We start from the raw sequence: 114,385 nt of genomic DNA, 5'->3' as shown, positions 1-114,385 counted from the left end.
GGCAGGGCATCACGGTGATCGCGATCCCGGTGCCCGGCTACGGCTCCGTCCCGGTCACGCCGACCCAGGGCATGCTGATCTCGGTCGTGCTGGTCGTCGTCATGGTCAACGCGGTCAACTTCATCGACGGCCTGGACGGCCTGGCCGCGGGCATGGTCTGCATCGCCGCGACGGCCTTCTTCCTCTACTCGTACCGGCTCTGGCTCGGCTACGGGATCAATGACGCCGCGCCCGCCGCGCTGTTCACCGCCGTGCTGATCGGCATGTGCCTGGGCTTCCTGCCGCACAACCTGCACCCGGCGCGGATCTTCATGGGCGACTCCGGCTCGATGATGCTCGGCCTGATGCTGGCCGTCGCCGCGATCTCGATCACCGGCCGGGTCGACCCCGACCTGATCACCGAGCAGGTCGGCTCGCAGACCACCGCCGTGCACGCCCTGGTGCCGATCTACATCCCGCTGATCCTGCCGCTGACGGTGATCGCGCTGCCGCTGGCCGACCTGCTGCTGGCCGTGGTGCGCCGCACCTGGGCGGGCAAGTCGCCGTTCGCGGCGGACAAGCAGCACCTGCACCACCGGCTGCTGGAGGTCGGGCACTCGCACAGCCGGGCCGTGCTGATCATGTACTTCTGGGCCGCGCTGATCGCCTTCGGCACCGTCGCGGTGTCGATCACCAACACCGGCCGGACCGTGGTGCTCGCGATGGCGGGCCTGTGCCTGCTCGGTCTCGCGGTGCTGCTGATGCCGAGGTTCAAGCCGCGCGCGCCCAAGGCCGTCCAGTCCTTCGTCCCGCCGCGCTACCGGGACGGCGAGACCGCCGCCGCCGAGACCGCCGCCGCCGGGGCCGCCGGACCGGAGGAGGCGGAGGGTGACGAGGAGGTGCCCGCGATGGCCGAGCTCTCGGCCGAGGACAAGGCCCTGCTGGGGCGGCTGGGGACCGGCGCGACGGCGGTCGGGCAGCGCGGCGAGCAGGGTTCCTGACGGGGCGTCAACTCCCGCTGGGCCGTTCGGCGGCACCCGTTCGGCGGCACTCCTGGGCCTCCCGTGTGACAGGTACCACACGTTCATGGTAAAGCTCTCATCAAATAGTTTGTGATACCGTTCACGAGTACCGAGAACGCGCCGAAAGACCTGACAGGTGGAGGACTTCCGTCCCAGGTCGGTCTCCCTCGACGGGTCCAGCCGTTCAGGCTGACCACCCGCGGCGAGGTCCTCGCACCCCGTGTGTCTCTGCCCCCCGTTTCCGACATGCCGCCGGAGTTGCCGACATGCCGTCCCACGACGCCCGGATCCTCCGTGGCGCCGCAATCCCCACCGCGGTCGCCGGAGTGGTCGCCATGGCGATCTCGTTCGTCGCCGCCGGCGGGAAGGGGCTGCTCGGCGCCCTGATCGCGACCGTCGTCGTGATCGCCTTCTTCGGCGCCGGCCAGATCGCGCTCGACCGGTTCAGCCGGAACAACCCGCAGATGCTGATGCCGATCGCGATGCTGGTCTACACCACGCAGATCCTGCTGGTCGGCGTCCTGCTCGCGGTCGCCAAACACCTCGACTTCTTCGATCACAAGGTCTTCGGCTTCTCGCTGCTCGGCCTGGTGGTCGTCTGGATGGGCTTCCAGGTCCGGGGCTGGCTCAAGGCCAAGACCTTCTACGTGGAACCCGACGGCAAGCCGAAATCCGGGCGTCAACCGTGAGCGGGGCATACCGTCCCCCTCGCGAGGGGGGCGGTGTTTATGCCCTCCTGACGGACTGCTATCGTCCGTCCCAACGGCGGAGTACGGGAAGCGGCCAGGTCCCTCCGAGAATCGGACGGATCGCCCCCCGGCTCCACGAAGCTTTCGAAGATCCCGCGGTGGGGATATGCGCCGCGCCGGGTCAGCGAGAAATCCAACAAGTTCCAGTGCCGCACCGTGGCCCCCGGTCACGCCGACACACCGAGGTTGCCGTAACCATGCGTCAGAACGAAGGAGTCTGTGGTGGGTGCTGACGTCCAGCTCGCCTCCGAGGCCGGTTGCCACCTGAACTCCGGCTGCGGCTTCCCGGCCCCCGGCCTGAACGAGTTCGACTTCAAGCCGATCTTCACGGTCGGTGGCGTCGACTTCACCAAGCCGATGCTGCTGTCGATCATCTGTGCGCTGCTGGTGGTCGGTTTCTTCTGGGCCGCGTTCGCCAGGCCGAAGCTGCTCCCGGGCAAGCTCCAGCTGGTCGGCGAGATCGGGTACGACTTCGTCAAGCGGAGCATCGTGCTGGAGACCATCGGCAAAAAGGGCGAGAAGTACGTCCCGATGCTGGTCTCGATGTTCTTCTTCGTGTGGATCATGAACATCATGTCCATCATCCCGTTCGCCCAGTTCCCGGTGATGTCGCGCATCGCGTTCCCGGTCGGGCTGGCGGCGATCGTGTGGGTCACCTACATGGGGCTGACCTTCAAGAAGCACGGCTTCGTCGGTGGTCTGAAGAACCTCTGCTGGCCGTCGGGCATTCCCGGCTGGGTCATGTTCATCCTGGTGCCGATCGAGTTCTTCTCGAACATCTTCGTGCGTCCCTTCACCCTCGCGGTGCGAGCCTTCGCCAACATGTTCGCCGGTCACCTGCTGATCGTCGTCTTCTCGGTGGCCTCCTGGTACCTGCTCAGCCCCAGCATCGGCGCCCTCTACGGCTCGGTGTCCTTCGTGGTGGCTGTCGCCCTGACCGGCTTCGAGCTGCTGGTGCAGTTCCTGCAGGCCTACATCTTCGTGATGCTCGCCAGCAGCTACATCGCCGGTGCCCTGGAAGAGGCGCACTGAGCCCCGCGGCCCCGGCCGCGCCCTGAACTCCCGGTGGCCAACACCCACCGGTATCCCATCCCCGCAAAGGATTAGCTGAGATGTCCGCTCTCGCTGAGGTTTCCGGTTCCGTCGCTTCCATCGGCTACGGCCTCGCCGCCATCGGCCCCGGCATCGGCGTCGGTCTGATCTTCGGTAACGGCGTGCAGGCGATGGCCCGTCAGCCCGAGGCTGCCGGCCTGATCCGCTCGAACATGTTCATCGGCTTCGCCCTGACCGAGGCCCTCGCCCTGATCGGCATCGTCATGCCGTTCGTCTACGGCAAGTGAGCCAGGCGCACCAGTAGTCAATACCGACGAAAGGTTCTGATATGGCCCCCGAGGTCTTCCTCGCGTCGGAGGAGCAGATGAACCCGCTCCTCCCCGCGTGGCCCGAGGTCATCATCGGCCTGCTCTGCTTCTTCATCGTCTTCGGCATCCTCGGCAAGAAGCTCCTCCCCAGCATCGAGAAGGTGCTGGGGGAGCGCCGTGACGCCATCGAAGGCGGCATGAAGCGCGCGGAGACCGCTCAGGCCGAGGCCCAGGCCCTGCTGGAGCAGTACCGTGCCGAGCTCGCCGAGGCGCGCCACGAGGCCGCTCGGATCACCGAGCACGCCCGTGAGCAGGGCGCTGCCCTGATCAACGAGATGCGCGAGGAGGGCCAGCGCCAGCGCGAGGCCATCGTCGCGGCCGGCCACGCCCAGATCGAGGCCGACAAGAAGCAGGCGACCGCCGTCCTGCGCCAGGACGTCGGCTCGCTGGCCTCCCAGCTGGCCTCCCGCATCGTCGGTGAGTCGCTGGAGGACCACGCCCGTCAGAGCGGTGTCATCGACCGCTTCCTGGGCGAGCTGGAGTCCAAGGCCGCCGCTGCCCAGGGTGCGTCCAAGTGATCGGCGCGAGCCGTGAGGCACTCGCCGCCGGCCGCGAGAACCTCGACAGCCTGACCGACAACACCTCGGTGGACTCGGCCAAGCTCGCCGAGGAGCTCGCTGCCGTCACCGCGCTGCTGGACCGCGAGGTCTCGCTGCGCCGCGTCCTGACCGACCCCGCGCGGTCCGGTCAGGACAAGGCCCAGCTGGTCGCCTCGCTGCTGAACGGCCAGGTCTCCGGCGAGACCGTCGACCTGGTCTCCGGCCTGGTCCGCTCGCGCTGGTCCGGTCCGCGCGACCTGGTCGACGCGGTCGAGGAACTCGCCGCTTACGCCGAGGTCGTCGCCGCCGACAAGGCGGGCGCCCTGGACGACGTCGAGGACGAGCTGTTCCGGTTCGGCCGGGTGGTGGCGGGCTCGCACGAGCTGCGCGCCGCGCTGACCGAGCCGAAGGCCGACGCCGCCGCCAAGGCCGCGCTGGTCCGCAAGCTCCTCGGCGGCCGTGCCAACCCGGGCACCGTCCGCCTGGTCGCCAACCTGGTCACCACCCCGCGTGGTCGTAGCCTGGAGGGTGGCCTGGAGTCCTACTCCAAGCTCGCCGCCTCCCGGCGTGGCCGCGTGGTGGCCCTGGTCACCAGCGCGATCCCGCTGTCGGACGTCCAGAAGCAGCGCCTCGCCGCCGCCCTGGCCGGTCTGTACGGCCGCCAGGTCCACCTGAACATCGACGTGGACCCGACGGTCCAGGGCGGTGTCCGGGTGCAGATCGGCGACGAGATCATCGACGGCACCGTCGCGAGCCGCCTCGAAGGCGCTCGTCAGGGCCTCGAAGGCTGAGCACCAGCACTATCCGACCCTCGGTCGGGCGTCGGTCCACACCAGGTGGGCCGGCAAAACGTACGGCCGGTTCACCCGACCCGGCCGAGAGTCGAGCACTTGCGGCCCTCAATGGCGGGCCGAGGATCGCAAACTAGGAGAGCAGGGAAGCCTGATGGCGGAGCTTACGATCCGTCCGGAGGAGATCCGGGACGCGCTGGCCGACTTTGTCCAGTCGTACCAGCCGGACGCGGCCTCGCGTGAAGAGGTCGGCACGGTCACCGAGGCCATGGACGGTATCGCCAAGGTCGAGGGCCTGCCCTCGGTCATGGCCAACGAGCTGCTGAAGTTCGAGGACGGCACCCTCGGCCTCGCGCTGAACCTCGACACCCGCGAGATCGGTGTCGTCGTCCTCGGTGAGTTCTCGGGCATCGAGGAGGGCCAGACGGTGCAGCGCACCGGCGAGGTCCTCTCCGTCCCGGTCGGCGACGGCTACCTGGGCCGCGTCGTGGACCCGCTGGGCAACCCGATCGACGGCCTGGGCGACATCGCCGCCACCGGCCGCCGCGCCCTGGAGCTGCAGGCCCCCGGCGTCATGGCCCGCAAGTCGGTCAAGCAGCCGCTGCAGACCGGCATCAAGGCCATCGACGCGATGACCCCGATCGGCCGCGGCCAGCGCCAGCTGATCATCGGTGACCGTCAGACCGGCAAGACCGCCGTCGCCGTCGACACCATCATCAACCAGCGCGACAACTGGCGCTCGGGCGACCCGGAGAAGCAGGTCCGCTGCATCTACGTCGCCGTGGGCCAGAAGGGCTCCACCATCGCGTCCGTCCGCGGCGCCCTGGAGGAGGCCGGCGCGCTGGAGTACACCACCATCGTGGCTGCTCCCGCCTCCGACCCGGCCGGCTTCAAGTACCTCGCCCCGTACACCGGTTCGGCCATCGGCCAGGAGTGGATGTACGACGGCAAGCACGTCCTCATCGTCTTCGACGACCTGTCGAAGCAGGCCGAGGCCTACCGCTCCGTCTCCCTGCTGCTGCGCCGCCCGCCGGGCCGCGAGGCCTACCCGGGCGACGTCTTCTACCTGCACTCCCGCCTGCTGGAGCGTTGCGCCAAGCTGAACGACGCCCTCGGCGGCGGCTCGATGACCGGTCTGCCGATCATCGAGACCAAGGCCAACGACGTCTCGGCGTACATCCCGACCAACGTCATCTCGATCACCGACGGCCAGTGCTTCCTGGAGTCCGACCTGTTCAACGCCGGCATCCGCCCGGCCGTGAACGTCGGCATCTCGGTCTCCCGCGTCGGTGGCTCCGCCCAGATCAAGGCCATGCGCTCGGTCGCCGGCCGTCTGCGCCTCGACCTCGCCCAGTACCGCGAGCTGGAGGCGTTCGCCGCCTTCGGTTCCGACCTGGACGCGGCCTCGAAGGCCCAGCTGGAGCGCGGCGCCCGCATGGTCGAGCTGCTGAAGCAGGGCCAGTACCAGCCGTTCCCGGTCGAGGAGCAGGTCGTCTCGATCTGGGCCGGCACCACCGGTCAGCTGGACGACGTCCCGGTGGCGGAGATCCGCCGCTTCGAGCGCGAGTTCCTGGACAACGTCCGCCTGGAGCACAAGGGCATCCTGGCCGGCATCGTCGAGACCGGCCTGCTGGAGCAGGGCACCATCGACGCGCTGACCGCCGCGATCACGTCCTTCAAGCAGGGCTTCACCACGGCTGACGGCAAGCTGCTCTCCGAGCAGGCCTGAGTCCGGTAGCGAGGGAAAGGACGTAACGACCCAATGGGAGCACAGCTTCGGGTCTACAAGCGCCGCATCCGCTCCGTCACCGCGACGAAGAAGATCACCAAGGCGATGGAGATGATCTCCGCGTCGCGCATCGTCAAGGCGCAGCGCGCGGTGGCCGCCTCCACTCCGTACGCCGACGAGCTCACCCGCGCGGTGACCGCGGTGGCCACCCGGTCCACCGCGAAGCACCCGCTGACCACCGAGAACCCGAACGCCTCGCGCGCCGCCGTCCTGCTGATCACGGCGGACCGCGGCCTGGCGGGCGGTTACTCGACCAACGCCATCAAGCAGTCGCTGGCGCTCGCCGCCCGCCTCCGCGCCGAGGGCAAGGACGTGGTCACGTACATCGTCGGCCGCAAGGGTGTGGGCTACTACGGCTTCCGCAACCTGGCGGTGGCGAACTCCTGGACCGGCTTCTCCGACAAGCCGACCTACGGGGACGCCAAGGCGGTCGCGGCGGACCTGATCGAGGCCTTCACCGCGGAGACCGGCGGCGTGGACGAGCTGCACCTGGTGTCGACCGAGTTCGTGTCGATGCTGACGCAGAACGCGATCGACGCCCGCCTGCTGCCGCTGAAGCTCGACGAGGTCGAGCTGAGCGACGGGGCACCGGCCAAGAACCAGATCTTCCCGCTGTACGACTTCGAGCCGTCGGCGGAGGGCGTCCTCGACGCGCTGCTGCCGCGGTACGTCGAGAGCCGGATCTACAACGCGCTGCTGCAGTCGGCCGCTTCCGAGCACGCCGCCCGCCGCCGCGCGATGAAGAGCGCGACGGACAACGCCGGCGAGCTCATCAAGTCGCTGACGCGGCTTGCCAACTCGGCCCGTCAGGCCGAGATCACCCAGGAAATCAGCGAGATCGTGGGCGGCGCGAACGCGCTGGCCGACGCTAGCGCGGGGAGCGAATGAGTATGACCACCACTGTTGAGCCGACCACGGCGACGGGCCGCGTCGCGCGGGTCATCGGCCCGGTCGTCGACGTGGAGTTCCCCGTCGACGCCATTCCGGACATGTTCAACGCCCTGCACGTCGAGGTGGACAACCCCGACGGCACGGGCCGCAAGACCCTGACCCTCGAGGTCGCCCAGCACCTCGGCGACGGCCTGGTCCGCGGCATCTCGATGCAGCCGACCGACGGCCTGGTCCGCGGCGCGCAGGTCACCGACACCGGTTCGGCGATCTCCGTCCCGGTCGGCCAGATCACCAAGGGCAAGGTGTTCAACGCCCTCGGTGAGGTGCTGAACGTCGACAAGGCCGAGTTCGAGTCCCAGGTGCAGGTCAAGTGGCCGATCCACCGCAAGGCCCCGAACTTCTCCGAGCTCGAGTCGAAGACCGAGATGTTCGAGACCGGCATCAAGGTCATCGACCTGCTCACCCCGTACGTCACCGGTGGCAAGATCGGCCTGTTCGGTGGCGCCGGTGTCGGCAAGACCGTGCTGATCCAGGAGATGATCTACCGCGTCGCCGAGAACTTCGGTGGTGTGTCGGTGTTCGCCGGTGTCGGCGAGCGCACCCGTGAGGGCAACGACCTCATCGACGAGATGGTCGACTCGGGCGTCCTGGACAAGACCGCGCTGGTCTTCGGCCAGATGGACGAGCCGCCGGGCACCCGCCTGCGCGTCGCGCTCTCCGCGCTGACCATGGCGGAGTACTTCCGCGACGTCGAGAAGCAGGACGTGCTCCTCTTCATCGACAACATCTTCCGGTTCACCCAGGCCGGTTCCGAGGTGTCGACCCTGCTCGGCCGCATGCCCTCCGCGGTGGGCTACCAGCCGAACCTGGCCGACGAGATGGGCCTCCTGCAGGAGCGCATCACCTCGACCCGCGGTCACTCGATCACCTCGATGCAGGCGATCTACGTCCCCGCGGACGACCTGACCGACCCGGCGCCGGCCACCACCTTCGCCCACCTGGACGCGACCACCGTTCTGTCGCGCCCGATCTCGGAGAAGGGCATCTACCCGGCTGTCGACCCGCTGGACTCCACGTCCCGCATCCTCGACCCGCGGTACATCACGCAGCTGCACTACGACACGGCCGTCCGTATCAAGGGCATCCTGCAGAAGTACAAGGACCTCCAGGACATCATCGCGATCCTCGGCATCGACGAGCTGTCCGAGGAGGACAAGGTCACGGTGCAGCGGGCCCGCCGCATCGAGCGCTTCCTCTCGCAGAACACCTACGTGGCGAAGCAGTTCACCGGTGTCGACGGCTCGACCGTCCCGCTGTCGGAGACCATCGAGGCCTTCAACGCGATCGCGGACGGCAAGTACGACCACGTCCCGGAGCAGGCCTTCTTCATGTGCGGTGGCATCGACGACCTCGAGCGCAACGCCGCCGAGCTGCTGAAGAAGTAACCGCAGGCCGGTTGCACGGCAGACCGAACCGTTGAGGGGTGGTCCCCGGCTCTCAGTCGGGGGCCACCCCTCACCGCTGGATCTGCTGTGATCCCGGTCATTTACGGGCCCTTGGTTTCGTCCCGGGGCCGCGTGACCGTTATTCTTACCGAAACTGCCGAGATCGCCGCCCGTTCGCCCGGGTGTCCGGACCGGCAAGAGCCAAGGAGCCCACGTTGGCTGAGCTGCACGTCGAGCTGGTCGCAGCCGACCGCAAGGTGTGGTCCGGTGCGGCCACCATCGTTGTCGCCCGTACGGCCTCCGGTGACACCGGCATCATGCCCGGCCACACCCCGGTGCTGAGCGTGCTGGAGACCGGTCCGGTCACCATCCGCACCGTCGACCAGGGCACGGTCGTCGCCGCGGTGCACGGCGGCTTCATCTCGTTCGCCGACAACAAGCTGTCGATCCTCGCCGAGATCGCCGAGCTGGCCGACGAGATCGACGTCGCCCGCGCCGAGCGCGCGCTGGAGAACGCCAAGACCGAGGCCGACTCGCACGCCGAGCGCCGCGCCGAGGTCCGCCTGCTCGCCGCCGGCGGGCTCAAGGCGCAGCACTGAGCCTGATGTGACCTCAGCGACGGTCCCGGGGACGCCAGCAGCGTGACCCCGGGACTGTCGCATCAGTTGGTAGGAACGAGCGGTCGTGCGTCGACCGCCACGGGGACGCAGCGAGGAGGTAGGTGAGCATGGTCCTCGCCCTTGTGGTGTGCGCGGCCGTCGTGGTCCTCGCCGTCGCCGGCCTGGTCGGCTTCGCGGTACGCCGCCGCCTCATCCAGCGGGTGGGCGGCACCTTCGACTGCTCCTACCGCCTGAAAATGCCGGCCGACGCCTCCACGCAGCCGGATCTCGACGAGAACGGCCAACCCACCTCCGCCCCGGTCCCGCAGACCGACGGCAAGGGGTGGGTTTTTGGTATCGGCCGCTACAGCGGCGACTCCATCGAGTGGTTCCGGGTCTTCTCGTACGCCCCCCGGCCCCGCCGGGTGCTGCCGCGCACCGAGATCGAGGTGCTCGGCCGCCGCTACCCGCAGGGCCAGGAGGAACTCGCCCTGCTCTCCGGCTCGGTCGTGCTGCGCTGCCTGCACAAGGGCGCCCCGCTGGAGCTCGCGATGAGCGACGACGCGCTGACCGGCTTCCTGGCCTGGCTGGAGGCGGCCCCGCCCGGACAGAGGGTGAACGTCGCGTAAGCGGGTGCCGTTCACGGGGGTCAACGCGCCCGCTAGGCTGCGGGCATGGTGAACCTGACCCGCATCTACACCCGGACCGGCGACGACGGGACGACCGCGCTCGGCGACATGAGCCGGACGACGAAGACCGATCCCCGGCTGGTCGCGTACGCGGACACCAACGAGGCCAACGCGGCGCTCGGCGTGGCGCTGGCGGCCGGGCAGCTGGACGACGAGCTGGTCGAGGTGCTGACCCGGGTCCAGAACGACCTGTTCGACGTCGGGGCGGACCTGGCGACGCCGATCGTCGAGGACCCGGCGTACCCGCCGCTGCGGGTCGAGCAGTCGTACGTCGACCGGCTGGAGGCCGACTGCGACCGGTTCCTGGCGGAGCTGGAGAAGCTGCGCAGCTTCATCCTGCCCGGCGGGACGCCCGGCGCGGCGTACCTGCACCTGGCGTGCACGGTGGTGCGGCGGGCCGAGCGGGCGACCTGGGCGGCGATCGAGGTGCACGGGGAGAGCGTCAACCCGCTGACCGCGAAGTACCTGAACCGGCTCTCCGACCTGCTGTTCATCCTGGCGCGGACCGCCAACAAGGAGCGCGGCGACGTGCTGTGGGTGCCCGGCGCGAACCGCTGAGGCCGGCGCTACTCCGGACGCTTCGGGAAGAGCGTGTAACTGGCGGCGACCAGCAGGTTGACGCCGACCGCCAGGCCCATCCGCGGGTACCAGCCGTCCAGCGCCGAGGTGCGGGCGGCGTCGCCGACCAGCCACTGCGCGGCGGCCACCAACCCCACCGTGACCGCCGCGCCGAGCAGCGTCAGCGCGAACACGCCCCACTCGTAACGGGCCCGCGCCGCACCGTACTTCGGCATGCCAGGGGGCTTCGGGCCGCCCGCCAGGCGGTGCGCGGCGTGGCCGTCCGCCCAGCGGACCAGCCGGCGGCCGTAGGCGACCGAGAAGCCCACGTACGCGGCCGCCAGGCCGTGCGTCCAGTCGGCGGTGGCGCCGCCGCGCAGGTCGGCGACGGTCGCGCCGAGGACGACCAGGTCGACCACCGGCAGCAGGGCCAGCAGCACCGCTCCGGTGCGGCGCAGCCGCAGCGCGTACCGGGCCAGCAGGCCGGCCGCCAACACCACCCAGAAGCCGATCTCACCGGCCACGATCAGGGACACCATGCTTCGATCCTGCCCCCGCGCCCGCGCCCGGTCATCGTCCGGCCCGGCGAGCGCGGCGTGCGACTTTCGACGGACGGCGGGTCGTCCGGCCGGTCGTTCCCGCCGCTCGGAAGGGGTGCTGGGATGGACCGCGTGAGGCTCACCGACCGCCAGGAGGACCTGGCCATCGCCGCCGCCGGGCTGCTCGGCGGCCTGTTGCTGCTCGCCTTCGGGGCCTACGACGCCCGGCCCGGGCTGCCGGTCTGGGCGGTCGCGCTGCCGCTGGCCGCGATGGCCGCGCTGGAACTCGGCCGGCGGCGGTGGACGGTCTGGACGGTCTGCCTGGGCGGGGTGCTGTTCGGCGCCGCCGTGTACCTGGGCTCGCTGATGGCGACCCTGCTGATGTACACCGACCTGCTGTACGCGGCCACCCTGTACGGCCCGGCCCGGATGAGCAAGGTCCTCCAACTGTCCGGTGCTGCCTCGACGTTGATGCTGTCCGGGCTGACCTGGCGGTACGGGTCGGTGCCCGAGGCGCTCCTGGTCGCGGTCTTCTGCGGGCTGGTCTTCCTCGCCCCGGTGTGGACCGCCGACCTGCTGCGCCGGCACCGCGACCAGGCCGAGACCGAGCGGTTGCGGGCCGAACAGACCGCCCTGCTGGCCGAGTTGGACCGGCGCGGGGCGGTGGTCGCGGAACGCGCCCGGATGGCCCGCGAGTTGCACGACGTGATCGCCAACCACCTCTCGGCGATCGCGATCCACGCCACCGGCGCCCAGGCGGTGGCCCGCCGCCAGCGGCGCGCCCAGGACGAGCCGCTGGTGGAGGCGCTCGCGGTGATCCGGGAGAACAGCGTGCAGGGCCTGGCCGAGATGCGCCGGATGATCGGCCTGCTGCGCGAAGCCGTCCCCGAAGAGCCTTACGCCGCGCCGAAGTTGGCCGCCGTCGACGTGCTGCTCGCCCAGGCCGGGGCGGCCGGGCGGACGGCCGGGCTGCGCTTCGAGGCCGCCGAGCACGGCACGCCGGGCGAGCTCTCCGCGCCGCTGGAGCTCGCCGCGTACCGGATCGTCCAGGAGTCGCTGACCAATGCCGTCAAGCACGCCGCGCCCGGCCTCGTCCGGCTCGACATCCGGTACGGGGAACGGGAGTTGGAGATCACCGTGACCTCCCCCCACCGGCCGGGCCCGGGCCGGCCGGTGCCCGGGGCGGGGGCCGGGCTGGTCGGGATGGGCGAGCGGGCCCACCTGCTCGGCGGGGAGTTCACCGCCGGGCCGCAGGACGGGCCCGACGGGGAGGACGGCGACGTGTGGACGGTGCGGGCGGTGCTGCCGCGGACGGCGGAGGGCGGTGAGCGGGCGTGATCCGGGTGCTGGTGGCCGAGGACCAGGCCGCGGTGCGGGCGGCGCTGGTGATGATCCTGCGCGCCGAGGACGACCTGGAGGTGGTCGGTGAGGCCGCCGACGGCGAGCAGGCCGTCCGGTTGGCGCTGGAGCTGCGGCCGGACGTGGTGCTGATGGACGTCCAGATGCCCCGGCTGGACGGCGTCGCCGCGACCCGGCGGGTGGTCGCCGCTGGCGCCGGACAGGTGCTGGTGCTCACCACCTTCGACCTCGACGAGTACGTGTGGGGCGCGCTGCGGGCCGGCGCCGCCGGGTTCCTGCTCAAGGACCTGGAGGCCGAGACGCTGGTCGACGGCATCCGGACGGTCGCCCGCGGCGACGGCATGCTCGCGCCCTCCGTCACCCGGCGGCTGATCTCCGCCTTCGCCCGCCCCGGCACCCCCGCCGACGCCCCGGCCGGGCCCGGCGCGCTGGACGACCTGACGCCCAAGGAGCGCGAGGTGCTCGGCTGCCTCGGCGCGGGCCTGTCCAACGCGGAGATCGCGCGGCGGCTGCGCACCGCCGAGGCCACCACCAAGACGCACGTCAGCCGGATCCTGGCCAAGCTCGGCCTGCGCAGCCGGGTGCAGGCCGCGATCCTCGCCCAGGAGCTCGGCGTGCCGGTGCCCGCACCCGCGCCGGAGGCCGGGTAGCCGGTCGCCCGGCCCGGGTGCCCGAGCCGCCCGCCGGAGCGGAGGGGCGCAGATCACACCCCCTCCGGCGCAGATCACACCGCCGGAACGCACCACTGCGGGCGCGCTCCCACTAGAGTCCGGCACAGAGCGCTGCCGCTCCCGCAGGTGGTCCGCGCTGCCCGGGTGCGGGACGTTCCGGGCGGCCGGGTGAGTTTGCTCACGGTCCGCCCGCAGACGGGTGATTTGGGCGGTAATCGAGCGTAGGTGTGAGGTGTTCCTGCGTATATTCCCTCGGACGGGTGAAGTTGAGGGACAGTCCGGCGGGTGACAGCAACCTGCGGAACTGGTTCACCGTCAGATTCAGGAAGGGGCCGGTGCGCGGACCCGGCCCCGCGGGGCACGGACGTTCCCCGGCGGTGCGGGCGCACCGTGGAGCGGACGTGCGGCGGAGGGCCGAGGAGGAGGACAGCATGCGCATCACCGGCGACCACACCGGACTGGCCATCGAAGGGCGGCTCGACGTGCGCAGCGCCGCCGACGCCAGGGCGCTGCTGCACGCCGCGGTCGACGGCGGCGAGGGCGACCTCGTCCTCGACCTGGCCCGCCTGGAGTTCTGGGACGCCACCGGCCTCGGCGTGATCATGGGCACCCACCGCCGGGCCGGCCGGGTCGGCCGCCGCCTGGTGCTGCGCGAGGTCCCCGTGCAGCTGCAGCGCCTGCTGGTCGCCACCAGGCTGCACCGGATCCTCGCGGTCGAGGGCGCGGTGCAGGACCCCTGCGGGACGACGCTCCCCGCCCTGGGCTGACGGCCCGCGGCCGCCGCGGCCGTCCCCGCGCCGCTGGTCGGGCCCGGTGCGACGGTGTTCGTGCACGCAGCGGCTAGGTGTCGGAACCACCCCTGTGTGGTGACCCGCCGTGCCCGTGTGGGAAAGTCTCCGCTCAGGTGTCCGAGTGGCGGGGAGCAGCGACGTGGGTCAGCCGAGCGGGGAGTTCCGGGGGGACGGGGTCCGCCCGCGGAGCGGGGAACTGGTCAGCGGGGAACGGCTGGTGGTGGTCGGCGGGCCGGAGGGCTCGGAGGCCCGGCACTGCCCGGACGAGTGGATGCCGCAGCCGCGCCGGATCCGCGGCCTGGTGCAGGCCCGGCCGGAACTCGGCCCCAGCCCCGCCGTGGGCCCGCTCGCGCTCGGCACCGGACCGACCGACCTGCGACTGCTGGACCGCGAGGCGGACGTCGCCGCCCTGCTGGAACAGCTCCGGGCCGGCCGCTCCGTCCAACTGCTCGGCCAGGCCGGCTCCGGCCGCTCCGCGCTGCTCGCCGCCGTCGCCGAGGCCGCCGCGGAACTCGCACCGGACGGCGTGGTGCGGCTCAGCGGCTACCGGCGCACCGTCCCCGACCTGCTGCAGGACCTGTTCGCCGTCACCCACCAGGCCCCCGACTTCCGGCCCGACCGGGAGCAGCTCGCCGAACTGCTGGCCGGCGTCGCCGCCGTCGTGGTGATCGACGACGTCGAGCCGACCGGCGACGAACTGGCGGAACTGCTCGAACTCGCCCCCGAGTGCGCGTTCCTGCTGGCCACCGCCCCCGGCGGCCCGCCCGCCGCGCCCGGCTCCCGGCTGCGCGACCACCTGGTGGCCGGCCTGTCCCGCCCCGCCAGCCTGACCCTCGCGGCCCGGCTGGCCGGCCGTCCGCTGGACGAGGTCGAACGGGCCTGGGCGGTCGACCTCTGGTTCGAGTCCGAGGGCCTGCCGCTGCGCTTCGTCCGGGCCGCCGCGCTGCTGCGCCAGCGCGACGTCATGGTGGACGCGCTGGTCGCCGCCCAGGAGGACCGGCGGACCGTGTTCGGCTCCGTCCAGGAGTACGAACTCCCCAGGGACCCGGCCGACTTGGAGCGAGAGCTGCGCCGCCAGGTGCCGCTCCCCTCGGTCGGCGAGAGCGCCACCCCGGCCCGCCGCCTGGTCCAGGGGCTGAGCGAGCAGGCCCGGCTGGTGCTGCGGCTCGCGCTCGCCCTCGGCGGCGAGTGCCCGACCGCCCCGCACCTGCCCGCGCTGATCGACGTCGGACTCGGCGAGAGCGCCCTGCAGGAACTCGTCGACGCCGGACTCGCCGTCTCGGTCGGCGGCCACCACCGCCTCACCGAAGGCGTCCTGGACGCGCTGCTGCCCGAGGTCGAGGACGACGCCAGCGGCCTGCCCGCGCCGTTCGCCCCCGGCGGGATCGCGCAGGGCGCCGCCGAACACCTCGCCTGGTGGGTCGGCCACGCCTCCGTCTCCACCAAGCAGGTCGCCGCCGAGGCCGAGGTGATCCTCGCCGTGCTGCTCGCCGAACGGGACGCCGACCGCCCCGCCCAGGTGCTCCGGCTGGCCCGGGCGGCCGGCCCCGCGCTCGCCCTGTCGCTGCGCTGGGGTGCCTGGGAGCGCGCCCTGCAGCTCGGCCTGGAAGCCGCCAAGATACTCGGGTCCCAGGGCGAACAGGGCTGGTTCCACCACGAGTTGGGCGTCCACGCGCTGTGCGTCGGCAACCCGCGGCGGGCCGTCGCCGAACTGGAGGCGGCGATCGCGCTGCGCGCCGCCGCGGGCGAACAGCGCGGCCAGGCCGCCGCCCGCCGGATGCTCGACCTGATCCGGCTGGAGGAGACCGCCGCGCTCACCGCCGGCCCCGACAGCGAACCCGCCCGCCGCCGCCGCTCGATCCGGGCGATCGCCCACGTCGTCCCCGGCCGGCTGCGCAAGCGCGCCCCGCGCGGCGCCCGCAAGACCGTGCTGCTGGCCGGCGCGGCGGTGATGGCGCTCGGCGTGCTCGGCACCGCGATCGGCGTCGCCGCCACCGGCGACGAACGCCCCGGCGACCACCCCGGCACCTCCGCGGACGACCTCCCCCCGCTCGACCCCAGCGCGACCCCGCGCCGCACCACCCCGGCACCGAGCACCACCCCGCCCGCGAGCGACAGCCCCTCGCCGAGCGACAGCCCCACCGCGAGCGACAGCCCCACCCCGTCCGGCAGCCCCTCGCCCCCGACCGGCTCCTCCGCCACCCGCAAGCCCACCACCACCCCCTCCGCACCGGCCACCACGACCAAGCCGGGCGCCACCACGACACCGCCCCGCAGTACGCCGCCCAAGCCGACGGACCCGGTGACGACACCGCCGGCCACCACCACCGCGCCGTCGACGCCCACGCCCACGGACACCCCGACCGGCTCCACCCCCACCGGCACGGCTACGCCCACGACCGGCGGCGCTACCTGACGGTGGCTCAGAACGGCGGCGTGAGCAGCCGGGAGCGCTTCCAGGTGCCGTCCGCGACGCGGCGGGCCAGGTGGTGCCAGGCCGGGCAGGCGAGCATCTCGCGGGCCAGCCGGGAGTCGTGCCGGTCGAGGGCGCGCTCGGTGACCCGGTGCGCCTGGCTGAACGGGACGGGGCGCCGGGAGAGCCACTCCTGGGCCGTCGCCATGCCCCGCTCGGCGTGCAACTCGCGGACATGTTCGGCGAGTTCGGCCAGCCGGGGGAGGGGCAGGACGGGCTCCGGGGGCTCGGCGAAGGTCGGGGCGAGGGCGGCGGAGAGCCGGTCGGGCAGGCCGTCGAAGCCGGCGGCGAGGTGCGGGTACTCGCGGGCGAACTCCGTCCCGTCGGCGTACCAGTGGTTCCTCAGCCGCTCCGGGCCGGGCGGGCCGTCGACGGCCTCCTCCGGGTCCCACATCGCGGTCATCACCGCCGCCAGCACCGAGCGGCGCAGCCGGACGGACTCGGCCAGCAGCACCGCGTCGTACAGGTCCTTGCCCTGCGGGTAGTCGTCACCGGCCAGCCAGACCAGCTTCCAGGCCAGCGAGAGCTCGCGGTCGGCGGCGAGCAGCAGCGCGTCCGGCGCGGCCTCCAGCAGGTCGGGCTCCACCGGCAGATGCTCGTGGAAGACGAAGTCGAGCTGCACGCCACCGCCCGGCAGGCCGTCCGCCGCCCAGGGCAGCAGCAGGCGGCGGCCGGGCACCCGCTCGTACGTCCAGATGTCCTCGACGGCGGCCTCGGCCGGGAGGAAGCGGACCGGGCCCGAGGCGGGGACGGCGCCGGTCAGGTCGGCGAACAGCTCGGCGGTGCGCGGGTCGTCGATCCGCCAGTCGGCGGGGACGAGCACGAAGTCCAGGTCGCCCGGCTCGCGGGCGGCGGCGCCGAACCAGGCGCGCAGCGCCACCGAGCCGCGCAGCACCAGGTGCTCGGCCCAGCGGGAGGCGGCGACGGCGGCCAGCACGGCGTCCGTCGCGGTGCGGCGGGCGGCCCGCCAGGCGGTGGCGAGCGCCGGGTCGGCGAACCTCGGCTCCCCGGCCCGGTACGCGCGGTCGAACTGCTTGAGCGCCGGGTCGAAGACGGCGGGCTGCTCGACCCGCGGATCACCGGTCGGACGGTACGTCCGGGGCGTTCCGGGAGCGCGGAAGCGGTCGGTCACGGCAGTTCCTCCGGGAGGGAGAGCGACGGGCCGTCGAGCCAGCCGGCGTCCAGCGCGAGCGCCGAGTCGTGCACCACGTACTCGCGCTCGGTCTTCAGCGGCGGGAGCCCGGCGGCGGCCAGGGCGGCGGTGAGGCGCTCCAGCCGGGCGCCGGCGGTGGCCAGGCCGGCGCGGTGGCAGCGCTGGGTGACGAAGTACTGGCGGTGGCCGCCGACTTCGGTGCGGCGGGCGTTCCAGGACACGTGCGCGTCGTGCCCGGCCGCCGTCCGGACCAGCGCCGCGCGGGGCGTGCCGGCGGCCAGCCGGACCTTCACGTGGTGTTCGAAGTAGCGGGCCGGATCGGCCCGTTCCGCCTCCGCGTCGGTCCGCGGCACGCCCGGCACCCACGGCGCCGCCTCGATCTTCACCCGGACCGGCGTGAACCCGGCCGCCCGCAGCCGCGCCGCCTCGGCGGCGGCCCGGCGGTGCTGCGCGCCCAGCGTGCCCTCGGCGCGCCAGGACAGCATCGGCTGCGAGGGGTGCCGCCCGCGGGCCAGCAGGATGTGGGTGAACTCCAGCCCGTGCCCGGCCGCCCACGCCGCCAGCGCGTCGGCCCCGGCCGGTGCCAGCGTCAGGTGCGTCTCGTACGGGCCGACCCCGGTGGCGGTGCTGCGAGCGGACATGCCGGGATCATGGCAGCCCGCCCCGACGGCCCCCGCGCGGGGGCCTCCCCGGCGGGCGCTAGAAGAGCTTCAGCTTGTCGTCGTCGATGCCGCGCAGCTCGTCGTAGTCCAGGACGACGCAGCCGATGCCGCGGTCGGTGGCCAGCACCCGGGCCTGCGGCTTGATCTCCTGGGCGGCGAAGACGCCCTTCACGGGGGCGAGCAGCGGGTCCCGGTTGAGGAGGTCGAGGTAGCGGGTGAGCTGTTCGACGCCGTCGATCTCGCCGCGCCGCTTGATCTCCACGGCGACGGTCGCGCCGTCGGAGTCCCGGCAGAGGATGTCGACCGGGCCGATCGGGGTCGGGTACTCGCGGCGGATCAGCTGCCAGCCGGAGCCCAGCACCTCCATCCGGTCGGCGAGCAGTTCCTGCAGGTGGGCCTCCACGCCGTCCTTGATCAGGCCCGGGTCGACGCCCAACTCGTGCGAGGAGTCGTGGTGGACGTCCTCCAGCGTGATGATCAGCTTCTCGCCGGCCTTGTTGGTGACCGTCCACACGCCGTCGGCCTCCCTCAGGGAGCACGGCGGCGACATCCAGTTGAGCGGCTTGTAGGCCCGGTCGTCGGCGTGGATGCTGACGCTCCCGTCGGCCTTCACGATCACCAGGCGCACGGCGGAGGGCAGATGTGCAGCGAGGCGGCCCGCGTAGTCCACGGTGCACTTGGCGATGACAAGACGCATGGGGACAAGCCTAAGGCCCGCCGGGAGTGCCCCGGTCCGTGTTCGATTCCGCGGGGGCGGTCGGACGGCCCGCTCCCGGTGGGGCCGAGCGGGCGCGAACCCGAGACAGCCGGTCCGGTCGGGGTGGTGCCGGGAGCCGTTTGAAGCGAGTGCCCGCACGACGGGTGTGAACCGGGCGGAGGCGGCGAACCATGGTGACCGCGCGGACACGCGTGGTGAGGGGGACCAGTTCGGCGCGCAGGGTTGGGACACGGCGGATTCCGGCCAATCTGGCCCCGGGAGGGGCGTTCCGGGCGGCAATCCACCGAATCCCCAGCCCCGGCGAGGGGGGGCCTGCCACGCTGGTCTGACCCTCCGGCCAGAGACCAGACACGCGGCGTCCACCCGTCCGTCGCCCCGTCAGCACTCGAACACCGCGCGCGGTCCACCGCACACCCGTCCACGCCGGTCCCGGCACTCCCGGCATCCCCGGCACCCACCCAGCCAGCACCCACCGCGCCACCCTCACGAGCACCACCCTCACGGCACCACCCTCACCGCACCACCCCCCAGCACCGCCGCCCCGGCGACCCCGCCGGAGCGGACCGCGAGAGGAGAACCCATGTCGCTCGACGTCTCACCGGCCCTGCTGGAGAAGGCCGAACGAGGCGAGGTCGACGAGCGGGAGTTCGTCGACTGTGTCCGCACCTCGCTGCCCTACGCCTGGGACATGATCAGCTCGCTGGTCGCCCAACTCAAGGTCGACGGAACCGACTTCGCCGACAACGACGTCCCCCCGCCGAGCGAGAAGGAGCGCGGCCAACTGCTCCGCGCGCTGGCCAGCGACGCGATCCGGGGCGCCCTGCAGCGGCACTTCGGCGTCCGGCTGGCCTTCCAGAACTGCCACCGCGTCGCGGTCTTCGCCCCCGGCCCGGAGACCGAGGATCGGCACGCCCGCTTCACCTCGATCCGGGGCCAGCTGCTCAACCAGTCGCCCGAGCTGCGCGACTGCTGACCGGGCGTCGGCCACCGGTGCCGCGCACGGCCTGAACCCGCGTCAGCGCCCCGCGTGCGCCCGCCGAACGCGGGCCGCCCCGGACCACCGGGACGGCCCGCGGCCGCACGCCGGCACCGCCCTGCCGCGGCCGCCCCGCCGTCCTGCCGCCCCCCGTCCTGCCGCCCCGCCGTCCTCAGGACAGCTGCGGCAGCACCTCCGCGCCCAGCCGGTCCAGGTTGTGCAGGGTCGCCGCCGTGTCCCCCGAGCCCTCCGCGAGCAGCGCGAAGCGCCGGATGCCGGTGCGCTCCGCCGTCGCCAGCAGCCGGTCCGCGCACTGCCGGGGCGTGCCCACCGGGTGCAGGTCGCAGAGCAGCTCGGTGTACGCCCGGGGGTCGCGCATCGTGCGCTCCCGGCCGTCCACCGTGCGATGCGCGCCGAGCCCGTGCGCGAAGAAGTCCGGCATCGAGCGGAGCAGGCCGGCCCGGGCCGCCCCCACCCGGTCGTCCACCTGCGCCACGCCCGCCGCCACGTGCTCCCGCTCCACCCGGGCCAGCTGCTCCTCGCCGCGCCCCGCCGCCCGCCAGGCCGCCCGGTAGGCGGCCAGCATCGCCCGCTTGTCCTCGTCGCCCGAGTGCATGCCCAGCAGCATCGGCAGGCCCCGCTCGGCGGCGGTCCGGACCCCGCCGGGCGAGGTGCAGGCCACCACCACCGGCGGGCCCGAGCGGGCCGGCGCCGCCTCGTCCTGGCGCTGCCGGGGGATCACCGCGCCCTCCAGGCCCAGCCAGCCCGCCAGCTCCGCCCGCCGGCCGGGACCGGCCGCCCGCGGCACCACCGCCACCTCCGGGAAGGCGAACTGCGGTCCGGCCGCGCCCACCCGGGAGCCGCGCAGCCAGCGCAGCAGCAGGTCGAGCCGCTCCGGGAAGCCCTGCTCGTACGCCTCCAGGCCGCCGCCGAACACCGCCAGGTCGATCCACGGGCCGCCGCGCCCCACGCCCAGGGTGAACCGGCCGCCCGAGGTCAGGTGCAGCAGCGCGGCCTGCTCGCCCAGCGCCACCGGGTGACGGGTGCTCAGCACGCTCACCGCCGTGCCCACCCCGATCCGCCGGGTGCGGCCCAGCAGCAGCCCGGCCAGCGTCGCCGCGTCCGGGCAGACCCCGTACGGTACGAAGTGGTGCTCGGCCAGCCACACCGCGTCCAGGCCGGCCCGTTCGGCGGCCAGCGCGGCCGAGACGGTCCGGTCCAGCGCCTCGGCGTGGTCCTGGCCCGGGAACTGCGCGGACAGCAGGAAGGCGCCGACCCGGATCGCGTCCGTCCCGGCGCCCGGCTGCTGCTCGGGGGTCGGCCGTTCGGCCGGCACCAGCCCGGTGGCCGCCGTCCGCGGGGCGGCGGAACGGGTCTCGGGCCGGGCGGTGGTCTTCGTCATCGGGGGCCTGCCTCCATCGGTGCCGCGCAGGGGCCGCGGGCCCCGCCGTGTCACCACGTGAGTAACCCATGTCATGTGCCAATGGCACGCGGAATCCGCGATTTTCCCGAGGAAAGGGTGGATTACCGCCGAACCGGTGGCGGCCGTTCCGGGTCCCGTGCTAATGGGGCGGACGGGGTCGGCGGGGCGGCCGGGGGCTCCCGGGACAGGACGGACGGGGGAGGGGTCGGGGCCCTGGCGCCGCAACGGTGGTTCGGATACCATCCATTCCGCCGGGGGGTCCGGCCGGAGGGGGAGGACGATGGAGCCGGGATGGCGCAACGCCTTGCGCTGGTACCTGCGGGCGGCGGGCCGCTACGTGCTGGTGTTCTGGGTCGCGTGGCTGGTCTACGAACTGGGGTTCGCCCTGCTCGGGGGCGGGACGGACGCGCTGGCGGAGGACCCCGCGATGCCGCTCTGGCTGGGGGCGGTGCTCTTCGCGTGCGTCGGCGGCCCGTTCCTGCTGCTGCTGGCGCTGGGGCTGCCGTACCGGCGGAGCGACCCGTTCCGTCCGGTGCTGGCGATGCTGTCGCTCGGGCCGGTCGCGCTGCTCGCGATAGGGGGCGGTGAGCTGTTCTTCATAGTCTTCACGGCGATCCAGGTCGGCTACGTGGCCCTGCTGATGCCGCGGACCTGACCCGCGGCCCCCGGCGCGGCCCGTACCCTGGGAGTCAGACCGCGCCGGGAAAAGGGGAGTCACGTGTCACCGCGCCGCAACCGCTTCGAGAGGTCCGAGGAACGGGGCGGCGGTGCGCCGACGGGGAGTTCGCTGCGGCGGACCGAGGAGTACCAGGGCGAGGACTGGGTGGTGCAGACCGTGGCCGGCACCGCCGGGCGGTACTACCGCTGCCCCGGCTGCGACCAGGAGATCCCGCCCGGCGTCGGCCACGTGGTGGCCTGGCCCGACCACGGCGGCGGCGTCGAGGACCGGCGGCACTGGCACCGGGCGTGCTGGGGAGCGCGGGAGCGCCGCGGCTCCAACGTCCTGCGGGGCCGCGGCGCTCCGAAGTACTGACCGGACGGGGACGGGTCAGGCGTCGCGCCCCTTCAGCACCAGGTAGCCGCCGATCAGCGCCGCCGCCGTCCAGGCCGCGCAGATCAGCAGGCCGGTCCACGGCCCGTACGGCAGGTCGTCGGTCGGGAGGACCTGGGTGATGGCCGAGCCGGCCTGGTCCGGGAAGTAGTGGACGACGTTCTTCACCACCGGGACGAGCGACAGCAGCGGCGAGATCAGCAGGATGAACGGCACCAGGATCGCCAGCGCCAGGATCTGGTGCCGCACCATCACGGTGACGCCGGCCGAGAGCAGGCACAGCAGGGTCAGGTAGGCCGCGGTGCCGAACACCGCCCGCAGCACGTTCTCCGAGCCCAGCGAGGTGGAGAGCGAGCCGCCGAGCGCGGCCTGGCCGACGAAGAAGGCGACGAACACCGTCACCAGCGAGGCCGCCAGGGCCAGCCCGCCCAGCACGGCGGTCTTGGCGGCCAGCAGCGTGCCGCGCTGCGGGACGGCCGCCAGCGAGACCCGGATCATGCCGCTGCTGTACTCGTTGCCGACGGCCAGCACGCCGAACACCACGATGGCGAGCCGGCCGAAGCCGACGCCGATGAACGAGATGGCGGTGGCGTCGAACGGCCTGCCGCCCTCGGTGAAGTCGGAGACGTTGTTCCGGGCGATCAGGCTGATCACCAGGCCCAGCGCGACGGTGATCAGGAACACCGAGGCCAGTGACCAGACGGTGGAGCGGACGCTGCGGATCTTGGTCCACTCGGACCGCGCGACGGCGGGGAACGCGGCCATCTCAGCCCTCCTTCCCGGGCGCGCGGTCGTTCCAGCCGGCGCCCCAGGCGGGCGGCGGCTCCGGGGCGGCGGCGCCGACCGAGCCGGCCCCCATGTGGTACTCCACCGCGCCCGCCGTCATCTGCATGAACGCCTCCTCCAGCGACGCCTGCTGCGGGCTCAGCTCGTGCAGGGTGACGCCGTGCGCGGCGGCCAGGTCGCCGAGCACCACCGGGTCGCCGTCGACGACCTCCCAGGAGCCGTCCGGCCCCGCCTCGGCGCGCAGGCCGGCGCCGTGCAGGGCGTTCAGCAGCTGCTCCTGGTGCGGGGTGCGCAGGCGGACGCTGGAGCGGGAGTTGCGCTTGATGAACTCGGCCATCGGCAGGTCGGCGAGCAGCCGGCCGCGGCCGATCACCACCAGGTGGTCGGCGGTCAGCGCCATCTCGCTCATCAGGTGCGAGGAGACGAAGACGGTGCGGCCCTCGGCGGCCAGCCCCTTCATCAGGTTGCGGATCCACAGGATGCCCTCGGGGTCGAGGCCGTTCACCGGCTCGTCGAACATCAGGGTCTGCGGGTCGGCCAGCAGGGCCGAGGCGATGCCCAGGCGCTGGCCCATGCCGAGCGAGAAGCCGCGGGCGCGCTTCCCCGCCACCGAGGTCAGGCCGACCAGGTCGAGCACCTCGTCGACCCGGGCCCGCGGCACCCGGTTGGACTGGGCCAGCCAGAGCAGGTGGTCGTAGGCGGTGCGGCCGGGGTGGACGGCCTTGGCCTCCAGCAGGGCGCCGATCTGGCGCAGCGGGTCCTGGATCTCGGCGTAGTGCCGGCCGCCGATGGTGACCTCGCCGCCGGTCGGGTGGTCCAGGTCGAGGATCATCCGCATCGTGGTGGACTTGCCGGCGCCGTTCGGCCCGAGGAAGCCGGTCACCACGCCCTCCGGGATCCGGAAGCTGAGATCGTCCACGGCCAACTTGTCACCATAACGCTTCGTCAGGTGATGCAACTCGATCATGTGCCTCTCCTAGGTCTGCGGCCAGGTTATGGCAAAAAGCGGATGAATCGGACAACCTGCGTCCGGGGCGTGCCCGCCGGGCCCTACGGTGGAACCATGACCTCGCCCAGCGCGCCGACCGTCCGCGAGAACGGCACCGGCACCCCGCTCGTCCTGCTGCACGCCTTCCCGCTCCCCGCGCGGATGTGGGAGGTCCAACTGGAGCGGGTGCCCGGCCCGGCCGGGGACGGCGCCCGGGTCGTCGCGCCGGACCAGCGCGGCTTCGGCACCGCCCCGCTCGGCGACCGGCCCCCGTCGCTGGACACCGCCGCCGACGACCTCGCCGACCTGCTCGACCGCCTCGGCCTCGAACAGGCCGTCCTGGGCGGCCTCTCGATGGGCGGCTACGTGGCGATGGCCTTCGCCCGCCGCCACCCCGAACGGCTGGCCGGACTCGTCCTCGCCGACACCAAGGCCACCACCGACACCGACGCCGCCCGCGCCAACCGGGAACGCGTCGCCGCCACCGTCCTGGAGCGCGGCAACGTCGACCTGCTGCTGGAGGAACGGATGGCGGAGAACCTGCTCGCCCCCGGCACCGACCCCGAACTCACCGACGCGGTACGGAAGATGATCGCCGAAGCGGACCCGGCCGCGGTCGCGTGGGCGCAGCGCGCGATGGCCGCCCGCCCCGACTCGCTGGACGAACTGGCCGCCCTCGACGTGCCCGCCGCCGTCATCGTCGGCGAACTCGACACCGTCACCCCGCTCAGCGAGGCCCGGATGATGGCGGAGGCGCTCTCCGACGCCGAACTGACCGTCATCCCGGCCGTCGGCCACCTCTCCTCGCTGGAAGCCCCCGAGACCTTCAACGCCGCCGTCCGGGCCCTGCTCAAGCGCGTCAAGCAGCGCTAGGACGGCCGAAGGGGCCCGGAGCGTGCGCTCCGGGCCCCTTCGGGCTGCTTCAGCGGTCCGTCCCGACAAGGGGACAAGGCGTCAGGGCATCAGCGGGACTGCTGCGCCGGCACGCCGAGCGAGTCGTCGGTCGGCAGCGAGGCCGCGGCGACCGCCGCACCGGTCAGCGTGGCCAGCATCTCGCGGACGTTGGTCAGCTGCGCGTTGATCGAGTCGCGGCGGTTGGTGAGCGCCGCCAGCTCGCGCTCCGACTCGCTGCGGACCCGGTCGGCCTTCGCGTTGGCGTCGGCCACGATGTCCTCGGCCTGCCGCTGCGCGGTCTCGATGGTCTGGCGGGAACGGCGCTCCGCGTCGGTGCGCAGCTTCTCCGCCTCCAGGCGGAGCTGCTCGGCGCGGTGCTCGATCTCGGCCAGGCGCTTCTCGGCCTTGGCCTGACGGGCCGCCAGGTCGCGCTCGGACTGCTCCCGGCGCTTGGCCAGGTTGGTCTCGAACTCCAGGGCGGCCTGCGCGGCCTTGGTGCGGGTCTCCTCGAAGAGGGCGTCCGCCTCCTCGCGCTTGTTCTGCGCGTCCTTGTTGGCCTCGGCGCGCAGCTGGGCCGCGTCCGACTTGGCCTTGTCGACGATCCGCAGACCCTCGTCCTCGGCCTTGGCCTTGCGGTCCTTGGCGTAGTTCTCGGCCTCGGTGCGGACCTGCTGCGCGGCGGCCTCGGCCAGCTCGCGGTGCTGCTCGGCGGCGCGGTGCGCCTCGTCGCGCAGGTCCTTGGCCTCCTCCTCGGCGAGGCGGAGGATCTTCTCGACGCGGGCACCGAGACCGGCGTACGAGGGCTCCGCCTCGGTGACCGCGGCCTGAGCCGTCTGGGTCTCCAGGTGGAGTTCCTCGATGCGCTTCTCCAGCGCGCTGATCCGGGAGAGCGCGCTGTCTCGGTCGGCCACCAGCTTGGCGATCCGCTCGTCGACCTGGGCGCGCTCGTACCCACGGCGTACCAGGTCGAAGCCGTGCGGGGAGTGACTGTCGCTCATGGGATTTCTGGGCTTCCTGTCGTCAAACCGCTGAGATGGTTGAGGGAATCCTGACACGGTACCGGAGTGTCAACGGCGAAACACCGTTGGTTCGCGGACAATGTCCGCTCAATCGGGTGGCGCGCCCCCGGAGCGATTGCCTCCCGACCGCGGAGAGCCCACTCCGGCGCCTGCCTTGGGCCCTCCGTCCTTCTTGCTTCCCCCGTTGCTGTGGGCCGGCGAAGCGGGCGCCTCGAACGCCTCCAACGCCGACAGCACGTCCTGGACCCGAGAGATCTCGGTGTTGATGTCCTTGCGCCGACGGACCAGTTCGTCCAACTCCCGCTGGCCCTCGTCGGTCACGCGCTTGGCCTCGGACCGCGCCTCGGCCAGCAGCCGCTCCGCCTCCTCGGCGGCCAGCCGCAGCTGCTCCTCGGCGTCCGAACCGGCCCGGCGGACCCGCTTCTCGGCCTCCTCGTCGGCGCGCTTGAGACGCGACGCGGCCTCGTCGGCCGCCGCCTCCAGCTTCTCCTCCGACTCCATCTCGGCGGCCTTGAGCTTCGCCTCCGCCTTGATGATCAGCGCCTCCGCGCGGGTGGTGGAGTCCGCCAGCTTGTTCTCGGCCTCCTTGAGCAGCGTCTCCGCCTTGCGCACCGCGGAGATCCGCACCCGGCCCGCCTCGGCGGACGCCTCGGAGGTCAGCTCGGACGCCCGCGACTCGGCCGCCGCGATCAGCTCCGCCGCCCGCTCCTCGGCCTCCGCGACCTGCGCCTGCGCCTGCTCCTCGGCCTCGGTCAGCTGCTCCTGGGCCGCCGTCACCAGCGCGTCCACCCGCTCGCCGGCCGACTTCATCGCCTGCGCGTTCTCCTTGCGGGCCCGCTCGTGCAGCGCCTCGATCTCGGCGTCGGTGCGCTCGCGCAGCTCCTCGGCCCGCTCGCGGATCGCCGTGGAGTCCCGGCGGGCCTCGGAGAGCAGCGCGTCCGCGTCCGAACGGGCCCGCTCCACCTCGGCGGTGCCCCGCGCCTCGGCCTCGGCGCGCAGCCGCTCCGCCTCCTGGCGGGCCGCCGACACCATCGCGTCGGACTGCTCCTCGGCGGCCGCGGCCACCGCCAGCGCCTCCGCCTGGGCCTGCTCGCCGAGCTGCTCGGCGTCCGCGAACGCCTTCTCCAGCACCGACTTGGCCTGCTCGCGGGTCGCCTTGTCGTACGACTCGGCGGCCTCCCGGGTCTCCCGGTCGAAGGACTCGGCCCGGCCGCGGATGTCCGCGTCGAACTCCTCCGCCAGCGTCCGGGTCGCCAGCGCGTACTCCTCGGCGTCCGCGCGCAGCGCCGCCGCCCGCTCCTCCGCCTCGGCCAGCGCGGCCGCCGCCAACTCGTCCGCCTCGGCCAGCACGCGCTGCGCCGCGGCCTCCGCCTCGGCCTGCTGCTGCTGCGCGAACTCGGCCACCGACGCCCGCAGTTCGGCCGTCTCCCGGTCCGCTCGCTCACGCAGCTCGCGGTCGTACGCCTCGGCCCGCTCGCGCAGCTCCGCGGTCTCCCGCTCGGCGGCCGCGCGCAGCTCGGCGATCTGGCCGGTGGCCTTCTCGTGCAGGCCCGCCACCGACTGGCGGACCTCGGCGGCCTCCTCCTCGGCCGCGGCGACCAGCTCGGCGGCCCGCGCCTCGCCGTTCGCCCGCAGCTGCTCGGCCGCCGCCTCGGCCCGCTCCCGCAGCTCGGCGGTCTCCCGCTCGGCGGTGGCGCGCAGTTCGCGGTCGTACGCGTCGGCGCTCTCGCGCAGTTCGGTCGTCTCGCGCTCGGCGGTGGCCCGCAGTTCGGTCGTCTCCCGTTCGGCGACGGCCCGCAGCTCGGCGGTCTCCCGCTCGGCGGTGGCGCGCAGTTCGCGGTCGTACGCGTCGGCGCTCTCGCGCAGCTCGGTCGTCTCGCGCTCGGCGGTGGCCCGCAGTTCGGTCGTCTCCCGCTCGGCGACGGCCCGCAGCTCGGCGGTCTCCCGCTCGGCGGTGGCGCGCAGTTCGCGGTCGTACGCCTCGGCGTCCTCGCGCAGCCGGGCCGCCTCGGCCCGGTCGGCGGCGGACGCGACGCCCAGCGCCTCGGCGTCCGTGCGGGCGGTGGCCAGGGCCTGCTCGGCCTCGGCGCGCAGCCGCGCCGCGTCCTGCTCGGCCTCGGCACGGGCGCGCGCCGCGTCGCCCTCGGCGCTCTCGCGCAGCCGAGCGGCCTCAGCGGCGGCGCTCTCGCGGAGCTTGGCGGCCTCGGTGGCCGCGGCCTCGCGGACCTGCTCGGCCTCGCCGTCGGCGGCGGCCCGGATCGCGGCGGCCTCGGCCAACTGCTCGGCGGTGCGGGCCTGGTCGCGCTCCAGGTCGGCGCGGGCGGCCTCGCGGGCGGCGGCGGCCTCCTCGCGCAGCGCCTCGGCGGCGGACTCGGCCCGCTGGGCGACCGCGCGGGCGGCCTCCTCCGCGTCGGCGCGGACGGTCCGCCCGGCCTCCTCGGCCTCGGCGCGGTGCCGCTCGGCCCACTGGGCGGTGTCGGCACGCAGTGCCTCGGCGGCGGCGTCGGCCTCGGCCCGGACGGTGGCGGCCGCGGCGGCGGCCTGCTCGCGCAGTTCGGCGGCCTGCCGTTCGGCGGCGGCCCGGGTCTCCTCGGCGGTGGCCTCGGCGGCGGCGAGCAGCTCGGTGCGGGCCTGCTCGGCGGCGCCGGTGATCTTCTCGCCCTCGGCGCGGGCCCGGGCCAGGGTCTGCTCGGCCCGGCCCTGGACGGCGGCGGCCTGCTCGCGGGCCTCGGCGCGCAGCCGCTCGACCTCCTCGCCGGCGCCGGAGCGCAGCGCGTCCGCGTCGGACTTGGCGCTGGTCAGCAGTTCCTCGGCCTGCTTCGCGGACTCCTCGATCTGCACCGCGGCCTGCCGGCGGGCCTCGGCCCGGACCCGCTCGGCCTCGGCCTCGGCGGCGGAGCGCTGCTCCTCGGCCTGCTCGCGGGCCTGGGCGGCCTCGGCCTGCATCCGCTCCAGCTGCTCGCGGATCGAGGCGGCGTCCTCCATGGCGGCGTTCTGCGCCTGCTCGACGGCCTCGCGGGCCTGCTCCAGCAGCGTGCCGGCCTCGGACTTGGCGTGCTCGACCAGCCGCTCGGCCTCGGCGGCGGCCTCGCCCCGGGTGGCCTCGGCGTCGGCGCCCGCCCGGGCGAGCACCTCCTCGGCCTGCTTGGCGGCGCGGGCCAGCCGCAGCGCGGCGTCCTTGGCGGCCTCGGCGCGGCCGGCCTCCTCGGCCTCGGCGCGCAGCCGCTCGGCCTCGGCGGCGGCGTTCTCGCGCAGCGCGGCGGTCTCGCCCTCGGCGGCGGCCCGCAGTGCGGCGATCTCCGCCTCGGCCTCGGCGCGCAGCTCGGTGGCGACCGACTCGGCCGCGCCGCGCAGGCGCTCGCTCTCCTCGCGGGCGGCGGCCTTGGCGGCGTCCGCCTCGGCCTGGGCGGTGGCGGCGGCGGAGCGGATCAGCTCGGCCTCGCGGGTGGCGGCGGCCACCATCTTGGCGATCTCGGCGCGGGCGGTGGCGGAGCGCTGCTCGCTGGCGGCGGCGCCGTCGGCGACCTTGCGCTCGGCCTCGCTGGTGGCCTCGGCCTGCAGGCGCTGGGCGGCGGCGGTGGCCTCCTCGCGCATCCGGGCGGCCTCGGCGCGGGCCCGCTCGGTCTCGGCCAGTGCCTCGGCACGCAGCCGCTCTATCTCGGCGTGGGCGCCGGCCAGGGCGGCCTCGGCGCGCTCCTGGTCGGCGAGGGCCTGCCGCTTGAGGGCGGTGATCTCGGCTTCGGCGACGGCCAGCTTCCGCTCGGCGGCGGAGTGCGCGTCGGCGAGCTGCTGCTGGGCGGCGGTGAGGGTGGCGGCGCGCTGCTCCTCGGCCTGGGCGCCGGTCTGCTGGGCCTGCTCGGAGGCGGCGCGCAGCAGGCGCTCGGCGTCGGTCTGGGCGCGCAGCAGGGCGGCCTGGGCCTGGGCCTGGGCCTCGCCGCGGGCGGCGTCGACGTCGGCGGCGGTCTGGGCGCGGGCCTGGTCGGCGAGGGCGGCGGCCTCGGCGCGGACGGCGGCCATCATCCGCTCGGCCTCGGCGCGGGCCTCCTGGAGCAGGCGCTGGGCCTCCTGCTCGGTGCCGGCGCGGGTCTGTTCCGCCCAGTTGACGTTCTCGTTGACGTGGCGTTCGGCGGCGGCCCGGAACTCGGCGAGCTCCTCCTCCAGCCGGCGGCGCCGGGCGGAGAACTCGGCCTCCAGCTGCGCGGTGCGCTCGGCGGCCTCGGCCATCATCCGCTGGGTGGCGGCCTGGGACTCGCGCAGTTGGCGCTCGGCGTCCGCGCGCAGCGCCTCGGCCTGCATCTCGGCGTTGCGCAGGACCTGCTCGGCCTGCCCGGTGACGGAGTCGAAGGCACGCGGCTGGGCGAGCTGCCGACGGGCTTCGTGCAGCTTGGCCCGGAGCACCTCCACCTGGTAGGCGAGGTCGTCGGCGTGCTCGATGGTCTTGTCCCGCTCCTTGCGGGCCTTCTCCAGCTCGGCCTCGAACTTGGAGAGGTGATCCTCAACCTCGTAGCGGTCGTAGCCCCGCACTCCGCGGTCCCATCCATCTCCTGGTCGCGTCCTCGACCGGGCCGCCCCGGCCGCGCGGACGCGCGGTCGGACCGGTTGGTCCTTGCAATCGCTCCACCGTCCGAGTGGACTCCTGAGCGAACTGTTGCCTCTGGAGAATGGTGACAGATCCGAACGGCGACCGTCCGGCCGTGCCCGCGTCGTGGACTCCCCTGCGGTGCGCGGACCGGTGGTACCAGCGCACCTGGGCATTGTAGTGGGAGCCGCGACGGGGGGAATGGGGGCGAGGTGCTTTTCGGAAGTTACCGACCGGTTCGTTACCGGCCGGTCGACTCCCGTACCCGCTCCGTACCAGAACGGGTCAGTGCTCGCCGGGCTCCGCGCTGGTGACCAGCTCGGTCAGCACGCCGCCGCAGTCCTTGGGGTGCAGGAAGGTGATCCGGGAGCCCATCGAGCCGCGCCGCGGCTCCGGGTACAGCACCCGCACGCCCTTGGCCCCGATCGCGGCCGCGTCGCCGTCGACGTCCGCGGTGCCGAAGGCGATGTGGTGCACGCCCTCGCCGTTCTTCGCCAGCCACTTGCCGACCGCCGAGTCCTCCCGGGTCGGCTCCAGCAGCTGCAGGTAGGAGGCGCCGCCGTCGCCGGTGTCGTTGATCTTCAGCATGGCCTCGCGGACGCCCTGCTCCTCGTTCACCTCGCTGTGGAACACCTCGAAGCCGTACGTGGCGCGGTAGAACTCGACGGTCTTGTCCAGGTCGAAGCAGGCGATGCCGATGTGGTCGATGCGGGTCAGCACGGTGACGGTCCTCCGGACGGATGGGACGGCGGGGCGGGCGTGGGTGGCACTCAGTGCAGCGCATTCCCGCGGTCGGACGCCAGCGGGCCGCCCTGCGAGTCTGCTCACACGTTTCCTTCCCCCCTCCGGCACGGTGTTCACTGGAGGGTGCCAGTAGCGCTGATCACACCTGCCGGGCGGTGACGCAGAGGTGACCGATCAGTACATTGACCGCATCTCCCCACCCTCAGGTCCGACGCGCGAAGGGGCTCGTCCATGACTACTTCTGTGATCGTCGCAGGTGCCCGAACCCCGATGGGTCGGCTGCTGGGCTCGCTCAAGGACTTCTCCGGAGCCGAACTCGGCGGCTTCGCGATCAAGGCGGCGCTGGAGCGGGCCGGCATCACCGGCGAGCAGGTCCAGTACGTGATCATGGGCCAGGTGCTGCAGGCCGGCGCCGGCCAGATGCCGGCCCGGCAGGCCGCGGTCAAGGCCGGCATCCCGCTGAGCGTCCCGGCGCTGAGCATCAACAAGGTCTGCCTCTCCGGGCTGGACGCGATCGCGCTGGCCGACCAGCTGATCCGGGCCGGCGAGTTCGACGTCGTGGTGGCCGGCGGCCAGGAGTCGATGACCAACGCCCCGCACCTGCTGCCGAAGTCCCGCGAGGGCTTCAAGTACGGCGCGATCGGCATGCTCGACGCGATGGCGCACGACGGCCTCACCGACGCCTACGAGAACATCCCGATGGGCGAGTCGACCGAGAAGCACAACACCCGCCTCGGCATCACCCGCGAGGTGCAGGACGCCATCGCCGCCGCCTCCCACCAGCGCGCCGCCAAGGCCCAGGCCGACGGCGTGTTCGAAGCCGAGATCGTGCCGGTGCCGATCCCGCAGCGCAAGGGCGAGCCGGTGCTGTTCAGCCAGGACGAGGGCATCCGGGCCGACACCACCGCCGAGGGCCTGGCCCGGCTGCGCCCCGCCTTCACCAAGGACGGCACGATCACGGCCGGCACCTCCTCGCAGATCTCCGACGGCGCCGCCGCCGTCGTGGTGATGAGCAAGGCCAAGGCCGAGGAGCTCGGCCTGAGCTGGCTCGCCGAGATCGGCGCGCACGGCAACGTGGCCGGCCCGGACAACTCGCTGCAGTCGCAGCCGTCCCGCGCGATCCGGCACGCCCTCGGCAAGGAGGGCCTGGAGGTCGGCGACCTCGACCTGATCGAGATCAACGAGGCGTTCGCCGCCGTCGCCCACCAGTCGACGAAGGACCTGGGCGTCAGCGACGAGATCGTCAACGTCAACGGCGGCGCGATCGCGCTCGGCCACCCGATCGGCATGTCCGGCGCCCGCGTGGTGCTGCACCTGGCGCTGGAGCTCCAGCGCCGGGGCGGCGGCACCGGCGCGGCCGCGCTGTGCGGCGGCGGCGGCCAGGGCGACGCGCTGATCGTCAAGGTCCCCGCCCAGGGCTGACCGAACGTCCCCCGACCCCCGCAGGGCCGCCCCGCGCGGCCCTGCGGGGCGTCCGTCTTCCTGCTGCGAGGAGCGATTTCGATGGCCGATGTGGCGACGCTGGTCGAACAGGCCCGGCAGGGCCGTCCCCGGGCGGTGGCCCGGCTGATCACCCTGGTGGAGAACGCCGCGCCCGAGCTGCGCGAGGTGATGGCGGCGCTCGCCCCGTACAGCGGGCGGGCCTACACGGTGGGTCTGACCGGCTCGCCCGGGGTCGGCAAGTCGACCTCCACCTCGGCGCTGGTCAGCGCCTACCGCAGGCTCGGCAGGCGGGTCGGGGTGCTGGCCGTCGACCCGTCCTCGCCGTTCTCCGGCGGCGCGCTGCTCGGCGACCGGGTGCGGATGCAGGAGCACGCCACCGACCCCGAGGTGTTCATCCGCTCGATGGCCACCCGGGGCCACCTCGGCGGCCTGGCCTGGGCCGCCCCGCAGGCGCTGCGGGTGCTGGACGGGGCCGGCTGCGACGTGATCCTGGTGGAGACCGTCGGCGTCGGGCAGTCCGAGGTGGAGATCGCCGCGCAGGCCGACACCTCGGTGGTGCTGCTGGCCCCCGGCATGGGCGACGGCATCCAGGCCGCCAAGGCGGGCATCCTGGAGATCGGCGACGTGTTCGTGGTCAACAAGGCCGACCGGGACGGCGCGGACGCCACCGCCCGGGAGCTCAACCACATGCTCGGCCTGGGCGAGTCCCGGCAGGCCGGCGACTGGCGGCCGCCGATCGTCAAGACCGTCGCCGCCCGCGGCGAGGGCCTGGACGAACTCGTCGAGGCGCTGGAGAAGCACCGGGCCTGGCTGGCCGAGACCGGCGAACTCGCCGCCCGCCGCCGCCGCCGGGCCGCCCAGGAGGTCGAGGCGATCACGCTGGCCGCGCTGCGCGCCCGGATCGGCGACCTGCGCGGCGACCGGCACCTGGACGCGCTGGCCGGCCGGGTCGCCGCGGGCGAACTCGACCCGTACGCGGCGGCGGACCGGCTGGTGGCCGAACTGACCGCGTGAACCCCGGGGCCTAGGCCCTCTCTTTCGGATCTTGTCGGATCAGCGCGCGGCGTTGGGCGCCCGGCTGGGAGTGCCGGCCCGACGCCCTCGTACTGGATGTACTTGGGTGTGGGGCCGGTGCTTCCAGGCGGGATGCCCGGCGTCGGGCGCCCGGCAAGATCCGAACGAGAGGGCCTAGCCCCGGCCGCGGAGCCCGCGCAGGTGCTCGGCGATCGGGGCCAGGGCCGCGTACAGCGCGTCCAGCTGCTCGTCGGTGAGCCGGTCGATGAAGTGCTCGCGGACGCTGCGGACGTGGTCCGGGGCGACCTTGCGCAGCGTCTCCCAGCCCTGCTCGGTCAGGTGCGCGTACAGGCCGCGCCGGTCGCCCGGGCACTCCTGGCGCAGCACCAGGCCGGCCGCCTCCATCCTGGTGATCTGGTGCGAGAGGCGGCTCTTGGACTGCAGGGTGGCGGTGGCCAGGTCGGTCATCCGCATCCGGCGCTCGGGCGACTCGGAGAGGACGACCAGGATCTCGTAGTCGTTGATCGCGAGGTTGTGGGTCTGCAGCTCCCGGCTCAGCTGGTGGTCGAGCAGCTTGCCGACCTCCAGGTGGGCGCGCCAGAACCGCTGCTCGCGGGCGTCGAGCCAGGGCGTGTCCGCCTCCCCGTCCCGGGACGGGGGGACCGCCGGCGCTTCGGTTGCAGGGTTGTCCATGCCACCGAGTATAGCCGAAGTTGTTCAATGTTGTACGAATTCACACGTCCACCCCCGGTCCGGCGCGTCCAATTCCTGGGGCGGAGCCGACCGGTGACGCAGCGTTGGGCATAATCGCGCCCATGACGACGCGGAGCGCGAACTTCCATTCGATAGCCGACGGTGTATACGCGTGGCAGCCGCAGCAACGCGGGTGGGGCCGGGCCAACTGCGGACTGGTCGCCGCGGACGGCGCCGCCCTCTGGATCGACACCCCGTACGACCGCACCCTGGCCGGCGAGTTCCTGGCCCGCACCCGCGCCGTCCTCGCCCCCGGCACCGAGGTGGGCCGGATCGTCGTCACCCACGCCAACGGCGACCACATGTGGGGCGCCGGCGTGCTGCCCGACGCCGAACTGATCACCACCCGCGCGGCGCTGCACCACATCGCCTACGAGCCCACCCCCGCCCAGCAGCAGGCCCTGCTGGAGGGCCTCGACCGGGGCGAGGACACCGGCGCCTACCTGCACGAGCACTTCGGCTGCTTCAACTGGGCCGACACCCCGCCGGTCGTCCCCGACACCGTCTTCACCGGCGAGCTCGAACTGCGCGTCGGCGACATCCCGGTGCAGGTCAGCAGCCTCCCGCCGGCCCACACCAGCGGCGACCTGATCGTCCACCTGCCCACCCGCTCCACCGTCTTCACCGGCGACGTCGTCTTCGGCTCCACCCCCGACCACCCCGGCGACCACCCCGTGCACTGGGCCGGCCCGCTCGACAACGTCATCGACGCCGTCGAGCGGCTGCTCGACACCGGCGCCGAGACCGTCGTCCCCGGCCACGGCCCGCTGCTCACCCGCGCCGACCTGCGCGGCCACGCCGGCTACCTGCGCTACGTCCGCGACCGCGCGCACGCCCTGCACGCCGCCGGCGCCACCGCCGCCGAAGCCGCCCGCGCCGTCCTCGACGAGAACCGCTACCCCGAACTCGGCCTCCCCGAGCGGCTGCTCGTCACCATCGGCACCGAGTTCCGGCACCTCGACGGCACCGAGCCGCCCGCCATGCTGGAAGTCGTCGGCCGGATGGCCCACCTCGCCCGGCAGCGCGCCCGCACCGCCGTCAGCGCGGGCTGAACCCCGTCCCCCTTCCCGTCGCGACGACCCCCGCCGCTTCGACTCCCCCCCGAGGACCCCATGGTCGAGATCGTGCTCGCCCTGCTGGCCGGCGCCGCCCTGACCGCCGGACCCCTGCTGTGGTCCGCCCGGCGCGCCACCCGGGCCGCCCGCGCCGACGCCCGGCGCGCCACCGAGGCCGACCACCGCGCCGAGGGCGCCGAGGTCCGCGCCCGCGCCGCCGAGGAGCGCGCCCGCACCGGCGAGGAGCGCGCCCGCGCCGCCGAAGCCCGGGCGCACTCCGCCGAAGCCCGGCACACCCTCGCCGAGGCCCGGCTGGCCGCCGCGGTCCGCGAGTTCGCCCACCTCGCGCACGAGCGGCTGCCCGCCGCCGCCACCGCCCTCACCCACCCCCGCACGCCCGTCCCCGGCCCGCTCGACACCACCGGCGGCAACGAGGAACTGCACCGCGCCCTGGACGCCGTCCTGGCCGCCGCGCTGCGCGCCGCGCTCGCCGAACGCGAGCGCACCGACGCCGCCGCCCGGGCCGCGCTGCGCGGCTCCGCCTCCAAGATCCAGGCGCTGCTGATCCAGGTCCGCTCGCTGCTGGAGGAGATCCAGCTCTCCGTCGACGACCCCCGGCTGCTCGCCCTCGACTTCCGCAACGAACTCACCCTGCGCCGGGTGCAGTCCCTCGCCGTCCTCTCCGGCGCCTGGCCCGGCATGACCCGCGAGGACTCCCCGCTCGCCGAACTCTGCGTCGGCGCGCAGTCCCGGGTGGCCGGCTACGCCCGGGTCGAGATCACCAACCACCTGCGCGAGCCCCGGCTCGCGGTGGCCGCCCGGGCCGCCGAACCCGTCGCCATCGCGCTCGCCGAGATCCTCGGCAACGCCACCGCCTACTCCCACCCCGAGACCCGGGTCGTCGTCTCCATCGAACAGGGCAGCTCCGGCGCCCTCGTGGTGGTTGACGACATGGGCGTCGGCATGGAACCCGACCAGCTCGAACGGGCCGGCGACCTGCTCGACGGCCAGGCCGAGGTGCTGCTCACCGAACTCGGCGACCCGCCGCAGGCCGGCTTCGCCGTGATCGGCCTGCTCTGCCGCCAGTTCGGCTTCGGCTGCCGGGTCGAACCCTCCCCGTACGGCGGCGTCCGCGCCATCCTGCGCCTGCCCGCCGACCTGCTCACCCTGACCGACCCGGCCGCCCCGCTCTCCGCGCTCGCGCCCCGGCCGATCACCCAGAGCGCGCCGGTCTTCGACGCCGGCGACGCCCTGCCCACCCGCAAGCGCCGCACCCCCCGCGTCCCGCAGCAGGACGCGCCGTCCCCCCTCCCCGCCCCGGCGGGCACCACCACCCCCGACCGGGCCCGCAGCGCCTGGTCGGCGCTCCAGTCCGGCACCGCCGCCGGCCGCAGCGCCGCCGACCGCACCGCGCGCCCCGAAGGACCCGCCGCACCCGAAGGAGTCGAACACCCGTGACCGCCCCGCTCCGCCGCCACACCGAGGACCTCTCCTGGGTCCTGACCCCGCTGCTCGACCTCCCCGGCGTGCAGAACGCCGTCATCGCCACCGGCGACGGCCTGGTCACCGGCCACTCCGCCGACCTCGGCCGGGACGGCGCCGACCGGGTCGCCGCGATGACCGCCTCGCTGCACGCCGCCGCCCGGGCCTTCACCACCGCCTTCACCGGCGAGGAGAAGATCGCGCTCACCCAGACCGTGGTCGAGTCCCAGCACGGCTACGCCGTGGTCACCCCGGCCGGCGAGAACTCCTCGCTGGCCGTCTTCGCCCTCCCCGGCGCCGACCTCGGCACCATCGCCTACCAGATGCAGGTCCAGGTCGCCGCACTCGCGAGGGCGCTGGCCAGCCCGGCCCGGGAGGCGAGCCGCACGTGACCGCCGCCCCCCGCCCGCAGGGCCCGCGCCGCCGGCTGGTGCCGGCCTACCTCGCCACCCACGGCCGCACCGCCGCCGCCGGCACCCACACCCTGGACCGGCTCAGCGTGCTGCACGCCGCCGCCGACCTCCCGGCCGGACTCGGCGGCGAGCACCGCCAGTTATGGGAGCTGGTCCGCCCCGGCGCGCTGACCCTCGCCGAGGCCGCCGCCCACCTCCGGCTGCCCGTCAGCGCGACCACCTTCATCGCCGCCGACCTGGCCGAGCGCGGCGCGCTGGCCGTCCGCGCGCCGATCCCCTCCGCCCAGCCGGTCAACCGGGACCTCGCCGAAAGGCTCCTCAGTGGACTTCGCGCCCTCAAGTAGCACCGCCGTCCTGCCCGGCGACGGCCCCGCCGGCGCCCCGGCCTACCTGCCGCCCACCGACCCGATCCTGATGAAACTCATGGTCACCGGCCCCTTCGGGGTCGGCAAGACCACCTTCGTGCGCACCCTGTCGGAGATCCCGACCCTGCACACCGAGGAGACCATGACCGCGGTCGGCGCCCCGGTCGACGACACCAGCCACACCCCCGGCAAGACCGCCACCACCGTCGCCGTCGACTTCGGCCGGCTCACCCTCTCGGCCGGCGAGTTCGTCCTCTACCTGTTCGGCACCCCCGGCCAGCGCCGCTTCCTGCCGCTCTGGGAGGACCTCGCCCGCGGCGCCCTCGGCGCGCTCATCCTGGTCGACACCCGGCGGCTCGCCGACGCCTTCGACGCGATGGACCTGATCGAGGAGGCCGGCCTGCCCTACACCGTCGCGGTCAACCGCTTCCCCGACACCCCGCCGATCTCGCTCGACGCGATCCGCGCCGCGCTCGACCTCGACCCGGCCACCCCGCTGGTCGAGTGCGACGCCCGCGAACGCGGGGGCTGCGTCGACGCGCTGATCGCCCTCACCGAACACGTCCTGGACCGGCTGCCCCCGGAGAGCGCCCCGTGACCGTCCGCACCGCCCTGTACGGCCCGCAGTTCGCCGCCGACCCGCACGCCCACTACGCCCGGCTGCGCGACCGCGGACCGCTCGCCCCCGTCGAACTCGCCCCCGGCGTCGACGCCTGGCTGGTCACCGACTACCACGTCGCCCTGGAGGTCCTGCGCGACACCGACACCTGGACCCGCGACCCGCGCCGCTGGCAGGCCACCCAGCCCGCCGACTCCCCGATCCTCCCGCTGTTCGGCTGGCGCCCCACCGCGCTGTTCTCCGACGGCCCCGCGCACGCCCGCTACCGCCAGGTCATCACCGACAGCATCGGCATCCTCGAACCCCACCTGCTGCAGCGCGACACCACCGCCGTCGCCGAACAGCTCATCGCCGAGTTCGCCGGCACCGGCCGCGCCGACCTGCTCGCCCAGTACGCCTACCGGCTGCCGCTGCTCATCCTCACCTCCTGGTACGGCGTCCCCGACCCGGACATCGACCGGATCAGCAACGCGATGAACCACTCCTTCGAGACCTCCAGCGGCGCCGCCGCCGCCTACGCCGACCTGGTCGCCGTCGTCACCGCCCAGGTCGCCGACCGCCGCGCCAGCCCCCGGCACGACCTGATCTCCGCGTTCCTCGGCCACCCCGCGCGGCTCGCCGACGACGAGGTCGTCCGGCACATCACCCTCACCCTGATGGCCGGCCACGAACCCACCGCCAACCTGATCGCCAACGCGCTGCTGCGGATGCTCTCCGACGACCGCTACGCCGGCTCGCTGCACAGCGGCGCGATGACCGCGCACGACGCGGTCAACGAGGTGCTGTGGAACGACCCCCCGCTCTCCAACTTCTCCCCGCACTACCCCCGGCGGGAGCTGGTCTTCCACGGCACCCCGCTCACCCCCGAGCAGCCCGTCCTGGTCTCCTACGCCTCCGCCAACGCCCAGGCCGCGCTGACCCCCGCCGAGAGCGAGTCGCTCGGCGGCTCCTACGCCCACCTCGCCTGGGGCGCCGGACCGCACCGCTGCCCGGCCCGCCAACCGGCCGTCCTGATGGCCGTCACCGCCGTCGAGTACCTGATCAGCCGCCTCACCGACCTGCGCCTCGCCGTCCCCACCGCGGACGTCCTCTGGCGCCCGGGCCCGATCCACCGCGCGCTGACCGCCCTCCCGGTCGAGTTCACCGCGCTGTGAGAACGGGCCGGGGGCGGGGAACCGCGTGGTTCCCCGCCCCCGGCCCGTTCCCGGGGCTCAGAGCCCGAAGCGCCGTCCGAGGTCGCCCAGGTTCCCGAGCCCGGTCAGCCCGCCGCCGCCGCCGTGCTGTTGCTGCTGCTGCTGGTGCGGGACGCCCGCGCCGGGGATGCCCGGCTCCGCGCCGATCACGCCGACCGAGCGGTCGGCCATCAGCGTCTCCGAGGACTGCATCAGCACCTGCCCGGCCCCGATGAACTCGAACTGGTGCTCCTCGCCGCTGGCCCCGCCGATCCCGGTCAGGTGCCGCAGGCCGCCGAGGACGCCGTGCAGGTAGCTGTGGTCGTAGTGGTGGCAGGGCGCCGGGCAGTCGGCCCAGCCGACCAGGGCCTGCGGGTCGACCCGGACCGGCGGCTCGACGAAGTGCACCGGCCCGTTGGACGCGGCGACGAACTTGCCGGTGCCGATCAGGGTCAGGAAGCCCGGGATGATCGACTGCTTGAGCTGCAGCGTGGGCTCGAAGGCCAGCAGGTTGCCGGAGCGCACGGTCAGGTTGCCGTCCTCCAGGTCGTACGAGTTGAGGTCGTACGCCCGGTCGGCGAGCAGCAGCCGGCCGCGCCCCTCGGCGACCACCCAGTCGGAGGCGTGCAGCGGCGAGTTGAAGTTCTGCTCCAGCACCCGGTCGAGCGCGCCGCGGCCGATCCCGGAGAAGCGCATCTCGCCGTAGTAGGCGATCATCTTCCCCTTCTGCAGGTAGTACGCGCCGTTCAGGTCCACCGAGAAGCAGTACGGGTTGACGTTGTCGTTGGACGGCAGGCTGCCGGCGTCCCAGACCTGCGGGCCCTGTCCACCCGGCGGCTGGAACACGGGGGCGCCGAACTGCCCGGCGGGCGGGGCCTGGTGGGGCGGCGGCGGGACGTGCATCCCGGCCTGGGTGGCCTGGTACGACTGGTCGTACTGCTGCTGGGAGTAGCCCTGCGGCGGGCCCTGCGGCGGGTACGCCGGGGGCTGCTGGCCGTACGGCTGCTGCTGGCCGTAGGGGTCCTGGCCGTACGGGTTCTGCGGGGGGTAGGACATCAGAGCTTCACCTCGCTGGCCTGCACGTAGACCATGCCGTGCCCGGAGAGTTCGAGTTGGAAGGCCTCGCCGGAGCCGCGTCCCACCATGTCGCGCCAGCCGAGCGCGCTGGAGAGCTTGTTGGTGACCTCGCCGCGGTGCGCGACGTAGGCCTGCGGGTCGACGTGGACGGGCTGGCCGGGGGAGATCGGCAGCTCGATGACGCCGCCGTGGGCCATCACCGCGACCGCGCCCTTGCCGGTCAGCTTGGTGGTGAACAGGCCCTGGCCGGTGACCTGGCCGCGGACCACGCCCATCAGGCCGCCCTGCTGGCCCATGAACATGGTGGACTGCTGCAGGCTGCCCTCGAAGGCGAGCAGCCGGTCGGCCTCCACGTAGAGGGTGTCGCCGACCAGGTCGACCACGTGCACGTGGTGGCCGCCGTGGCCGAACAGCACGGTGCCGTGGCCCTCGACGGTCATCAGCGGGGTGTCCTCGTTGGCGACCCGGCGGCCGATCATCGACACCACGCCGCCCTGCCCGCCCATCAGGTTGGGCTGGAAGGTCACCTCGCCGGTGTAGCCGAGCATCGAGCCCCGCTGGGAGAGCACCCGCTGCCCGGGCAGCAGCTGCGCGGAGACCATCTTGTTGTTGATCCTGGTGAAGGCCATCAGACCTCGCCCCCCAGCGTCATCCGCTCGGAGGGCTGGACGTAGACCAGGCCCTCGCCGGTGAACTCGACCTGCATCGCCTCGCCGCCGCCCTCGCCGATCAGGGTGGTCCAGCCCGCGCCGGACTTCAGCGCCCGGTGCAGGTTGCCGGTGTGCGCGACGTACGCCCCCGGGTCGACCCGCAGCGGCATTCCCTGGGAGACCCGGAGGATCACCGCCGGGCCCTTCGAGGTGACCGCGGCCCACCCCTGGCCCTCCACCTTGGTGGTGAACAGGCCGTTGCCGCTGGCCATCCCGTTCAGCCCGGTGAAGGAGGTGCCGGTCTGCAGCGAGGCTTCGGTGCAGAGCAGGTTGTCGGACTCGACGAACAGGGTCTCCCCGTTCAGCCGGACCAGGTTGATCTCGGTGGCCTTGTCGGCGAAGTAGCAGGTGCCCTGCCCCCTCACCTCCATGACCTCCATGCGCTCGCCGGTGAGCCGGCGGGTGACCATGCCGCGCAGGCCGTCGCCGCCACCGGAGAGCTTCTTGAAGCCCATCTGCCCGGTGTAGGCGACCATCGAGCCGTTGCGTGCCTTGACGGTGTCGCCGGCGAGGTCGACGGCGAGGACCTTTGACCCCTGGAGTCGGAACTGTGCCACGTCCGGGAATCTATCGGCCCCCTCCCCGGGAGGGGAGGGGGCCGGGGCCCGCTGGTACCCGTTCGGTACGAAACCCGTACATCGGACACCGCACCATTCGGGCATAGGCGGACAAAAGGTCAGGCCGGCTGCGGCAGCGCCCCCGCGGCGGACTCGACCTCCAGCAGCGAGGCCGAGTGGCGCTCGGCCTCGAACGCGGCGCGGCCGCCGCGCAGGCCGAACAGGCGCTTGGAGAGCATGATCCAGAGCACCGCGGCGATGTTCAGCAGCAGCGTGCCGATCTTCAGCGCGCTGACGTGCTCGGTCAGCTCGTAGACCTCCAGCGGCAGGAACGCGGCGGTGGCCACCACGGTCAGGTACTCGGCCCAGCGGTGGCCCCACCACAGGCCGACCGCCTCGACGATCTCGACCAGCGCGTACACCACCAGCGCGACGGCCACGTAGACCAGGGTCGAGTGCTTGTACTCGAAGGTCCTGCGGACGGTGTCGACGATCGGCGAGTGCTCCAGGTCGAAGTGGAAGTGCTCGGTGACCGGCTTGAAGACGGTCAGGTTCTCGTCGAAGATCCGGCGCACCGCGTCCTGGCTGTTGGAGAACTTCCACACGCCCCAGGCGACGACGACGATCAGCAGCCCGCGCAGGAACCGCTCGACGGCCAGGAAGCGCAGGATGAACAGGTCGCGCAGGGCCTTGCCGCGCGGCACCAGCGGGGCCTCCTCGGCCGGGCCCGCGCCGTGCGGCTCGCCGAGCGCGAAGTCGCCGCAGCGCAGGCAGCGCCAGGCGGTGCCGACGGCGGTGGCGGTGTGCAGGCGCTCGCGCAGGTCGGGCTCGTCCGGCGCGTAGGTGATGTGCCCGCGCCGGGCGCAGGTGTGGCGGTCCCAGTCCCTCTTCAGCATGCGGTGGTTCCCCCCGTGGTCCGGCGTGCTCCGACGGCCGGAGCGCGCGCAGCACAGCAGGATAGGGGGTCCCCGTCCGGCGGCGCCGTCAGGTCGGTGATAATGGGTCCGGCTTGTGCGTCCGTTCACAAGCCGGGCCGCCCGCCGTGCCCAGCCGTCCGCCGTGCCCCCGTGAGGAAACCCCGTGAAGAGCGTCGCCGCCGTCCACCGCCTACGCCTGGTCTCCGGCCCCGAGGGGCTGTCCTTCATCCTGCTGCTGATCTGCTCGGTGCTGAAGCGCACCACCAGCTTCAACGGCGTGCCGGTGATGGGCACGGTGCACGGCGTGCTGTTCATCCTGTACCTGGTGTTCCTGGCCCAGGCCTACCAGGCCCGCCGCTGGGAGCCGAAGCGCGGGCTGCTGATGTTCGTGCTCTCGGTGGTGCCCACCGGCGGCTTCTTCGCCGAGCGGATGCTCGCCAGGGAGGAACGCGGCGAACTGGACGCCTCCGCGCCGGCGGCCACCGCCTGACCGCTCCCGGAACGTGGTGCGCGGCGGCCGGGCCCCCTCGTGGGGGGCCCGGCCGCCGCGGGCTTTCGTCAGCCGGTCGGCGTCAGTTGACGTTCACCGCGGTCCAGGTGGCCGCGACCGCGTTGTACTCCGCGGAGCCCGAGCCGTACAGGTCCTTCGCCGCGTTCAGGGTCGCCGTGCGGGCGGCCTTGTAGTTGGTGGTGGAGGTCATGTAGACGGTCAGTGCCCGGTACCAGACCTGGGCGGCCTTGGCCCGGCCGATGCCGGTCAGGGACGCGCCGTTGTAGGTGGGCGAGTTGTAGCTGACGCCGTTGACGGTCTTGGCGCCGCTGCCCTCGGCCAGCAGGTAGAAGAAGTGGTTGGCGACGCCCGAGGAGTAGTGGACGTCCTTGTTGCCGACGGTCGAGGACCAGTAGTCGGCGGACGCGCCGTCCTTGGACGGCTTGTCCATGTAGCGCAGCGGCGTGCCGTTGCCGTTGATGTTGATCAGCTCGCCGATCAGGTAGTCCGGGTTGTCCTTCGGCAGGTTGGCGTAGAACTCGACCAGGCTGCCGAAGATGTCGGAGGTGGCCTCGTTCAGGCCGCCGGACTCGCCGGAGTAGTTCAGGCCGGCCGTGTTGGAGGTGACGCCGTGGCTCATCTCGTGGCCGGAGACGTCGAGTTCGGTCAGCGGGTGGGTGTTGCCCGAGCCGTCACCGTAGGTCATGCAGAAGCAGCTGTCGTCCCAGAACGCGTTGACGTAGTTGCTGCCGTAGTGGACCCGGCTGTACGCGCCGACGCCGTCGTTGCGGATGCCGCTGCGGCCGAAGGTGTTCTTGTAGAAGTCCCAGGTCACGGCCGCGCCGTACTGGGCGTCGACGGCCGCGGACTCGCCGTTGGAGGCGGTGCCGTTGCCCCAGGTGTTGGTGGTCTTGGAGTACAGCGTGCCCTTGCCGGAGGTCTTGCCGGCCAGCGTGCTGGTGTACTGGTTGCCGCGGGTGGCGTCCTTCAGCGTGTAGGTGCTGCCGGACAGCGTGGTGGTCAGCGAGACGCTGCCGACGAAGACGCCGTTGCCGGTGCCGGTCGCGTTGGCGGTCTGGACCTCCTCGTGCGAGGAGAGCACCGCGCCGCTGTCGGCGTCGGTGACCAGCCGCTGGCGGCTCGGGGTGCCGTCCGCCCGGACGCCCTCCACGGTGGTGCGGTACGCCAGCCGCGGCGCGCCGTCGGCGGCCCAGATCACCAGCTGGGCGTCGCCGCTGGCGCCGGAGACCGAGGTCAGGGCGGCCTCGTCGGCGTCCTTCGAGAGGCCGACGGTGGCCTGCACCGCGCCGGTCGCCTTGGCGGCGGCCTGCCCGGCGGTGAGCTTCGGGCTCAGCGAGGCGGGGGCCAGGCTGCCGGGGACGGCCTTGTCGCTGGACTTCACCTTGCCGTTGGCGGCCTGGTGCACGACCAGGTCGCCGCCGAGCACGGGCAGCCCGTTGTAGGTGCGCTCGTAGCGGAAGTGGCGGGTGCCGTCGGCGTCGACGACGGCGTCCTTGACGACCAGCTTCTCCTGCGCGCCCAGGCCGAGGGCCTTGGCGGCGGCCGGTGCCTGGGCGGCGGCCAGTGCGAGCTGGTCGGCCCGGCCGAGGGAGGCCGGGTTCGGGGCGGCGTACGCCATTCCGGCGCTCACCTGGATCGCGCCGGCCAGCAGGGCCGAGGCAGAGAGAACGGCGCCGACAGCGAGCTTTCGCTTCACGTACGGGTTCCTTCCGGATCAACCGCGTGTGTGCGGTCGCACCTCGCTCCGGGGCACCGGGGTCAGTGCCTGCTGGGGCGGAACGGGTGCTGACGTGCAGCTCCGTGCGGTCAGGCGACAGTCGCCGGTGGGGTGGGGCCGGCGGTGTCGAACGGGGCTGGCCAGAAGCATGACGACGCCGCGAATGCCGGAACAGCCGTTCGGCAACGATTGGCAAACTCTCGCCAACGGCCGGTCGTCGGGAGTTCCGGGAAACCGGATGTTTCGCCGCGAACCATGCCGTGCGGACTGGGCGAAGGCCCAACTTCGGGGAAATCACTGAATATTGCCGGAATATGCACGGTAAAGAGCCGTCAGCGGGCCGGTCTCGTCTGTTTGGCGTGATCCCGCCAAGAAGGGCGGCTTGTCCATCATCGTGGACACCTGCTACCCCCGTCCGCCCCCGCGGGTACGGTGGGGGCGTGCCCAAGCCCCTCGCCCTCGACTTCGACCCGATCGCCCGCGCCGACGAGCTCTGGGAGCGCCGCTGGGGCAAGGTCCCCTCGATGGCGGCGATCACCTCGGTGATGCGCGCCCACCAGATCCTGCTCGCCCGGGTCGACGCGGTGGTCAAGCCCTACGGCCTCACCTTCGCCCGCTACGAGGCCCTGGTGCTGCTCACCTTCAGCCGCTCCGGCGAACTCGCGCTCTCCAAGATCGGCGAGCGCCTGATGGTCCACCCCACCAGCGTCACCAACACCGTCGACCGGCTGGAGAACGCCGGCCTGGTCACCCGCCGCCCCAACCCGCTCGACGGCCGGGGCGTCCTCGCCGCCATCACCGAGCGCGGCCGCCAGGTCGTCGAGCAGGCCACCCGGGAGCTCGTCTCGATCGAGTTCGGCATGGACGGCTACGACGCCGACGCCTGCCACGAGGTCTTCGAACTGCTCCGCCCGCTGCGGGTCGCCGCCGGCGACTTCACCCCGGCCGCCGACGAGGGGCCGGGCCGGGAGCCGGCGTAGGGGCGGTTACCCTCGTACGAGCGGTGCGTCCGAGGTGGGCGCCACCGGCCCGAGCGAGGCGAGGAACGAGAAGATGAAGGCGACCCCCCTGCTGGGCTGGTACCGGGCCCTGGCGATCGCGACCGGTGTCGCGCTGCTGGTGTTCTGCGGGTTCATCATCGCCAAGTACGGCTTCGACGCGGGCGCCGACGCCACCACGTACGTCGCGATGGTGCACGGCTACCTCTACGTCGGCTACTTCGTGGTGACCTTCCTGCTCGGCCAGAAGCTCAGGTGGCCGCTCGGCCGGATGGTGGCCTTCCTGGCCGCCGGCTGCGTCCCGTTCGCCTCCTTCGTCGCCGAGCGCAAGGTCGTCGCCGAGGCGAAGGCCAAGCTCGTCCCCGCCCAGGCCGCCCGCGAGACCGCCGGCGTCTGAGCGGCCCCTTCCCGTCCGTCCGCGACGCCCCTTCCCCGCCCGCCGGGGGAGGGGCGTCCGGCGTTCCCCCGGCCGGTCCGGAGCCGTTCGGCGGGGCGGGCGTCGACAGGTACTAGGACGTCCGAGTAAATTGCTAGGACATCCAAGTAGTTCTGCCGCCCCCACGAGGAGCGGCCGCACGGAGCGGGAGTCGGAACCGATGGACGCCGAGCAGATCGAGGCAGGCCGGCAGCGCTGGCAGCAGCGGTACGACAAGGCGCGCAAGCGCGACGCGGACTTCACCACGCTGAGCGGCGAGGACGTCGACCCCGTGTACGGGCCGCCGCCCGGGCAGGACGTCGAGGGCTTCGAGCGGATCGGCTGGCCCGGTGAGTACCCCTACACCCGGGGCCTGCACCCCACCGGCTACCGCGGCCGCGCCTGGACCATCCGCCAGTTCGCCGGCTTCGGCAACGCCGAGCAGACCAACGAGCGCTACCGGATGATCCTGGAGGCCGGCGGCGGCGGCCTCTCGGTCGCCTTCGACATGCCCACCCTGATGGGCTACGACTCCGACGACGCCCGCGCGCTCGGCGAGGTCGGCCACTGCGGCGTCGCGATCGACTCCGCCGCCGACATGGAGGTGCTCTTCCGCGGCATCCCGCTCGGCGAGGTCACCACCTCGATGACCATCAGCGGCCCGGCCGTCCCGATCTTCTGCATGTACCTGGTCGCCGCCGAGCGCCAGGGCGTCGACCCGGGCGTGCTCAACGGCACCCTGCAGACCGACATCTTCAAGGAGTACATCGCGCAGAAGGAGTGGCTCTTCGCCCCCGAGCCGCACCTGCGCCTGATCGGCGACCTGATGGAGCACTGCGCCCGCGGCATCCCCGCCTACAAGCCGCTCTCGGTCTCCGGCTACCACATCCGCGAGGCCGGGGCCACGGCCGCCCAGGAGCTCGCCTACACCCTGGCCGACGGCCTCGCCTACGTCGAGCTCGGGCTCTCCCGCGGCCTGGACGTCGACGTGTTCGCCCCCGGCCTGTCCTTCTTCTTCGACGCCCACCTCGACTTCTTCGAGGAGATCGCCAAGTTCCGCGCCGCCCGCCGGATCTGGGCCCGCTGGATGCGCGACCACTTCGGCGCGAAGACCGAGAAGGCGCAGTGGCTGCGCTTCCACACCCAGACCGCGGGCGTCTCGCTGACCGCCCAGCAGCCGTACAACAACGTGGTCCGCACCGCCGTCGAGGCGCTCTCCGCCGTCCTCGGCGGCACCAACTCGCTGCACACCAACGCCCTCGACGAGACGCTCGCCCTCCCCAGCGAGCAGGCCGCCGAGATCGCCCTGCGCACCCAGCAGGTGATCATGGAGGAGACCGGCGTCACCAACGTCGCCGACCCGCTCGGCGGCTCCTGGTACGTCGAGGCGCTCACCGACCGGATCGAGGCCCAGGTCGAGGAGATCTTCCAGCGGATCCTGGACAAGGGCGGCGCCGAGCACCCGATCGGCCCGATGACCGCCGGCATCCTGCGCGGCATCGAGGAGGGCTGGTTCACCGGCGAGATCGCCGAAGCCGCCTTCCGCTACCAGCAGGGCGTCGAGAAGGGCGACAAGCGGGTCGTCGGCGTCAACTGCCACCCCCGCAGCGTCACCCCCGAACTGGAGATCCTCCGGGTCAGCCACGAGGTCGAGCGCGAGCAGGTCCGCGTCCTGCGCGCGCGCAAGGAGCAGCGCGACGAGGCCGCCGTCCGGGCCGGCCTGGACGCCATGCTCGCCGCCGCCCGCGAGGGCACCAACATGATCGAGCCGATGCTCGACGCCGTCCGCGCCGAGGCCACCCTCGGCGAGATCTGCCACGCCCTGCGCGACGAGTGGGGCACCTACCAGGAGAACGCCACCTTCTGATCCCCACCGCCGCCCCCGCGGACGGGCCCGCCCGGCACCGGGCCCGTTCCCCCCTGGCACAGTGGGGTCGTCGGATGACCCCGGACGGAGGGAAGTGGCGGATGAGTGGGGGAGCGCGGCTCGCCGAGCGGTTCGAGGCGCACCGGCCCAGGCTGCGCGCGGTCGCGTACCGGATGCTGGGCTCGCTGGGCGAGGCCGACGACGTGGTGCAGGAGACCTGGCTGCGGCTGGACCGGCACGCCGAGGAGGTGGAGAACCTGGGCGGCTGGCTGACCACGGTCGCCTCCCGGGTCTGCCTGAACGAGCTGCGCGGCCGGGAGCGGCGGCGCGAGGAAGAGCTGGACACCTCGGTGCCGGACCCGGTGCTGGCCGCGCCGGAGCGGGACGACCCGGCGGCGCAGGCGCTGCTGGGCGACCGGGTGGGCCTGGCGCTGCAGGTGGTGCTGGGGACGCTCGGCCCGGCCGAGCGGCTCGCCTTCGTGCTGCACGACCTGTTCGCCGTCCCGCTGGAGGACATCGCGCCGCTGCTGGACCGGTCCCCGGCGGCGGTGCGGCAGCTGGCGAGCCGGGCCCGCCGGCGGGTCAGGGAGCGGGCGCCGGAGCCGGACCGGGACCCGGGGGCGCAGCGGGCCGCGGTGGAGGCGTTCCTGGCGGCGGCCCGCGAGGGCGACTTCGACGGCCTGGTCGCGGTGCTCGCCCCGGACGCGGTGCTGCGGGCGGACGGCGGCGCCGCGCTGGCCGAGCTCAGCAAGGTGATCCGCGGCGGCACGGTGATCGCGTCCTCGGCGCTCGGCTTCCGGCAGCTGGCGCCGTACGCCCGCCCGGTGCTGGTGAACGGCACCTACGGCACGCTGACGGTGGTGGACGGCGAGCCGCGGTCGGTGATGTCGTTCACCGTGGTGGACGGCCTGATCGCCGGCATCGACGTGCTGAGCGACCCGGTGCGGCTGGCGGCGCTGATACCCGCGGCGCCCGCGGCCTGAGCGGGCCGCTCAGCGCTCCAGGCCCGGGAAGGGCCCGAGCAGCAGCGTGGTGAAGCGGCGGATCCAGTCCGCGGTGACGGGTTCGCCGCTCACCAGCAGCCGGTGCTCGACGGTGCCGGCGATGGTGTCGAAGATGATGCCGATCTCCTCGGCGGCCGCCGCCGGGTCCCGGTCCGGGCCCATCTCGCCGCGGGCCTGGGCGTTGGCCCGGCCGAGCTCGACCAGCACCTTCTGCGGCTGGACGATCCGCTCCCGGATCCGCCGGCGCAGCTGCGGGTCGCGTGAGCCCTCGGCGAACAGGGCGAGCAGCGCGGCCTGGGTCTCCGGCAGGGTGAGCAGTTCGGCGAAGCGAGCGACCACGGCCTCGATGTCGGCCTGCAGGCTGCCCAGGTCGGCGCACTCCAGCTGGTCGAAGAGGCTGGCGATGGCGTCGACGACGAGTTCGCTCTTGGACGGCCAGCGCCGGTAGAGGGTGGTCTTGGCGACGCCGGCCCGCTGGGCGACGTCGCCCATGGTCAGGCCGCCCCAGCCGAGTTCGGCGAGCGCCTCGCGGGTGGCGTCGAGGATGGCCTGGTCGGCGGCGGCACTGCGGGGCCGGCCCTTGCCGCGGACGAGCGGGGGTTCCGCGGCCGGGGGGTCCGCGGCCGGGGCGCCCGCGGCCGGCGGGTCCGGGTGCTCGGCGGGCTGCCGGGTGGTGGGGGCCACCGCGCCTCCTGGCTTGTTTACTCAGAAGTAACTTGGGGGTCCCACGGTAGCGACCCGCCGCCCCGCCCGGCACCCGCCCGGCACCGGAAAGTGGGGCAGCTCACGCTCCGGGAGGGGGCGGGGGGCTTGCGGGGGGAGCCCGGGGGGCAGATACGCTACGACCAGTAGCGAAAGAGCGACGACCAGACGCGCCCCGCCCCCTGGGATCGGGCCGGGCGCACGGCGCGGGTGGGGACCCGCGCCAACGGTCCGGGCCCCGCCGGCGCGGCGGGCGGCTCGCTCCGGTTTTTCCGGGCGGATGGCGCCCGGCACCGGCTCCGGCGGGGGAGGATAGAGCCATGCAGTCACGGAATTCGCGTCTCAACAGCTCCGCCCTGCGCGGTGCGGTGGACCTCGCCGCGGTGAAGGCGGCCGGAGAGGCCGCCCAGAAGGCCGAGCAGACCCGGGCCGAGCGGGCCCGACAGGCGGCGACGGGCGACGGCCCGGCGCTCGCGGACTACCCCCTGGTGCTGGACGTCACCGAGGAGACCTTCGAGTCCGAGGTGGTCCAGCGCTCGGCCGAGGTCCCGGTGGTGGTGGACTTCTGGGCCGAGTGGTGCGGCCCGTGCAAGCAGCTGAGCCCGATCCTGGAGCGCCTCGCCGAGGAGTACGCGGGCCGGATCGTGCTCGCCAAGATCGACGTCGACGCCAACCAGCTGATCGCCCAGCAGTTCGGCATCCAGGGCATCCCGGCCGTGATGGCCGTGGTGGCGGGCCAGCTGGTCCCGCTGTTCCAGGGCGCCGAGAGCGAGCCGAACGTCCGCAAGATCCTGGATCAGCTGATCGCGGTGGCCGAGCAGCGCTTCGGCATCGTCGGCGGCGCGGCGGGCGGCGCCGAGGGGGCGGCGGACGAGCCGCGGGTGCCGGCCGACCCGGCGCTGGAGGCGGCGCACGACGCGCTGGACCGGGGCGACCTGGCCGGTGCGGTGCGGGCCTACCAGAACGTGCTGAGCGACCGTCCCGGCCACGTCGAGGCGAAGCTGGGCCTGGCCCAGGCGCAGCTGCTGCACCGGGTGGAGCAGCTCGACCCGCAGCGGGTGCGCGACGACGCGGCGGCCGACCCGAAGGACGTGCCGGCCCAGCTGCGGGCGGCCGACCTGGACCTGGTCGGCGGGCACGTCGAGGACGCCTTCGGCCGGCTGGTGGACACCGTCGCCCGGACCTTCGGCGACGACCGGGACGCGGCCCGCCTGCGCCTGCTGGAGCTGTTCGAGGTGATCGGCCCGGACGACCCGCGCACCGTCGCGGCCCGCCAGGCGCTGGCCCGGGTGCTGTTCTGACCCGCCCCGGGCCGTCCCGGCCCGGCCGCTCGGGCGGCACTCGGTGACACCTCGGGTGACCTGCGGTGTCGGCGGTGATTTGACGACTTTCGCGTGCCTTCGGGGCGCGTTTACCAAATCTTGATAACACCCCTCCGCAGTCACATGATGTGACGGCGGAGGGGTGTTTCGTTGGTGTTTCCGCCAGTTGTCGACAGCTTTACATGCGATTTTGGTCACTCTCCGCCATGGAGCCTTCGATTCCATGATCGCCCCCGTTCACTGTTGGATTACCCGTCAGTAACGGACCCCTTGTGCTCGGCCGTGGATTGGACCACGATCGGCCACGCCCGGTCCCTCGGCGACGAGGGTCCCCACCGGGTGAGGACAGGGGGGTAACCGCAGATCCCACGCGGCGGTTCCTGGCCTCGCGACGGCCGCGCGACCCGCGCGGCCGCCTGGTTGTCGCTCGGGGGTGACCGTCCGCGCCGTCCCCACGGCACCGGGCGCTCTCCGCTACCGAGGACGTAGCTCTCTCCCATCCCGGTCCTGACCACGTGCGGGACGCACCGGAACGGCCGGAGATGTACGTCCTAGAAGGAGGACACGCATGTCCCAGTCTTACGGCAAGACCCGTTGGAAGCGCTTCGCCCTGGTGATGGTCCCCAGCGTCGCGGCCACCGCCGCGATCGGCGTCTCGCTCGCCAACTCCGCGCTCGCGGCCTCGTTCTCGGTCTCCGGCCAGCAGTTCAAGGTCACCGTCGACGACCTGCAGGGCGACCGCTTCTCGCAGTTCGGCGGCGTCACGAGCGAGGCGGGCGGCACCAAGCACCCGGTGGCCATCTCGGCCTTCGACAACGCCAAGCTGCAGAACCTGTGCCAGTCGGTGGTGACCGACCTCAGCGGGTTCGGGCTCGGCAAGTGGACCCTGGTCCTCAAGGCCGGCGACAGCGCGGACCCGGAGAAGCAGGTGCACGCCGAGAACCTGCTGATCGACCTCAACCAGCTGGACGCGGACGCCAAGTTCACCAACATCAACATCGGCCAGGACGCCAGCACCCTGCAGGGCACGGCGGCGGACAAGGTCCGCAAGCAGCCGTTCCCCAACGGCCTGCCGACCGGCGCGATGGGCTTCGCGCAGAGCGCCGAGAGCGCCCACCTGACCGGCGTCAAGCAGACCGCCTGGGCCACCTCGGCGGGCACCTTCACGCTCAACGGCCTGCACCTGAGCCTGAACAAGCAGGAGTCCGGCAAGACCTTCGAGTGCTACTAGTCCTGCCCTGAGGGCCCGCCTTCCGGGCCCGACGGCGGACCGACCGGTCCGGGGGGCGGCGCTCGGCCGCCCCCCGGACCGGCACCCCGGCGTCCCCGGGGTCCCGCTCCGTTCCTCCCGCCTCGGACCCACCATCGAGGAGTCGCACCATGTCCAGCGCAACCGCCGAAGCCTGGCCCGAGGGCCAGGCGGGCATCGTCAGCCGCGTCTGGCGGGGGTTCCGCGCGTGGCGGCGCACCCGGCCGTTCTGGGGCGGGCTGCTCGCGATGATCGCCGGCCTGCCGATCCTGTACTTCCCGTACGCCAAGCTCAGCCTCGGCGGCCTCACCATGACGATGGCCACCACCGCCGGCGCCGGCTCGCTGATCATCGGCCTGCTGCTGATCGCGCTGGGCCTGACCGCCTGGTTCCAGCCGGTGGTGCGGGTCTTCTGCGGCGTGGCGACCACCATCCTGGCGCTGATCTCCATCCCGGTCTCCAACCTCGGCGGCTTCGGCATGGGCGCGCTGCCCGGCCTGATCGCGGGCGGCCTGCTGGCCTCCTGGGCACCGCTGCCGACGCGGCCCGAACCGGCCGCCGACAGCCCCGCCGACAGCCCCGCCGACGGCCCGGCCGAGCGCACCGCCGACGCGCCGGACGACGCGCCCACCGCCCAGCTGCCCGCCCAGGCCGCCGCCGAGCCGGGCGCGGCCCCGCGGACACCCGCCGAGGAGGAGCAGCGGTGACCGAGCCCGAGAAGCCGGCCGCCCCCGGCCCGAGGCACGCGGCGCCCCGGGAGGGGACGCGCTCCCGGCTGCGTGGACGGGCGCTGGCGATCGCCGCGGTGCCGACCGCGCTGCTGGTCGGCGCGGCCTACACGCCGACGCTGGCGGCCGCCGCCGACCCGCAGGCCGGCGCCTGCGCCCCGGACGCGGTGCTGGAGGAGACGCCCGTCCCGAAGAGCGAGATCAAGGTGCAGCCGGACGCCTCGGTGACCCGGGCCGCCGCCGCGGGCAGCGCCACCGCGGTGCCCGCGACGCTCGCCGGCACCGGCACCGGCACCGGCACCGGCACCGTCCGGTCCGCCGTGTACACCGTGCCGAAGGCGGGCGCGGCGGACCCCGGCGTCCAGCAGGCCGGGGCGATCGACGACTGGTGGAACAACCTGATCCACCCGAGCCAGAGCCCGACCCCCGCGCCGTCCCCCACCCCCACCCAGACCCCGCCCCCGACCCCGTCCGCGACTCCGTCCCCGGCCCCGTCGGTCGGGCAGCCCGCCGCCACGCCCACGGCGGAGGCCCCGAGGAGCGAGGCGCCGAAGGCCGGGGCCCAGCAGAGCACCGCGCCGAAGGGCGCCCCGAGCACCGCCGCCCCGAAGAAGGGCGCGCCGTCCCCGTCCCCGTCGCCGTCCGCCTCGGCGGGCCCGGACTGCCTGGTCAGCACCGAGGGCGTGGCCGCGAAGGCGGCCCCCGGCGGCCACGTGGTGCCGGACCAGAACTGGGTGCTGCACTCGACCCGGCTGGCGCTGCACGGCTCGGTGTTCAACGGCGTCTACGACGTGACCACCGCGAGCGGCACCAAGCGGGTGCTGAAGTTCACCACCGACAGCGTCGACATCGAGAACCTCGACATGTCGACCATCCAGGTCCCCGGCCTGACCTTCCACGTGAAGAGCCGCCCGGGTTCGACCTCGACCATGCGCAACGGCCCGATCACCATGTACGTGGAGAGCCTGTCGGGCGAGCTGGCCGCGGTCTACGGCATCCCCAACCCGATCCCGCTGGGGCGGATCACGCTCACCCCGGACACCCTGCCGAAGTGGCTGTGGGACCTGCTGAGCACGGTGCCGGTCCCGCTGGACCTGACCCTGACCGACGCCAAGGCGGTGCAGGCGGGCCAGTTCGGCGGCGACCTGACGATCCCCGGCATGCGGCTGTTCAACGACGAGGAGCCGTACGACGGCTGAGAGCCGCCGCCACCGAACGCCGCAGGGGCGGGACCCGGTCCTCGGGTCCCGCCCCTGCGGCGTTCCTCGCGCGCGGTCGGCTCAGCCGTCCGCGCGGGTGCCCAGGTGGTGCACCTGGACCATGTTGGTGGTGCCCGGGATGCCGACCGGCACGCCGGCCGTGACGATCACGGTGTCGCCCTCGGCGAGGCGGCCCATCTTGAGCAGCTCGCGGTCGACCTGCTCGACCATCTCGTCGGTGGTGGCCACCTGCTCCGAGACGTACGCCTCGACGCCCCAGCTCAGCGAGAGCTGGTTGCGGGTGGCGACGTCCGGGGTGAAGGCGATCACCGGGATCGGCGAGCGGTAGCGGGACAGGCGGCGGGCGGTGTCACCGGACTTGGTGAACGCGACCAGCGCCTTGCCGTCGAGGAAGTCGCCCAGCTCGCACGCGGCGCGGGCGACCGAGCCGCCCTGGGTGCGCGGCTTGCGACCCGGGTTGAGCGGCTGGAGGCCCTGCGAGAGCAGTTCCTCCTCGGCCTTCTCGGCGATCCTGCTCATGGTCTTGACGGTCTCGACCGGGTACTTGCCGACGCTCGACTCGGCGGACAGCATGACCGCGTCCGCGCCGTCCAGGATGGCGTTGGCGACGTCGGAGACCTCGGCGCGGGTGGGGCGCGAGGCGTGGATCATCGACTCCATCATCTGGGTGGCGACGATGACCGGCTTGGCGTTGCGGCGGGCCAGGGTGACCAGCTGCTTCTGGACCAGCGGCACCTTCTCCAGCGGGTACTCGACCGCGAGGTCGCCGCGGGCCACCATGATCGCGTCGAAGGCGAGGACGATCTCCTCCATCGCCTCGACGGCCTGCGGCTTCTCGATCTTGGCGATGACCGGCACCCGGATGCCGACCTCGTCCATGACCTTGTGCACGTCGTCGATGTCCGCGGCGTTGCGGACGAAGGACAGCGCGACCATGTCGACGCCCATCCGCAGGGCGAAGCGCAGGTCGTCCTTGTCCTTCTCGGACAGCGCGGGGACGTTCACCGCCGCGCCGGGCAGGTTGATGCCCTTGTTGTTGGAGAGCACACCGCCCTCGACCACCACGGTCTTCACCCGCGGGCCGTCGACGCTGACGACCTCCAGGGCGACGACGCCGTCGTTGATCAGGATCGGGTCGCCGGGCTTCACGTCGCCGGTCAGGCCCTTGTAGGTGGTGCCGCAGGTGTACTGGTCACCGGGGACGTCCTCGGTGGTGATGGTGAACGTGTCGCCGTTGTCAACGGTCACCGGGCCGTTGGCGAAGGTCGCCAGACGGATCTTGGGGCCCTGCAGGTCGGCCAGCACGCCGATGGTGCGGCCGGTGTCCTCCGAGACCTGGCGGACGCGGCGGTACCGGTCCTCGTGCTCGGAGTGGGAGCCGTGGCTCATGTTGAGGCGGGCGACGTTCATGCCCGCTTCGACGATGGCCTTCAGCTGTTCGTAGGAGTCCGTCGCAGGACCCAGGGTGCAGACAATTTTCGCTCGGCGCATATCCGTCAGTCTATCCGTTCGTGTTATCGGTACATTCAGCTCGAATCGTCAGATATCGCCAACGAACATTCCGAGGGGTGGGATACTGACGGGTAGTCATCCCGCGCGGGACCTACACCGCGTGGACCAGCGCGAACGTCTGCCGGGCGATCTCCAGCTCCTCGTCGGTCGGGACCACGGCGACGGCGACCCGCGAGTAGGACGGCGAGACCGTCCGCGCGTCCCGCGAGCGGGCTGCGTTCAGCTCCGGGTCGACCGAAATGCCCAGCTCCTCCAGATTGGCACAGACCGCGGCCCGCACCTCGGCGGAGTTCTCCCCGACCCCCGCGGTGAACGCCACCGCGTCCACCCGCCCGAGCACCGCGTAGTAGCCGCCCAGGTAGCGGCGGATCCGGTGCACGTACGAGTCGAACGCCAGCTTGGCGTCCTCCTCGCCCTCCTGCGCCCGGCGGACCACCTCGCGCATGTCGTTGTCCCCGCACAGGCCGAGCAGGCCGCTGCGCCGGTTCAGCAGGTCGTCGATCTGGTCGACGCTCATCCCGCCCACCCGGTGCAGGTGGAACACCAGGCCCGGGTCGACGTCGCCCGAACGGGTGCCCATCACCAGGCCCTCCAGCGGGGTCAGGCCCATCGAGGTCTCCACGCACACCCCGCCGGCCACCGCCGAGGCCGAGGCGCCGTTGCCCAGGTGCAGCACGATCACGTTCAGCTCCGCCGGGTCCCGGCCGAGCAGCCGGGCGGTGGCCCGCGAGACGTACTGGTGCGAGGTGCCGTGGAAGCCGTAGCGGCGCACCCGGTGCTCGTCGGCCGTCCTCCGGTCGATCGCGTAGCGGGCCGCGTGCTCGGGCAGCGTGGCGTGGAAAGCGGTGTCGAAGACCGCGACCTGCGGCAGGTCCGGGCGCAGCCGGCGGGCCACCTCGATGCCGGTGATGTTGGCCGGGTTGTGCAGCGGCGCGACCGGGATCAGCCGGCGGATCTCGCCCAGCACCGCGTCGGTGACCAGCGTCGGCCGGGTGAAGCGCAGCCCGCCGTGCACCACCCGGTGCCCGATCGCGGCCAGCTCCGGCGAGTCCAGGCCCATCAGGTCCTTCGCCAGCTCCTCGGCGACCGCCTCCAGCGCCACGTCGTGCCCGTCGAAGCGGCGCAGCGTCTCGCGCGGCTCCCCGGCCGGCGGCAGGTGCAGCAGCCGGCCGCCCTCCTCGCCGATCCGCTCCACCAGGCCGGACGCCAGCTTCGCGCCGTCCAGCATGTCGATCAGCTGGTACTTCACCGAGGACGACCCGGCGTTCAGCACCAGGACACGGGTACCGGTGGTCACTGCGCGCCTCCTGCGGCGGGGGTGTCGACGACGGGCTGGGACTGGATCGCGGTGATCGCCACGGTGTTCACGATGTCCTCCACCAGGGCGCCCCGGGACAGGTCGTTCACCGGCTTGTTCAGGCCCTGCAGCACCGGTCCGACCGCGATCGCCCCGGCCGAGCGCTGCACCGCCTTGTACGTGTTGTTGCCGGTGTTCAGGTCCGGGAAGACCAGCACGGTGGCCCGCCCGGCCACCTCCGAACCGGGCAGCTTGGTCGCCGCGACGCGCGCGTCCACCGCCGCGTCGTACTGGATCGGGCCCTCCACCAGCAGGTCCGGGCGCAGCTCGCGGACCAGCTCGGTGGCCTTGCGGACCTTGTCCACGTCCGCGCCGCTGCCCGAGGTGCCGGTCGAGTACGAGAGCATCGCCACCCGCGGCTCCACCCCGAACTGGGCTGCCGTCTCCGCCGACTGGATCGCGATGTCGGCCAGCTGCTGGGCGTCCGGGTCGGGGTTGACCGCGCAGTCGCCGTACACCAGCACCTTGTCGGCCAGGCACATGAAGAACACCGAGGAGACGATCGCCGCCCCCGGCGAGGTCTTGATCACCTCGAAGGCCGGGCGGATGGTCGCCGCCGTCGAGTGCACCGCGCCCGAGACCATGCCGTCCGCGATGCCCTCCTGCACCATCAGGGTGCCGAAGTACGAGACGTCGGTGACCACGTCCAGCGCCCGCTCCACCGTCATGCCCTTGTGCGCCCGGGCCCTCGCGTACAGCTCGGCGAACTGCTGGCGCAGCGGGCTGGCCGCCGGGTCGACGATTCGCACCTGCGCGCCCGCGTCGCCCGCCTGCGGGAACTCGATGCCCAGCGCCGCGACCCGGCGGTGCACCGCGTCCGGCTCGCCGAGCAGGGTCAGGTCGCAGATGTTGCGGCGCAGCAGCACCTCGGCGGCGCGCAGCACCCGGTCCTCGGTGCCCTCCGGGAGGACGATGTGCCGGCGGTCCGCGCGGGCCCGCTCCAGCAGCGCGTGCTCGAACATCATCGGGGTCACCCGCTCGGACCGGCTCAGCTCGATCCGGCTGGTCAACTCGGCGGTGTCCACGTGCAGTTCGAACAGGCCCAGGGCGATCTCGGCCTTCCGCGGGCTGTTCGGCCCGATCCGGCCCTCCAGGTGGGTGAGCGCCGCCGCGGTCAGCCAGGAGCCCTCGGACACCTCCGCCACCGGCGTCCCCGGGGCCAGCCGGGAGGCCAGCGCCATCACGTTCGGGCCCGGGTGCTGGCCCAGCGTCAGCAGCACGCCGGCGATCGGCGGCGAGCTCGCCGCGTGCGCCGCCAGCGCCCCGATCACCAGGTCCGCCCGGTCGCCCGGGGTCACCACCAGCGCGCCCTCGGTCAGCGCGTTCAGGAAGGTCGGCAGCATCGCCCCGCCGAACACGAAGTTCCGCACGTCCCGGGAGAGCCCCGCCGCGTCGCCCAGCAGCACCGTCGCCCCGGTCGCCTCCACCAGCTGCGCCACCGTCGGCGCGGCCAGCGCCGGCTCCTCCGGGATCACGTACACCGGCACCGGCAGCTTCTCGGTCAGCGTCCGCTGCACCCGCTGCTTGGCCCCCGGCCGGACCCGGTTGGCCACCATCGCCAGGATCGAGCACCCCAGGTCCCGGTACGCCCGGTGCGCGTTGCGCACCTCCGCGACCACCGCCTGCGGGTCCTCGTGCCGCCCGCCGACCACCGGCAGCACGCCCGCCCCGAACTCGTTCGCCAGCCGGGCGTTGAACGCCAGCTCGTCCGGGATGTTGGTCTCGGAGAAGTCGGTGCCCAGCACCAGCACCGCCTGGCAGCGCCGCTCCAGCTGGTGGAACCGGTCCACCAGCACCGAGACCAGCTCGTCCTGCCCGCGGGCCGCCTGCAGCGCCGCCGCCTCGTCGTACGTCAGCCCGTACAGCTCGGTCGCCGGCAGGTCCAGCCGGTACCGGCCGCGCAGCAGCTCCACCACGTGGTCGCTGCCCGGCCCGCCCCCGTCCGGCACGTGCACCAGCGGCCGGAACACCCCGACCCGGTCCACCTGACGGGTGAGCAGTTCCATGACCCCGAGCTCCACGGCCTGCCGGCCGTCCCCCCGGTCGATCCCGGTCACGTACACGCTGCGCGCCACGGTGGAGCTCTCCGTCCGGTCGTCCCAGGCTGCGGTCACATCGACCATACCGTCGTACAACACGGGGGACTTGCTGCGGCACCCCGGCCACCGCCGCACGGGTCGGCGGCGGTGGCCGGGGTGCCGGCGGCTCAGCGGACCGGGCGGAGCCAGACGGTGGCCAGCGGCGGCAGCACCAGCTCGGCGGAGCGCGGCTGGGCGTTCCACTCCTCGGGCTCCGACTTCACCGGGCTGGAGTTGGCCACCCCGCCGCCGCCGTACCGCTCGGCGTCGGTGTTCAGCGCCTCCTCCCACAGCTGCTCGGCGCCCTCCAGCCGGGGCAGGCCGACCCGGAAGCCGTGCCGGACCACCGGGGAGAAGTTGCAGACCGCGACCAGCGGGCTGCCGTCCGCCGCGAACCGGACGAAGGACAGCACGTTGTCCTCGGCCGCGCCGCCGTCCAGCCAGGCGAAACCGGCCGGGACGGTGTCCTGCTCGTACAGCGCGGGGGTGTCCCGGTAGACGTGGTTCAGGTCGCCGACCAGGCGCTGCACGCCGAGGTGGTCCTCGTGCGCGGGCCAGCCCTCGTCCAGCACCCACCACTGCGGGCCGTGCTCGTGGTCCCACTCCGCGCCCTGGGCGAACTCCTGTCCCATGAACAGGAGTTGCTTGCCCGGGTGGGCCCACATGAAGCCCAGGTAGGCGCGGTGGTTGGCGCGCTGCTGCCACCAGTCGCCGGGCATCTTGGAGACCAGCGCCTGCTTGCCGTGCACCACCTCGTCGTGCGAGATCGGCAGGATGTAGTTCTCCGAGTAGGCGTACACCATCGAGAAGGTCATCTCGTCGTGGTGGTACTTGCGGTGCACCGGCTCCTTGGCGATGTACACCAGCGAGTCGTGCATCCAGCCCATGTTCCACTTCAGGCCGAAGCCCAGGCCGCCGCTGTCGGTCGGCCGGGTGACGCCGTCCCAGGCGGTGGACTCCTCGGCGACCGTCAGCACGCCCGGGCAGCGCCGGTAGACGGTGGCGTTCATCTCCTGCAGGAACGAGGCCGCGTCCAGGTTCTCCCGGCCGCCGTACTGGTTGGGCGTCCAGGCGCCGCCCTCGCGGGAGTAGTCGAGGTAGAGCATCGAGGCGACCGCGTCCACCCGCAGGCCGTCGACGTGGAACTCCTCGCACCAGTACACCGCGTTGGCGACCAGGAAGTTGCGCACCTCGGTGCGGCCGTAGTCGAACTCCAGCGTCCCCCAGTCCGGGTGCTCGGCGCGCAGCGGGTCGGCCGGCTCGTACAGCGGCTCGCCGTCGAACCGGGCCAGCGCGAAGTCGTCCTTCGGGAAGTGCGCGGGCACCCAGTCGACCAGCACGCCGATGCCGTGCCGGTGCAGGGTGTCGACCAGGAAGCGGAAGTCGTCGGGGGTGCCGAGCCGAGCGGTCGGGGCGTAGAAGCCGGAGACCTGGTAGCCCCAGGAGCCGCCGAACGGGTGCTCCATCACCGGCATGAACTCGACGTGCGTGAAGCCGAGCCCGCTCAGGTAGCCGGGCAGCACCTCGGCGATCTCGCGGTACGAGGTCAGCTCCGGCCGCCAGGACGCCAGGTGCAGCTCGTAGACCGACAGCGGCGCCCGGTGGTGGACGGTGCGGGCCCGCCGCTCCATCCACTCGGCGTCCTGCCACTCGTGCCGGGAGACCGTCACCACCGAGGCGGTGTCCGGCGGGCACTGGGCGGCCCGGGCCAGCGGGTCGGCCTTCTCCAGCCGCCGCCCCTGCCGGGTGAGGATCTGGTACTTGTAGCGCTCGCCCTCGCCGACGTCCGGCAGGAACACCTCCCACACGCCGGAGGAGCCCAGCGAGCGCATCGGGTGCGCGGTGCCGTCCCAGTGGTTGAACGAGCCGATCACCCGCACCCCGACCGCGTTCGGCGCCCACACCGCGAACGCGGTGCCCGTCACCCCGTCGACCGTCCGCAGGTGCGAGCCGAGCGCCGTCCACAGCTGCTCGTGCCGGCCCTCCCGGATCAGGTGCAGGTCCAGCTCGCCCAGCGTCGGCGCGAAGCGGTAGCCGTCCTCCTGGACGAGCGGCTCGCCGCCCGGGTACGTCACCCGCAGCGTGTAGCGCGGGAAGCGCTGCCCGGTCAGCAGGCCGGTGAACAGGCCGTCCTGCTGGTGGGTCAGCTCGGCCGGGCCCAGCTCGGTCTCCACCACCACCCGCTCCGCGAACGGCCGCAGCACCCGGATCGCGGTGCCCGCGGGCAGCTCGTGCGCGCCCAGCAGGGCGTGCGGGTCGTGGTGCGCGCCGGAGACCAGCCGCTCCACCTCGGCGGGCGGCAGCGGCGCCTCCGGCAGCCGCAGCGCGCCCCCGGCCCCCGGCCGCCGGGTCGGCGCGGCCGGGGCGGCGGCGTCCGCCGCGCCCGCCCGGGCGGCGGCCGGCTTCGCCGGGGCGGACTTCGCCGGAGCCTTGGCGGGCGCCTTCGCGGCGGGCTTCGCGGCCGGCTTCGCAGCGGGCCGCCCGGCGGAGGCCTTGCTGCGCGGACCGCTGCGGAACGTGGCCGGGACGGCCGGTTGGCGGTCGGCGGACGGGTCGTGCGGACCGAGCGGGGTCACGGCGGAGTCCTCCAGGATCAGGGTGCCTTGCGCGGGGACGCGGGGGGAACTGGCGTGCGGGAAAAGTGAGTTGCGCTTGTCGCCGGGGGAAGCGACTCGCCCGGCCGCCCCACGGGCGGCCGGGCGGGGGTCAGACGGTGTCGGCCAGGCGGTTGATCGCGGCCAGCGGGATCGGCAGCCAGCTCGGTCGGTGCCGGGCCTCGTACACCACCTCGTACACCGCCTTGTCGATCTCCAGGGCGCGCATCAGCTCCGGCGTCGCGACCGGGTCGACGCCGCCGCCCGCCGTGTAGCCGGCGCAGTACGCGGCCCGGTTGCGGGCGGCCCAGGCGGAGGCCAGCAGGGCGAGCTCCGGGTCCTGGCCGGGGGCGCCGGCCAGCAGGTGGGCGGCCGCGTAGTCGAAGGAGCGGAGCATCGCGGCGACGTCCCGCAGCGCGGGCTGCGGGAGGCGGCGCTCGGCCAGCGGCTTGGCCGGCTCGCCCTCGAAGTCCAGCAGCACCCACCCCTGCGGGGTGCGCATCGCCTGGCCCAGGTGCAGGTCGCCGTGGATCCGCTGCACCGGCAGCCCGTCCAGGTGGGCGGCGGTGAGCTGCTGGAACGCGGCGCGCAGCGCCGGGCGGTAGCGCATCAGGCCGGGCACCGCGGTGACCGCGGAGTCCAGCCGGTCGGCCATCGCGCCGGCCAGCTCGGCGATCCGGGGCCCGTCCAGCCGGGCGGTCGGCATCGAGCGGGCCAGCACCCGGTGCACCTCGGCGGTGGCCCGGCCCAGCCGGTGCGCCTCGATCGCGAAGTTGCCGGGCGAGGGGTCGCCCTTGAGCCGGGCGACCTGGTCCAGGGCCAGCTCCCAGCCGTCCTCGGCGTCCGGCAGGTAGCGCTGCAGCAGGCCCAGGGTGGCGGGCTCGGAGCGCTCCAGCCGGCACTCGAACCAGGCGGCGACCCGGGGGATGCGGGTCGAGCCGGCCCGCGACAGCGCCAGCGAGAGCTCCAGGTCCGGGTTGGTGCCCGGGCTGATCCGGCGGAACAGCTTGAGGATGAACGCGGTGTCGTAGATCACCGAGGAGTTGGACTGCTCGGCGGTGGACGCCCGCCCCGGCAGGTTGCCCGGCAGGCCGGGGCCCGGGGTGCGGCGGAAGGACAGCGAGCCGAACCGGTCGCCGGTCGCCAGGTGCTCCAGCAGCCGGCCGGTCAGCTCCGGGTCGTGCACCGCGTCGTACAGCGTCGCCCCGTCGTAGGTGCCGCCCTCCAGCCGGCCCAGCACCGCCATCGGGCCGACCGAGGCCGGCTGCTCCGAGCGGATGCCCAGCAGCAGCTGGTAGACGTCGCCCGGCCCGGCCGAGGCGCCGCCGTGCTCGACCCGCAGCAGCAGGTGCAGCAGGGCGGGGTCGCCGACCTGCAGCGGCGTGCCGACCACGGGGGTGAGCGCGGCGATCGGCCGGCCCTTGCCGGCGTACCAGCGCTGGGTCGGCAGCCACTCGGCGATCAGCGGCAGCGCCGCCTGGACCAGCTCACTGACTCCGGCGGCGGTTCTCCGCGCCCCCGGCGCGCGCGTCCCCACCGGCCCGGTGGCGGTGCTGGGGGGCTCACGGTGCACGTGGGCTTGAGAACGGGAGGGTTCGGACATGACTCCCTTTCCCCGGAAGCGGGCGGCTGCCCGACGAATCGTGGCCGGGCCCAGCAGTCTTCCGGATTTCGGCGGCGCGGCGGCGACGGCACGCGAGCAGCGGCTCGGTGTCACGCCTTCGTGTGGGTGGCCGTTGGGCTGTTCTCCGTACGCGGTGGTGCGAAGACCCCCGGGGGCGCGCGAGGCTTCTCGCGCGCCCGCGGAGGGTGACGTCCCGTTCGGGGCCTGAGGGATCGTTACTTCGTGGACGTGCTGCGGCGCTCCGGCCGCTACCGGGCCCCGGACGGCTTCGTCCGGTCCTGGCGCAGCTGGAACCAGTAGAACCCGTGGCCGGCCAGCGTCAGCAGGTACGGCCACTCACCGATCGCGGGGAAGCGCACGCCGCCGATCAGCTCGACCGGGTAGCGCCCCTCGTACTCCCGCAGGTCCAGTTCGGTCGGCTGCGCGAACCGCGAGAAGTTGTTCACGCACATGACCAGGTCGCCCTCGTGCTCGCGCACGAAGGCCAGCACCGCGGGATTGCTGGAGGGCAACTCGGTGTAGCTGCCGAGGCCGAACGCGGTATTGAGCTTGCGGATCTCGATCATGCGACGCGTCCAGTGCAGCAGCGAACTCGAACTGCTCTGCTGCGCTTCGACGTTGGTCACCTGAAAGCCGTACACCGGATCCATGATGGGCGGCAGACTGAGCCTGCCCGGGTCGGCGGACGAGAAACCCGCGTTGCGGTCCGGCGTCCACTGCATCGGGGTGCGGACGCCGTCCCGGTCGCCCAACCAGATGTTGTCGCCCATGCCGATCTCGTCGCCGTAGTACAGCACCGGCGAACCGGGCAGCGAGAGCAGCAGCGCGGTGAACAGCTCGACCTGGTTGCGGTCGTTCTCCAGCAGCGGCGAGAGCCGGCGGCGGATGCCCACGTTGGCCCGCATCCGCGGGTCCTTCGCGTACTCCGCGTACATGTAGTCGCGCTCCTCGTCGGTGACCATCTCCAGGGTCAGCTCGTCGTGGTTGCGCAGGAAGATGCCCCACTGGCAGCCGGAGGGGATCGCCGGGGTCTTCGCCAGGATCTCGGAGACCGGGTAGCGGGACTCCCGGCGGACCGCCATGAAGATCCGCGGCATCACCGGGAAGTGGAACGCCATGTGGCACTCGTCGCCGCCGGACGGGAAGTCGCCGAAGTAGTCGACCACGTCCTCCGGCCACTGGTTGGCCTCGGCCAGCAGCACGGTGTCCGGGTAGTTGGCGTCGATCTCCTTGCGGACCCGCCGCAGGAAGTCGTGGGTCTCCGGCAGGTTCTCGCAGTTGGTGCCCTCGCGGGCGTAGAGGTACGGCACCGCGTCGAGGCGGAAGCCGTCGATGCCGAGGTCCAGCCAGAACTTCAGCGCGGCCATCACCTCCTCCTGCACCTGCGGGTTGTCGTAGTTCAGGTCCGGCTGGTGGCTGAAGAAGCGGTGCCAGTAGTACTGCTTGCGGACCGGGTCGAAGGTCCAGTTCGAGGTCTCGGTGTCGACGAAGATGATCCGGGCGTCCGGGTACTGCTTGTCGTCGTCGGCCCACATGTAGAAGTCGCCGTACGGCCCGTCCGGGTCGCTGCGGGAGGCCTGGAACCACGCGTGCTGGTCGCTGGTGTGGTTCACCACGAAGTCGATGATCACCCGCATGCCGCGCAGGTGCGCCGCGTCGACGAACTCCACGAAGTCGGCCAGGTTGCCGAACTCGGGGAGCACCGACTGGTAGTCCGAGACGTCGTAACCGCCGTCCCGCAGCGGGGAGTTCATGAACGGGGGGAGCCAGAGGCAGTCCACACCCAGCCACTGGAGGTAGTCGAGCCGCGAGGTGAGCCCCTTGAGGTCGCCGACGCCGTCGCCGTTGCTGTCCTGGAACGAACGCACCAGCACTTCGTAGAAGACCGCGCGTTTGAACCACTCGGGGTCGCGGTCCCGGGCGGGGGTGTCGGCGAAGGTGTCGGGGACGGGCTCGTTGACTGTCACTGCGGGTTCCTCCGAACCGTGAGGAGGTGGGCCGGCCCGGTAGAGGGATCGAGCCGGACGTAGTTGTGACGGCCCCAGGCGTAGGTGGCGCCGGTCAGCTCGTCGTGCACCGTCAGCGGCCCCGGCGCGTCGAGCGTCACCGTGGCCTCCTGGACGTGGTGCGGGTCCAGGTTGACCACGCAGATCACGTGGTCCTCCAGGCCGTCCTCGGTGACGGCGGTCTTGGAGAACGCGATGATCCGCTCGTTGTCGACGGGGTGGAAGCGCAGGTCCCGCAGCTGCTGCAGGGCGGGGTGCCGGCGGCGCAGCCGGTTCAGCGCGGTCAGCAGCGGCGCGAGCGAGTCCTGCCGGGACCAGTCGCGCGGGCGCAGCTCGTACTTCTCCGAGTGCAGGTACTCCTCCGAGCCGGGCGCCGCCGCCTCGTTCTCGAACAGCTCGAAGCCCGCGTACACCCCGAAGGTCGGGGAGAGCGTCGCCGCCAGCACCGCGCGCACCGCGAACGCGGCCGGGCCGCCGTGCTGCAGGTACTCGGGCAGGATGTCCGGGGTGTTGGCGAAGAAGTTCGGCCGCATGTAGGCGGCCGCCTCGCCGGTCAGCTCGGTCAGGTACTCGGTCAGCTCGGCCTTGGTGTCGCGCCAGGTGAAGTACGTGTAGGACTGGTGGAAGCCGATCTTGCCCAGGGTGTGCATCATCGCCGGGCGGGTGAACGCCTCCGCCAGGAACAGCACGTCCGGGTCGGTGCGGGCGATGTCCGCGAGGACCTTCTCCCAGAAGTTCACCGGCTTGGTGTGCGGGTTGTCGACCCGGAAGATGCGCACCCCGCGGCCCATCCAGAACCGCAGGATCCGCACCGTCTCGCGGACGATCCCGTCGAAGTCCTGGTCGAAGTTGACCGGGTAGATGTCCTGGTACTTCTTCGGCGGGTTCTCGGCGTACGCGATGGTGCCGTCCGCGCGGTGGCTGAACCACTCCGGGTGCTTCTGCACCCACGGGTGGTCCGGCGAGCACTGCAGCGCGAAGTCGAGGGCGACCTCCAGGCCCAGCGCGGCGGCCTCGGCGACGAAGTGGTCGAAGTCCTCCAGGGTGCCCAGGTCCGGGTGGACCGCGTCGTGGCCGCCCTCCGGGGAGCCGATCGCCCACGGCGAGCCGACGTCGCGCGGGCCGGCCGTCAGCGCGTTGTCCGGGCCCTTGCGGTGGGCGCGGCCGATCGGGTGGACCGGCGGCAGGTACACCACGTCGAAGCCCATCGCGGCCACCGCGGGCAGCCGCTCGGCGGCCGTCCGGAAGGTGCCGGAGACCGGCGGCTCGACGCCCGACGGGTCGACCACCGCGCCCTCCGAGCGCGGGAAGAACTCGTACCAGGAGCCGAACAGCGCCCGCTTGCGGTCCACCTGCAGCGGCTGCGGGCGGGTCGCCGAGACCAGCTCGCGCAGCGGGTGGCGGGCCAGCAGCGCCGTCACCTCCGGGTCCAGCGCCGCCGCGTAGCGGCTCAGCGGCGGCAGGCCGGTGTCGCGCAGCGCGTCCACCGCCGCCAGCACCTGGGCCCGGCCGTCCTTCTTCGGCACCCCGGCGGCGGCGCGCTCCAGCAGCTGCGCGCCCTCCTCCAGCACCAGCGCGGTGTCGATCCCGGCCGGGAGCTTCACCGCCGCGTGCTTCTTCCAGGTCGCCACCGGGTCGGACCACGCCTCCACCAGGTACGACCAGCGGCCCGGCGCGGTCGGCGTGACGTGCGCTCCCCACCGGTCGCTGCCCTCGGACAGCTCGCGCATCGGCGTCCACGGGCCGGAGCGGCCGCGCGGGTCGCGCAGCACCACGTTGGCGCCGACCGCGTCGTGGCCCTCGCGGAACACCGTCGCGGAGACCAGGAAGCGCTCCCCCTCCACGGCCTTGGCCGGACGCCGGCCGGCGTCGACGAGCGGGGTCACGTCAAGCACGGGGATGCGGCCGATCACGGTGTCGCTCTCTGTCGTCTTGCGGGCGGTACGGGCTGGGCGGGCGGCGGCCGGCCGGGCGGCGGGCGCGGGGGAGCCCGGGGTGTCGGCGGCGCCGGGGGCGGCGGTCGCGGTCCGGGCGGCGGTCTTGCGGGCGGCGGTCTTGCGCGCGGGTTTCGCGGCGACCGCCCCGGCCATCGCGTCGGCCGCCGCGGTGGCGGCGGTGGCGGCCGCGGACCTGACGGTGGTGGTCCGTTTCGCCGAGGCCTTGCGCGGGGTGCCCGCGGCCCGCTCCGCCGCCGGTTCGGCGGCTCTCCGGCGGGCCGCGCCGACCCGCGGGGCCGGTACCGGGGGCTCCCCGGCCGACAGCGGGTCGGGGAGGTCGGGGGTGTCGGGTGCGTCGTCCGTCGGCACCGTGGACTGGTCCCGCGTGTCGCCGTGCATGCCAATGCTCCTGCCCGAGATCGGCGGCAGCTCCCGGGCAGCGGCGCCGAGGGAGTACCGGGAGGACTGCTGGGTGAGGAAGGACGTGCGGCCGAGGCCTGCCCGTACCGACGGTCCCGGCAACCCCAGGCCCAACCGGTCGCGGCGGCGCGCCGACCCGGACGCACGTGTCCCGGCGCGCGTCGCTCGGTGCACGCCCCCCTCGTGACCCAACCCACCGGAAAACGACCCGGCAGGGAACAAGGACACGCGAAGACGCCGCGACTGAGGCCGAACGGGCTAAGGAAAGTGAGGGTTCGTCGAACAGGGCATGCAGCGGCCGAGGCAGCAGGGGGCGACCACCCGATCGCGCACCAGCGGCACTCACGACCTTGTTGCATCCTCGCACCACCGGCAAGGGCTACGTGTGGGTAGGCGCGCGGTTTCGGCCGGTATGGAACGGTGAAACGGACACCGGAAACACCTCCGACCCCAGAAGTTCACACCTGACGGCGCTTCTTTTCCCAGCGTGCGCCCCTCGCGCGCCGGGATTTGCCACCACGCGCCCGAAACGATCTCAACGCTGCTCCGAACGGGTGTGCCGCCCGCCAGTTGACGCCCCTTCAGGCGTACGTCCGGGGCTACGCTCCTGTGCCGTGAAGGCAATCCGCAGGTTCACCGTCCGCACCGTCCTGCCCGAACAACTGCAACCACTGCACGAGCTCGCGCTGAACCTCCGCTGGTCCTGGCACCCCGAGACGAGGGAGCTGTTCCGCTCCGTCGACCCGGACGTGTGGGCCGCCGTCGGAGAGGACCCGGTCCGACTGCTCGGCGAAGTGCCCGCCACCAGACTCGCCGCGCTGGCCGGCGACCGACGCTTCCTGCGCCGTCTCGGCGACCTGGCCGACGACCTGCGCGACTACCTCACCGGACCGCGCTGGTACCAGGGCGCGGCCGACCCGGCCGACCCCGCCGGGCCGCTGCCCGCCGGCATCGCCTACTTCTCCCCCGAGTACGGCATCGCCGCCGCCCTCCCGCAGTACTCCGGCGGCCTCGGCATCCTGGCCGGCGACCACCTCAAGGCCGCCTCCGACCTCGGCGTCCCGATCATCGGCGTCGGACTCTTCTACCGGCACGGCTACTTCCGGCAGTCCCTGGACCGCGACGGCTGGCAGCAGGAGCGCTACCCCCTGCTCGACCCCGACGCGCTCGCCGTCACGCTGCTGCGCGAACCCGACGGCGCCCCCTGCCGGATCGACCTCGCCCTCCCCGGCGGCCGCACCCTCGCCGCCCAGGTCTGGCGCGCCCAGGTCGGCCGGGTCCCGCTGCTGCTGCTCGACTCCGACGTCGAGGCCAACAGCCCCGCCGAACGCGACGTCACCGACCGGCTCTACGGCGGCGGCAGCGAGCACCGGCTGCTGCAGGAAATACTGCTGGGCATCGGCGGCGTCCGCGCCGTCCGCACCTACTGCCGGCTCACCGGCCACCCCGAACCCGAGGTCTTCCACACCAACGAGGGCCACGCCGGCTTCCTCGGCCTGGAACGGATCGGCGAACTCACCACCGCCCACCCCGGACTCGGCTTCGCCGACGCCCTGGAGGCCGTCCGGGCCGGCACCGTGTTCACCACCCACACGCCCGTCCCGGCCGGCATCGACCGCTTCGACCGGGAGCTGGTCGCCCGGCACTTCGGCGGCGACGCCGCGCTGCCCGGCGTCCCCGTCGACCAGGTGCTCGCGCTCGGCGCCGAGAGCTGGAGCGGCGGCGACCCCAAGCTGTTCAACATGGCCGCGATGGGACTGCGGCTCGCCCAGCGCGCCAACGGCGTCTCCACCCTGCACGGCGCCGTCAGCCGGGAGATGTTCCGCGGCCTGTGGCCCGGCTTCGACGCGCCCGAGGTCCCGATCACCTCGATCACCAACGGCGTGCACGCCCCCACCTGGATCGACCCCGCCGTCGTCCGGCTCGGCGCCACCGAGATCGGCCAGCAGCGCGCCGAGGACGCGATGGCCGTCGGCACCGCCCCGCAGTGGACCGGCCTGGAGCGGATCGGCAACGCCGAGGTGTGGGAACTGCGCCGCACGCTGCGCGCCCAGCTCGTCGACGAGGCCCGCCGCCGGCTGCGCGCCGCCTGGAAGCAGCGCGGCGCCGGCGAGGCCGAACTCGGCTGGACCAGCGGCGTCCTCGACCCCGACGTGCTGACCATCGGCTTCGCCCGCCGCGTCCCCTCGTACAAGCGCCTCACCCTGATGCTGCGCGACCCGGCCCGGCTGCGCCGGCTGCTGCTCGACCCCGAGCGGCCGGTGCAGATCGTCATCGCCGGCAAGGCGCACCCCGCCGACGACGGCGGGAAACGGCTCATCCAGCAGCTGGTCGCGTTCGCCGACGACCCCGCCGTCCGGCACCGGATCGTCTTCCTGCCCGACTACGACATGGCGATGGCCAAGACGCTCTACCCCGGCTGCGACGTCTGGCTGAACAACCCGCTGCGCCCGCTGGAGGCCTGCGGCACCTCCGGGATGAAGGCCGCGCTGAACGGCTGCCTCAACCTGTCCATCCTGGACGGGTGGTGGGACGAGTGGTACGACGGCCAGAACGGCTGGGCCATCCCCACCGCCGACGACGGCACCGGCGAGGGCGTCGTCGACCCGGAGAGCGAGGAGGCCGAGCGGCGCGACGACATCGAGGCCGCCGCGCTCTACGACCTGATCGAGCACCAGGTCGCCGCCCGGTTCTACGACCGCGGCGCGGACGGGCTCCCGCACCGCTGGATCTCCATGGTCCGGCACACCCTGGTCACGCTCGGCCCCAAGGTGCTGGCCGGCCGGATGGTCCGCGAGTACGTCGAGCGGCTGTACGCCCCGGCGGCCTCGGCGAAGCGCCGCCTGGCGGGCGACGCGGACGACTACGCGGCGGCGAAGGCCCTGGCGGGCTGGAAGGCCGGCGTCCGCGAGGCGTGGCCCGCGGTGCGGGTCGAGCACGTCGAGGCGGACGGCGCCGGCGAGGCGCAGGAGCTCGGCGCGACGCTCGCCCTCCGGGTCCAGGTCAACCTCGGCCGGCTCGGACCGGACGACGTCGAGGTCCAGGTGGTCTCCGGGCGGGTCGACGAGAGCGACCGGATCTCCGAGGCGACCACGCTCGCCCTCAAGCCCGCGGGCGGCGGCACCGACCTCGACGGCCGGATCCGCTACGAGGGCCACCTCGAACTCTCCCGCACCGGCCCGTTCGGCTACACCGTCCGCATCCTGCCCACCCACCCGCGCCTCGCCTCGGTCGCGGAGCTGGGCCTGCTGGCGGCCCCGGCGGAGACCGGCGGGATGGACGCCGGCGTGCTCAGGTAGCCGTCCGGCAGGTTCGCGGACTCCTCGTCCGGCGCCGCACCGGAGGGTCGGTGCGGCGCCGGACGCCGGAGCCCGAGGGGCGGCCCTAGGAGGCGTACACCTGGAGTTCGGCGACCTGGCCGGCCGGCCAGCCGGTGTTCGCGGTGAACACCAGGCGCAGGTGGCGGGCGCTCGTCCCGGCCGGGAGGGTGAGCGTCGCGGTGTTGCCGGTCGCCGGGTCGAACAGGTGGCCGGCCGGGGCCAGCAGCCGGGAGAAGGTCGTCCCGTCCGTGCTGCCCCGCACCTCCACGGTCTGGGTGCGGGCGGCCCAGGCGGCGGCCGGCGGGACGGAGAGCACGATCCGGCGGACCGGCAGCGCGGAGCCCAGGTCGGTCTGCAGCCACTGCGGGAAGGCGTTGTTCGGGCTCTCCCAGTAGCTGTTCGGGTCGCCGTCCACCGCGTTGCCCGAGCCGTACGCCTGGGTGTGGCCGCTCTCCGAGGTCGGCCGGCGCAGCGCCAGGTTCCCGGTCGGGACGGTGGCGGCGGAGGTGGTCGCCGCCACCTGCCCGGAGGCCGGCGAGACGTTGCCCGCCGCGTCCAGCGCCTGCACGTCGAAGGCGTACGCGGTGGACGCGGCCAGGCCGGTGACGGTGAACGAGGTGGCGGCGGTGCTGCCCGCGACCGCGCCGCCGACCCGGACCCGGTAGCCGGTCACGCCCACGTCGTCGCTCGCCGCGTTCCAGGCCAGCGCGACGGTGCTGTCGCTCTGCCCGGTCACCCGCAGGCCGCCCGGCGCGCTCGGCGCGGTGGTGTCCGGGACGGTCGGGAACGGCGGGGTCGGGCGGGCCGCCGTGACCGGCAGCAGGCCCTTGAGCATCCGGCCGCCGTCGCCGGTCAACCGCAGGTAGTAGTCCGAGGAGCAGGCCGTGCCGTCCTCGTCCAGCGCCAGGAACCCGGACCCGGCCGGCACCCAGGCCTGCGACTCGGCGGTCTTGGCGATCTGGTTGCCCTCGTTGTACTCGTCGAACATCGAGACGTAGACGGAGCCCACGCCGGCCCGGGCCATGTTGTAGAACTGCCGCCACATGAAGTCGCCGTGCGCCCGCTGGCGGTCGCCGACCCCGCCGGGCAGCACGCACGGCTGGTAGTCGATGCCGCGCGCGGCGCACTCCGCCAGGTCCGGGACGGTCGCCACGGCGTAGAAGTTGTCGGCGTCCGCCGCGCTGCCGATCCGGCCGACCAGCCACGGGGAGAGCATGTCGAAGGCGTGGTAGACGTCCGCGAAGCCGGCCCGGGAGTCCCGGTCGCCGGTGCGCCACCAGGTCGGCACCCCGCCGATCACGTAACACCCCTGCGCCTTGAACCAGTTGACCACGTCCAGGCACTGCGCCGGGGTGAACGGCCGCTGGTTGTCGTCGAAGCCGAAGCCCCAGACGCACACCACCGGCCTGCCGTTCTGCCGGGCGTACGCGGGCGAGGCGGTGTGGGCGCGCATCTTGCCGGTCCAGTCGGACTTGATCTCCGTCTGCATGCCGGTCCAGTCCGAGACGTCGTACATGACGTAGAACTTGACGCCCTGCGACTCCGCCGCGCCGCGCACCTTGGCGGCCATCGCGTCCCGGGTCGGGCCCTCGCCGCCGTTCGGGTTGAAGCGCTGCAGGGCGGCCGTGTCGACGCCGTACTGCCTCATCCAGCGGAAGTGCAGGTCGACGGTGGACTGGTCGTAGGAGGAGAACAGCGCGGCCTGCCGGCCGTTGTTCAGGTCGGCGAAGGCGGTGGCGTACGTCCTCGGGTACTCGCGGACGTCCGGCCAGGCGACCACGGACCTGTTGGTGTTCGAGGGCGCCTGGCCCCAGTCCCGCGCCCAGTGCCACCAGCCGCCGATCGGGGCGCCGTCGCCCGGGCAGGCGAACCAGCCCTGGTAGCCGACCGTCACCTTGCCCACCACGTCACCCGGCGCGCTCGCGGCGTGCGCCGGGGCCGCCGCCGGGCCCCCGCCCAGGCCCACCGCCCCGGCCGCGCCCGCGGCCGCCTGCAGGAACACCCGTCGCGATACCACCATGCCGCTGCCTCCGCCCGGTTGACGACGTCGTGTCAGGTCCGCGACCCGACGATCCGGGATCGTAATGAGGGTGACATGGAACGGCAATATCTTCGACGTAGCAAGCAAGAATTTGATAACTTGACTGAAAAAGATCGACCGATGGGGATGTTCAGTGCCGCCCCGCGAGGTGGGCGGCCCAGCCGCCGGACGCCGTGACGTCCACCGCGCCCGTCAGTGCGGCAGGCTCGCAGAGGAAGCCGGGCACGGCCGAACCGTCCGCCAGCCGGACCGGGCCCAACGTCATCGGGTGCGGCAGCGCGGCCAGCAGTGCGCCCAGGCCGGCGGCCGGCAGCTCCCAGAGCTCGCCCACCAGGCCCGCGCCGCCCTCCGACACCCGGACCAGGCCCGGCTTGGGCGGCACGGTGTCCAGCGCGTACATCCGGTACTCCGGGGCGGTGCGCACCTCGCCGGCGAACCGGCCCCCCAGCGCGGTCAGTTGACCGTTCAGCGGCTGCCCGGTCAGGTGCGCGCCGAACACCGCGAGCCGCACCGGCGGTGCGGTCAGCAGCCGGGCGACCGCGGCCAGCCGCTCCTCGGTCCGGGCCGGTCCGACCAGCATCACGCCGAACGGCAGGCCGCCGACCGTGCCCGCCGGGACGGCGATCGCGCACAGCCCCAGCAGGTTCGCCGAGTTGGTGAACCGGCCCAGCCGGGCGTTCGCGCCGACCGGGTCGGCCGCCACCTCGGCGAGGGTCGGGTGCCAGGTGGTGGTCGGCAGCAGCAGGGCGTCCGCGTCGCCGAGTGCGGCCAGCGCGGCCGTCCGCACGCGCTCAAGCCCGGCCCGGTCGGCGAACAGCCGGTGCGCGGGCACCGCCGCCGCGGCCCGCACGATCGCGGTCACCACCGGGTCCAGGCCCGGATCGCCCCGCCCGTCCGCCGCGTCCACGAACGCTCCCACCGCGGCGTACCGCTCGGCGACGAACGCGCCCTCGTACAGCAGCGCCGCCGCCGCGTCGAACGGCGACAGGTCCAGGTCGCGCAGCTCGGTGCCCGCCGCCGCCAACCGGTCGGCCGCCGCCGCGTACGCCCCGGCCCAGCCGTCCGCGAGGACGCCCAGCCGGGCGGCGGCCGGGACGGCCACCCGCCACGGGCCCGGACGGCGGCCGGGCGCGGCCGGGGCCGGGTCGGCGAGCAGCCGCAGCGCCGCCTCCGCCTCGTCGACGGTGCGGGCGAACACCGAGACGCAGTCCAGGCTCGCGCAGGCCGGCACCACGCCGTCGGTCGGCACCAGGCCCGGGGTCGGCTTCAGGCCCACCACGCCGTTCAGCGCCGCCGGAACCCGCCCCGAGCCCGCCGTGTCGGTGCCCAGCGCCAGGTCGACCAGGCCCAGCGCCACCGCCACGGCCGACCCCGAACTGGAGCCGCCCGAGATCCGGCCCGCGTCGACCGCGTTCCGGACCGCGCCGTACGGGCTGCGGGTGCCGACCAGACCGGTGGCGAACTGGTCCAGGTTGGTGGTGCCCAGCACCACCGCGCCCGCCGCCCGCAGCCGGGCCACCGCGGGGGCGTCCCGCTCCGGCCGGTACGCGTAGGACGGGCAGCCCGCCGTGGTCGGCAGGCCCGCCACGTCGATGTTGCCCTTCACCGCGCACACCGTGCCCGCCAGCGGCAGCCGCTCGCCCGCCGCGGCCCGGGCGTCCACCCGGGCCGCCTCGGCCGCCGCCTCCGCCTCGGGCCGCAGGTCGATCCACACCTCCGGCCGGTCGACCGCGGCGATCCGCGCGTACGCCCGCCGCACCCGCTCCAGCGCGCTCACGCGGGGACCCCCAGCACCACCAGCGGGCTGCCCGCCTCCACCTGGTCGCCCGTGCCGACCAGCAGCTCGGCGACCACGCCGTCCCGGTCCGAGAGCACCGCGGACTCCATCTTCATCGCCTCCAGGGCCATCAGCCGCTGTCCCTTGCGCACCCGCTCGCCCGGCGCCACGTCCACCTTCCACACGCAGGCGGTGAACTCGGCCTCCAGCACGCCGCCACCCGGCGGCACCACCACCGCGCGCGGCGCGGCGGGCGCCGTGCCGGCCGCCCGGTCGGCCCGGTCGAACTCGCCGGACTCCTCCCACGCCCGCCGCTCCGCCGCGAACGCCGCCGCCTGCACCGCCCGGAATCCCTCGATCGGACCGGCGTGGTCGGCCAGGAAGCGCAGGTGTTCGGCGAGCGCGAACTCGCCCTCCTCGATCCGGGGTTCGAACCGGCCGGCGGCCATGTCGGCGCGCAGCTCCAGCAGTTCCTCCGCCGACACCGGGTACCAGCGGATCCGGTCGAAGAACCGCAGCAGCCAGGGCACGCCCGGGGCGAACGGCCCGCGCTGCTGCCAGCCCGACCACATCTGCACCGTCCGCCCGACGAACTGGTAGCCGCCCGGGCCCTCCATGCCGTACACGCACAGGTAGGCGCCGCCGATGCCGACGGAGTTCTCCGCCGTCCAGGTCCGGGCCGGGTTGTACTTGGTGGTGACCAGCCGGTGCCGGGGATCCAGCGGGGTCGCCACCGGCGCGCCCAGGTACACGTCGCCCAGCCCCAGCACCAGGTACTCGGCGTCGAAGACCGTCCGGTACACCTCGTCCACCGAGGCCAGGCCGTTGATCCGGCGGATGAACTCGATGTTCCACGGACACCACGGCGCGTCGTCGCGCACCCCCGCCACGTACCGGTCGATCGCCTCCCGGGTCGCCGGGTCGTCCCAGGACAGCGGCAGGTGGACCGTCCGGCTGGGCACCGCCAGCTGCTCGGCGGGCGGCAGCTCCCGCTCCAGCCCGCGCACCAGGTCGAGGAGTTCGGAGACCGGGAGGACATCGGGGTCCACGTGCACCTGGAGCGAGCGGATGCCCGGCGTCAGGTCGACCACCCCCGCCGGACGCCGCCCGGTGATCCGCTCCGCCAGCGCGTGCACCCGCATCCGCAGCGCCAGGTCCAGCTGCATCGGCCCGTACTCGACCAGCAGGTTGTCGTCCCCGCTGCGCCGGTACGTCACCGACGGGCGGCCCGGACGCTCCGGCAGGCGGTCCAGCACGCCGCCGTCCAGCACCGCGGGGCGCGAGGCGGCCGGCACGGCGGCTGGCGAGCGGCGCAGCTCCGCCGCGTCCCCGGCGGTCACCGGCACGAAGCGGACGGTGTCGCCCGGGCGCAGCTGCCCCAGCTTCCAGCGCTGCCCGGACACCACCGTCGCCGGGCAGACGAACCCGCCCAGCGACGGGCCGTCCGGCCCCAGCAGCACCGGCATGTCGCCGGTGTAGTCGACCGCGCCCACCGCGTACGGGGTGTCATGGATGTTCGACGGGTGCAGGCCCGCCTCGCCGCCGTCCCGACGGGCCCAGGTCGGCTTCGGGCCGACCAGCCGCACCCCCGTGCGGGCGCTGTTGAAGTGCACCGACCAGTCGGCGGCGTAGAACTCGGCGACGTCCCGCTCGGTGAAGAACTCCGGCGCGGCGTGCGGCCCCTCGACCGCGGGCAGCAGCCAGGACGAGGTGAACTCCGGCCGGTCGGCGACCGGGCCCGCGTCCGGGCCGAGCGGGCCGGTGCCGCCGTGCAGCACGTCACCCGTGCGCAGCGCCCGCCCGCCGTGGCCCCCGAAGCCGCCCAGGGTGAACGTCGCCGCGCTGCCCAGGAACGCCGGGACGTCGAAGCCGCCCGCCACCAGCAGGTAGCAGCGCAGCCCCGGTCCGGGCGGGGCCGGAACGTCCAGCAGACCGCCCGCCGGGACGAGCAGCGGCTCCCACTGCGGCACCGGCGCGCCGTCCACCGTCACCGCCGTCGGCGCGCCCGTCACGCACACCCAGGTCGGGGCGGTGAACCGCAGCGCCGGGCCCAGCAGGGTGCACTCCAGGCCGGGCGCGCCCTCCGGATTGCCCAGCGCCCGGTTGCCGAGCCGGAACGACAGGTCGTCCATCGGCCCGCACGGCGGCACCCCGACGTGCCAGTGGCCGGTGCGCCCCGGCCAGTCCTGCACGGTGGTCTGGGTACCCGCCCGGACCACCTCGATCCGCGGCGTCGGGTCGGCGACGCGCGCCAGCGTCCCGGTGTGGTGCCCGACCGCGGCCACCTCCGGCACCGCCGGGATCGCCCGCAGCAGGCCCAGGTTGGTCTCGATTCCGTGGATCCGGGTGTCCGCCAGGGCCCGGGTCAGCCGGCCGAGGGCGTCGGCGCGGTCGTCGCCGTGCACGACCACCTTCGCCAGCATCGGGTCGTACGCGGTGGTCACCTCGGTGCCGGTCTCCACCCAGGTGTCCACCCGCACGCCGGACGGGAAGGCCACCTCGGTGAGCCGTCCGGCGCTCGGCCGGTGGTCGCGGGACGGGTCCTCGGCGTACACCCGGGCCTCCACCGCGTGCCCGCGCGGCGGGCCGACCTCGCGCACCGCCCCGCGCTCGCCCCGGGCGAGCCGCAGCATCCACTCGACCAGGTCGACCCCGTACACCGCCTCGGTCACCGGGTGCTCCACCTGGAGCCGGGTGTTGACCTCCAGGAAGTACGCCTCCTCGCGTGCCGCGTCGTAGACGTACTCGACGGTGCCCGCCGAGCGGTAGTCCACCGATGCGCACAACTCGCGTGCGGAATCCGCGAGTTCGCGCCGGACCCGATCGGGCAGGCCGGGAGCCGGGGCCTCCTCCAGCACCTTCTGGTGGCGGCGCTGCAGCGAGCAGTCCCGGTCGCCGAGGGTCACCACCCGGCCGGTGCCGTCGCCGAAGACCTGCACCTCCACGTGCCGGGCCCGCTCCACCAGCCGCTCCAGGAACACCCCCGCGGTGGCGAAGTTCGCGGCCGCCACCCGCTGCACGCCCTCCCAGGCCTCGGCCAGCTCCGCCGCGTCCCGGCAGGCCCGCATGCCGATGCCGCCTCCCCCGCCGGTGGCCTTCAGCATCACCGGGTAGCCCACCGCCTCCGCCGCGGCCAGCGCGGCGGGCAGGTCCGCCAGCAGGCCGGTGCCCGGCAGCAGCGGCACCCCCGCCGCCTCCGCCGCGGCCCGGGCGGTGTGCTTGGCACCGAACACCTCCAGCTGGGCGGGCGTCGGGCCGACGAACGCCAGGCCCGCCGCCTCCACCCGGCGGGCGAACGCGGCGTCCTCCGACAGGAACCCGTAGCCCGGGTGCACCGCGCCGGCGCCGCACTCCAGCGCGGCGGCCAGCACCGCGTCCGCCCGCAGGTAGCTGTCCTTCGCGGCGGCCGGGCCCAGCCGCACCGCCCGGTCGGCCGTCCGCACGTGCGGGGCCGAGCGGTCCGGGTCGGAGAACACCGCGACGGTGGACAGGCCGATCCGGCGCGCGGTGCGGATGATCCGGGCCGCGATCTCGCCCCGGTTGGCGACCAGCAGCGTGTCGAAGCTCATCGCGGGCCGCCCTCGGGGGCTCCGGCGCGCTCGGTGACCGTCATCCGCACCGGTGTCGGGTCGAAGCCGTTGCACGGGTTGTTGACCTGCGGGCAGTTCGACACCAGCACCAGGACGTCGGTCTCCGCCCGCAGCACCACCCGCAGGCCCGGTGCGGAGACGCCGTCGACGATGCCCAGCGTGCCGTCCGCCTCGACCGGCACGTTCATGTACCAGTTGATGTTCGACACCAGGTCCCGCTTGCCCAGGCCGTGCCGGGCCCCCTCCGCCAGGAAGTTCTCCACGCAGGCGTGCTGCGAACGGGTGTGGTGGCCGTAGCGGAGCGCGTTCGACTCCTTCGAGCAGGCGCCCGCGACGGTGTCGTGCCGGCCGCAGTCGTCCTCGACCACGGTCATCAGCGGGGTGTGCTCGTTCGACATCAGCACGGTTCCGGCGGTGACGAAGACCGAGCCGGACGCCTGCAGGGTGTCGGCCGCGCTGTAGCGCACCGCGGTGTCGTGCGCGTCGTACAGCAGGCAGTCGACGGCCTGGTTGCCGTGCAGGTCGGTGACGGTCAGCGACTGGCCGCGGCGGACCACGGCGGACCAGGCGGCGCGGGCGGGCACGACCTCGTCGAGGACGGTCCGGACGGGGAGTGCGGTGGCGGTCATCGGGCCCCCAGGGCGGCGGTGGTGAGGTGGGCGCGGTGGCGTTCGGGCGTGGCGTCCCAGTGGGGGTCGCCCGGGGCGGTCACGGCACCGGGGGTGACGGTGACTTCCAGTGGCGTGCAGTGCCAGGCCGGACGCGGGTCCAGCGGGTGGGCGGTGTTGGCCAGCAGCAGGGTGGTGTGCTGCTCCAGGCGCAGCACCACCCGGGCCCCCGGGCCGGCCGAGCCGGTGGCGCGCAGCGAACCGTCCGGGTCCACCCGGACGCCACGGAAGAACGTGACCGGAGCGGGCAGGTCGCGCGGAGCCAGGCCGTGCTTGGCCGCGGCGGGCACCAGCAGCTCGCGGCCCGCCGGGGAGGGGCCGTGCGCCGAGCCGTCCCCGTAGCGGGCCCGGTTGCGGGCCGCGGTGGACGTCCCGGTGAGGGCGTCGTGCCGGCCGGAGGTGTCCCCCACCAGAGTGGCCAGCACCCGGCCCTGGTCCGAGAGCAGCTGGCTGCCGAGGCCCAGGTAGGCGTTCCACTGCACCTTCACGGTGTCGGCCGGGTTCAGCCGCTCCCAGGGGCGACCGGCGACGAACAGCAGCAGGTGCGCGCAGGCGTCGCCGTCCCGGTCGGTGAGCGTCACGTGCGCGCCGGCCGGCAGGGCGAGGTGGGTGCAGCCGCCGCCCGCGACGGTCTCCGACCACAGCGTGCCCGTCGGCGGCGGCAGCTGCGGCATGCAGTCCACGACCCTGCCCGCCTGGGACCTGGCGTGGGCGCGGGCGGCCGTGGTGGTGGCGGTGCCGGCCTCGGCGTGGTGGGTTTCTGTCATGCGACAGAAATTAGGGAGGGACGGCTTCGGCGCCGTTGCCCGCGTGTCACGACGGAGTTACCGTGCCCTCACGTCGGGAGCGCGGGCCGGGTGCGCGAAGGCCGCCCGGCGGGGAGCCGGACGGCCGAGGGCGAGCGGGGGTGCGGCGCGGTCAGCGACGGCGCAGCCGGTAGGCCGCGCCCGCGGCGAGGGCGGACGCGAAGGTCAGGACGGCGAACCAGCGCAGGTACCAGTGACCGCCCTCCGGGTCGTACACCGAGGCGCGCGGCCAGGCCAGGTCCACCGTCATCGCCACCCCGTACAGCAGCGCCACCACGTTCACCGGCCGCCCCCAGCGGCCCAGCGAGAACAGCGGTCGGCCGGTCTCGTCCGCCCCCGGCGCGCCCTCGCCCAGCGGCAGGCCGCGCAGCCGTCGCACCAGCGCCGCCCCCACCACCAGCGCGTACGCCGCGTACACCAGGGCCACGCAGGTCGACGAGAGCGCCACGAACGCCGTCGGGGCGGCCAGGTTCAGCAGCAGGAGGCCGGCGGCCGGGGCGCCCACCGCGAGCGCCGCCCAGCGCGGCGTCCCGCTGCGCCGCGCCACCTCCGACAGTCGGCGGGCCCCGGGCAGCCCGCCGTCGCGGGCCATCGAGAACACCATGCGGGCGCCGGCCGTCTGCATCGCCAGGGTGCCCACGCACACCGCGACCGCGACGTCCGCGAGCAGCACCCGCCCCCACCCGTCGCCGAGCCGAGCGGTCAGCACGTACGGCAGTCCCTCCGCCGCCAGTCGGCCGTCGGTCAGGCTCGGGGCGGCCAGCACCCCGCCGAGCAGCAGCAGGCCGCCGCTCAGGCCGGCGGCGGCCAGCGCGGTCAGGATCGTCCGGGGCGCGGTCCGGCGCGGGGCCACGGTCTCCTCGGAGAGCTCACCCGCGCTGTCGAAGCCGATCATCACGTACGCCGCGGTGAACGCCCCCACCAGCAGGGCCCAGCCACCGCCGCTCGGCGCGGTGCGCAGGACCGCGCCCGCCGGCTGCTCGGCGTGCCCGAACAGCGCCACCACGATCAGCACGATGCCGGCGATCTCGGCGGTCACCCCGATGCCGTTGACCAGCGTCAGCACCCGGTTGTCGACCGCGTTCACCAGTGTGGTCAGCGCGATCAGCGCGGCGCCGAGCAGGGCCGCGTTCGCCGCGCCGCTCGCCGAGCTCGGCGAGGGGTCGCCGCCCAGCAACTGGAAGCCCGGCCACAGGGCGGGCAGTACCACCTGCAGCGCGAGGGCCGCCGCGGCCACCACCACGACCTGCCCCAGCACCATCAGCCAGCCCGTGAACCACCCGTACACCGGGCCGGCCAGTCGGCTCGCCCACTGGTAGATCGCGCCGGAGTACGGGTGCCGGGCGGCGAGTTCGGCGAAGCAGGCCGCCACCAGGAGCTGGCCGACCAGCACCGCAGGCCAGGTCCAGACGAAGGCGGGGCCGGCCGCGCCGTAGCCGAACGCGAAGAGCTGGAAGACCGTGGTGAGGACCGAGATGAAGGAGAAGCCGGCCGCGAACGAGCCGAACCTGCCGATGGTGCGGTGCAGTTGCTGGGGGTACTCGGCCGCCCGGGCGGCGGCCGGGAGGGCGGGCGTCGTGCTGGTGGTCATGGGGCACCGGCCTTCCGCGGGCTTTTTCTGTCGGACGACAGAAATTAGGGCCACGCGGATTCCCGGGTGTTGCCCGCCGGTTGCCCGACGGTTGCCGTCTCCTCACCGGTGCCCCCGGCGGACGGACACCTACACCAGGCTGTCCTTCCAGGTCTGGTGGAGGGCGGCGAAGCGGCCCGTGCCGGCGATCAGGGCGGCGGGGGTGTCGTCCTCGACGATCCGGCCCTGGTCCATCACCAGGACGCGGTCGGCGATCTCCACGGTGGAGAGGCGGTGGGCGATGATCACGGCCGTGCGGCCGGCCAGGACGGTGCGCATGGCGTGCTGGACGGCCCGCTCGCCGGGGACGTCGAGCGAGGAGGTGGCCTCGTCGAGGATCAGGACGGCGGGGTCGGCCAGCAGCGCGCGGGCGAAGGCGACCAGCTGGCGCTGCCCGGCCGAGATCCGGCCGCCGCGCTTGCGGACGTCGGTGTCGTAGCCGTCGGGCAGGGCCGCGATGAACTCGTGGGCGCCGATCGCGCGGGCGGCGGCCTCGATCTCGGCCCGGGTGGCCTCCGGCTTGCCGACCGCGATGTTCTCGGCGACCGTGCCGGAGAACAGGAAGGACTCCTGGGTGACCATCACGACGTTCGCGCGCAGCTCGGCGGTGGAGAGCCCGCGCAGGTCGACGCCGTCCAGGGCGACGGTGCCCGAGGTCGGGTCGTAGAACCGGGCCAGCAGCTTGGCCAGCGTGGACTTGCCCGCGCCGGTGGCGCCGACCACGGCGGTGGTCCGGCCGGCCGGGAGCACCAGGTCGAACGCGGGGAGCACCTCCTTGCCGTTGGCGTAGCCGAAGGCGACCCCGCGGAAGGCGACCTCGCGGCCCTTGCCGGCGGCGGCGGGCAGCGGGGCGGGCTCGGCGGGCTCGGGGACGGACGGCTCGTGCGCGAGCAGGCCGGCCATCTTCTCCAGCGCGGCGGCCGCCGACTGGTAGCTGTTGAGGAACATCGCCAGCTGGTCGATCGGGTCGTAGAGCCGGCGCAGGTAGAGCACGAAGGCGGTCAGCACGCCGAGTTCGAGGCTGCCGTCGGTGACCAGGAAGGCGCCGAGCACGACCACGCCGGTGATCCAGGTGTTGGCGGTCAGCCGGGAGAGGAAGACGTACCGGGCCATCTCCAGCAGGCCGTCCGCGGTGGCGGTGGCGGACTGCCGGTTGACGGTGGCGAAGGCCTTGTCGTTGGCGGCCTCGCGGCGGAACGCCTGCACCGGGCGGATGCCGTTCATGGTCTCGGTGAAGCGGACGATCAGAGCCGCGACGGCGGTCCGCGAGCGCCGGTAGACCTGCTGGGAGCGGCGCCGGAAGGAGCGCACGATCAGGTACATCGGCAGGAAGGAGACCAGCGAGGCCAGGCCCAGGCGCCAGTCGACGATCACCAGCACGACCGTGATGTAGCCGACCGACAGGAAGACCATCAGGAGTTCCTGCAGGCCCTCGGAGAGCAGCTCGCGCAGGGTGTCCACGTCGCTGGTGGCGCGGGAGATGATCCGGCCGGAGGTGTAGCGCTCGTGGAAGTCCAGGCTGAGCCGCTGGGCGTGCCGGAAGATCCGGCCGCGCAGGTCGAGCAGCACGTCCTGGTTCATCCGGGCGGCCGCCCGGATGAACGCCCGCTGGAGCAGCGTGGCGAGCAGCGCGCAGCCCAGGTAGGCGGCGGTGACGGCGACCAGCGGGCCCGAGTCGTGCCCGCGCAGGGCCGGGACGCCGCGGTCGATGGCGTAGGCGACCAGCAGCGGGCCGGCCTGCAGGGCGGCCTGCTGGAGCAGCACGGTCAGCACGGCGACGGCGATCCGGCGGCGGTGCGGGGCGAGCAGCGAGCCGAGCAGCGCGCGCGGGGCGCCCGGCGGGACGGGGATGTCCTGGTCGTCGGCGGCCGGGGGGAGGAGGTCGTCCTCCTCGACGGGGGGTTCGGCGACGGCGGTGGTCATCGGGCCAGCGCCCCTTCCAGCTCGGACTCTCCGGACATCAGGGCCCGGTAGGCGGGACAGGAGCGCAGCAGCTCCTGGTGGGTGCCGACGGCGGCGATCCGGCCGTCGGCGAGCAGCGCGACCCGGTCGGCGAGCAGCACGGTGGACGGGCGGTGCGCGACGACCAGGGCGGTGGTGTCGGCCAGCACCTCGCGCAGGGCGCGCTCCACCAGCGCCTCGGTGTGCACGTCGAGCGCGGAGAGCGGGTCGTCCAGCACCAGGAAGCGCGGCTCGCCGACCACCGCGCGGGCCAGCGCCAGGCGCTGGCGCTGGCCGCCGGACAGGCTCAGGCCCTGCTCGCCGACCTCGGTGTCCAGGCCCTCGGGGAGCTTGTCGACGAAGCCGGCCTGCGCGGTGGCCAGCGCGGCGGCGACCTGCCCGGGGCCGGCGTCGGGGGCGCCCAGCAGGACGTTCTCCCGGACGGTGGCGGAGAACAGGGTCGGCTCCTCGAACGCGACGGCGACCCGGCGGCGCAGCTCGGCGCGGGACAGGTCGCGCAGGTCGGTGCCGTCGAGGGTGATCGACCCGGCGGTGGGCTCGTACAGCCGGGGGAGCAGTGCGGTCAGCGTGGTCTTCCCGCTGCCGGTGGCGCCGACCAGGGCGAGCGTCTCGCCGGGGCGGACGTGCAGGTCGACGCCGGCCAGCAGGTCGGGGCTGCCGGCCGGCGCGTCCGGGTAGCGGAAGCGGACGCCGGTGAAGCGGATGCCGCGCTCCTCGGACGGGGCGAGGCCGGACGGCGGGTCGGCCGGCTCCGGTTCGTCCATCACCTCGAAGTAGCGGTCGGCGGCGCTGGCGGCCTCGGCGGCGAAGCCGAGCAGCCAGCCGATCGACTCGACCGGCCAGCGCAGGGCGAGCGCGGTGGACAGGAAGGCGACCAGGGTGCCGACCGAGAGCTGGTCGTGCGCGACCAGGACGGCGCCGGTGGCCAGCACGGCGCCGAGGGCGAGCTCGGGCAGGCCGACGATGGCCGCCCACAGGTTGCCGAGCAGGCCGGCCTTGCGCAGCTCGGTCTCGCGCAGCTCGGCGCTGTGCCGCCGGAACTCCTCGGCCATGGTGCGGTGCCGGCCGAAGGCCTTGAGGATCCGGATGCCGAGCACCGACTCCTCGACCACGGTGGCCAGGTCGCCGTTCTGGTCCTGGGCGAGCCGGGAGGCGGCCGAGTACCCGGCCTCGAAGCGGCGGGTGTAGAGCATCAGCGGGACCGCCGGGACCAGGGTGATCAGGGCGAGCCGCCAGTCCAGCGCGAACATCAGCGCGGTGCCGGTGAGGAAGACCGTGGAGTTGACGACCAGGAAGACCAGCGGGAAGGCCAGGAACAGCCGCAGCACGAACAGGTCCGAGGTGGCCCGGGAGAGCAGCTGGCCGGAGGGCCAGCGGTCGTGGAAGGAGATCGGCAGCCGCTGGAGCTTGGCGAACAGGTCGCCGCGGAGCCTGGTCTCGACCCCGGCCAGCGGGCGGGCCACGATCACCCGGCGGACGCCGAACAGCACCGCCTCGGCGACGCCGAGCAGCAGCAGGGCGCCGGCCAGCGGCCACAGGCCGGACAGGTCGTGCCGGGCGACCGGCCCGTCGACGATCCGGCGCAGCACGACCGGGACGGCCAGCACGCTGAGCGAGGCCAGCCCGGCCGCCGCCATCGAGCCGAAGATCCGCCAGCGGACGTCCCGGGCGTAGGGCCACAGGCGCAGCAGCGAGCGCACCGCGGACCGGGGTGCCGGTACGGGTGAGGGCGCGGTCAAGGTCGTTGACGGGGCGTTCGGATCCGCGGGGGTGTGCGGAGCGGGGTTCGGGTTCTCGGCCATCGCCGAGCAGGGTAGACGCAGCCGCTGACATTTCTCATCCGGTTTTTTGCCCCTGTCGGCGAGAACCGGCCAGGTCGGGCGCCCCGCCGGGGCCCGGCTCAGCCCGCCGTCAGCAGCACCGCCGAACGGCCGGTCAGCAGCACCTCCGTCACCGGCCGCGGGTCCGGGTCGCCGGCCAGCGCGGTGTCCAGCACCGGGACGTGCGGGCCGGGCAGGGTGAAGCGCCGCGGCTCGGCGGCCGCGTTCAGCAGCAGCAGGAAGTCGGCGTCCCGCAGCGGGCGCCCGCGCTGGTCGCGCTCGGACATCGCGCTGCCGGACAGCCGCATCGCCAGCGCCTGCCCCGGCGAGAACCAGTCCGCGTCGGTCATCTCGGTGCCCTCCGGGGTCAGCCAGGCCAGGTCGCGCCGCCCGTCCGGACCGGCCGGGCGGCCGGAGAAGAACGCCCGCTGCCGCAGCACCGGGTGGGCCCGGCGCAGGTGCACCAGCTTGGCGGTCAGCTCGGTCAGCGAACGCCAGTCCGGGTCGTCCAGCAGCGACCAGTCCAGCCAGCTGGTCGCGTCGTCCCGGCAGTACGCGTTGTTGTTGCCGCCCTGGGTGCGGCCCAGCTCGTCGCCCGCGGTCAGCATCGGCACCCCGCTGGAGAGCAGCAGCGTGGTCAGCAGGTTGCGCAGCTGGCGCACCCGCAGCGAGCGGATCGCCGGGTCGTCGGTCTCGCCCTCCGCGCCGTGGTTCCAGGACCGGTTGTCGTCGGTGCCGTCCCGGTTGTCCTCGCCGTTGGCGCCGTTGTGCTTGCGGTCGTAGCTGACCAGGTCGCGCAGCGTGAAGCCGTCGTGCGCGGTGACGAAGTTGACCGAGGCGTACGGGCGGCGCCCGCCGCGCTGGTACAGGTCGGAGGAGCCGGAGAGCCGGGTCGCCAGCTCGCGGACGTCCGGCCGGGCGCCGCGCCAGAAGTCCCGGACGGTGTCCCGGTAGTGGTCGTTCCACTCGCCCCACAACGGCGGGAAGCCGCCCACCTGGTAGCCGCCGGGGCCGACGTCCCACGGTTCGGCGATCAGCTTCACCCGGCTGAGCAGCGGGTCCTGCGAGACGGCGGCCAGGAACGGGTGCTCCATCTCCACGCCGTCGCCGCCCCGGGCCAGCGCGGCCGCCAGGTCGAAGCGGAAGCCGTCCACGCCCATCTCGGCGACCCAGTACCGCAGCGAGTCGGTGACGAGCCGGATCACCTGCGGGCGGCGGGTGTCCAGCGTGTTGCCGCAGCCGGTGTAGTCGGCGTAGCCGCGGCGCGAGCGGTCCGGCCGGTAGTAGCCCGCGTTGTCGATGCCGCGGAAGGACAGCGTCGGGCCCATCACGCCCTGCTCGGCGGTGTGGTTGTAGACCACGTCGAGGATCACCTCGATGCCCGCCGCGTGCAGCGCCCGCACCATCCGCTTGAACTCGCCGACCTGCTGCCCCCGGCTGCCGGTCGCCGCGTAGCCCGCGTGCGGCGCGAAGTACCCCAGCGTGTTGTAGCCCCAGTAGTTCACCAGGCCGCGCGCCTGCAGGTGGTCCTCGCTGACGTGGTGGTGCACCGGCAGCAGCTCCACCGCCGTCACCCCCAGCCGCACCAGGTGCGCGACCGCCGCCGGGTGCGCCAGACCCGCGTACGTGCCGCGCAGCTCGGGCGGCACCTCGGGGTGGCGCATGGTGAAGCCGCGCACGTGCAGCTCGTACAGCACCGTCTCGGCCCACGGCGTCTTCGGCCGCTGGTCGTCGTACCAGTCGTCGGCGTCGTGCACCACCACGGCCTTGGGCACGTACGGCGCGGAGTCCCGGTCGTCCCGGACGGTGTCGGCGACGTCCCGCTCGGGCCAGTTGCGGACGGCCCCGCAGGTCGCGTCGTGGGCCGTGTACGCGCCGTCGATCGCCCGGGCGTACGGGTCGAGCAGCAGCTTCGCCGGGTTGAACCGGGCGCCGGTCCACGGGTCCCACCGGCCGTGCACCCGGAAGCCGTAGCGGGTGCCCGGCAGCACGCCCGGCAGGTAGCCGTGCCAGGTCTGGTACGTCTGCTCGGACAGCCGGTGCCGGGACTCCGCGCCGCGCTCGTCGAACAGGCACAGGTCGACCGCCTCCGCGCCCGGCGCCCAGAGCGCGAAGTTGGTGCCCCGGCCGCCCTCCGGGTCGGCGCGGAACCGGGCGCCCAGCGGCTGCCAGCCGCCCGGCCACGGCGGCTCCCCGCCGGGCCCGGCCGCCGAGCCGTTCCACCCGGCGGCCGGCCGCGGCTCCCGAGCCGCCCGCGCACCCAGCTCCTGCCACGCCGTCATGGCGACCCTCCCAGCAATCCGGGGGCCCGTCCCCGTTCTTCCGGTTGTTCCCTGTCCGACGGCCGTCGTCACCCCCGGTCGGGGGGCGTGACGCACCGTGATCGATCATGTGCCCAGCGGATCCGGGGGCGGAAACCATTCGGCCGTGTCCGGGGGGCGGAATCGCTCGTTGTGTCCGGTATCGGGTGGTAGCGGACGAAACGGGAGGACGGCATGCGCGCCGCGGTACGGCTCTGGGCACGGCGGGCGGCGGCGGCCGGACTGGTCCTGCTGACCGGCTGCACCGGGGGCGGCGGCGACCGGACGCCCGGCGACGCGGCCCCGCCCGTCTCCCGCGCCCGGCTCGCCCTCCGGCCCGGCGACGGCGCGCAGGACGTCCCGGTGGACGGCGCGGTCCGGGTCGGGGTCGCCGACGGCCGGCTGCTGACCGTCCGGCTCACCGACGACCGCGGCGCGGACGTCCCCGGCACGCTCACCCCCGACCGCACCGGCTGGAGCCCGGACCGCCGGCTCGCCACCGCCACCGCCTACACCCTGGACGCGGTCGCCGAGGACGCCGCCGGCCTGCGCGCCGTCCAGCACGCCGGCTTCGCCACCGTCGCCCCCGAGCACACCTTCGTCGGCTTCTTCAGCCCCGAGGACGGCTCCACCGTCGGCGTCGGCATGCCCGTCTCGCTGCGCTTCTCGCACCCGATCACCGACCGGGCCGCCGTCGAGAAGGCCGTCGCGGTCACCGCCGACCCGCCGCTGGAGGTCGCCCCGCACTGGTTCGGCGACCAGCGGCTCGACTTCCGCCCCCGGGAGTACTGGCCGTCCGGCACCAGGGTCACCCTGCTGCTGCGGCTCAAGGACGTCGAGGGCGCGCCCGGCTACCTCGGCACCCAGGACAAGGACGTGCACTTCACCGTCGGCCGCGCGCTGGTCGCCGCCGTCGACCTGGACGCCCACACCATGACCGTCCGCGAGGACGGCGAGGTGCTGCGCGTCCTGCCGGTCAGCGGCGGCGACCCCGAGCACTCCACCTACCTCGGCACGATGGTGGTCTCCGAGCGCTTCGAGGAGACCAGGATGAACTCCCGGACGGTCGGCCTCGGCGACGAGTACGACATCAAGGACGTCCCGCACGCGCTCCGGCTGACCGCCTCCGGCACCTTCGTGCACGGCAACTACTGGAGCGACCGCGCGGTCTTCGGCGCCGCCAACACCAGCCACGGCTGCATCGGCCTGCGCGACGCCAAGGGCGGCTCGGACGACTCCCCGGCCGGCTGGTTCTACCGGCGCACCAGGGTCGGCGACGTGGTCGAGGTGCGCGGCTCCCGCGGCGAGCGGGTCGCCCCCGACAACGGCTTCGGCGACTGGAACCTGTCCTGGCGCCAGTGGACCGCCGGCACGGCCCTCGGCGTTCACTGAACCCGCACCCCGCTCCCGCCGGAGTTCCACCCGGGCGCGCCGGTTATCCTGGCCGCTCGCGACCGGGCCGGACGGCACGGCGGTTCTGATCGCGGCGACCCGGTGCAACCGAACCCGGGCGTCAGACGTGTAACTCGCCGGGAATACCGGGAGGGGAGCAACAGCGGTGGAGACGGTTCACGAAGCCGGGGCGGTGGCCGGGCGCGGACGCGGGCGCCGGGTCGGACGGTCCGCGGCGGCCCTGCTGGTGGGCGGCGCCCTGCTGCTCGGCACGGCGGCCTGCAGCAGCGGCGGCGGCGGTGGCGGCGGCTCGACCGACGCCCAGGGCGGGGCCGGTGGCGGCGGCAGCAGCGCCTCGTCGGGCGCCGACGCCGCCCCCAAGGTCTCGACCGCCCAGCTGACCGTCACCCCGGCGAACGGCGCGGCCGACGTCGACCCCAAGGACGGCGTCCGGGTCGCGGTGGCCGGCGGCAAGCTCACCACCGTCGAGGTCGCCGACAAGAACGGCAAGGCGGTCGAGGGCAAGGTCTCCGACGACGGCCTGAGCTGGAAGCCCACCGGTCAGCTGACCGTCGGCACCACCTACACCGTCACCGCCCAGGCGACCGACGCGGCCGGCCTGGTGGCGGCCTCCACCACCAGCTTCACCACGCTGACCCCGGCGAAGACCGCGTCGACCAACGACAACATCGCCGACAACGGCACCTACGGCGTCGGCATGATCGTCTCGGTCAACTTCGGCAAGGCGATCAAGAACAAGGAGGCGGTGGTGGCCGGCGTCACCGTCACCGGCTCCGACGGCACGGTCGCCAAGGGCCACTGGTTCGGCGACCGCCGGCTGGACTTCCGCCCGGAGAAGTACTGGACGCCCGGCACCAAGGTGACGGTCAAGTACCGCCTCAAGAACGTCGAGGTGGCCCCCGGCGTGTACGGCGACATCGACAAGGACGAGCCGTTCACCATCGGCCGCTACCAGGTCTCCACGGTCGACGCGGCCGCCCACACCATGACGGTGGACCGGGGCAGCGGCAAGACCGAGACCGTTCCGATCACCGCGGGCAACGACCAGAACGCCTCGTGGAACGGCACCATGGTGATCTCCTCCAAGGAGAAGGTCACCCGGATGAACTCGGCGACCGTCTCCAACGTCAAGGGCGACGAGTACGACGTCCCGGACGTGCCGCACGCGATGCGGCTGACCACCAGCGGCACCTACGTGCACGGCAACTACTGGAGCAGCGCCTTCGGCAAGTCCAACGCCAGCCACGGCTGCGTCGGCATGGCCGACGTCAAGGGCGGCGGCGACAGCACCGCGGCGGGCAAGTTCTTCAACTCCTCGATCGTCGGCGACGTGGTGAAGATCCAGAACTCCAAGGGCCAGACGGTCTCCGGCGACAACGGCTGGAGCGGCTGGACCATCCCGTGGAGCAAGTGGTAACCGCTCCCCGCGTCCCGTGACGGCCCGGTGGTCCTCCGACCGCCGGGCCGTCGACCGTTCGTGACCGTACCGGGACACTCGCCCCGCAACGTTTGCCGCCGTCGACCCGTCCTATCAACCGAAGGACCTGTCACCCGACAGGCGGGTTGCGTGGGGAGAGCGGAACGTGAAGGCGATGCGCGGGGGATACCTGGTGGGCGCCCTGGTGGGCGCCCTGGCCCTGATGGCGACCACCGGCTGCAGCGGCGGCCAGGCGAAGGCGGACGACTCGAAGGGTCCGGCCGCGGCCGCCAGTCCCAGCGACACCAAGCCCGCGGTCTCGGCCGCGACCATCGCGATCGCGCCCGCCGACGGCACCACCGGGGTCAAGCCGACCGGCGAGGTCAAGGTCACCGCCGGCAACGGCAGGCTCACCTCGGTCAAAGTCACCGGCCCGGACGGCACCCCGGTGCCCGGCGAGATCACCCCCGACGGCACCGGCTGGGCCCCCACCGGCGGCCTCCAGGTGGCCACCGCCTACACCGTGGACGCGCTCGCCGAGGACGCCAAGGGCGTGGTCGCCAACGCGCGCTCCGGCTTCACCACGCTCACCCCCGAGAAGCAGGTCGGCACCAGCGACAACATCGCCGACAACGAGACCTACGGCGTCGGCATGATCGTCTCGGTCCGGTTCAAGAAGGCCGTCACCAACAAGGACGCGGTGAAGGCCGGGATCACCTTCGAGACCTCCGACCACACCGAGGTGCGCGGCCACTGGGTCAACAGCCAGCGGCTCGACTTCCGGCCGGAGAACTTCTGGAACGCCGGCACCAAGGTCACCATCCACTACAAGCTGAAGAACGTGGAGACCTCGCCCGGCGTCTACGGCGACGTGGACAAGGACGAGCCGTTCACCATCGGCCGCTCGCAGGTCTCCACCGTCGACGTCAAGACGCACAGGATGGCGGTCGTCCGGGACGGCCAGCAGGTCGACACCGTCGAGTTCACCGCCGGGAAGCCCGGGTACGACACCTGGAGCGGCACCATGGTGGTCGAGGCGATGGAGGGCACCACCCGGATGACCTCGGCCGGCGTCACCAAGGAGGGCTCCGGCGACGAGTACGACCTGGTGGTTCCGCACGCCATGAGGTTGACGGACAGCGGCACCTACGTGCACGGCAACTCGTGGAGCGCGGGCGTGATCGGCCGCTCCAACGGCAGCCACGGCTGCATCGGCGTCACCGACACCGCGAAGGGCAGCGACGGCTCCCCGGCAGGCAGGCTCTACAACTCCAGCATGGTCGGGGACGTGTTCAAGGTGGTCAACTCCAAGGGCGCGGTGGTCTCCGTCGAGAACGGGCTGAGCGGGTGGAACACCCCCTGGGCGCAGTGGTGAGGCTCGGGCGTCCGTTCGGTTGCTGACGGCATATGCCATACGAATAGTGATCGTTTGCTCATTGTCCGTACGCGGCCGCTCGCGTTCCGCAATGATGGGGCGCATGGCGGCATGGGGCGAAGCAGAGCGGTCATCACTTCCCGTGGCCGGCACCAGGGGTGACGACCCGTCAGGGTCGGCCGCCGGCGTGGTGCTGGCCGACCTGGAGCGGCTGACGCCGGAGGAGATGGAGCACCTCTTCTTCGGCGTGCTCAGCGACCCCGACGCGGCCGAGGAGGTGCGACTGCCCTCCCGCCCGGAGTCGGCCGGAGTGGCCCGGCGGCTGGTGCTCTCGGTCTTACGGACCTGGAAACTCCACCAGCTGCTGGAGGCCGGGGAGTTGCTGACGGGTGAACTGGTGGCCAACGCGGTCCGGCACGCCGGGGGCCGGATGATCGGACTCAAGGTGACCCGCCGCCCCGGGTGGCTGCGGGTCGAGGTCCGGGACTCCTCGCGCGCCCTGCCCTGCCTGATCGTCGCCCCCGAGGTCTTCCATCCGAACGGCCACGGCCTGCGCCTGGTGGAGTCGATCGCCGACCGCTGGGGCGCGGACCTGCTGCCGCGGGGCAAGGGCGTCTGGTTCGAGATGAGGATCCGCGACCGCGCCGCCGCGATCGCCGCCGCCGGGCTCTGAGCCGGCCCCTCGCCCTGCCTGGCTTCCGAAGGTGAACTGAACCACAGGCCTTGGTTTCAATTTTGTCCGCCCGCACATAGCGTGCGATAGTCATGCAAGTCGGGCATCACAACCCGGCATCTCCCTCCGCCGGCACGCACCCCCTTGGCCGCCGGAGGACGCACAGGGGCCCCGGACCGCGCACCACCGCGGACAGGGGCCCCGTACCGTTTTCCGGGGGTGCCGCGCGCCGCGGGGGCGCCCGCGGGGCTCAGCACTCGATGACGTTGACCGCGAGGCCGCCGCGCGAGGTCTCCTTGTACTTGATCTTCATGTCGGCGCCGGTCTCCTTCATGGTCTTGATCGCCTTGTCGAGCGAGACGTGGTGCCGGCCGTCGCCGCGCAGGGCCATCCGGGCGGCGGTGACGGCCTTCACGGAGGCCATGCCGTTGCGCTCGATGCAGGGGATCTGGACCAGGCCGCCGACCGGGTCGCAGGTGAGGCCGAGGTTGTGCTCGATGCCGATCTCGGCGGCGTTCTCCACCTGCTCCGGGCTGCCGCCGAGGACCTCGGCGAGGCCGCCGGCGGCCATCGAGCAGGCGGAGCCGACCTCGCCCTGGCAGCCGACCTCGGCGCCGGAGATGGAGGCGTTCTCCTTGAAGAGCATGCCGATCGCGCCGGCCGCGAGCAGGAAGCGGACGATCCCGTCCTCGTCCGCTCCCGGGATGAAGTTCAGGTAGTAGTGCAGGACGGCCGGGATGATGCCCGCCGCGCCGTTGGTGGGCGCGGTGACCACCCGGCGGCCGGAGGCGTTCTCCTCGTTGACGGCCATCGCGTAGAGGGTCACCCACTCCATCGCGTTGGCCGGACCGATGCCCTCGGCGCGCAGCGCGCGGGCCGCGCTGGCGGCCCGGCGGCGGACCTTGAGGCCGCCCGGCAGGATGCCCTCGCGGGCCATGCCGGCCGCGACGCACTCCTTCATGACGGCCCAGATCTCCAGCAGGCCGGTCCGGATCTCGTCCTCGGTGCGCCAGGCCTTCTCGTTCTCCAGCATCAGGCCGGAGATGGACAGGCCGGTCTCCCGGGTCAGCCGCAGCAGCTCCTCGCCGGTGCGGAACGGGTAGCGCAGCACGGTGTCGTCGGGCTTGACCCGGGCCTCGCCGATGGCGTCCTCGTCGACCACGAAGCCGCCGCCGACCGAGTAGTAGGTCTTCTCCAGCAGCGGCTCGCCGGCCGCGTCGTACGCCCACAGGGCCATGCCGTTGGCGTGGTACGGGAGGGACTTGCGGCGGTGCAGGACGAGGTGCTGGTCCGGATCGAACGCGATCGGGTGGCGGCCGAGCAGGCTGAGCCGCTTCTCGGCGCGGATCCGCTCGACGTCGAGGTCGGCGCGGTCGACGTCGACCGTGCGGGGCGAGTACCCCTCCAGGCCGAGCAGGACGGCCTTGGGGGTGCCGTGGCCGTGGCCGGTGGCGCCGAGCGAGCCGTACAGCTCGGCCCGGACGCCGGCGACCCGGTCGAGCAGGCCCTCGGAGTTGAGGCGGCGGGCGAACATCCGGGCCGCGCGCATCGGGCCGACGGTGTGCGAGGAGGAGGGGCCGATGCCGATGGAGAAGAGGTCGAAGACGCTGATGGCCACGGGGTGACGTCCTTGTCCGGTCTCGTGGTGGGGTGCCCTCCCGCCCGGTCGGGGCGGGGGCGCGCATGGAACGGGGCACCGCGCGCACGTCTCCAGTGTGCGCGGTGCCCCGGGAAAGCTCGGGTGGGCCTGCCGGTCGGGCGGGCCGGACGAGCGGGGAGGTGGGTCCTACAGCTCCGGGTAGAGCGGGTGCTTGGCCGCGAGGGCGGACACCCGGGCCTTCAGGCCCTCGGCCTTGGCCGCGTCGAAGCCCGGCTTCAGGGTCTCGGCGATGACGTCCGCGACCTCGCGGAAGTCATCGGCGTCGAAGCCGCGGGTGGCCAGCGCCGGGGTGCCGATGCGCAGGCCGGAGGTGACCATCGGCGGGCGCGGGTCGTTCGGGACGGCGTTGCGGTTGACCGTGATGCCGACCTCGTGCAGGCGGTCCTCGGCGTCCTGGCCGTTGAGCTCGCTGTTGCGCAGGTCGACCAGCACCAGGTGGACGTCGGTGCCGCCGGACAGCACGGAGACGCCGGAGGAGGTGACGTCGTCCTGCAGCAGGCGCTCGGCGAGGATCTTGGCGCCCGCCAGGGTGCGCTGCTGGCGCTCCTTGAACTCCTCGGAGGCCGCGACCTTGAACGCGACGGCCTTGGCGGCGATCACGTGCTCCAGCGGGCCGCCCTGCTGGCCGGGGAAGACCGCGGAGTTGATCTTCTTGGCGTGCTCGGCCTTCGAGAGGATGACGCCGCCGCGCGGGCCGCCCAGGGTCTTGTGCGTGGTGGTGGTGACCACGTCCGCGTGCGGCACCGGGGAGGGGTGCAGACCGGCGGCGACCAGGCCGGCGAAGTGCGCCATGTCGACCATCAGCAGGGCGCCCACCTCGTCCGCGACGCGGCGGAACTCGGCGAAGTCCAGCTGGCGCGGGTAGGCGGACCAGCCGGCGATGATCAGCTTGGGCCGGTGCTCCTTGGCGAGGCGCTCGACCTCGGCCATGTCGACCTGGCCCGACTTCTCGTCCACGTGGTAGGCGACCACGTTGTAGAGCTTGCCGGAGAAGTTGATCTTCATGCCGTGGGTCAGGTGGCCGCCGTGCGCCAGGTTCAGGCCCAGGATGGTGTCGCCCGGCTGGATCAGCGCGAACATCGCCGCCGCGTTCGCCTGCGCGCCGGAGTGCGGCTGCACGTTGGCGTGCTCGGCGCCGAACAGCTCCTTGATCCGGTCGATGGCGATCTGCTCGACCACGTCGACGTGCTCGCAGCCGCCGTAGTAGCGGCGGCCGGGGTAGCCCTCGGCGTACTTGTTGGTCAGCACCGAGCCCTGGGCCTCCATGACCGCCACCGGGGCGAAGTTCTCGGAGGCGATCATTTCCAGGGTGGTCTGCTGGCGGTGCAGCTCGGCGTCGACCGCGGCGGCGATCTCCGGGTCGAGCGCGTGCAGGGACTGGTTGAGAACCGTCATCAGGGGGGTCTCCCGGTCAGGCGCCGATGAAGGCGGTGTAGCCGTCGGCGTCGAGCAGCTCGTCGGTCGCCTCGACCCGGACCTTGAACAGCCAACCGCCCTCGAAGGGCTCCGAGTTGACCAGGGCCGGCTCGTCGATGACGGCCTGGTTGACCTCGGTCACCGCGCCGGTGGCGGGGGAGTAGAGGTCGCTGACCGACTTGGTGGACTCAAGCTCGCCACAGGTCTCACCCGCGGTGACGGTGTCACCCACCGCCGGGAGCTGGACGTACACGATGTCACCGAGGGCGTCGGCCGCGTGCGCGGTGATGCCCACCGTCGACACCCCGTCCACGGCGGCGGTCAGCCACTCGTGCTCCTTGGTGTACTGCAGGTGCGTGGGGTTGCTCATGGCGTCATTCTCCAGGATCGCGGGAGGGGAGGGCGCGGCCGTCCGCTGGGCGGACGAACCGGAAGAGGACCGTTCGGGGGGAGTCCGGGGGCGGGGAGCCGCTCAGCGGGCGCGCTTGTAGAACGGCAGCGCGACGACCCGGACCGGCTCGGCCTTGCCGCGCACGTCCACCGCGACGGTGCTGCCGGGCTCGGCGTGGGCGGCGTCCACGTAGGCGATGGCGATCGGCTTGCCCAGGGTCGGGGACGGCGCGCCGGAGGTGATCCGGCCGATCACGGCGCCCTCGGCGTCCACCACGGAGTACTCGGCGCGCGGGACCCGCTTGCCCTCGGAGACCAGGCCGACCAGCTTGCGGGGCGGGTTGGCCTCGGCCGCGGCGGCGGCCTTCTCCAGGGCCTCGCGGCCGACGAACCGCCCGTCGCCGGTGGTCTTGTCGAAGCGCACCACCCGGCCCAGGCCGGCGTCGAACGGGGTCAGCTCGGTGGACAGCTCGTGCCCGTACAGCGGCATGCCGGCCTCCAGGCGCAGCGTGTCGCGGCAGGACAGGCCGCACGGGACCAGGCCCTCGGCGGTGCCGGCCTCGGTCAGCGCGGTCCACAGGTGCGCGGCGTCGGCGGGGGCGCAGAACACCTCGAAGCCGTCCTCGCCGGTGTAGCCGGTGCGGGCCAGCCAGACCCGGCGGCCGGCCACGGTGGCGGGCAGCAGGGCGTAGTACTTGAGGCCGGGCAGGTCGGCGTCGGTCAGCTTGGCCAGGATGCCGTTCGCCTCCGGGCCCTGGACGGCGAGCAGCGCGTAGGCGTCCCGGTCGTCGCGGACCACGGCGTCGAAGCCGGCCGCGCGCTCGGTCAGCGCGTCCAGCACCACCTGGGCGTTGGAGGCGTTGGCGACCACCAGGTACTCGTCCTCGGCGGTGCGGTAGACGATCAGGTCGTCCAGGATGCCGCCGTCCTCGCGGCAGATCATGGTGTAGCGGGCGCGCAGCACGCCGAGGGCCGAGATGAAGCCGACCAGGGCGTGGTCGAGCAGTTCGCCGGCCTGCGGGCCGGAGACGGTGATCTCGCCCATGTGCGAGAGGTCGAACAGGCCGGCCCGGGTGCGGACGGCGAGGTGCTCCTCGCGCTCGCTGCCGTAGCGCAGCGGCATGTCCCAGCCGGCGAAGTCGGTCATGGTGGCGCCGAGCGAGCGGTGCAGCGCGTCGAGCGCGGTCAGGCGGAGGGACACGACAGGACTCCCGGGATCTGGAAACGGGCAGGCTGGGGCGAGTCTCCCCGTCTGTCGTCGAACCTGAGAGCTTCACCGCCTCCTGAACAGGATGGCGGCTTGCACCGTGGGTGGGCGCACGGCGCGGCCGTGTCCACTTTCCAGATCTGCCTAGCCCGGGCGGTAGGGGTGCCTGAGAGATTCCGGGGAGGACTTGCTCCTTCGGCGCCGGTCGCGGCCCGAGCGGGCCGTTCCGACTCTCCCGCGCGGGTTCGAGCGGCCGGTATGAAGTTTGGGCGGGCCCATCATGGCATGCCGGGGGGCGCCCGCGGGAGTGGGGTCCGGTCGCACCGGGCGCCCCGGCGGCGCCGCGCCCCTCCCGCGCGCCGCTAACCTGGTCGCGACCGCGGATGTGGAGGGGCGAGATGGGGATCCCGCTGGACGGGGCGCTGGAGGGCGGGCCCTGGCCGGCCAACGAGCTGGAGCAGGTGCTGACGGCCGCCCTGGGCGACCCGGGCGCGACGCCCCGGGTGATCGAGGTGCTGGCCCGCAGCCAGGTGTGGATCCCGCTGCCGTCCGGCACCACGCCGGACGCCGACTCGCTGGACCTGCCGACGCTGGAGCTGGCCGGCGCGCCGTACGTCCCGGTGTACTCCTCGCAGGAGCAGTACCTGCAGCACTGCCCGGGCATCCCGTTCGCGATCGCCCCGATGTGGGAGTTCGCCCGCGGGCTGCCGCTGGGCATCGGCATCGCGGTCAACCCGGAGGCGCCGGTGGGCATCCCGGTGCCGCCGGAGGGCGTCGGCGAGCTGCGGCGCGGGCCGCGCGGCGAGCGGTGGGAGGCGCAGGGCGTGGCCGAGGGCGCCCGGGTGGCGCTCAAGGAGCCCGAGCCGCACCAGGAGCCGTTCGCCTTCCTGGCCGCCGCGACCGGCGAACTCGTCGCGCTGCCCGGGGTGCTGACGGCCCGTCGGGCGCTGGCCCGGGTGGAGGGCGAGCCGACCCTGCTGTACGTGGGCGTGCAGCTCGACCCGGCGGCGCCGGCCGACCCGGCCGAGGTCAACACCGCGCTCGGCCGCGCCCTCGGAACCGCCCCGCCGAGCTGGGGCGTCCACCTGGTGCTGCTGGACCTGGTCGCCGACCCGGTGGTGGACTGGATGCTGGGGCGGGTGCAGCCCTTCTACGTGCGTCCCTGACCGCCGGTCCGGTCGGTCCGCCCGGGCCCGGCGGCATGACGGCCGCCGGGTGCGCCCCATAGGGTTGCCCCGGCACCGACGGACGGGCGCGCGGTGGCGCGCGGACGAGAGAGTGGGGCGGCGACGTGACGGGAGCAGCCGGCGACCCGGGGGCGGTCGAACGCGCCCTCGCAGCGGTCGCACCGGAGCGCTGGGAAGCGTACGAGGGACTGCTGCGCGCCCTGGCCGGCGGGCAGGTCTGGATGCTGCTGTGGCACGGCAGCCCGGGCAGCCCCGACGCCCAGTACGGGAACATGGACGTCGGCGGGCACGGCTACGCGCCCTGCGCCACCTCCCCGGCCCAGCTGGCCGCCAGCGGCTGGACGCGCGCCCACGAGGTGGTCTCCGGGCCGGAGATCGCCGCCTCGCTCTACCGGTCCCGCTGGGGCCTGTGGCTGGACCCGCACCGCCCCGGCGGCGGCGTCGGCGTGCCCTGGGCCGACCTGCGGCGGATCGCGCTCGGCCTGGACCGGCTGCCGGCCGGCCCGCTGCGGATCTCCGAACCGCCGCAGCTGGCCTCGCCGTTCTTCGCCGTGCTGGAGCAGCAGGCGGGCGAGGTGCGGCCGCTGCGCTCGCTGCGGCGGGCCTGGGTGCGGCCGGTGCTCGGCGAGGCGTACCTGGCGATCGGCCTCGACCTGTACGACACCTCGCCGCCGTCCGTCGAGGCGGCCCGGGCGCTGGTGCAGCGGGCCGCCGCGCAGGCGCCGGACGGGCCCGGCGTGTCCACCGTGATGATGGCGGACGAGTACGACCCGGTGGCGATGTGGATGTGGGCCAACGCCCGCCCGTTCTTCGACCGGCAGGGTGGCGCGCAGCCCGCGCCGACCGGCTTCGGTTACGGAGCGCAACCACCGGCCGGGCCCGCCCAGGGCTGGCCGCAGGCCCCCTGGCCCGGCCGTCCGGGCGGTTGAACCTACCCTGACGCTCCACCCGAAAACCCCCGCCCCGAGCTTTCCCTCGGTCGGCGGGGGTTTTTCGCCATCCCCCGCCGGGTCTTGATCTACGCGCGCAACCCCCTGCGCCAACTGGCGTTTTCCCGCCAGTGGCGGGGTGTCGTCAGTGTTCCCCTTGACGGACGCGTAACAGCTGTGTGAAGAGCGATATGCGCGCGCAACGGAAGTGCATGCCAACAGATCACAGTTGGGCATCCTTCGCCATGGGGGTCTTCCGCCGGATGCGTCCCATGACAGAGAGTGCTGCGCAATGCGGACCGCGAGTCGAGCCTCACGAAGGTGAACGCGGCCCCGCCAGAGCATGAACCGCACGATGCGCCTCTCGTGCGGCGGCACCGCGCACGTCGGAGGCCCTCCCGTCCGGGAGTGCCGCCGCACCGCGGCCCCCTCCGGCCCCGTCCGGAGGGCGGCCCGGAAGAACCCGCACCATCGGCAACGCCCTGCTTGCTCAACGCACTTCTGCACCGCCGCACCGGCGCCCGGCACCACCGAAACCGCTCTGCACCTCCGCACCGCATGCGACTCCGTGGGCCGGCCACCGTCGGCGAGGGGAACGAACTGACTCATGACCACACCCATCGAGACCTCGGGTCCGGCGTCCGGGGCGCAGCCTGACGGCACGTCAACCCCCGAGCCGGCCAAGCAGATCGAGGGCCGCTCGCCGGGCCGCATCGCCTGGACCAGGCTCAAGCGCGACAAGATCGCGCTGGCCGGCGGCGCCATCGTGGTGCTGCTGATCCTGGCGGCCGTCTTCGCCCCGGTGCTCACCGCACTGTTCGGGCACCCGATCGACGAGCCGCACCCGGACCAGATCAATCCGGACCTCGGCCTGCCCAAGGGCGCGTTCGGCGGCATGAGCGGCGACTACCTGCTCGGCGTCGACCCGGTCTTCGGCCGGGACGTGTTCTCCCGGATCGTCTACGGCGCGCGGATCTCGCTGCTGGTGGCCTTCCTGGCGGCCGCGCTGTCGGTCTGCATCGGCGTCGTGATGGGCGTGATGGCCGGCTACTTCGGCGGCTGGGTGGACTCCTTCATCAGCCGGACCATGGACGTCCTGCTGGCCTTCCCGCAGCTGCTGTTCAGCATCGCGCTGGTCTCGGTGATGCCCAACCAGCTGCTCGGCCTGAACGACACCGGCGTCCGGGTGGCGGTCCTGGTGGCCGTGATCGGCTTCTTCGGCTGGCCCTACATCGGGCGCATCGTCCGCGGCCAGGCCATGTCGCTGCGCGAGCGCGAGTTCGTGGACGCCGCCCGCAGCCTGGGCGCCGGCCGCGCGCACATCCTCTTCCGCGAACTGCTGCCGAACCTGACGGCGCCGATCCTGGTCTACGCGACCCTGATCATCCCCACCAACATCCTGAACGAGGCGGCGCTCAGCTTCCTCGGGGCCGGCGTCCGGCCGCCCACCCCGTCCTGGGGGCAGATGCTCTCGGACGCGGTCGGGATCTACCAGGCGGATCCCACCTACATGGTGATCCCCGGTCTCGCCATCTTCATCACCGTGCTCGCCTTCAACCTCTTCGGTGACGGCCTGCGTGACGCTCTCGACCCCAAGGGCAACTGAGCCCGCAACTCTGGAGGTTCCCCAACCCATGAAGCGAAACAGGACGCTCGCGGCCGCCGCACTGGTGGTCTCCCTCGCGCTCACCACGGCCGCCTGCGGCGGCAGCAAGGGCGGCGGCACCGGCGGCGGCGACAACGCCACCGGCAAGGGCGGCGCGGCCGGCTTCAACGCGGCGGCGGAGAAGGTGGTGAACCCGTCCGACAAGAAGGGCGGCACCCTCAACCTGTGGACCACCACCGACGTGGACTCGCTCGACCCCGGTCGCGCGTACTACGCCTCGGTGTGGAACTACGAGCGCTTCTACACCCGCACCCTGCTCGCCTTCGACGGCAAGCCGGGCAAGGAGGGCCTGCAGCTCGTCCCCGACCTGGCCTCCGCCAAGCCGGAGATCTCCGCCGACGGCAAGACTTACACCTTCAAGCTGAAGCCGGGCCTGAAGTTCGAGGACGGCTCGGTCATCACCTCGAAGGACGTCAAGTACGGCATCGAGCGCATCTTCGCGCAGGACGTCATCTCCGGCGGTCCGACCTACCTGGTCAACGAGCTCGACCAGGGCCAGGGCTACAAGGGCCCCTACACCGACAGCGACCCGAACAAGCTCGGCCTCAAGTCGGTGCAGACCCCGGACGACACCACCATCGTCTTCACCCTGGCCAAGCCGAACTCCGACTTCCCGTACCTGCTGGCCATGGGCTCCGCCGCCCCCGTCCCGCAGAAGCTGGACACCGGCGCCCAGTACGGCCAGAAGCCGGTCTCCTCCGGCCCGTACAAGTTCAAGTCGGTCGAGCCGGGCAAGGGCTACGAGCTGGTCCGCAACGAGAACTGGGACCCGGCCTCCGACCCGTTCCGCAAGGCGCTGCCGGACGTCGTCAAGCTGACCGTCACCACCAACGCCGACGACATGGACGCCCGCCTGCTGGCGAACACCGCCGACCTCGACTGGGGCCAGACCGGCCTGTCGCAGGCCGCCCAGGTCAAGGTGCTCCAGGACCAGGCGCTCAAGGCCAACACCGACGACCCGTTCAACGGCTTCATCCGGTACGTCACGATGGCCCCCTCGGTCGCCCCGTTCGACAACCAGCACTGCCGCAACGCGGTGCTGTACGCGGCCGACACCACCGCGCTGCAGACCGCCCGCGGCGGCTCGGTGGCCGGCGCGCTGTACGGCTCGATGCTGCCCCCGAACATCCTCGGCTCGGACGACTACGACCCGTTCGGCCTGACCAAGGGCAAGCCGAACCTGGAGAAGGCCAAGGAGGAGCTGAAGGCCTGCGGCCAGCCGAACGGCTTCAAGACCACCATCGCGGTGCGCGGCAACAAGCCGAAGGAGATCAACTCCGCGGTGGCGCTGCAGACCGCGCTCAAGGCGGCCGGCATCGAGGTCACCGTCGACCAGTACGACGGCAAGCTGATCTCCTCGGTCATCGGCTCGCCCGACGTGGTCAAGACCAAGGGCTACGGCCTGATCGTGATGGGCTGGGGCGCCGACTACCCGACCGGCTCCGGCTACCTGCAGCCGCTGGTCGACGGCCGCTTCATCACCCAGAACGGCAACAACAACTACGCCGAGATCAACGACCCGGAGATCAACGGCTGGTTCGACCAGGCCGCCCAGGCGACCGACCCGGCCAAGGCCGCCGACTTCTACAAGAAGATCAACCACAAGGTCGTGGACGGCGCCTACTACCTGCCGATCGTCGCCGACAAGGCCCTGAACTGGCGCAACCCGCGTCTGACCAACGTCTACATCACCGACGCCTTCGGCGAGGTGGACTTCCAGGCGCTCGGCGTCTCCGACGGCAAGTGACCTGACCCGCCCCTTAGTTCGCACCGCTAGTCCGAAGGGCAGGTGAAGGCCCTGCCCGGGCCGGCCGGGGAACCCCCACCGGGGTGAACCGGCCGGCCCGGGGCAGGGCCGACCGCAGTGCTCGTGTATCTCGTCAGGCGACTGGTCAACGTCGTCTTCATGCTGTTGGTGGTCGCCGCGGTGACCTTCGGCATCTTCTTCATGGTGCCGAAACTCACCGGGACCGACCCCGCGATGCTCTACGTGGGCAAGATCGCGGACAAGGCGGCGATCGAGGGCATCCGCCACAAGATGGGCCTCGACAAGTCGATCATCGAACAGTTCTGGCTGTTCCTGCGCGGGGTGTTCGTCGGCCGCGACTACAACGCCGGCGTCGACATGACCCACTGCGCGGCCCCCTGCCTGGGCTACTCGTTCAAGACCGAGCAGCAGGTCTGGCCGCTGCTGCTCAACCGGGTCGGCGTGGACTTCTCCCTCGCCGTCGGCGCCTCCGTGCTGTGGCTGCTGTTCGGCACCGCCACCGGCGTCATCTCCGCGCTGCGCCGGGGCACCGCCCTGGACCGCATCACCATGACGGTCGCGCTGGCCGGCGTCTCGCTGCCGATGTACTTCACCGGCCTGGTCGCGCTCGCGCTCTTCGTCCACCAGCTCGGCTGGTTCCCGAACAACTACACCGACTTCACGTCCGATCCGGTCTCCTGGTTCCAGGGGCTGGTGCTGCCCTGGGTGACCCTGGCGTTCCTGTTCGCCGCCACGTACGCCCGACTGAGCAGAGCCACCCTGCTGGACGTCCTCGGCGAGGACTACATCCGCACCGCGCGGGCCAAGGGCCTCAAGGAGCCGGTGGTCATCGGCAAGCACGCCATGCGCTCCACGCTGACCCCGATCCTGACCATCTTCGGCATGGACCTCGGCGGTCTGCTCGGCGGCGCCGTGCTCACCGAGAAGACCTTCAACCTGCGCGGACTCGGCTACGAGGCGGTCACCTCGATCCAGTCCAGCGACCTCCCGGTGATCATGGGCGTGACCCTGTTCGCCGCGTTCTTCATCGTCATGGCCAACCTCGTGGTTGACCTGCTGTACGCCGTCGTCGACCCCCGGGTGAGGCTGACATGAGCAACACCGACAAGCCTTTCCTGTCCGTCCGCGACCTGAAAGTGCACTTCCCCACCGACGACGGACTGGTCAAGTCCGTCAACGGGCTGAGCTTCGACCTGGAGCGCGGCAAGACCCTCGGCATCGTCGGCGAGTCCGGCTCCGGCAAGTCCGTCACCTCGCTGTCGATCATGGGCCTGCACCGCACCGGCACCAAGCGCGGCGCCCCGCGGATCAGCGGCGAGATCTGGCTGGACGGCGAGGAGCTGGTCGCGGCCGGCCCCGACCGGGTGCGCAAGCTCCGCGGCCAGAAGATGGCGATGATCTTCCAGGACCCGCTGACCGCGATGCACCCCTACTTCACGGTCGGCGCCCAGATCGTCGAGGGCTACCGGGCCCACCACCCCGGCGCCTCCAAGAAGGAGGCCCGCACCCGGGCGGTCGAGATGCTCGACCGGGTCGGCATCCCGCAGCCCGACAAGCGGGTCGACAACTACCCGCACGAGTTCTCCGGCGGCATGCGCCAGCGCGCCATGATCGCGATGGCGCTGGTCAACGACCCCGCGCTGCTGATCGCCGACGAGCCGACCACCGCCCTCGACGTCACCGTCCAGGCGCAGATCCTCGACCTGATCCGCGACCTGCAGAAGGAGTTCGGCTCGGCGGTCGTCATCATCACCCACGACCTCGGCGTGGTCGCCGAACTCGCCGACGACATCCTGGTCATGTACGGCGGCAAGCCCGTCGAGCGCGGCCCCGCCGCCACCATCTTCGAATCCCCCGAGCACCCCTACACCTGGGGCCTGCTCGGCTCGATGCCCCGCCTCGACCGGGAGCTCCAGGACCGGCTGATCCCGGTCAAGGGCACCCCGCCGAGCCTGATCAACGTGCCGTCCGGCTGCGCCTTCCACCCGCGCTGCCCGTACGCCGAGCTCACCGGCGGCCGCTCCACCAGCGAGGTGCCCGTGCTCGCCGAGGCCGCGCCCCGGCACCACGCCGCCTGCCACCTGCCGATCGCCGAACGCCACCGGATCTTCACCGAAGAGATCGCGCCCCGGCTGTGAGCACGTACCACCCACTTGGAGAGCAGTCATGACGGACAGCCAGGCGGCGGTGCCGCAGCTCGCGAAGGTGCCCGCCCAGGCACCCGGGCCCGACCGCGGACCCCTGCTGAAGGTGACCGGCCTGACCCGGCACTTCCCGGTCACCAAGGGGCTGCTGAAGCGCCAGGTCGGCGCCGTCCGGGCGGTCGACGGCGTCGACTTCACGGTCAACGCCGGCGAGACCCTGGGCGTGGTCGGCGAGTCCGGCTGCGGCAAGTCCACGATGGGACGCCTGGTGACCCGGCTCGACGAGCCCACCGGCGGGCGGATCGAGTTCGAGGGCGCGGACATCACCCACCTGGGCGTCGCGGCGATGCGGCCGTACCGGCGCGACATCCAGATGATCTTCCAGGACCCGTACTCCTCGCTGAACCCCCGGCACACCATCGGCACCATCGTCGGCGCGCCCTTCCACCTCCAGAAGGTCGCCACCGAACACGGCGTCAAGCGGGCCGTGCAGGACCTGCTGGAGCTCTGCGGCCTCAGCCCCGAGCACTACAACCGCTACCCGCACGAGTTCTCCGGCGGCCAGCGCCAGCGCATCGGCATCGCCCGCGCGCTGGCCCTGCGCCCCAAGATGATCGTCGCCGACGAGCCGGTCTCCGCGCTGGACGTCTCGATCCAGGCCCAGGTCGTCAACCTGCTGGACGACCTGCAGAAGGAGCTCGGCCTCACCTACCTGATCATCGCGCACGACCTCTCGGTGGTCCGGCACGTCTCCGACCGGGTCGCCGTGATGTACCTCGGCAAGGTGGTGGAGATCGCCGACCGGGAGGCGCTGTACTCCCGGCCGATGCACCCCTACACCAACGCGCTGATGTCCGCCGTCCCGGTGCCCGACCCGCGCCGCAAGGAGCGCCGCGAGCGCATCCTGCTCACCGGCGACGTGCCCTCCCCGCTCAACCCGCCGTCCGGCTGCCGCTTCCGCACCCGCTGCTGGAAGGCCCAGGACGTGTGCGCGAGCCAGGAACCGCCGCTCGCCGTCACCGAGGCGGGGCACCAGGTGGCCTGCCACTTCCCGGAGAACGCGGCCGAGTAGCGCTCCGCCGACCGGGTCCGCCCGGCGAGGGGTCCGCCCGGCGAGGGGTCCCCCTCGCCGGGCGGACCTTCGTCGTCCGGGCCGCTGACAGTGCCGGGTGGCAGGCTGGGCGCATGCTGGAGATCACGGTCAGGGACCAGGACGACGTCGTACGGGTGCGGGTGTCGGAGGACGAACTCGACGACCTGGTGCGGGACATGGGCCGGTGGGAGGGCGCCTTCCTGGTCCTCCAGCGGATCCCCGACCTGCCCGACACCTACGCCCAGGCCTGCCCGGAGGACGGCGGCTGGACGGTCGAGCACCGGGCCGGCGCGCGGTCCCGGCACTACGGCACCCGGGTCGGCGCCCCGGAGCGGGTCACCGCGCTGCTGACCGGCTGGGCCCGGCAGGACGCCGACTGGGCGGCCGGGCAGGAGTGGGAGCGGATCGACTTCGGGCCCGACCCGGAACCCGCGCCGCTGACGCTCCCCGCCGAGGACGAGCGGAGCCTGCTGGCCGAGCTGCGGCGGCACCTGGCCGGCGGCTACACCACCCTGGACCGACTGGCCGAGACCGCCCGGGAGCACCTCGTCCGGGACGGGCACCGGCCGGTCGGCGAGGAGCAGGCCAGGCAACTGGCCGACCGGCTGTGGCTGGAGCGGGTCGCCGAGCAGCGCGGCTGGGTCGGCGAGACCGACCCGGAGCGGCTGACCCGGGCGTTCGCGGCACTGGGGGCGACCGGGATCACCGCCCGGGAGGACTTCACCTGCTGCCGCGGCTGCGGCGACGCCGAGATCGGGGCGCAGGACCCGCGGGCCCGCGGCTTCGTCTACTTCCACTCCCAGGGCACCGCCCGCGCCGCCGCCGGCCACGGCCTGTCCCTGTACTACGGCGGCTTCGACGGCTCGGCCGCGACCACCGCCGCCGTCGGCCACGAGGTCGCGGCGGCCCTGCGCGCCGTCGGCCTGACGGTCCGCTGGGACGGCGATCCGGCCCGGGCCGTCGAGGTGGTCGACCTGGACTGGCGGCGCCGACTGGTCGGCTAGGCGCGCAGGCCAGGCTGTCCTTCGTACGGCGCAGCCCCGCGGCCGAGCTGTTGCCGGGGGCGGGGGCGGTGCCTTGACTGGAGCGGAATGTCCCGGCTCCCGCGCGAGGGGTAGGTCACCATGCTGTCGGCCCGCAGTCTGTTCCAGGAGATCCACGACGACGACCAGGCGTTCCGGCTGTTCTGCTCGATCGCCGCGAAGGGCGAGGACCAGGGCGGCTGGGAGAACGGCCGGATCGCCCGGCTGGTGCCCGACCCGGTGCTGGCGCCCAAGGTGGCCCGGCACGGCGCCGACGAGGACAAGCACGGCCGGATCTTCAAGGCGCTGATGCACAAGCGCGGCCTGCTGGAGCGGGACGTCCCGGACGACACCGACTACACGATGATCCTGGAGCGGCAGGGCATCGGCCTGGCGCACTCCCGGCTGCGCCGCGACGAGCCGCTGACCGAGCACGACGTGATCACCTACCTGGCGCACAGCCGGGTGACCGAGCAGCGGGCCGCCGAGCAGATGCTGATGCTGAAGAAGGTCTTCGGCGACCACCCGGAGCTGGGGCGCGCGGTGCGGATGATCTCCAACGACGAGGACAACCACCTGGCGTTCTGCCACGAGGAGCTGCTGCGGCTCGCGTACCACGGGCACGGCCGGGCGATCCTGGACACCCTGCAGTCGACCGCCCGGGCCGAGATCCGCACCTACCGGGACGTCAGCCTGGCCGTGATGGCGCACCTAGGCGAGCTGCTGCGCTGGCCGAGGGCGAAGTCGGCGGCGCTGGCGGCGGGCATCCACGCGGTGTACGCCTACGAGCGGGCGGGCGGCTGGCGGCGGATGACCACGCTGCGGATGCCGGCCAGGCTGGACGCGCTGGGCGGGCCCGCGCCGCACGAGCAGTTCGCCTGACCGCCCGGCGGCCGGCCGCGGGAGGGCGGTGTGCAGACTGACCAGGTGACATCCGAGATCTTCCCGCACAACGTCCAGCAGGCCCTCGACCTGGTCGGCATCTTCGTGTTCGCGCTGTCCGGCGGCCTGATGGCGGTCCGCAAGAACATGGACATCTTCGGCATCTGCGTGCTGGCCGAGGCGACCGCGCTGGGCGGCGGCGTGCTGCGGGACCTGGTGATCGGGGCGCTGCCGGTGGCCGCGTTCACCAGCTTCGGGTACTTCCCCACCCCGCTGGTGGCCGGGGTGGTGGTGTTCTTCCTGCACCCCGAGGTGGAGCGGATCACCCGGGCGGTGATGGTGCTGGACGCGGCCGGCCTGGGCCTGTTCTGCGTCACCGGCACCATCAAGGCGCACGCCTACGGGCTCGGCGCGATCCCCTCGGTGGCCTGCGGCATGCTGACCGCCGCCGGCGGCGGCGTGATCCGCGACCTGCTGGCGATGGAGCCGCCCTCGCTGCTGCGCTGGGACCGCGAGATATACGCTGTCCCGGCGCTGGTCGGCTCGGCCGTGGTGGCGATCCTGATCGGCCTGGGCCGGCTGACCCCGCTGTACGCCTCGCTGGCCGCCGTGGTCGCGTTCACCATGCGGATGCTGGCGCTCAAGTACGGCTGGCGCGCACCTCGTGCTTGGCACCGCAACGGTTCTCGCACCAGCGAGGAGTAGGCGAGCCGCCGTACGCCAGCGAGATCGCCTCGACCGTGCAGAGCAGCTCCGGCAGCAGCTTGCTCAGCTCGGTGACCGAGGCGATCCGGACCGGGGCGGAGATCGAGCAGGCCGCGATGGCGGTTCCCTCGGTGCCGGCGATCGGGGCGGCGATGCAGTTCACCGCCTCCTGGTACTCCGCCTGGTCCACCGCCCAGCCCCGGCGGCGCACCTCGGCCAGCTCGGCCCGGAACTCCTCCGGGCCGCGGATCGACTGCGGGGTGCGGGCCGGGAACTCCACCTCGGCGAGGAAGGCGGCCAGCTTCTCGGCCGGCAGGTCGGCCAGCAGCACCTTGCCCGCCGCGGTGGCCACCGCGGGCGCGCGCCGGCCGATCCGGCTGGCCTCGCCGAGCCAGCTGCGCCCGTGGTCCGGGTACTTGGCCTCGACCTTGTCGAGGTACAGCACCTCGTCCTCCTCCAGCACGGACAGGTGCACGGTGTGCCCGTAGCGCTCGTTCAGCACCGCCAGGTACGGGGCGGCGACCTGCCGGATGTCGATGCCCTCCAGCGCCTGGTGGGCGAGCGCGAACAGCCGGCCGCCGAGCCGGTAGCGCTGGTCGGACTGCCGGTGGACGAAGCCGTGCTCCTGCAGGGTGCGCAGCAGCCGCAGCGCGGTGGACTTGTGCACGCCGATCTTCGCGGCGGCCTGCTCCAGCGACGCCGGGCCCTCGCCGAGCGACGCCAGGATGGTCAGCGCACGGTCGACCGTCTGGGACACGGCCCCTCCCTCTCACATCGGCGTGGCCGGAAGGCTAACGGCGCGTTGCACAGGGTGCAATGGCCAAATCGTGACTCTTCGGCCGCCTACACTGGACCCCGCTATGGCTTACCTCGACCACGCCGCCACCACACCGATGCTGCCCGAGGCGATCGCCGCGATGACGGCGCGGTTCGGCGTCGTCGGCAACGCCTCCTCGCTGCACGCCGCCGGCCGCCGGGCCCGCCGGGTGGTGGAGGAGGCGCGCGAGTCGCTGGGCGAGTCGCTGGGCGCCCGGCCCAGCGAGATCGTGCTGACCGGCGGCGGCACCGAGTCCGACAACCTGGCGGTCAAGGGCCTGTACTGGTCCCGGCGGGACGCCGACCCGGCCCGCCGCCGGGTGCTCAGCAGCCCGGTCGAGCACCACGCGGTGCTGGACGCGGTGCACTGGCTGGCCGAGCACGAGGGCGCCGAGGTCGAGTACCTGCCGGTGGACGCGCTGGGCCGGGTGCACCCCGAGGCGCTGCGCGAGGCGATCGAGCGCTCGCCGGAGACGGTCGCGCTGGTCACCGTGATGTGGGCCAACAACGAGGTCGGCACCCTCCAGCCGATCCGCGAACTCGCAGCCGTCGCCGCCGAGTTCGACGTGCCGATGCACTCCGACGCGGTGCAGGCGCTGGGGCAGGTGCCGGTCTCCTTCGCGGAGTCCGGGCTGACCGCGCTGACCGTCACCGGCCACAAGGTCGGCGGCCCGTACGGCGTGGGCGCGCTGCTGCTGGCCCGCTCCGCCAAGCCCGTCCCGCTGCTGCACGGCGGCGGCCAGGAGCGCGACGTGCGCTCCGGCACGCTGGACGCGCCGGGCGCGGCCGGGTTCGCGGTGGCCGCCGCGCTGGCCGTCGAGCGCCAGCCCGGGTACGCGGCCTCGGTCGGCGCGCTGCGCGACGAGCTGCTGGCGGTGGTCCGCTCGGCGGCCGCCGACGCGGTGCTCAACGGCGACCCCGGCGCGGACGGGCGGCTGCCCGCCAACGCGCACTTCTCCTTCCCCGGCTGCGAGGGCGACGCGCTGCTGATGCTGCTGGACGCGGCCGGCGTGGAGTGCTCCACCGGCTCGGCCTGCTCGGCGGGCGTCCCGCAGCCCAGTCACGTGCTGCTGGCGATGGGCGTCGACCCCGAGCTGGCCCGCGCCTCGCTGCGCTTCTCGCTCGGCCACACCTCCACCGCCGCCGACGTGGCGGCGCTGGCCGCCGCGCTGCCCGGCGCGGTGGAGCGGGCCCGGCGGGCCGGGCTGGTGCGCGCCGCCCGCTGAGGCCGGACTTCCCTCCCGGGCGGAACCTTCTACTTCCGGACGTACTCTGGGGGGATGGACACCCCCCTGCCCGAGCGCACCGTCCGCGACCTCACCGGGATGCTGGCGCAGGCCGCGCACGCGATGAACACCCGGCTGTCGCTGGCCCTGGCCGAGATCGACAGCTCCCCGCGCAAGCACTGCGTGCTGGTGCACGCCATGGAGGCGGAGCGCACCCAGTCGCAGCTGGCCGCGATCGCCGGCCTGGACAAGACCACCATGGTGGTCACCGCCGACGAGCTGGAGCGGGACGGCCTGGCCGAGCGCCACCCGTCCGCGACCGACCGGCGGGTGAAGGTCATCCACGTCACCCCGGCCGGGGCCGAGCTGGTGCGGCGCGGCGAGGTGATCGTCGACCGGGTGCACGGGGAGGCGCTGGGCGAGCTGTCGGCCGGGGAGCGGCAGGTGTTCGTGGACGCGCTGGACCGGCTGCAGCAGGCGACGGAGTTCCCGCTGACCGGGGAGGGCGGCGTGGTGCGCAAGCCCCGGCGGGCCCGGCAGGGATGACCGTCCACTTCTAAATCGTCTACTACAAAACTATCTGCTACGGTTTCTCTTGTCGGGAGGGCGCGTCCGCGCACCTCCGGGAGGGAGAGAACCGTGTCCGAGAACCCGTCACGCGCCCGCTGGCTGGCCCTCGCGGTGCTGTGCGCCGGCATGCTGATGGTGATCCTGGACGGCTCGATCACCACCGTCGCGCTGCCCGCCATCCAGGCCGAACTGCGGATCGGCCAGGCCGGGTTGGCCTGGGTGGTGGACGCCTACGTGATCGCCTTCGGCGGCCTGCTGCTGCTCGCCGGCCGACTCGGCGACCTGCTCGGCCGCCGCCGGGTCTACCTCGCCGGGATCGCCGGCTTCACCGCCGCCTCCGTGCTGTGCGGCCTCGCCGTCAACGCCGGGACGCTGATCGCCGCCCGCTTCCTGCAGGGCGCCGGCGGCGCGATGGCCTCCGCCGTCGGCCTCGGCATGGTGGTCGCGCTCTTCCCCGACCCCGCCGAACGGGCCAAGGCGTTCGGCGCCGTCGGCTTCACCGGCGCGGCCGGCGCCTCGCTCGGCCAGGTGCTCGGCGGCGTCCTCACCGAAGGGCTCGGCTGGCACTGGATCTTCTTCATCAACCTGCCGATCGGCGCCGCCGCCCTGCTGGCCGGCCGCCGCCTGCTGGCCGACGACCGGGGCCCCGGCCTCGGGGCGGGCGCCGACGCCCCCGGCGCCGCCCTGGTCACCGGCGGGCTGATGCTCGGCGTCTACACCATCGTCGAGGGCGGCCCGGCCGGCTGGACCTCCGCCCGCACCCTCGCCACCGGCACCGCCGCCCTCCTGCTGCTCGCCGCCTTCCTGCGCCGCCAGGCCCGCACCGCCACCCCGCTGCTCCCGCTGCGGATCCTCGCCCGGCGCACCACCGCGCTCGCCAACCTGATCCAACTGCTCATGCTGGCCGCACTGTTCGGCTTCCAGATCCTGCTCGCCCTGTACCTCCAGGAGATCCAGCACTACAGCGCGCTGGCCACCGGCCTGGCCATGCTGCCCGCCGCCCTCACCATCGCCGCCGTCTCCCTGCTGCTCGCCGCCCGCACCATCGCCCGGATCGGCGAACGCCGCACCCTGCTGCTCGGCCTGGCCCTGCTCACCGTCGGCATCGCCCTGCTCACCCGCCTCCCGGCCGGACACCTGGACTACGCCGCCGACGTGCTGCCCACCATGCTCAGCGCCGCCGGCTTCGGCCTCGCCGCCACCGCCCTCACCGCGCTCGGCATGGCCGACGCCCGCCCCGAGGACGCCGGACTGCTCTCCGGCCTGCTCAACACCACCCAGCAGGTCGGCGCCGCGCTCGGCGTCGCCGCCCTCACCGCGCTGGCCGCCGGCCGCGGCACCGGCGGCTACCACCTCGCCTTCGGCACCGGGGCCGCGCTGCTCGCCGCCGCGTTCCTGCTGGCCCTCGCCCTGCCCCGGCCCGGGCGCCCGGCCGCGCCCGCCGGCGCCGAACCGCCCGTCCTGGTGCACGGCTGATCCGCCCGCCCCCCGGGGGTCCGGCCGCGTCCCCGACGCCGGCCGGGCCCCCGTTACGCTTGGAGGCACCATGACTGACTTCCCCGGCGCCCCGACCACCCCGTCCACCGGCCGCCTGCGCGTGCTCGCCGCGATGTCCGGCGGCGTCGACTCCGCCGTCGCCGCCGCCCGGGCCGTCGAAGCGGGCCACGAGGTGACCGGCGTCCACCTGGCGCTCGCCAGCAACCCGCAGTCCTTCCGCACCGGCGCCCGTGGCTGCTGCACCCTGGAGGACTCCCGGGACGCCCGCCGCGCCGCCGACGTGATCGGCATCCCGTTCTACGTCTGGGACCTGGCCGAACGCTTCCGCGAGGACGTGATCGAGGACTTCGTCGCCGAGTACGCCGCCGGCCGCACCCCCAACCCGTGCCTGCGCTGCAACGAGAAGATCAAGTTCGCCGCGCTGCTCGACAAGGCGGTCGCGCTCGGCTTCGACGCCGTCTGCACCGGCCACTACGCCCGGATCGTCGACCACGCCGACGGCACCCGCGAACTGCACCGCGCCGTCGACGCCGCCAAGGACCAGTCGTACGTCCTCGGCGTGCTCGACGCCGAACAGCTCGCCCACTCGCTGTTCCCGCTCGGCGACACCACCAAGGACGTCATCCGCGCGGAGGCCGAACGGCGCGGCCTCGCCGTCGCCAAGAAGCCCGACAGCCACGACATCTGCTTCATCACCGACGGCGACACCCAGGGCTTCCTGGCCGAGCGCCTCGGCACCGCCACCGGCGACATCCTCGACACCGACGGCACCAAGCTCGGCGAGCACGACGGCGCGTACGGCTTCACCATCGGCCAGCGCAAGGGCCTGCGGATCGGCCGCCCCGCCGCCGACGGCAAGCCCCGCTACGTCCTCGACATCTCCCCGGTCGACAACACCGTCACCGTCGGACCGGTCGAAGGACTCGACGTGCACGCCCTCACCGCCATCCGCCCCCGCTGGTGCGGCACCCCCGCCGCCGGCGAGGGCCGCTACACCGCCCAGCTGCGGGCGCACGGCGAGGAGGTCCCGGTCACCGCCGTGCTGAGCGACGACCAGCTGCACGTCCGCCTCGACACCCCCGCCCGCGGCATCGCCCCCGGCCAGGCCGTGGTGCTCTACGACGGCACCCGGGTGGTCGGCTCGGCCACCATCGCGAGCACCGAACGGGCCGTCGGGGTCTAGGTGTACTGACCACGGAGGTTGGTGACGGGGTTCACGGTCTGGCGATCTTGAAATGAGTGAGGGCCTTCTGGCTCGGTGTGGATTGCGACATCTGCA

Annotated in this window: 94 protein-coding genes and 1 riboswitch (1 of these 95 cut by a window edge); of the genes, 56 read left to right on the top strand and 38 right to left on the bottom strand. The window is 73.5% G+C overall.

The window, feature by feature from the left end; all coding sequences use genetic code 11:
• The 12 genes from ACZ3J7_RS32295 to ACZ3J7_RS32240 form a co-directional block, all read left to right on the top strand.
• A protein-coding gene (locus ACZ3J7_RS32295; protein WP_465626938.1) for a glycosyltransferase family 4 protein crosses the window boundary here: on the top strand, nt 1-980 show its 3' portion. It extends 358 nt beyond the left edge of the window; the window shows 980 of its 1,338 coding nt (coding positions 359-1,338); the start codon falls outside the window, past its left edge; its stop codon occupies nt 978-980.
• A 287-nt stretch (nt 981-1,267) separates the two neighbouring features.
• Nucleotides 1,268-1,690 (top strand): hypothetical protein, encoded by a 423-nt coding sequence (locus ACZ3J7_RS32290; RefSeq protein WP_465626937.1) that lies wholly within the window; start codon nt 1,268-1,270, stop codon nt 1,688-1,690.
• 279 nt (nt 1,691-1,969) lie between these two features.
• Complete coding sequence (gene atpB / locus ACZ3J7_RS32285; protein ID WP_465626936.1) at nt 1,970-2,782, top strand: F0F1 ATP synthase subunit A; 813 nt, start codon at nt 1,970-1,972, stop codon at nt 2,780-2,782.
• Nucleotides 2,783-2,862: 80 nt separating this feature from the next.
• The gene (atpE, locus tag ACZ3J7_RS32280; RefSeq protein ID WP_030909515.1) at nt 2,863-3,090 is read left to right on the top strand and encodes an ATP synthase F0 subunit C; all 228 of its coding nucleotides are present in this window, start codon (nt 2,863-2,865) and stop codon (nt 3,088-3,090) included.
• 41 nt (nt 3,091-3,131) lie between these two features.
• Nucleotides 3,132-3,689 (top strand): F0F1 ATP synthase subunit B, encoded by a 558-nt coding sequence (locus tag ACZ3J7_RS32275; RefSeq protein ID WP_465626935.1) that lies wholly within the window; start codon nt 3,132-3,134, stop codon nt 3,687-3,689.
• Nucleotides 3,686-4,501, top strand: coding sequence for a F0F1 ATP synthase subunit delta (locus ACZ3J7_RS32270; protein ID WP_465626934.1), 816 nt, complete (start codon nt 3,686-3,688; stop codon nt 4,499-4,501). The genes ACZ3J7_RS32275 and ACZ3J7_RS32270 overlap by 4 nt, the downstream gene beginning before the upstream one ends.
• 154 nt (nt 4,502-4,655) lie before the next feature.
• Nucleotides 4,656-6,230 (top strand): F0F1 ATP synthase subunit alpha, encoded by a 1,575-nt coding sequence (gene atpA / locus ACZ3J7_RS32265; RefSeq protein WP_465626933.1) that lies wholly within the window; start codon nt 4,656-4,658, stop codon nt 6,228-6,230.
• Between the two features lie 33 nt (nt 6,231-6,263).
• A complete protein-coding gene (locus tag ACZ3J7_RS32260) occupies nt 6,264-7,178 on the top strand; it encodes a F0F1 ATP synthase subunit gamma (protein WP_465626932.1) in 915 nt (304 codons plus the stop codon).
• Between the two features lie 2 nt (nt 7,179-7,180).
• The gene (gene atpD, locus ACZ3J7_RS32255) at nt 7,181-8,626 is read left to right on the top strand and encodes a F0F1 ATP synthase subunit beta (RefSeq protein ID WP_465626931.1); all 1,446 of its coding nucleotides are present in this window, start codon (nt 7,181-7,183) and stop codon (nt 8,624-8,626) included.
• Nucleotides 8,627-8,841: 215 nt separating this feature from the next.
• Nucleotides 8,842-9,225: a F0F1 ATP synthase subunit epsilon gene (locus tag ACZ3J7_RS32250; protein WP_465626930.1), complete on the top strand. Its 384-nt coding sequence runs from the start codon at nt 8,842-8,844 to the stop codon at nt 9,223-9,225.
• 128 nt (nt 9,226-9,353) lie between these two features.
• A complete protein-coding gene (locus ACZ3J7_RS32245; protein WP_033252990.1) occupies nt 9,354-9,854 on the top strand; it encodes a DUF2550 domain-containing protein in 501 nt (166 codons plus the stop codon).
• Between the two features lie 45 nt (nt 9,855-9,899).
• On the top strand, nt 9,900-10,472 hold the full coding sequence (locus tag ACZ3J7_RS32240) for a cob(I)yrinic acid a,c-diamide adenosyltransferase (protein WP_465626929.1): 573 nt from the start codon (nt 9,900-9,902) through the stop codon (nt 10,470-10,472).
• A gap of 8 nt (nt 10,473-10,480) precedes the next feature.
• Here ACZ3J7_RS32240 and ACZ3J7_RS32235 read toward each other — a convergent pair whose 3' ends face one another.
• The gene (locus ACZ3J7_RS32235; RefSeq protein WP_465626928.1) at nt 10,481-11,011 is read right to left on the bottom strand and encodes a hypothetical protein; all 531 of its coding nucleotides are present in this window, start codon (nt 11,009-11,011) and stop codon (nt 10,481-10,483) included.
• A 123-nt stretch (nt 11,012-11,134) separates the two neighbouring features.
• Here ACZ3J7_RS32235 and ACZ3J7_RS32230 point away from each other — a divergent pair, with 123 nt between their 5' ends.
• The 4 genes from ACZ3J7_RS32230 to ACZ3J7_RS32215 all read left to right on the top strand — a co-directional run bounded on the left by ACZ3J7_RS32230 (nt 11,135) and on the right by ACZ3J7_RS32215 (nt 16,248).
• On the top strand, nt 11,135-12,349 hold the full coding sequence (locus ACZ3J7_RS32230; RefSeq protein WP_465626927.1) for a sensor histidine kinase: 1,215 nt from the start codon (nt 11,135-11,137) through the stop codon (nt 12,347-12,349).
• Nucleotides 12,346-13,020 (top strand): response regulator, encoded by a 675-nt coding sequence (locus ACZ3J7_RS32225; RefSeq protein ID WP_465626926.1) that lies wholly within the window; start codon nt 12,346-12,348, stop codon nt 13,018-13,020. The genes ACZ3J7_RS32230 and ACZ3J7_RS32225 overlap by 4 nt, the downstream gene beginning before the upstream one ends.
• Before the next feature lie 452 nt (nt 13,021-13,472).
• Nucleotides 13,473-13,808: an STAS domain-containing protein gene (locus ACZ3J7_RS32220; RefSeq protein WP_465626925.1), complete on the top strand. Its 336-nt coding sequence runs from the start codon at nt 13,473-13,475 to the stop codon at nt 13,806-13,808.
• A 163-nt stretch (nt 13,809-13,971) separates the two neighbouring features.
• Nucleotides 13,972-16,248: an ATP-binding protein gene (locus tag ACZ3J7_RS32215; protein WP_465626924.1), complete on the top strand. Its 2,277-nt coding sequence runs from the start codon at nt 13,972-13,974 to the stop codon at nt 16,246-16,248.
• 7 nt (nt 16,249-16,255) lie between these two features.
• Here the strand turns inward: ACZ3J7_RS32215 and ACZ3J7_RS32210 are convergent, their stop codons facing one another.
• From ACZ3J7_RS32210 to nucS, 3 genes are read right to left on the bottom strand one after another with little or no spacing between them, the layout of a single operon-like run.
• Nucleotides 16,256-17,437, bottom strand: a complete 1,182-nt coding sequence (locus ACZ3J7_RS32210; RefSeq protein ID WP_465626923.1) for a nucleotidyl transferase AbiEii/AbiGii toxin family protein — start codon at nt 17,435-17,437, stop codon at nt 16,256-16,258.
• The gene (locus ACZ3J7_RS32205; protein WP_465626922.1) at nt 17,434-18,099 is read right to left on the bottom strand and encodes a hypothetical protein; all 666 of its coding nucleotides are present in this window, start codon (nt 18,097-18,099) and stop codon (nt 17,434-17,436) included. Before ACZ3J7_RS32205 ends, ACZ3J7_RS32210 begins: the two co-directional genes overlap by 4 nt.
• A gap of 58 nt (nt 18,100-18,157) precedes the next feature.
• Entirely contained in the window at nt 18,158-18,817 is a 660-nt protein-coding gene (nucS, locus tag ACZ3J7_RS32200) for an endonuclease NucS (RefSeq protein WP_465626921.1), read from the bottom strand.
• Between the two features lie 601 nt (nt 18,818-19,418).
• Here nucS and ACZ3J7_RS32195 point away from each other — a divergent pair.
• Nucleotides 19,419-19,811, top strand: coding sequence for an SCO5389 family protein (locus ACZ3J7_RS32195; RefSeq protein ID WP_465626920.1), 393 nt, complete (start codon nt 19,419-19,421; stop codon nt 19,809-19,811).
• Between the two features lie 175 nt (nt 19,812-19,986).
• On the opposite strand, the gene ACZ3J7_RS32190 is transcribed toward ACZ3J7_RS32195, so the two are convergent.
• Nucleotides 19,987-21,096 (bottom strand): LLM class flavin-dependent oxidoreductase, encoded by a 1,110-nt coding sequence (locus tag ACZ3J7_RS32190; RefSeq protein ID WP_465626952.1) that lies wholly within the window; start codon nt 21,094-21,096, stop codon nt 19,987-19,989.
• A 421-nt stretch (nt 21,097-21,517) separates the two neighbouring features.
• Here ACZ3J7_RS32190 and ACZ3J7_RS32185 point away from each other — a divergent pair, with 421 nt between their 5' ends.
• Both ACZ3J7_RS32185 and ACZ3J7_RS32180 read left to right on the top strand, forming a co-directional pair.
• Complete coding sequence (locus ACZ3J7_RS32185) at nt 21,518-21,892, top strand: hypothetical protein (protein WP_465626919.1); 375 nt, start codon at nt 21,518-21,520, stop codon at nt 21,890-21,892.
• A 63-nt stretch (nt 21,893-21,955) separates the two neighbouring features.
• Nucleotides 21,956-22,270, top strand: coding sequence for an ATP/GTP-binding protein (locus ACZ3J7_RS32180; protein ID WP_465626918.1), 315 nt, complete (start codon nt 21,956-21,958; stop codon nt 22,268-22,270).
• Nucleotides 22,271-22,285: 15 nt separating this feature from the next.
• Here the strand turns inward: ACZ3J7_RS32180 and ACZ3J7_RS32175 are convergent, their stop codons facing one another.
• Both ACZ3J7_RS32175 and ACZ3J7_RS32170 read right to left on the bottom strand, forming a co-directional pair.
• Nucleotides 22,286-23,053, bottom strand: coding sequence for an ABC transporter permease (locus ACZ3J7_RS32175; RefSeq protein ID WP_465626917.1), 768 nt, complete (start codon nt 23,051-23,053; stop codon nt 22,286-22,288).
• 1 nt (nt 23,054) lies between these two features.
• Complete coding sequence (locus tag ACZ3J7_RS32170; protein ID WP_465626916.1) at nt 23,055-24,041, bottom strand: ABC transporter ATP-binding protein; 987 nt, start codon at nt 24,039-24,041, stop codon at nt 23,055-23,057.
• 96 nt (nt 24,042-24,137) lie between these two features.
• On the opposite strand from ACZ3J7_RS32170, the gene ACZ3J7_RS32165 reads away from it, so the two are divergent.
• Nucleotides 24,138-24,935, top strand: a complete 798-nt coding sequence (locus ACZ3J7_RS32165; RefSeq protein WP_465626915.1) for an alpha/beta fold hydrolase — start codon at nt 24,138-24,140, stop codon at nt 24,933-24,935.
• An 89-nt stretch (nt 24,936-25,024) separates the two neighbouring features.
• On the opposite strand, the gene ACZ3J7_RS32160 is transcribed toward ACZ3J7_RS32165, so the two are convergent.
• The 3 genes from ACZ3J7_RS32160 to mce all read right to left on the bottom strand — a co-directional run bounded on the left by ACZ3J7_RS32160 (nt 25,025) and on the right by mce (nt 31,274).
• On the bottom strand, nt 25,025-25,954 hold the full coding sequence (locus tag ACZ3J7_RS32160) for a coiled-coil domain-containing protein (protein ID WP_014138112.1): 930 nt from the start codon (nt 25,952-25,954) through the stop codon (nt 25,025-25,027).
• A 108-nt stretch (nt 25,955-26,062) separates the two neighbouring features.
• Nucleotides 26,063-30,499 (bottom strand): hypothetical protein, encoded by a 4,437-nt coding sequence (locus tag ACZ3J7_RS32155; protein ID WP_465626914.1) that lies wholly within the window; start codon nt 30,497-30,499, stop codon nt 26,063-26,065.
• A 340-nt stretch (nt 30,500-30,839) separates the two neighbouring features.
• Complete coding sequence (mce, locus tag ACZ3J7_RS32150; protein WP_465626913.1) at nt 30,840-31,274, bottom strand: methylmalonyl-CoA epimerase; 435 nt, start codon at nt 31,272-31,274, stop codon at nt 30,840-30,842.
• A 255-nt stretch (nt 31,275-31,529) separates the two neighbouring features.
• Between mce and ACZ3J7_RS32145 the strand changes: the two genes are divergently transcribed.
• Complete coding sequence (locus ACZ3J7_RS32145) at nt 31,530-32,720, top strand: acetyl-CoA C-acetyltransferase (RefSeq protein ID WP_465626912.1); 1,191 nt, start codon at nt 31,530-31,532, stop codon at nt 32,718-32,720.
• 81 nt (nt 32,721-32,801) lie between these two features.
• Nucleotides 32,802-33,755 carry a methylmalonyl Co-A mutase-associated GTPase MeaB gene (gene meaB / locus ACZ3J7_RS32140; RefSeq protein WP_465626911.1) on the top strand — a complete coding sequence of 318 codons (954 nt, stop codon included), beginning with the start codon at nt 32,802-32,804 and terminating at the stop codon, nt 33,753-33,755.
• Between the two features lie 174 nt (nt 33,756-33,929).
• Here the strand turns inward: meaB and ACZ3J7_RS32135 are convergent, their stop codons facing one another.
• Nucleotides 33,930-34,448 (bottom strand): MarR family winged helix-turn-helix transcriptional regulator, encoded by a 519-nt coding sequence (locus ACZ3J7_RS32135; protein WP_465626910.1) that lies wholly within the window; start codon nt 34,446-34,448, stop codon nt 33,930-33,932.
• 122 nt (nt 34,449-34,570) lie between these two features.
• Here ACZ3J7_RS32135 and ACZ3J7_RS32130 point away from each other — a divergent pair, with 122 nt between their 5' ends.
• The 6 genes from ACZ3J7_RS32130 (at nt 34,571) to ACZ3J7_RS32105 (ending at nt 39,596) form a co-directional block, all read left to right on the top strand.
• The gene (locus ACZ3J7_RS32130) at nt 34,571-35,560 is read left to right on the top strand and encodes an MBL fold metallo-hydrolase (RefSeq protein WP_465626909.1); all 990 of its coding nucleotides are present in this window, start codon (nt 34,571-34,573) and stop codon (nt 35,558-35,560) included.
• A 60-nt stretch (nt 35,561-35,620) separates the two neighbouring features.
• Nucleotides 35,621-37,021, top strand: a complete 1,401-nt coding sequence (locus ACZ3J7_RS32125) for an ATP-binding protein (RefSeq protein ID WP_465626908.1) — start codon at nt 35,621-35,623, stop codon at nt 37,019-37,021.
• Nucleotides 37,018-37,437, top strand: a complete 420-nt coding sequence (locus ACZ3J7_RS32120; protein ID WP_465626907.1) for a roadblock/LC7 domain-containing protein — start codon at nt 37,018-37,020, stop codon at nt 37,435-37,437. The genes ACZ3J7_RS32125 and ACZ3J7_RS32120 overlap by 4 nt, the downstream gene beginning before the upstream one ends.
• Nucleotides 37,434-37,802, top strand: coding sequence for a DUF742 domain-containing protein (locus ACZ3J7_RS32115; protein ID WP_465626906.1), 369 nt, complete (start codon nt 37,434-37,436; stop codon nt 37,800-37,802). Before ACZ3J7_RS32120 ends, ACZ3J7_RS32115 begins: the two co-directional genes overlap by 4 nt.
• Before the next feature lie 70 nt (nt 37,803-37,872).
• Complete coding sequence (locus ACZ3J7_RS32110; protein ID WP_465626951.1) at nt 37,873-38,421, top strand: GTP-binding protein; 549 nt, start codon at nt 37,873-37,875, stop codon at nt 38,419-38,421.
• Nucleotides 38,418-39,596, top strand: coding sequence for a cytochrome P450 family protein (locus ACZ3J7_RS32105; protein ID WP_465626905.1), 1,179 nt, complete (start codon nt 38,418-38,420; stop codon nt 39,594-39,596). The genes ACZ3J7_RS32110 and ACZ3J7_RS32105 overlap by 4 nt, the downstream gene beginning before the upstream one ends.
• Before the next feature lie 57 nt (nt 39,597-39,653).
• Here the strand turns inward: ACZ3J7_RS32105 and ACZ3J7_RS32100 are convergent, their stop codons facing one another.
• The 4 genes from ACZ3J7_RS32100 to ACZ3J7_RS32085 all read right to left on the bottom strand — a co-directional run bounded on the left by ACZ3J7_RS32100 (nt 39,654) and on the right by ACZ3J7_RS32085 (nt 42,851).
• Entirely contained in the window at nt 39,654-40,460 is an 807-nt protein-coding gene (locus ACZ3J7_RS32100) for an AIM24 family protein (RefSeq protein ID WP_465626950.1), read from the bottom strand.
• Between the two features lie 209 nt (nt 40,461-40,669).
• The gene (locus tag ACZ3J7_RS32095; protein WP_465626904.1) at nt 40,670-41,320 is read right to left on the bottom strand and encodes an AIM24 family protein; all 651 of its coding nucleotides are present in this window, start codon (nt 41,318-41,320) and stop codon (nt 40,670-40,672) included.
• Nucleotides 41,320-41,958, bottom strand: a complete 639-nt coding sequence (locus ACZ3J7_RS32090; protein WP_465626903.1) for an AIM24 family protein — start codon at nt 41,956-41,958, stop codon at nt 41,320-41,322. The genes ACZ3J7_RS32095 and ACZ3J7_RS32090 overlap by 1 nt, the downstream gene beginning before the upstream one ends.
• 119 nt (nt 41,959-42,077) lie before the next feature.
• The gene (locus tag ACZ3J7_RS32085; protein ID WP_465626949.1) at nt 42,078-42,851 is read right to left on the bottom strand and encodes a DUF2127 domain-containing protein; all 774 of its coding nucleotides are present in this window, start codon (nt 42,849-42,851) and stop codon (nt 42,078-42,080) included.
• A 187-nt stretch (nt 42,852-43,038) separates the two neighbouring features.
• Here ACZ3J7_RS32085 and ACZ3J7_RS32080 point away from each other — a divergent pair, with 187 nt between their 5' ends.
• Nucleotides 43,039-43,365: a DUF3817 domain-containing protein gene (locus tag ACZ3J7_RS32080; RefSeq protein ID WP_465626902.1), complete on the top strand. Its 327-nt coding sequence runs from the start codon at nt 43,039-43,041 to the stop codon at nt 43,363-43,365.
• A gap of 82 nt (nt 43,366-43,447) precedes the next feature.
• Here the strand turns inward: ACZ3J7_RS32080 and ACZ3J7_RS32075 are convergent, their stop codons facing one another.
• Nucleotides 43,448-45,082 (bottom strand): M4 family metallopeptidase, encoded by a 1,635-nt coding sequence (locus tag ACZ3J7_RS32075; protein ID WP_465626901.1) that lies wholly within the window; start codon nt 45,080-45,082, stop codon nt 43,448-43,450.
• Nucleotides 45,083-45,543: 461 nt separating this feature from the next.
• Between ACZ3J7_RS32075 and ACZ3J7_RS32070 the strand changes: the two genes are divergently transcribed.
• The 4 genes from ACZ3J7_RS32070 to ACZ3J7_RS32055 all read left to right on the top strand — a co-directional run bounded on the left by ACZ3J7_RS32070 (nt 45,544) and on the right by ACZ3J7_RS32055 (nt 49,366).
• A complete protein-coding gene (locus tag ACZ3J7_RS32070) occupies nt 45,544-46,083 on the top strand; it encodes a MarR family winged helix-turn-helix transcriptional regulator (RefSeq protein WP_465626900.1) in 540 nt (179 codons plus the stop codon).
• 73 nt (nt 46,084-46,156) lie between these two features.
• Nucleotides 46,157-46,498, top strand: a complete 342-nt coding sequence (locus tag ACZ3J7_RS32065; protein WP_465626899.1) for a DUF3817 domain-containing protein — start codon at nt 46,157-46,159, stop codon at nt 46,496-46,498.
• A gap of 199 nt (nt 46,499-46,697) precedes the next feature.
• A complete protein-coding gene (locus ACZ3J7_RS32060; RefSeq protein WP_465626898.1) occupies nt 46,698-48,383 on the top strand; it encodes an acyl-CoA mutase large subunit family protein in 1,686 nt (561 codons plus the stop codon).
• 101 nt (nt 48,384-48,484) lie between these two features.
• Entirely contained in the window at nt 48,485-49,366 is an 882-nt protein-coding gene (locus ACZ3J7_RS32055; protein ID WP_465626897.1) for a sigma-70 family RNA polymerase sigma factor, read from the top strand.
• Nucleotides 49,367-49,375: 9 nt separating this feature from the next.
• Here the strand turns inward: ACZ3J7_RS32055 and ACZ3J7_RS32050 are convergent, their stop codons facing one another.
• Complete coding sequence (locus tag ACZ3J7_RS32050; protein ID WP_465626896.1) at nt 49,376-50,071, bottom strand: TetR/AcrR family transcriptional regulator; 696 nt, start codon at nt 50,069-50,071, stop codon at nt 49,376-49,378.
• A gap of 338 nt (nt 50,072-50,409) precedes the next feature.
• Here ACZ3J7_RS32050 and ACZ3J7_RS32045 point away from each other — a divergent pair, with 338 nt between their 5' ends.
• The 4 genes from ACZ3J7_RS32045 to ACZ3J7_RS32030 all read left to right on the top strand — a co-directional run bounded on the left by ACZ3J7_RS32045 (nt 50,410) and on the right by ACZ3J7_RS32030 (nt 54,587).
• A complete protein-coding gene (locus tag ACZ3J7_RS32045) occupies nt 50,410-51,390 on the top strand; it encodes a tetratricopeptide repeat protein (protein ID WP_465626895.1) in 981 nt (326 codons plus the stop codon).
• Nucleotides 51,391-51,979: 589 nt separating this feature from the next.
• Nucleotides 51,980-52,642, top strand: coding sequence for a DUF6230 family protein (locus ACZ3J7_RS32040; protein ID WP_465626894.1), 663 nt, complete (start codon nt 51,980-51,982; stop codon nt 52,640-52,642).
• 149 nt (nt 52,643-52,791) lie between these two features.
• Nucleotides 52,792-53,367: a DUF6114 domain-containing protein gene (locus tag ACZ3J7_RS32035; RefSeq protein WP_465626893.1), complete on the top strand. Its 576-nt coding sequence runs from the start codon at nt 52,792-52,794 to the stop codon at nt 53,365-53,367.
• Complete coding sequence (locus ACZ3J7_RS32030; protein WP_465626892.1) at nt 53,364-54,587, top strand: hypothetical protein; 1,224 nt, start codon at nt 53,364-53,366, stop codon at nt 54,585-54,587. The genes ACZ3J7_RS32035 and ACZ3J7_RS32030 overlap by 4 nt, the downstream gene beginning before the upstream one ends.
• An 81-nt stretch (nt 54,588-54,668) precedes the next feature.
• Here the strand turns inward: ACZ3J7_RS32030 and pyk are convergent, their stop codons facing one another.
• The 7 genes from pyk to ACZ3J7_RS31995 all read right to left on the bottom strand — a co-directional run bounded on the left by pyk (nt 54,669) and on the right by ACZ3J7_RS31995 (nt 67,692).
• Nucleotides 54,669-56,099: a pyruvate kinase gene (gene pyk, locus ACZ3J7_RS32025; protein WP_465626891.1), complete on the bottom strand. Its 1,431-nt coding sequence runs from the start codon at nt 56,097-56,099 to the stop codon at nt 54,669-54,671.
• A gap of 112 nt (nt 56,100-56,211) precedes the next feature.
• The gene (locus tag ACZ3J7_RS32020; protein ID WP_465626890.1) at nt 56,212-57,417 is read right to left on the bottom strand and encodes an acetate/propionate family kinase; all 1,206 of its coding nucleotides are present in this window, start codon (nt 57,415-57,417) and stop codon (nt 56,212-56,214) included.
• Entirely contained in the window at nt 57,414-59,552 is a 2,139-nt protein-coding gene (pta, locus tag ACZ3J7_RS32015; RefSeq protein WP_465626948.1) for a phosphate acetyltransferase, read from the bottom strand. The genes ACZ3J7_RS32020 and pta overlap by 4 nt, the downstream gene beginning before the upstream one ends.
• 131 nt (nt 59,553-59,683) lie before the next feature.
• Complete coding sequence (glgB, locus tag ACZ3J7_RS32010; RefSeq protein ID WP_465626889.1) at nt 59,684-62,131, bottom strand: 1,4-alpha-glucan branching protein GlgB; 2,448 nt, start codon at nt 62,129-62,131, stop codon at nt 59,684-59,686.
• A 130-nt stretch (nt 62,132-62,261) separates the two neighbouring features.
• Nucleotides 62,262-63,722, bottom strand: a complete 1,461-nt coding sequence (locus ACZ3J7_RS32005) for a maltokinase N-terminal cap-like domain-containing protein (protein ID WP_465626888.1) — start codon at nt 63,720-63,722, stop codon at nt 62,262-62,264.
• 299 nt (nt 63,723-64,021) lie between these two features.
• The gene (gene treS / locus ACZ3J7_RS32000; protein WP_465626887.1) at nt 64,022-65,740 is read right to left on the bottom strand and encodes a maltose alpha-D-glucosyltransferase; all 1,719 of its coding nucleotides are present in this window, start codon (nt 65,738-65,740) and stop codon (nt 64,022-64,024) included.
• Complete coding sequence (locus tag ACZ3J7_RS31995) at nt 65,737-67,692, bottom strand: alpha-1,4-glucan--maltose-1-phosphate maltosyltransferase (RefSeq protein WP_465626947.1); 1,956 nt, start codon at nt 67,690-67,692, stop codon at nt 65,737-65,739. The genes treS and ACZ3J7_RS31995 overlap by 4 nt, the downstream gene beginning before the upstream one ends.
• A gap of 1,058 nt (nt 67,693-68,750) precedes the next feature.
• On the opposite strand from ACZ3J7_RS31995, the gene glgP reads away from it, so the two are divergent.
• A complete protein-coding gene (glgP, locus tag ACZ3J7_RS31990) occupies nt 68,751-71,435 on the top strand; it encodes an alpha-glucan family phosphorylase (protein ID WP_465626886.1) in 2,685 nt (894 codons plus the stop codon).
• Between the two features lie 85 nt (nt 71,436-71,520).
• On the opposite strand, the gene ACZ3J7_RS31985 is transcribed toward glgP, so the two are convergent.
• From ACZ3J7_RS31985 to glgX, 9 genes are all read right to left on the bottom strand, one after another.
• Nucleotides 71,521-73,476: a glycoside hydrolase family 99 protein gene (locus ACZ3J7_RS31985; protein WP_465626884.1), complete on the bottom strand. Its 1,956-nt coding sequence runs from the start codon at nt 73,474-73,476 to the stop codon at nt 71,521-71,523.
• Nucleotides 73,477-73,627: 151 nt separating this feature from the next.
• A complete protein-coding gene (locus ACZ3J7_RS31980; protein WP_465626882.1) occupies nt 73,628-75,274 on the bottom strand; it encodes an allophanate hydrolase in 1,647 nt (548 codons plus the stop codon).
• A complete protein-coding gene (gene uca, locus ACZ3J7_RS31975) occupies nt 75,271-78,843 on the bottom strand; it encodes an urea carboxylase (protein ID WP_465626880.1) in 3,573 nt (1,190 codons plus the stop codon). Before uca ends, ACZ3J7_RS31980 begins: the two co-directional genes overlap by 4 nt.
• Nucleotides 78,840-79,493 (bottom strand): urea amidolyase associated protein UAAP2, encoded by a 654-nt coding sequence (locus tag ACZ3J7_RS31970; protein ID WP_465626878.1) that lies wholly within the window; start codon nt 79,491-79,493, stop codon nt 78,840-78,842. The genes uca and ACZ3J7_RS31970 overlap by 4 nt, the downstream gene beginning before the upstream one ends.
• Complete coding sequence (locus ACZ3J7_RS31965) at nt 79,490-80,299, bottom strand: urea amidolyase associated protein UAAP1 (protein WP_465626876.1); 810 nt, start codon at nt 80,297-80,299, stop codon at nt 79,490-79,492. The genes ACZ3J7_RS31970 and ACZ3J7_RS31965 overlap by 4 nt, the downstream gene beginning before the upstream one ends.
• Before the next feature lie 151 nt (nt 80,300-80,450).
• Entirely contained in the window at nt 80,451-81,929 is a 1,479-nt protein-coding gene (locus ACZ3J7_RS31960) for an amino acid permease (RefSeq protein WP_465626874.1), read from the bottom strand.
• A 129-nt stretch (nt 81,930-82,058) separates the two neighbouring features.
• On the bottom strand, nt 82,059-83,891 hold the full coding sequence (locus ACZ3J7_RS31955) for an ABC transporter ATP-binding protein (protein ID WP_465626872.1): 1,833 nt from the start codon (nt 83,889-83,891) through the stop codon (nt 82,059-82,061).
• Complete coding sequence (locus ACZ3J7_RS31950) at nt 83,888-85,732, bottom strand: ABC transporter ATP-binding protein (RefSeq protein ID WP_465626870.1); 1,845 nt, start codon at nt 85,730-85,732, stop codon at nt 83,888-83,890. The genes ACZ3J7_RS31955 and ACZ3J7_RS31950 overlap by 4 nt, the downstream gene beginning before the upstream one ends.
• Before the next feature lie 98 nt (nt 85,733-85,830).
• Complete coding sequence (gene glgX, locus ACZ3J7_RS31945) at nt 85,831-88,032, bottom strand: glycogen debranching protein GlgX (protein ID WP_465626868.1); 2,202 nt, start codon at nt 88,030-88,032, stop codon at nt 85,831-85,833.
• Nucleotides 88,033-88,245: 213 nt separating this feature from the next.
• Here glgX and ACZ3J7_RS31940 point away from each other — a divergent pair, with 213 nt between their 5' ends.
• The 4 genes from ACZ3J7_RS31940 (at nt 88,246) to ACZ3J7_RS31925 (ending at nt 92,928) form a co-directional block, all read left to right on the top strand.
• Entirely contained in the window at nt 88,246-89,442 is a 1,197-nt protein-coding gene (locus tag ACZ3J7_RS31940; RefSeq protein WP_465626866.1) for a L,D-transpeptidase, read from the top strand.
• A gap of 166 nt (nt 89,443-89,608) precedes the next feature.
• On the top strand, nt 89,609-90,880 hold the full coding sequence (locus ACZ3J7_RS31935; protein WP_465626864.1) for a L,D-transpeptidase: 1,272 nt from the start codon (nt 89,609-89,611) through the stop codon (nt 90,878-90,880).
• 175 nt (nt 90,881-91,055) lie between these two features.
• Entirely contained in the window at nt 91,056-92,255 is a 1,200-nt protein-coding gene (locus ACZ3J7_RS31930; protein ID WP_465626862.1) for a L,D-transpeptidase, read from the top strand.
• 142 nt (nt 92,256-92,397) lie between these two features.
• Nucleotides 92,398-92,928: an ATP-binding protein gene (locus tag ACZ3J7_RS31925; protein ID WP_465626860.1), complete on the top strand. Its 531-nt coding sequence runs from the start codon at nt 92,398-92,400 to the stop codon at nt 92,926-92,928.
• A 250-nt stretch (nt 92,929-93,178) separates the two neighbouring features.
• Here ACZ3J7_RS31925 and ACZ3J7_RS31920 read toward each other — a convergent pair whose 3' ends face one another.
• The 4 genes from ACZ3J7_RS31920 to gcvT all read right to left on the bottom strand — a co-directional run bounded on the left by ACZ3J7_RS31920 (nt 93,179) and on the right by gcvT (nt 97,595).
• Nucleotides 93,179-94,546, bottom strand: a complete 1,368-nt coding sequence (locus tag ACZ3J7_RS31920) for an L-serine ammonia-lyase (RefSeq protein WP_465626858.1) — start codon at nt 94,544-94,546, stop codon at nt 93,179-93,181.
• A gap of 168 nt (nt 94,547-94,714) precedes the next feature.
• Nucleotides 94,715-95,983, bottom strand: coding sequence for a serine hydroxymethyltransferase (locus ACZ3J7_RS31915; RefSeq protein ID WP_465626856.1), 1,269 nt, complete (start codon nt 95,981-95,983; stop codon nt 94,715-94,717).
• 16 nt (nt 95,984-95,999) lie between these two features.
• Nucleotides 96,000-96,374, bottom strand: coding sequence for a glycine cleavage system protein GcvH (gene gcvH / locus ACZ3J7_RS31910; RefSeq protein ID WP_465626854.1), 375 nt, complete (start codon nt 96,372-96,374; stop codon nt 96,000-96,002).
• A 102-nt stretch (nt 96,375-96,476) separates the two neighbouring features.
• Nucleotides 96,477-97,595, bottom strand: a complete 1,119-nt coding sequence (gene gcvT, locus ACZ3J7_RS31905; protein ID WP_465626852.1) for a glycine cleavage system aminomethyltransferase GcvT — start codon at nt 97,593-97,595, stop codon at nt 96,477-96,479.
• A 150-nt stretch (nt 97,596-97,745) separates the two neighbouring features.
• Nucleotides 97,746-97,849: riboswitch (glycine riboswitch) on the bottom strand.
• Between the two features lie 150 nt (nt 97,850-97,999).
• Here gcvT and ACZ3J7_RS31900 point away from each other — a divergent pair.
• The 10 genes from ACZ3J7_RS31900 to ACZ3J7_RS31855 all read left to right on the top strand — a co-directional run bounded on the left by ACZ3J7_RS31900 (nt 98,000) and on the right by ACZ3J7_RS31855 (nt 108,997).
• The gene (locus ACZ3J7_RS31900) at nt 98,000-98,767 is read left to right on the top strand and encodes an enhanced serine sensitivity protein SseB (protein WP_465626850.1); all 768 of its coding nucleotides are present in this window, start codon (nt 98,000-98,002) and stop codon (nt 98,765-98,767) included.
• Nucleotides 98,768-98,892: 125 nt separating this feature from the next.
• Complete coding sequence (locus tag ACZ3J7_RS31895) at nt 98,893-99,717, top strand: enhanced serine sensitivity protein SseB C-terminal domain-containing protein (protein ID WP_465626848.1); 825 nt, start codon at nt 98,893-98,895, stop codon at nt 99,715-99,717.
• Between the two features lie 607 nt (nt 99,718-100,324).
• Nucleotides 100,325-101,323 carry an ABC transporter permease gene (locus ACZ3J7_RS31890; RefSeq protein ID WP_465626846.1) on the top strand — a complete coding sequence of 333 codons (999 nt, stop codon included), beginning with the start codon at nt 100,325-100,327 and terminating at the stop codon, nt 101,321-101,323.
• 28 nt (nt 101,324-101,351) lie between these two features.
• Nucleotides 101,352-103,130: an ABC transporter substrate-binding protein gene (locus ACZ3J7_RS31885; protein WP_465626844.1), complete on the top strand. Its 1,779-nt coding sequence runs from the start codon at nt 101,352-101,354 to the stop codon at nt 103,128-103,130.
• 117 nt (nt 103,131-103,247) lie between these two features.
• On the top strand, nt 103,248-104,246 hold the full coding sequence (locus ACZ3J7_RS31880) for an ABC transporter permease (protein WP_465626842.1): 999 nt from the start codon (nt 103,248-103,250) through the stop codon (nt 104,244-104,246).
• Entirely contained in the window at nt 104,243-105,289 is a 1,047-nt protein-coding gene (locus ACZ3J7_RS31875; protein WP_465626840.1) for an ABC transporter ATP-binding protein, read from the top strand. Before ACZ3J7_RS31880 ends, ACZ3J7_RS31875 begins: the two co-directional genes overlap by 4 nt.
• A gap of 28 nt (nt 105,290-105,317) precedes the next feature.
• The gene (locus tag ACZ3J7_RS31870) at nt 105,318-106,367 is read left to right on the top strand and encodes an ABC transporter ATP-binding protein (protein ID WP_465626838.1); all 1,050 of its coding nucleotides are present in this window, start codon (nt 105,318-105,320) and stop codon (nt 106,365-106,367) included.
• Between the two features lie 113 nt (nt 106,368-106,480).
• Nucleotides 106,481-107,392 carry a DUF6891 domain-containing protein gene (locus tag ACZ3J7_RS31865; RefSeq protein ID WP_465626836.1) on the top strand — a complete coding sequence of 304 codons (912 nt, stop codon included), beginning with the start codon at nt 106,481-106,483 and terminating at the stop codon, nt 107,390-107,392.
• Nucleotides 107,393-107,512: 120 nt separating this feature from the next.
• Nucleotides 107,513-108,292, top strand: a complete 780-nt coding sequence (locus tag ACZ3J7_RS31860) for a ferritin-like domain-containing protein (RefSeq protein ID WP_465626834.1) — start codon at nt 107,513-107,515, stop codon at nt 108,290-108,292.
• Nucleotides 108,293-108,337: 45 nt separating this feature from the next.
• Nucleotides 108,338-108,997: a trimeric intracellular cation channel family protein gene (locus tag ACZ3J7_RS31855; RefSeq protein ID WP_465626832.1), complete on the top strand. Its 660-nt coding sequence runs from the start codon at nt 108,338-108,340 to the stop codon at nt 108,995-108,997.
• Here ACZ3J7_RS31855 and ACZ3J7_RS31850 read toward each other — a convergent pair.
• Nucleotides 108,933-109,754: an IclR family transcriptional regulator gene (locus tag ACZ3J7_RS31850; protein WP_465626830.1), complete on the bottom strand. Its 822-nt coding sequence runs from the start codon at nt 109,752-109,754 to the stop codon at nt 108,933-108,935. The genes ACZ3J7_RS31855 and ACZ3J7_RS31850 overlap by 65 nt on opposite strands.
• Nucleotides 109,755-109,857: 103 nt before the next feature.
• On the opposite strand from ACZ3J7_RS31850, the gene ACZ3J7_RS31845 reads away from it, so the two are divergent.
• The 4 genes from ACZ3J7_RS31845 to mnmA all read left to right on the top strand — a co-directional run bounded on the left by ACZ3J7_RS31845 (nt 109,858) and on the right by mnmA (nt 114,289).
• Nucleotides 109,858-111,039: a cysteine desulfurase family protein gene (locus ACZ3J7_RS31845; protein ID WP_465626828.1), complete on the top strand. Its 1,182-nt coding sequence runs from the start codon at nt 109,858-109,860 to the stop codon at nt 111,037-111,039.
• Nucleotides 111,040-111,093: 54 nt separating this feature from the next.
• Nucleotides 111,094-111,585: a MarR family winged helix-turn-helix transcriptional regulator gene (locus ACZ3J7_RS31840; protein ID WP_465626826.1), complete on the top strand. Its 492-nt coding sequence runs from the start codon at nt 111,094-111,096 to the stop codon at nt 111,583-111,585.
• 150 nt (nt 111,586-111,735) lie between these two features.
• Nucleotides 111,736-113,085 carry an MFS transporter gene (locus ACZ3J7_RS31835; RefSeq protein ID WP_465626946.1) on the top strand — a complete coding sequence of 450 codons (1,350 nt, stop codon included), beginning with the start codon at nt 111,736-111,738 and terminating at the stop codon, nt 113,083-113,085.
• A gap of 70 nt (nt 113,086-113,155) precedes the next feature.
• Nucleotides 113,156-114,289 (top strand): tRNA 2-thiouridine(34) synthase MnmA, encoded by a 1,134-nt coding sequence (gene mnmA, locus ACZ3J7_RS31830; protein ID WP_465626824.1) that lies wholly within the window; start codon nt 113,156-113,158, stop codon nt 114,287-114,289.
• The last annotated feature ends 96 nt before the right edge of the window (nt 114,290-114,385 follow it).

The organism is Kitasatospora sp. NPDC015121 (assembly GCF_055562955.1).
The sequence above is the reverse complement of the archived record's forward strand: the minus strand, read 5'-3'. Positions and strand labels throughout refer to the sequence as shown.

What these genes read in the sequence shown, in the direction of transcription:
- ACZ3J7_RS32220 (WP_465626925.1), top strand. Translation starts at nt 13,473, where the DNA reads ATGCGCATCACCGGCGACCACACCGGACTGGCCATCGAAGGGCGGCTC.
- atpA (WP_465626933.1), top strand. Translation starts at nt 4,656, where the DNA reads ATGGCGGAGCTTACGATCCGTCCGGAGGAGATCCGGGACGCGCTGGCC.
- ACZ3J7_RS32130 (WP_465626909.1), top strand. Translation starts at nt 34,571, where the DNA reads ATGACGACGCGGAGCGCGAACTTCCATTCGATAGCCGACGGTGTATAC.
- ACZ3J7_RS31890 (WP_465626846.1), top strand. Translation starts at nt 100,325, where the DNA reads ATGACCACACCCATCGAGACCTCGGGTCCGGCGTCCGGGGCGCAGCCT.
- atpD (WP_465626931.1), top strand. Translation starts at nt 7,181, where the DNA reads ATGACCACCACTGTTGAGCCGACCACGGCGACGGGCCGCGTCGCGCGG.
- ACZ3J7_RS31915 (WP_465626856.1), bottom strand. Translation starts at nt 95,983, where the DNA reads ATGACGGTTCTCAACCAGTCCCTGCACGCGCTCGACCCGGAGATCGCC.
- ACZ3J7_RS32175 (WP_465626917.1), bottom strand. Translation starts at nt 23,053, where the DNA reads ATGGCCGCGTTCCCCGCCGTCGCGCGGTCCGAGTGGACCAAGATCCGC.
- ACZ3J7_RS32185 (WP_465626919.1), top strand. Translation starts at nt 21,518, where the DNA reads ATGGAGCCGGGATGGCGCAACGCCTTGCGCTGGTACCTGCGGGCGGCG.
- ACZ3J7_RS32195 (WP_465626920.1), top strand. Translation starts at nt 19,419, where the DNA reads ATGTCGCTCGACGTCTCACCGGCCCTGCTGGAGAAGGCCGAACGAGGC.
- ACZ3J7_RS32165 (WP_465626915.1), top strand. Translation starts at nt 24,138, where the DNA reads ATGACCTCGCCCAGCGCGCCGACCGTCCGCGAGAACGGCACCGGCACC.
- nucS (WP_465626921.1), bottom strand. Translation starts at nt 18,817, where the DNA reads ATGCGTCTTGTCATCGCCAAGTGCACCGTGGACTACGCGGGCCGCCTC.
- ACZ3J7_RS32095 (WP_465626904.1), bottom strand. Translation starts at nt 41,320, where the DNA reads ATGGCCTTCACCAGGATCAACAACAAGATGGTCTCCGCGCAGCTGCTG.
- ACZ3J7_RS32110 (WP_465626951.1), top strand. Translation starts at nt 37,873, where the DNA reads ATGAAACTCATGGTCACCGGCCCCTTCGGGGTCGGCAAGACCACCTTC.
- ACZ3J7_RS32235 (WP_465626928.1), bottom strand. Translation starts at nt 11,011, where the DNA reads ATGGTGTCCCTGATCGTGGCCGGTGAGATCGGCTTCTGGGTGGTGTTG.
- ACZ3J7_RS31875 (WP_465626840.1), top strand. Translation starts at nt 104,243, where the DNA reads ATGAGCAACACCGACAAGCCTTTCCTGTCCGTCCGCGACCTGAAAGTG.
- mnmA (WP_465626824.1), top strand. Translation starts at nt 113,156, where the DNA reads ATGACTGACTTCCCCGGCGCCCCGACCACCCCGTCCACCGGCCGCCTG.
- ACZ3J7_RS31865 (WP_465626836.1), top strand. Translation starts at nt 106,481, where the DNA reads ATGCTGGAGATCACGGTCAGGGACCAGGACGACGTCGTACGGGTGCGG.
- ACZ3J7_RS32145 (WP_465626912.1), top strand. Translation starts at nt 31,530, where the DNA reads ATGACTACTTCTGTGATCGTCGCAGGTGCCCGAACCCCGATGGGTCGG.
- ACZ3J7_RS32035 (WP_465626893.1), top strand. Translation starts at nt 52,792, where the DNA reads ATGTCCAGCGCAACCGCCGAAGCCTGGCCCGAGGGCCAGGCGGGCATC.
- ACZ3J7_RS31835 (WP_465626946.1), top strand. Translation starts at nt 111,736, where the DNA reads ATGCTGATGGTGATCCTGGACGGCTCGATCACCACCGTCGCGCTGCCC.
- ACZ3J7_RS32245 (WP_033252990.1), top strand. Translation starts at nt 9,354, where the DNA reads ATGGTCCTCGCCCTTGTGGTGTGCGCGGCCGTCGTGGTCCTCGCCGTC.
- ACZ3J7_RS32205 (WP_465626922.1), bottom strand. Translation starts at nt 18,099, where the DNA reads ATGTCCGCTCGCAGCACCGCCACCGGGGTCGGCCCGTACGAGACGCAC.
- ACZ3J7_RS31845 (WP_465626828.1), top strand. Translation starts at nt 109,858, where the DNA reads ATGGCTTACCTCGACCACGCCGCCACCACACCGATGCTGCCCGAGGCG.
- ACZ3J7_RS31940 (WP_465626866.1), top strand. Translation starts at nt 88,246, where the DNA reads ATGCGCGCCGCGGTACGGCTCTGGGCACGGCGGGCGGCGGCGGCCGGA.
- ACZ3J7_RS32125 (WP_465626908.1), top strand. Translation starts at nt 35,621, where the DNA reads ATGGTCGAGATCGTGCTCGCCCTGCTGGCCGGCGCCGCCCTGACCGCC.
- ACZ3J7_RS31965 (WP_465626876.1), bottom strand. Translation starts at nt 80,299, where the DNA reads ATGACAGAAACCCACCACGCCGAGGCCGGCACCGCCACCACCACGGCC.
- uca (WP_465626880.1), bottom strand. Translation starts at nt 78,843, where the DNA reads ATGAGCTTCGACACGCTGCTGGTCGCCAACCGGGGCGAGATCGCGGCC.
- ACZ3J7_RS32240 (WP_465626929.1), top strand. Translation starts at nt 9,900, where the DNA reads ATGGTGAACCTGACCCGCATCTACACCCGGACCGGCGACGACGGGACG.
- ACZ3J7_RS31950 (WP_465626870.1), bottom strand. Translation starts at nt 85,732, where the DNA reads ATGGCCGAGAACCCGAACCCCGCTCCGCACACCCCCGCGGATCCGAAC.
- ACZ3J7_RS32275 (WP_465626935.1), top strand. Translation starts at nt 3,132, where the DNA reads ATGGCCCCCGAGGTCTTCCTCGCGTCGGAGGAGCAGATGAACCCGCTC.
- pyk (WP_465626891.1), bottom strand. Translation starts at nt 56,099, where the DNA reads ATGCGCCGAGCGAAAATTGTCTGCACCCTGGGTCCTGCGACGGACTCC.
- ACZ3J7_RS32045 (WP_465626895.1), top strand. Translation starts at nt 50,410, where the DNA reads ATGCAGTCACGGAATTCGCGTCTCAACAGCTCCGCCCTGCGCGGTGCG.
- meaB (WP_465626911.1), top strand. Translation starts at nt 32,802, where the DNA reads ATGGCCGATGTGGCGACGCTGGTCGAACAGGCCCGGCAGGGCCGTCCC.
- ACZ3J7_RS32040 (WP_465626894.1), top strand. Translation starts at nt 51,980, where the DNA reads ATGTCCCAGTCTTACGGCAAGACCCGTTGGAAGCGCTTCGCCCTGGTG.
- ACZ3J7_RS31840 (WP_465626826.1), top strand. Translation starts at nt 111,094, where the DNA reads ATGGACACCCCCCTGCCCGAGCGCACCGTCCGCGACCTCACCGGGATG.
- ACZ3J7_RS31970 (WP_465626878.1), bottom strand. Translation starts at nt 79,493, where the DNA reads ATGACCGCCACCGCACTCCCCGTCCGGACCGTCCTCGACGAGGTCGTG.
- ACZ3J7_RS32060 (WP_465626898.1), top strand. Translation starts at nt 46,698, where the DNA reads ATGGACGCCGAGCAGATCGAGGCAGGCCGGCAGCGCTGGCAGCAGCGG.
- ACZ3J7_RS31885 (WP_465626844.1), top strand. Translation starts at nt 101,352, where the DNA reads ATGAAGCGAAACAGGACGCTCGCGGCCGCCGCACTGGTGGTCTCCCTC.
- ACZ3J7_RS31860 (WP_465626834.1), top strand. Translation starts at nt 107,513, where the DNA reads ATGCTGTCGGCCCGCAGTCTGTTCCAGGAGATCCACGACGACGACCAG.
- ACZ3J7_RS31960 (WP_465626874.1), bottom strand. Translation starts at nt 81,929, where the DNA reads ATGACCACCAGCACGACGCCCGCCCTCCCGGCCGCCGCCCGGGCGGCC.
- ACZ3J7_RS31955 (WP_465626872.1), bottom strand. Translation starts at nt 83,891, where the DNA reads ATGACCACCGCCGTCGCCGAACCCCCCGTCGAGGAGGACGACCTCCTC.
- ACZ3J7_RS32065 (WP_465626899.1), top strand. Translation starts at nt 46,157, where the DNA reads ATGAAGGCGACCCCCCTGCTGGGCTGGTACCGGGCCCTGGCGATCGCG.
- ACZ3J7_RS32260 (WP_465626932.1), top strand. Translation starts at nt 6,264, where the DNA reads ATGGGAGCACAGCTTCGGGTCTACAAGCGCCGCATCCGCTCCGTCACC.
- ACZ3J7_RS32055 (WP_465626897.1), top strand. Translation starts at nt 48,485, where the DNA reads ATGAGTGGGGGAGCGCGGCTCGCCGAGCGGTTCGAGGCGCACCGGCCC.
- ACZ3J7_RS31930 (WP_465626862.1), top strand. Translation starts at nt 91,056, where the DNA reads ATGCGCGGGGGATACCTGGTGGGCGCCCTGGTGGGCGCCCTGGCCCTG.
- gcvH (WP_465626854.1), bottom strand. Translation starts at nt 96,374, where the DNA reads ATGAGCAACCCCACGCACCTGCAGTACACCAAGGAGCACGAGTGGCTG.
- ACZ3J7_RS32290 (WP_465626937.1), top strand. Translation starts at nt 1,268, where the DNA reads ATGCCGTCCCACGACGCCCGGATCCTCCGTGGCGCCGCAATCCCCACC.
- ACZ3J7_RS31985 (WP_465626884.1), bottom strand. Translation starts at nt 73,476, where the DNA reads ATGGTGGTATCGCGACGGGTGTTCCTGCAGGCGGCCGCGGGCGCGGCC.
- ACZ3J7_RS32160 (WP_014138112.1), bottom strand. Translation starts at nt 25,954, where the DNA reads ATGAGCGACAGTCACTCCCCGCACGGCTTCGACCTGGTACGCCGTGGG.
- ACZ3J7_RS32230 (WP_465626927.1), top strand. Translation starts at nt 11,135, where the DNA reads ATGGACCGCGTGAGGCTCACCGACCGCCAGGAGGACCTGGCCATCGCC.
- ACZ3J7_RS31900 (WP_465626850.1), top strand. Translation starts at nt 98,000, where the DNA reads ATGGGGATCCCGCTGGACGGGGCGCTGGAGGGCGGGCCCTGGCCGGCC.
- atpE (WP_030909515.1), top strand. Translation starts at nt 2,863, where the DNA reads ATGTCCGCTCTCGCTGAGGTTTCCGGTTCCGTCGCTTCCATCGGCTAC.
- glgX (WP_465626868.1), bottom strand. Translation starts at nt 88,032, where the DNA reads ATGACGGCGTGGCAGGAGCTGGGTGCGCGGGCGGCTCGGGAGCCGCGG.
- ACZ3J7_RS31870 (WP_465626838.1), top strand. Translation starts at nt 105,318, where the DNA reads ATGACGGACAGCCAGGCGGCGGTGCCGCAGCTCGCGAAGGTGCCCGCC.
- ACZ3J7_RS32170 (WP_465626916.1), bottom strand. Translation starts at nt 24,041, where the DNA reads ATGATCGAGTTGCATCACCTGACGAAGCGTTATGGTGACAAGTTGGCC.
- ACZ3J7_RS32135 (WP_465626910.1), bottom strand. Translation starts at nt 34,448, where the DNA reads ATGGACAACCCTGCAACCGAAGCGCCGGCGGTCCCCCCGTCCCGGGAC.